Annotated in this window: 109 protein-coding genes, 3 tRNA genes, 1 pseudogene and 1 riboswitch (2 of these 114 only partly in view); of the genes and pseudogenes, 46 read left to right on the top strand and 67 right to left on the bottom strand. The window is 63.7% G+C overall.

All coding sequences use genetic code 11. From position 1 onward, the window contains the following. Nucleotides 1-3334 carry the 3' portion of a hybrid sensor histidine kinase/response regulator gene (locus AC1TXO_RS07190; protein ID WP_486405666.1) on the top strand. The gene continues 143 nt to the left of window position 1, outside the view, so the window shows 3334 of its 3477 coding nt (coding positions 144-3477); the start codon falls outside the window, past its left edge; the stop codon is at nt 3332-3334. On the opposite strand, the gene AC1TXO_RS07185 is transcribed toward AC1TXO_RS07190, so the two are convergent. Together AC1TXO_RS07185 and AC1TXO_RS07180 are read right to left on the bottom strand one after the other, a co-directional pair. Next, nucleotides 3306-4679: a DNA recombination protein RmuC gene (locus AC1TXO_RS07185; protein ID WP_486406811.1), complete on the bottom strand. Its 1374-nt coding sequence runs from the start codon at nt 4677-4679 to the stop codon at nt 3306-3308. The two genes, AC1TXO_RS07190 and AC1TXO_RS07185, sit on opposite strands and share 29 nt — an antisense overlap. 169 nt (nt 4680-4848) lie before the next feature. Then, entirely contained in the window at nt 4849-5268 is a 420-nt protein-coding gene (locus AC1TXO_RS07180) for a tetratricopeptide repeat protein (RefSeq protein WP_486405665.1), read from the bottom strand. A gap of 956 nt (nt 5269-6224) precedes the next feature. Here AC1TXO_RS07180 and AC1TXO_RS07175 point away from each other — a divergent pair. From AC1TXO_RS07175 to AC1TXO_RS07165, 3 genes are all read left to right on the top strand, one after another. After that, a complete protein-coding gene (locus AC1TXO_RS07175; protein WP_402757746.1) occupies nt 6225-6449 on the top strand; it encodes a hypothetical protein in 225 nt (74 codons plus the stop codon). A gap of 246 nt (nt 6450-6695) precedes the next feature. After that, nucleotides 6696-7178: a hypothetical protein gene (locus tag AC1TXO_RS07170; protein WP_486405664.1), complete on the top strand. Its 483-nt coding sequence runs from the start codon at nt 6696-6698 to the stop codon at nt 7176-7178. A gap of 145 nt (nt 7179-7323) precedes the next feature. Continuing rightward, on the top strand, nt 7324-8586 hold the full coding sequence (locus AC1TXO_RS07165; RefSeq protein ID WP_486405663.1) for an OmpP1/FadL family transporter: 1263 nt from the start codon (nt 7324-7326) through the stop codon (nt 8584-8586). 45 nt (nt 8587-8631) lie between these two features. Here AC1TXO_RS07165 and AC1TXO_RS07160 read toward each other — a convergent pair whose 3' ends face one another. Next, nucleotides 8632-9561 carry a LysR family transcriptional regulator gene (locus tag AC1TXO_RS07160; protein ID WP_486405662.1) on the bottom strand — a complete coding sequence of 310 codons (930 nt, stop codon included), beginning with the start codon at nt 9559-9561 and terminating at the stop codon, nt 8632-8634. 115 nt (nt 9562-9676) lie between these two features. Here AC1TXO_RS07160 and AC1TXO_RS07155 point away from each other — a divergent pair, with 115 nt between their 5' ends. After that, entirely contained in the window at nt 9677-9931 is a 255-nt protein-coding gene (locus AC1TXO_RS07155; RefSeq protein ID WP_486405661.1) for a DUF2798 domain-containing protein, read from the top strand. Between the two features lie 22 nt (nt 9932-9953). Here AC1TXO_RS07155 and AC1TXO_RS07150 read toward each other — a convergent pair whose 3' ends face one another. The 15 genes from AC1TXO_RS07150 to cobO form a co-directional block, all read right to left on the bottom strand. After that, nucleotides 9954-10505 (bottom strand): glutathione peroxidase, encoded by a 552-nt coding sequence (locus AC1TXO_RS07150; RefSeq protein WP_486405660.1) that lies wholly within the window; start codon nt 10503-10505, stop codon nt 9954-9956. Between the two features lie 41 nt (nt 10506-10546). Next, nucleotides 10547-10669, bottom strand: coding sequence for a hypothetical protein (locus AC1TXO_RS07145; RefSeq protein ID WP_486405659.1), 123 nt, complete (start codon nt 10667-10669; stop codon nt 10547-10549). After that, nucleotides 10666-11868, bottom strand: a complete 1203-nt coding sequence (locus AC1TXO_RS07140; RefSeq protein ID WP_486405658.1) for an MFS transporter — start codon at nt 11866-11868, stop codon at nt 10666-10668. The genes AC1TXO_RS07145 and AC1TXO_RS07140 overlap by 4 nt, the downstream gene beginning before the upstream one ends. Before the next feature lie 63 nt (nt 11869-11931). Then, on the bottom strand, nt 11932-12336 hold the full coding sequence (locus AC1TXO_RS07135) for a MarR family winged helix-turn-helix transcriptional regulator (protein ID WP_486405657.1): 405 nt from the start codon (nt 12334-12336) through the stop codon (nt 11932-11934). A gap of 54 nt (nt 12337-12390) precedes the next feature. Further along, nucleotides 12391-13569 carry a glycoside hydrolase family 5 protein gene (locus AC1TXO_RS07130; protein ID WP_486405656.1) on the bottom strand — a complete coding sequence of 393 codons (1179 nt, stop codon included), beginning with the start codon at nt 13567-13569 and terminating at the stop codon, nt 12391-12393. Between the two features lie 102 nt (nt 13570-13671). After that, nucleotides 13672-14406: an adenosylcobinamide-GDP ribazoletransferase gene (locus tag AC1TXO_RS07125; protein ID WP_486405655.1), complete on the bottom strand. Its 735-nt coding sequence runs from the start codon at nt 14404-14406 to the stop codon at nt 13672-13674. Next, nucleotides 14406-14975: an alpha-ribazole phosphatase family protein gene (cobC, locus tag AC1TXO_RS07120; protein WP_486405654.1), complete on the bottom strand. Its 570-nt coding sequence runs from the start codon at nt 14973-14975 to the stop codon at nt 14406-14408. The genes AC1TXO_RS07125 and cobC overlap by 1 nt, the downstream gene beginning before the upstream one ends. Next, entirely contained in the window at nt 14972-16027 is a 1056-nt protein-coding gene (gene cobT, locus AC1TXO_RS07115) for a nicotinate-nucleotide--dimethylbenzimidazole phosphoribosyltransferase (protein ID WP_486405653.1), read from the bottom strand. The genes cobC and cobT overlap by 4 nt, the downstream gene beginning before the upstream one ends. Beyond that, a complete protein-coding gene (cobU, locus tag AC1TXO_RS07110) occupies nt 16024-16545 on the bottom strand; it encodes a bifunctional adenosylcobinamide kinase/adenosylcobinamide-phosphate guanylyltransferase (RefSeq protein WP_486405652.1) in 522 nt (173 codons plus the stop codon). Before cobU ends, cobT begins: the two co-directional genes overlap by 4 nt. A 1-nt stretch (nt 16546) precedes the next feature. Continuing rightward, nucleotides 16547-18001, bottom strand: coding sequence for a cobyric acid synthase (locus AC1TXO_RS07105; protein WP_486405651.1), 1455 nt, complete (start codon nt 17999-18001; stop codon nt 16547-16549). Next, on the bottom strand, nt 17998-18990 hold the full coding sequence (gene cobD / locus AC1TXO_RS07100) for a threonine-phosphate decarboxylase CobD (protein WP_486405650.1): 993 nt from the start codon (nt 18988-18990) through the stop codon (nt 17998-18000). Before cobD ends, AC1TXO_RS07105 begins: the two co-directional genes overlap by 4 nt. Continuing rightward, nucleotides 18983-19891: an adenosylcobinamide-phosphate synthase CbiB gene (gene cbiB / locus AC1TXO_RS07095; protein WP_486405649.1), complete on the bottom strand. Its 909-nt coding sequence runs from the start codon at nt 19889-19891 to the stop codon at nt 18983-18985. Before cbiB ends, cobD begins: the two co-directional genes overlap by 8 nt. Continuing rightward, nucleotides 19888-20538: a 5,6-dimethylbenzimidazole synthase gene (bluB, locus tag AC1TXO_RS07090; protein WP_486405648.1), complete on the bottom strand. Its 651-nt coding sequence runs from the start codon at nt 20536-20538 to the stop codon at nt 19888-19890. Before bluB ends, cbiB begins: the two co-directional genes overlap by 4 nt. Beyond that, nucleotides 20535-21833 (bottom strand): cobyrinic acid a,c-diamide synthase CobB, encoded by a 1299-nt coding sequence (locus tag AC1TXO_RS07085; RefSeq protein ID WP_486405647.1) that lies wholly within the window; start codon nt 21831-21833, stop codon nt 20535-20537. The genes bluB and AC1TXO_RS07085 overlap by 4 nt, the downstream gene beginning before the upstream one ends. Beyond that, complete coding sequence (gene cobO, locus AC1TXO_RS07080) at nt 21830-22441, bottom strand: cob(I)yrinic acid a,c-diamide adenosyltransferase (protein WP_486405646.1); 612 nt, start codon at nt 22439-22441, stop codon at nt 21830-21832. Before cobO ends, AC1TXO_RS07085 begins: the two co-directional genes overlap by 4 nt. Nucleotides 22442-22586: 145 nt before the next feature. Further along, nucleotides 22587-22808, bottom strand: a riboswitch (cobalamin riboswitch). A gap of 137 nt (nt 22809-22945) precedes the next feature. On the opposite strand from cobO, the gene AC1TXO_RS07075 reads away from it, so the two are divergent. Beyond that, nucleotides 22946-23524: a hypothetical protein gene (locus tag AC1TXO_RS07075; protein ID WP_486405645.1), complete on the top strand. Its 579-nt coding sequence runs from the start codon at nt 22946-22948 to the stop codon at nt 23522-23524. A 43-nt stretch (nt 23525-23567) separates the two neighbouring features. Here the strand turns inward: AC1TXO_RS07075 and AC1TXO_RS07070 are convergent, their stop codons facing one another. The 3 genes from AC1TXO_RS07070 to hda all read right to left on the bottom strand — a co-directional run bounded on the left by AC1TXO_RS07070 (nt 23568) and on the right by hda (nt 25711). Next, nucleotides 23568-24104 (bottom strand): C40 family peptidase, encoded by a 537-nt coding sequence (locus tag AC1TXO_RS07070; protein ID WP_486405644.1) that lies wholly within the window; start codon nt 24102-24104, stop codon nt 23568-23570. Between the two features lie 135 nt (nt 24105-24239). Beyond that, nucleotides 24240-24881, bottom strand: a complete 642-nt coding sequence (locus tag AC1TXO_RS07065) for a C40 family peptidase (RefSeq protein ID WP_486405643.1) — start codon at nt 24879-24881, stop codon at nt 24240-24242. Between the two features lie 125 nt (nt 24882-25006). Continuing rightward, nucleotides 25007-25711: a DnaA regulatory inactivator Hda gene (gene hda / locus AC1TXO_RS07060; protein WP_054890953.1), complete on the bottom strand. Its 705-nt coding sequence runs from the start codon at nt 25709-25711 to the stop codon at nt 25007-25009. A 323-nt stretch (nt 25712-26034) separates the two neighbouring features. Here hda and choX point away from each other — a divergent pair, with 323 nt between their 5' ends. The 3 genes from choX to tcuC all read left to right on the top strand — a co-directional run bounded on the left by choX (nt 26035) and on the right by tcuC (nt 29341). Beyond that, the gene (choX, locus tag AC1TXO_RS07055; RefSeq protein WP_486405642.1) at nt 26035-26970 is read left to right on the top strand and encodes a choline ABC transporter substrate-binding protein; all 936 of its coding nucleotides are present in this window, start codon (nt 26035-26037) and stop codon (nt 26968-26970) included. Continuing rightward, nucleotides 26967-27890 carry an alpha/beta hydrolase gene (locus AC1TXO_RS07050; RefSeq protein WP_486406810.1) on the top strand — a complete coding sequence of 308 codons (924 nt, stop codon included), beginning with the start codon at nt 26967-26969 and terminating at the stop codon, nt 27888-27890. Before choX ends, AC1TXO_RS07050 begins: the two co-directional genes overlap by 4 nt. Before the next feature lie 158 nt (nt 27891-28048). After that, nucleotides 28049-29341 (top strand): tricarballylate/proton symporter TcuC, encoded by a 1293-nt coding sequence (gene tcuC / locus AC1TXO_RS07045; RefSeq protein WP_486405641.1) that lies wholly within the window; start codon nt 28049-28051, stop codon nt 29339-29341. A 97-nt stretch (nt 29342-29438) separates the two neighbouring features. Here tcuC and AC1TXO_RS07040 read toward each other — a convergent pair whose 3' ends face one another. From AC1TXO_RS07040 to dapA, 6 genes are all read right to left on the bottom strand, one after another. Then, nucleotides 29439-29708 carry a DUF3077 domain-containing protein gene (locus tag AC1TXO_RS07040; RefSeq protein WP_486405640.1) on the bottom strand — a complete coding sequence of 90 codons (270 nt, stop codon included), beginning with the start codon at nt 29706-29708 and terminating at the stop codon, nt 29439-29441. Between the two features lie 747 nt (nt 29709-30455). Continuing rightward, nucleotides 30456-30545, bottom strand: a tRNA-Ser gene (locus tag AC1TXO_RS07035). A gap of 91 nt (nt 30546-30636) precedes the next feature. Then, a complete protein-coding gene (gene purC / locus AC1TXO_RS07030; RefSeq protein ID WP_063545856.1) occupies nt 30637-31347 on the bottom strand; it encodes a phosphoribosylaminoimidazolesuccinocarboxamide synthase in 711 nt (236 codons plus the stop codon). A 29-nt stretch (nt 31348-31376) separates the two neighbouring features. Continuing rightward, nucleotides 31377-32135: an MBL fold metallo-hydrolase gene (locus AC1TXO_RS07025; RefSeq protein ID WP_486405639.1), complete on the bottom strand. Its 759-nt coding sequence runs from the start codon at nt 32133-32135 to the stop codon at nt 31377-31379. Then, nucleotides 32136-33251, bottom strand: a complete 1116-nt coding sequence (gene bamC, locus AC1TXO_RS07020) for an NlpB/DapX family lipoprotein (RefSeq protein ID WP_486405638.1) — start codon at nt 33249-33251, stop codon at nt 32136-32138. 17 nt (nt 33252-33268) lie between these two features. Then, nucleotides 33269-34156, bottom strand: a complete 888-nt coding sequence (gene dapA / locus AC1TXO_RS07015; RefSeq protein ID WP_486405637.1) for a 4-hydroxy-tetrahydrodipicolinate synthase — start codon at nt 34154-34156, stop codon at nt 33269-33271. Nucleotides 34157-34415: 259 nt separating this feature from the next. Here dapA and AC1TXO_RS07010 point away from each other — a divergent pair, with 259 nt between their 5' ends. Further along, nucleotides 34416-34973, top strand: coding sequence for a glycine cleavage system transcriptional repressor (locus tag AC1TXO_RS07010; RefSeq protein WP_486405636.1), 558 nt, complete (start codon nt 34416-34418; stop codon nt 34971-34973). Nucleotides 34974-34982: 9 nt separating this feature from the next. After that, on the top strand, nt 34983-35456 hold the full coding sequence (locus AC1TXO_RS07005) for a peroxiredoxin (RefSeq protein ID WP_486405635.1): 474 nt from the start codon (nt 34983-34985) through the stop codon (nt 35454-35456). 95 nt (nt 35457-35551) lie between these two features. Here the strand turns inward: AC1TXO_RS07005 and AC1TXO_RS07000 are convergent, their stop codons facing one another. Together AC1TXO_RS07000 and AC1TXO_RS06995 are read right to left on the bottom strand one after the other, a co-directional pair. Further along, nucleotides 35552-36622 (bottom strand): AI-2E family transporter, encoded by a 1071-nt coding sequence (locus AC1TXO_RS07000; protein WP_486405634.1) that lies wholly within the window; start codon nt 36620-36622, stop codon nt 35552-35554. A gap of 23 nt (nt 36623-36645) precedes the next feature. Continuing rightward, on the bottom strand, nt 36646-36885 hold the full coding sequence (locus tag AC1TXO_RS06995) for a sulfurtransferase TusA family protein (protein WP_486405633.1): 240 nt from the start codon (nt 36883-36885) through the stop codon (nt 36646-36648). A gap of 119 nt (nt 36886-37004) precedes the next feature. Between AC1TXO_RS06995 and AC1TXO_RS06990 the strand changes: the two genes are divergently transcribed. Continuing rightward, nucleotides 37005-38438, top strand: coding sequence for a M48 family metalloprotease (locus AC1TXO_RS06990; protein ID WP_486405632.1), 1434 nt, complete (start codon nt 37005-37007; stop codon nt 38436-38438). A 36-nt stretch (nt 38439-38474) separates the two neighbouring features. Here AC1TXO_RS06990 and nadA read toward each other — a convergent pair whose 3' ends face one another. Both nadA and AC1TXO_RS06980 read right to left on the bottom strand, forming a co-directional pair. After that, nucleotides 38475-39533 (bottom strand): quinolinate synthase NadA, encoded by a 1059-nt coding sequence (gene nadA, locus AC1TXO_RS06985; RefSeq protein ID WP_486405631.1) that lies wholly within the window; start codon nt 39531-39533, stop codon nt 38475-38477. A gap of 261 nt (nt 39534-39794) precedes the next feature. Continuing rightward, nucleotides 39795-41303 (bottom strand): YdgA family protein, encoded by a 1509-nt coding sequence (locus tag AC1TXO_RS06980; RefSeq protein WP_486405630.1) that lies wholly within the window; start codon nt 41301-41303, stop codon nt 39795-39797. A 533-nt stretch (nt 41304-41836) separates the two neighbouring features. On the opposite strand from AC1TXO_RS06980, the gene AC1TXO_RS06975 reads away from it, so the two are divergent. The 3 genes and pseudogenes from AC1TXO_RS06975 (at nt 41837) to AC1TXO_RS06965 (ending at nt 45381) form a co-directional block, all read left to right on the top strand. Beyond that, complete coding sequence (locus AC1TXO_RS06975; protein ID WP_486405629.1) at nt 41837-43189, top strand: APC family permease; 1353 nt, start codon at nt 41837-41839, stop codon at nt 43187-43189. 65 nt (nt 43190-43254) lie between these two features. Further along, nucleotides 43255-44475 (top strand): annotated as a pseudogene (locus AC1TXO_RS06970) (methyl-accepting chemotaxis protein); the annotation flags it as partial. A 150-nt stretch (nt 44476-44625) separates the two neighbouring features. Continuing rightward, a complete protein-coding gene (locus AC1TXO_RS06965) occupies nt 44626-45381 on the top strand; it encodes a methyl-accepting chemotaxis protein (protein WP_486406809.1) in 756 nt (251 codons plus the stop codon). A gap of 27 nt (nt 45382-45408) precedes the next feature. Here the strand turns inward: AC1TXO_RS06965 and AC1TXO_RS06960 are convergent, their stop codons facing one another. Then, the gene (locus AC1TXO_RS06960) at nt 45409-46233 is read right to left on the bottom strand and encodes an IclR family transcriptional regulator (protein ID WP_486405628.1); all 825 of its coding nucleotides are present in this window, start codon (nt 46231-46233) and stop codon (nt 45409-45411) included. Between the two features lie 239 nt (nt 46234-46472). Between AC1TXO_RS06960 and AC1TXO_RS06955 the strand changes: the two genes are divergently transcribed. The 11 genes from AC1TXO_RS06955 (at nt 46473) to AC1TXO_RS06905 (ending at nt 59338) form a co-directional block, all read left to right on the top strand. After that, a complete protein-coding gene (locus AC1TXO_RS06955; RefSeq protein WP_486405627.1) occupies nt 46473-47498 on the top strand; it encodes an ABC transporter ATP-binding protein in 1026 nt (341 codons plus the stop codon). Beyond that, on the top strand, nt 47495-48385 hold the full coding sequence (locus AC1TXO_RS06950) for an ABC transporter permease (RefSeq protein ID WP_486405626.1): 891 nt from the start codon (nt 47495-47497) through the stop codon (nt 48383-48385). Before AC1TXO_RS06955 ends, AC1TXO_RS06950 begins: the two co-directional genes overlap by 4 nt. A 3-nt stretch (nt 48386-48388) precedes the next feature. Beyond that, the gene (locus AC1TXO_RS06945) at nt 48389-49183 is read left to right on the top strand and encodes an ABC transporter permease (protein ID WP_486405625.1); all 795 of its coding nucleotides are present in this window, start codon (nt 48389-48391) and stop codon (nt 49181-49183) included. Between the two features lies 1 nt (nt 49184). Then, nucleotides 49185-49475 (top strand): (2Fe-2S)-binding protein, encoded by a 291-nt coding sequence (locus AC1TXO_RS06940; RefSeq protein WP_486405624.1) that lies wholly within the window; start codon nt 49185-49187, stop codon nt 49473-49475. Then, a complete protein-coding gene (locus tag AC1TXO_RS06935) occupies nt 49472-50827 on the top strand; it encodes an FAD/NAD(P)-dependent oxidoreductase (RefSeq protein ID WP_486405623.1) in 1356 nt (451 codons plus the stop codon). Before AC1TXO_RS06940 ends, AC1TXO_RS06935 begins: the two co-directional genes overlap by 4 nt. After that, entirely contained in the window at nt 50824-51960 is a 1137-nt protein-coding gene (locus tag AC1TXO_RS06930) for an NAD(P)/FAD-dependent oxidoreductase (RefSeq protein WP_486405622.1), read from the top strand. Before AC1TXO_RS06935 ends, AC1TXO_RS06930 begins: the two co-directional genes overlap by 4 nt. A 16-nt stretch (nt 51961-51976) precedes the next feature. After that, the gene (locus AC1TXO_RS06925; protein ID WP_486405621.1) at nt 51977-53032 is read left to right on the top strand and encodes an ABC transporter substrate-binding protein; all 1056 of its coding nucleotides are present in this window, start codon (nt 51977-51979) and stop codon (nt 53030-53032) included. Nucleotides 53033-53190: 158 nt separating this feature from the next. Next, entirely contained in the window at nt 53191-54372 is a 1182-nt protein-coding gene (locus AC1TXO_RS06920) for an efflux RND transporter periplasmic adaptor subunit (RefSeq protein WP_486405620.1), read from the top strand. A 4-nt stretch (nt 54373-54376) separates the two neighbouring features. Continuing rightward, the gene (locus AC1TXO_RS06915) at nt 54377-57541 is read left to right on the top strand and encodes an efflux RND transporter permease subunit (protein ID WP_486405619.1); all 3165 of its coding nucleotides are present in this window, start codon (nt 54377-54379) and stop codon (nt 57539-57541) included. Nucleotides 57542-57621: 80 nt separating this feature from the next. Next, entirely contained in the window at nt 57622-58539 is a 918-nt protein-coding gene (locus AC1TXO_RS06910) for a LysR family transcriptional regulator (RefSeq protein WP_486405618.1), read from the top strand. 145 nt (nt 58540-58684) lie between these two features. Further along, nucleotides 58685-59338 carry a hydrolase gene (locus tag AC1TXO_RS06905; RefSeq protein ID WP_486405617.1) on the top strand — a complete coding sequence of 218 codons (654 nt, stop codon included), beginning with the start codon at nt 58685-58687 and terminating at the stop codon, nt 59336-59338. 24 nt (nt 59339-59362) lie between these two features. Here AC1TXO_RS06905 and AC1TXO_RS06900 read toward each other — a convergent pair whose 3' ends face one another. The 5 genes from AC1TXO_RS06900 to AC1TXO_RS06880 all read right to left on the bottom strand — a co-directional run bounded on the left by AC1TXO_RS06900 (nt 59363) and on the right by AC1TXO_RS06880 (nt 63974). Next, entirely contained in the window at nt 59363-59968 is a 606-nt protein-coding gene (locus AC1TXO_RS06900) for a CatB-related O-acetyltransferase (protein ID WP_486406808.1), read from the bottom strand. Between the two features lie 40 nt (nt 59969-60008). Continuing rightward, nucleotides 60009-60893, bottom strand: coding sequence for a glycosyltransferase family 2 protein (locus AC1TXO_RS06895; protein ID WP_486405616.1), 885 nt, complete (start codon nt 60891-60893; stop codon nt 60009-60011). A 117-nt stretch (nt 60894-61010) separates the two neighbouring features. Then, nucleotides 61011-62222 (bottom strand): N-acetylmuramoyl-L-alanine amidase, encoded by a 1212-nt coding sequence (locus AC1TXO_RS06890; RefSeq protein WP_486405615.1) that lies wholly within the window; start codon nt 62220-62222, stop codon nt 61011-61013. A gap of 111 nt (nt 62223-62333) precedes the next feature. Continuing rightward, nucleotides 62334-63377: a LacI family DNA-binding transcriptional regulator gene (locus tag AC1TXO_RS06885; RefSeq protein WP_486405614.1), complete on the bottom strand. Its 1044-nt coding sequence runs from the start codon at nt 63375-63377 to the stop codon at nt 62334-62336. Between the two features lie 96 nt (nt 63378-63473). After that, a complete protein-coding gene (locus tag AC1TXO_RS06880) occupies nt 63474-63974 on the bottom strand; it encodes a YbhB/YbcL family Raf kinase inhibitor-like protein (RefSeq protein WP_486405613.1) in 501 nt (166 codons plus the stop codon). Nucleotides 63975-64190: 216 nt separating this feature from the next. Between AC1TXO_RS06880 and AC1TXO_RS06875 the strand changes: the two genes are divergently transcribed. Then, entirely contained in the window at nt 64191-65408 is a 1218-nt protein-coding gene (locus tag AC1TXO_RS06875; protein WP_486405612.1) for an MFS transporter, read from the top strand. A 5-nt stretch (nt 65409-65413) separates the two neighbouring features. Next, nucleotides 65414-66340 (top strand): AraC family transcriptional regulator, encoded by a 927-nt coding sequence (locus tag AC1TXO_RS06870; protein ID WP_486405611.1) that lies wholly within the window; start codon nt 65414-65416, stop codon nt 66338-66340. A 39-nt stretch (nt 66341-66379) separates the two neighbouring features. Here AC1TXO_RS06870 and AC1TXO_RS06865 read toward each other — a convergent pair whose 3' ends face one another. Next, on the bottom strand, nt 66380-67756 hold the full coding sequence (locus tag AC1TXO_RS06865) for an NAD-dependent succinate-semialdehyde dehydrogenase (protein ID WP_486405610.1): 1377 nt from the start codon (nt 67754-67756) through the stop codon (nt 66380-66382). Nucleotides 67757-67797: 41 nt separating this feature from the next. Further along, the gene (locus AC1TXO_RS06860; RefSeq protein ID WP_486405609.1) at nt 67798-68208 is read right to left on the bottom strand and encodes a GFA family protein; all 411 of its coding nucleotides are present in this window, start codon (nt 68206-68208) and stop codon (nt 67798-67800) included. A gap of 284 nt (nt 68209-68492) precedes the next feature. On the opposite strand from AC1TXO_RS06860, the gene AC1TXO_RS06855 reads away from it, so the two are divergent. Beyond that, on the top strand, nt 68493-69800 hold the full coding sequence (locus AC1TXO_RS06855; RefSeq protein WP_486405608.1) for an epoxide hydrolase family protein: 1308 nt from the start codon (nt 68493-68495) through the stop codon (nt 69798-69800). An 18-nt stretch (nt 69801-69818) separates the two neighbouring features. Here the strand turns inward: AC1TXO_RS06855 and AC1TXO_RS06850 are convergent, their stop codons facing one another. Both AC1TXO_RS06850 and AC1TXO_RS06845 read right to left on the bottom strand, forming a co-directional pair. Further along, nucleotides 69819-70358 carry a methylated-DNA--[protein]-cysteine S-methyltransferase gene (locus AC1TXO_RS06850; RefSeq protein ID WP_486405607.1) on the bottom strand — a complete coding sequence of 180 codons (540 nt, stop codon included), beginning with the start codon at nt 70356-70358 and terminating at the stop codon, nt 69819-69821. Between the two features lie 16 nt (nt 70359-70374). Continuing rightward, a complete protein-coding gene (locus AC1TXO_RS06845) occupies nt 70375-71829 on the bottom strand; it encodes an AlkA N-terminal domain-containing protein (protein ID WP_486405606.1) in 1455 nt (484 codons plus the stop codon). Here AC1TXO_RS06845 and AC1TXO_RS06840 point away from each other — a divergent pair. Together AC1TXO_RS06840 and AC1TXO_RS06835 are read left to right on the top strand one after the other, a co-directional pair. Beyond that, nucleotides 71828-72046 carry a hypothetical protein gene (locus AC1TXO_RS06840; RefSeq protein ID WP_486405605.1) on the top strand — a complete coding sequence of 73 codons (219 nt, stop codon included), beginning with the start codon at nt 71828-71830 and terminating at the stop codon, nt 72044-72046. The genes AC1TXO_RS06845 and AC1TXO_RS06840 overlap by 2 nt on opposite strands. Beyond that, nucleotides 72043-72951 carry a LysR family transcriptional regulator gene (locus AC1TXO_RS06835; protein WP_486405604.1) on the top strand — a complete coding sequence of 303 codons (909 nt, stop codon included), beginning with the start codon at nt 72043-72045 and terminating at the stop codon, nt 72949-72951. The genes AC1TXO_RS06840 and AC1TXO_RS06835 overlap by 4 nt, the downstream gene beginning before the upstream one ends. 30 nt (nt 72952-72981) lie before the next feature. On the opposite strand, the gene gloB is transcribed toward AC1TXO_RS06835, so the two are convergent. The 3 genes from gloB to AC1TXO_RS06820 form a co-directional block, all read right to left on the bottom strand. Next, a complete protein-coding gene (gene gloB, locus AC1TXO_RS06830; protein WP_486405603.1) occupies nt 72982-73764 on the bottom strand; it encodes a hydroxyacylglutathione hydrolase in 783 nt (260 codons plus the stop codon). A gap of 163 nt (nt 73765-73927) precedes the next feature. Then, entirely contained in the window at nt 73928-74539 is a 612-nt protein-coding gene (gene gstA / locus AC1TXO_RS06825) for a glutathione transferase GstA (protein WP_486405602.1), read from the bottom strand. Between the two features lie 33 nt (nt 74540-74572). Then, a complete protein-coding gene (locus tag AC1TXO_RS06820; protein ID WP_486405601.1) occupies nt 74573-75127 on the bottom strand; it encodes an OsmC family protein in 555 nt (184 codons plus the stop codon). A gap of 758 nt (nt 75128-75885) precedes the next feature. Here AC1TXO_RS06820 and AC1TXO_RS06815 point away from each other — a divergent pair. After that, on the top strand, nt 75886-76533 hold the full coding sequence (locus AC1TXO_RS06815; protein ID WP_486405600.1) for a hypothetical protein: 648 nt from the start codon (nt 75886-75888) through the stop codon (nt 76531-76533). A gap of 248 nt (nt 76534-76781) precedes the next feature. Here AC1TXO_RS06815 and AC1TXO_RS06810 read toward each other — a convergent pair whose 3' ends face one another. After that, complete coding sequence (locus AC1TXO_RS06810; protein ID WP_486406807.1) at nt 76782-77723, bottom strand: GlxA family transcriptional regulator; 942 nt, start codon at nt 77721-77723, stop codon at nt 76782-76784. Between the two features lie 149 nt (nt 77724-77872). Between AC1TXO_RS06810 and AC1TXO_RS06805 the strand changes: the two genes are divergently transcribed. The 7 genes from AC1TXO_RS06805 (at nt 77873) to AC1TXO_RS06775 (ending at nt 85196) form a co-directional block, all read left to right on the top strand. Further along, a complete protein-coding gene (locus AC1TXO_RS06805) occupies nt 77873-78670 on the top strand; it encodes an SDR family NAD(P)-dependent oxidoreductase (RefSeq protein ID WP_486405599.1) in 798 nt (265 codons plus the stop codon). A gap of 21 nt (nt 78671-78691) precedes the next feature. Then, a complete protein-coding gene (locus tag AC1TXO_RS06800) occupies nt 78692-78916 on the top strand; it encodes a hypothetical protein (protein WP_486405598.1) in 225 nt (74 codons plus the stop codon). 613 nt (nt 78917-79529) lie between these two features. Further along, the gene (gene dctA, locus AC1TXO_RS06795; protein ID WP_486405597.1) at nt 79530-80870 is read left to right on the top strand and encodes a C4-dicarboxylate transporter DctA; all 1341 of its coding nucleotides are present in this window, start codon (nt 79530-79532) and stop codon (nt 80868-80870) included. Between the two features lie 246 nt (nt 80871-81116). Then, nucleotides 81117-82424: a hydantoinase/carbamoylase family amidase gene (locus tag AC1TXO_RS06790; RefSeq protein ID WP_486405596.1), complete on the top strand. Its 1308-nt coding sequence runs from the start codon at nt 81117-81119 to the stop codon at nt 82422-82424. 84 nt (nt 82425-82508) lie between these two features. Further along, nucleotides 82509-84008, top strand: a complete 1500-nt coding sequence (gene istA, locus AC1TXO_RS06785) for an IS21-like element ISPst3 family transposase (protein ID WP_486406806.1) — start codon at nt 82509-82511, stop codon at nt 84006-84008. Beyond that, nucleotides 84001-84804 (top strand): IS21-like element ISPst3 family helper ATPase IstB, encoded by an 804-nt coding sequence (gene istB / locus AC1TXO_RS06780; protein WP_486402275.1) that lies wholly within the window; start codon nt 84001-84003, stop codon nt 84802-84804. Before istA ends, istB begins: the two co-directional genes overlap by 8 nt. Nucleotides 84805-85037: 233 nt before the next feature. Then, a complete protein-coding gene (locus tag AC1TXO_RS06775) occupies nt 85038-85196 on the top strand; it encodes a hypothetical protein (RefSeq protein WP_486405595.1) in 159 nt (52 codons plus the stop codon). Nucleotides 85197-85205: 9 nt separating this feature from the next. Here the strand turns inward: AC1TXO_RS06775 and AC1TXO_RS06770 are convergent, their stop codons facing one another. Further along, nucleotides 85206-86159: an AraC family transcriptional regulator gene (locus tag AC1TXO_RS06770; RefSeq protein ID WP_486405594.1), complete on the bottom strand. Its 954-nt coding sequence runs from the start codon at nt 86157-86159 to the stop codon at nt 85206-85208. Nucleotides 86160-86221: 62 nt separating this feature from the next. Between AC1TXO_RS06770 and AC1TXO_RS06765 the strand changes: the two genes are divergently transcribed. Both AC1TXO_RS06765 and AC1TXO_RS06760 read left to right on the top strand, forming a co-directional pair. Next, entirely contained in the window at nt 86222-87367 is a 1146-nt protein-coding gene (locus AC1TXO_RS06765; protein ID WP_486405593.1) for a quinone oxidoreductase family protein, read from the top strand. Further along, nucleotides 87367-88353 (top strand): oxidoreductase, encoded by a 987-nt coding sequence (locus tag AC1TXO_RS06760; RefSeq protein WP_486405592.1) that lies wholly within the window; start codon nt 87367-87369, stop codon nt 88351-88353. Before AC1TXO_RS06765 ends, AC1TXO_RS06760 begins: the two co-directional genes overlap by 1 nt. Nucleotides 88354-88540: 187 nt before the next feature. Here AC1TXO_RS06760 and AC1TXO_RS06755 read toward each other — a convergent pair. From AC1TXO_RS06755 to AC1TXO_RS06670, 18 genes are all read right to left on the bottom strand, one after another. Beyond that, nucleotides 88541-88616: transfer RNA gene (locus AC1TXO_RS06755), tRNA-Lys, on the bottom strand. A 60-nt stretch (nt 88617-88676) separates the two neighbouring features. After that, nucleotides 88677-89351, bottom strand: coding sequence for a 7-cyano-7-deazaguanine synthase QueC (gene queC / locus AC1TXO_RS06750; protein ID WP_486405591.1), 675 nt, complete (start codon nt 89349-89351; stop codon nt 88677-88679). A 17-nt stretch (nt 89352-89368) separates the two neighbouring features. Then, the gene (gene queE / locus AC1TXO_RS06745; RefSeq protein WP_486405590.1) at nt 89369-90016 is read right to left on the bottom strand and encodes a 7-carboxy-7-deazaguanine synthase QueE; all 648 of its coding nucleotides are present in this window, start codon (nt 90014-90016) and stop codon (nt 89369-89371) included. A 160-nt stretch (nt 90017-90176) separates the two neighbouring features. Continuing rightward, on the bottom strand, nt 90177-90992 hold the full coding sequence (ybgF, locus tag AC1TXO_RS06740) for a tol-pal system protein YbgF (RefSeq protein ID WP_486405589.1): 816 nt from the start codon (nt 90990-90992) through the stop codon (nt 90177-90179). A gap of 6 nt (nt 90993-90998) precedes the next feature. Then, nucleotides 90999-91496 carry a peptidoglycan-associated lipoprotein Pal gene (gene pal, locus AC1TXO_RS06735; RefSeq protein ID WP_023381906.1) on the bottom strand — a complete coding sequence of 166 codons (498 nt, stop codon included), beginning with the start codon at nt 91494-91496 and terminating at the stop codon, nt 90999-91001. A 53-nt stretch (nt 91497-91549) separates the two neighbouring features. Then, on the bottom strand, nt 91550-92821 hold the full coding sequence (tolB, locus tag AC1TXO_RS06730) for a Tol-Pal system beta propeller repeat protein TolB (RefSeq protein ID WP_486406805.1): 1272 nt from the start codon (nt 92819-92821) through the stop codon (nt 91550-91552). Between the two features lie 26 nt (nt 92822-92847). Next, nucleotides 92848-93891 (bottom strand): cell envelope integrity protein TolA, encoded by a 1044-nt coding sequence (gene tolA / locus AC1TXO_RS06725; protein ID WP_486405588.1) that lies wholly within the window; start codon nt 93889-93891, stop codon nt 92848-92850. Continuing rightward, nucleotides 93891-94343 carry a protein TolR gene (gene tolR / locus AC1TXO_RS06720; protein WP_012315816.1) on the bottom strand — a complete coding sequence of 151 codons (453 nt, stop codon included), beginning with the start codon at nt 94341-94343 and terminating at the stop codon, nt 93891-93893. The genes tolA and tolR overlap by 1 nt, the downstream gene beginning before the upstream one ends. A 14-nt stretch (nt 94344-94357) precedes the next feature. Continuing rightward, entirely contained in the window at nt 94358-95053 is a 696-nt protein-coding gene (gene tolQ, locus AC1TXO_RS06715; RefSeq protein WP_054890996.1) for a protein TolQ, read from the bottom strand. 2 nt (nt 95054-95055) lie between these two features. Continuing rightward, nucleotides 95056-95508 (bottom strand): tol-pal system-associated acyl-CoA thioesterase, encoded by a 453-nt coding sequence (gene ybgC, locus AC1TXO_RS06710; RefSeq protein WP_486405587.1) that lies wholly within the window; start codon nt 95506-95508, stop codon nt 95056-95058. A 125-nt stretch (nt 95509-95633) separates the two neighbouring features. Further along, nucleotides 95634-96680 (bottom strand): Holliday junction branch migration DNA helicase RuvB, encoded by a 1047-nt coding sequence (gene ruvB, locus AC1TXO_RS06705; RefSeq protein WP_486405586.1) that lies wholly within the window; start codon nt 96678-96680, stop codon nt 95634-95636. Continuing rightward, on the bottom strand, nt 96677-97294 hold the full coding sequence (gene ruvA, locus AC1TXO_RS06700) for a Holliday junction branch migration protein RuvA (RefSeq protein WP_486405585.1): 618 nt from the start codon (nt 97292-97294) through the stop codon (nt 96677-96679). The genes ruvB and ruvA overlap by 4 nt, the downstream gene beginning before the upstream one ends. A 109-nt stretch (nt 97295-97403) precedes the next feature. Next, on the bottom strand, nt 97404-97928 hold the full coding sequence (gene ruvC, locus AC1TXO_RS06695; RefSeq protein WP_486405584.1) for a crossover junction endodeoxyribonuclease RuvC: 525 nt from the start codon (nt 97926-97928) through the stop codon (nt 97404-97406). A gap of 85 nt (nt 97929-98013) precedes the next feature. Further along, nucleotides 98014-98760 carry a YebC/PmpR family DNA-binding transcriptional regulator gene (locus AC1TXO_RS06690; protein ID WP_486405583.1) on the bottom strand — a complete coding sequence of 249 codons (747 nt, stop codon included), beginning with the start codon at nt 98758-98760 and terminating at the stop codon, nt 98014-98016. 109 nt (nt 98761-98869) lie between these two features. After that, entirely contained in the window at nt 98870-100645 is a 1776-nt protein-coding gene (gene aspS, locus AC1TXO_RS06685) for an aspartate--tRNA ligase (protein WP_486405582.1), read from the bottom strand. A 237-nt stretch (nt 100646-100882) separates the two neighbouring features. After that, nucleotides 100883-101101, bottom strand: coding sequence for an FmdB family zinc ribbon protein (locus AC1TXO_RS06680; RefSeq protein WP_486405581.1), 219 nt, complete (start codon nt 101099-101101; stop codon nt 100883-100885). A 92-nt stretch (nt 101102-101193) separates the two neighbouring features. Next, nucleotides 101194-101511, bottom strand: a complete 318-nt coding sequence (locus tag AC1TXO_RS06675) for a ribbon-helix-helix domain-containing protein (protein ID WP_486405580.1) — start codon at nt 101509-101511, stop codon at nt 101194-101196. 169 nt (nt 101512-101680) lie between these two features. Beyond that, nucleotides 101681-102154, bottom strand: coding sequence for a Dps family protein (locus AC1TXO_RS06670; RefSeq protein ID WP_023381917.1), 474 nt, complete (start codon nt 102152-102154; stop codon nt 101681-101683). 278 nt (nt 102155-102432) lie between these two features. Here AC1TXO_RS06670 and AC1TXO_RS06665 point away from each other — a divergent pair, with 278 nt between their 5' ends. Then, the gene (locus AC1TXO_RS06665; RefSeq protein WP_486405579.1) at nt 102433-103026 is read left to right on the top strand and encodes a cold shock domain-containing protein membrane protein; all 594 of its coding nucleotides are present in this window, start codon (nt 102433-102435) and stop codon (nt 103024-103026) included. Nucleotides 103027-103045: 19 nt separating this feature from the next. Here AC1TXO_RS06665 and AC1TXO_RS06660 read toward each other — a convergent pair whose 3' ends face one another. After that, the gene (locus tag AC1TXO_RS06660) at nt 103046-103252 is read right to left on the bottom strand and encodes a SlyX family protein (RefSeq protein WP_486405578.1); all 207 of its coding nucleotides are present in this window, start codon (nt 103250-103252) and stop codon (nt 103046-103048) included. Between the two features lie 3 nt (nt 103253-103255). After that, entirely contained in the window at nt 103256-103675 is a 420-nt protein-coding gene (locus AC1TXO_RS06655) for an HIT family protein (protein ID WP_486405577.1), read from the bottom strand. A gap of 731 nt (nt 103676-104406) precedes the next feature. Here AC1TXO_RS06655 and AC1TXO_RS06650 point away from each other — a divergent pair. The 3 genes from AC1TXO_RS06650 (at nt 104407) to AC1TXO_RS06640 (ending at nt 108568) form a co-directional block, all read left to right on the top strand. Then, nucleotides 104407-105720, top strand: coding sequence for an OprD family porin (locus AC1TXO_RS06650; RefSeq protein ID WP_486405576.1), 1314 nt, complete (start codon nt 104407-104409; stop codon nt 105718-105720). Between the two features lie 158 nt (nt 105721-105878). After that, nucleotides 105879-107594 carry a proline--tRNA ligase gene (locus AC1TXO_RS06645; protein ID WP_486405575.1) on the top strand — a complete coding sequence of 572 codons (1716 nt, stop codon included), beginning with the start codon at nt 105879-105881 and terminating at the stop codon, nt 107592-107594. A 20-nt stretch (nt 107595-107614) separates the two neighbouring features. Continuing rightward, the gene (locus AC1TXO_RS06640) at nt 107615-108568 is read left to right on the top strand and encodes a hypothetical protein (protein ID WP_486405574.1); all 954 of its coding nucleotides are present in this window, start codon (nt 107615-107617) and stop codon (nt 108566-108568) included. Nucleotides 108569-108597: 29 nt separating this feature from the next. Here AC1TXO_RS06640 and dinB read toward each other — a convergent pair whose 3' ends face one another. Beyond that, on the bottom strand, nt 108598-109656 hold the full coding sequence (gene dinB, locus AC1TXO_RS06635) for a DNA polymerase IV (protein WP_486406804.1): 1059 nt from the start codon (nt 109654-109656) through the stop codon (nt 108598-108600). 248 nt (nt 109657-109904) lie between these two features. On the opposite strand from dinB, the gene AC1TXO_RS06630 reads away from it, so the two are divergent. Next, a tRNA-Met gene (locus AC1TXO_RS06630) sits at nt 109905-109943 on the top strand (it continues 38 nt past the right edge of the window).

Below are 109943 nucleotides of genomic sequence, written 5' to 3'. Positions count from 1 at the left end.
GTACTGCACCAGCTGGACCTTCTTCGGCGCTGTCGGCCAGGCCGCCGAGCAGCTCTGGGCGTTCCTGCCCATCTACCTGGGCCCGGTGCTGCTGCTGATCTTCGCCCCCTGGGTGCTGCAGAAGATGGTGCTGATCAGCAAACAGCAGAACATCACCTCGATCGCCGACTTCATCGCCGCCCGCTACGGCAAGTCGCAGACGCTGGCAGTGGTGGTGGCGCTGATCTGCCTGGTCGGCGTGCTGCCCTACATCGCCCTGCAGCTCAAGGGCATCGTGCTGGGGGTGAACCTGCTGATCGGCGCCAACGCCGATGCCACCGGCACCCGGGTGCAGGACACCGCGCTGGTGGTGTCGCTGGTCCTGGCGCTGTTCGCCATCGTCTTCGGCACGCGCAGCCTGGATGTCACCGAGCACCACCGCGGCATGGTGCTGGCGATTGCCTTCGAATCGCTGATCAAGCTGCTGGCCTTCCTCGCCGTTGGCGCCTTCGTGGTGTTCAACCTGTACGACGGTTTCGACGACCTGTTCAGCCAGGCGCGCCAGTCGGTGCACCTGGAAAGCTACTGGCAGGAGACCATCAACTGGCCATCGATGGTGGTGCAGACCGCCGTGGCGATGATGGCGATCATCTGCCTGCCGCGGCAATTCCACGTCACCGTGGTGGAGAACATCGAGGCGCAGGACATGCGCCTGGCGCGCTGGGTGTTCCCGCTGTACCTGGTGCTGGCCGCACTGTTCGTGGTGCCGATCGCCCTGGCCGGGCAGATGCTGCTGCCAGGCACGGTGATCTCCGACTCCTTCGTCATCAGCCTGCCCCTGGCCGAGGCCCATCCAAGCCTGGCCCTGCTGGCATTCATCGGCGGTGCTTCGGCCGCCACCGGCATGGTGATCGTCGAGGCGGTGGCGCTCTCGACCATGGTCTCCAACGACATGCTGCTGCCCTGGCTGTTGCGCCGCAACGCCGCCGAGCGCCCCTTCGAAGCCTTCCGCCACTGGATGCTCTCGGTGCGTCGGGTGACCATCGTGGTCATCCTGCTGCTGGCATACGTCAGCTACCGCCTGCTCGGTTCCACCGCAAGCCTTGCGACCATCGGCCAGATCGCCTTCGCCGCCGTCACCCAGCTCACCCCGGCGATGCTCGGCGCGCTGTACTGGAAACAGGCCAACCGCCGCGGCGTGTTCGCCGGCCTGGCTGCGGGGATCTTCCTGTGGTTCTACACCCTGGTACTGCCGATCACCGCGCACAGCCTGGGTTGGTCGCTGCAGCTGTTCCCGGGCCTGGACTGGCTGCACGGCAATCCGCTGGACCTGCCGATCACCCCGCTGACCCAGGGCGTGGTGCTGTCGCTGGCCGGCAACTTCATCCTCTTCGCCTGGGTGTCGATCCTCTCGCGCACGCGGGTCTCCGAACACTGGCAGGCCGGGCGCTTCATCGGCCAGCAGACCAGCGCCCGCCCCAGCAGCCGGACCCTGCTGGCAGTGCAGATCGACGACCTGCTCAATCTTGCCGCGCGCTTCGTCGGCGAGGAACGCGCACGGCAGAGCTTCATCCGCTTCGCCTACCGCCAGGGCAAGGGCTTCAACCCCAACCAGAACGCCGACGGCGACTGGATCGAGCACACCGAACGCCTGCTCGCCGGTGTGCTCGGCACCTCCTCGACCCGCGCCGTGGTCAAGGCGGCCATCGAGGGCCGCGACATGCAGCTCGAAGACGTGGTGCGCATCGCCGACGAAGCCAGCGAGGTGCTGCAGTTCAACCGGGCATTGCTGCAGGGCGCCATCGAGAACATCAACCAGGGCATCAGCGTGGTCGACCAGAACCTGCACCTGGTGGCCTGGAACCGTCGCTACCTGGAGCTGTTCAACTACCCCGACGGGCTGATCAGCGTCGGTCGGCCGATCGCCGACATCATCCGCTACAACGCCGAGCGCGGCCTGTGCGGCCCAGGCGAGGCGCAGGTGCACGTGGCGAGGCGCCTGCACTGGATGCGCCAGGGCCGGGCGCACACCTCCGAGCGCCTGTTTCCCAACGGCCGGGTGATCGAGCTGATCGGCAATCCCATGCCCGGTGGCGGCTTCGTCATGAGCTTCACCGACATCACGCCGTTCCGTGAAGCCGAACAGGCGCTCAAGGATGCCAACGAAGGCCTGGAGCAGCGCGTGGCCGAGCGTACCCACGAGCTCTCGCAACTGAACCAGGCGCTGTCCGAAGCCAAGAGCCATGCCGAGGCGGTCAGCCAGTCCAAGACCCGTTTCCTGGCAGCCGTCAGCCACGACCTGATGCAACCGCTGAACGCCGCGCGGCTGTTCTCTGCCGCCCTGTCGCAGCAGGCCGAATGCCTGAGCGAGGAAGCCCGGCAGCTGGTGCAGCACATGGACAGCTCGCTGCGCTCGGCCGAAGAGCTGATCAGTGACCTGCTGGACATCTCGCGCCTGGAAAACGGCAAGGTCACTCCAGACATCAAGCCTTTCCCGCTCAACGAGCTGTTCGACACCCTGGGCGCCGAGTTCAAGGTGCTGGCCGCCGAGAAAGACCTGGAGTTCCGCCTGCGCGGCAGCCGCCTGCAGGTCAACAGCGACATGAAGCTGCTGCGCCGGGTGCTGCAGAACTTCCTCACCAACGCCCTGCGCTACGGCAAGAGCCCGATCCTGCTCGGCGCGCGGCGCGAGGCCGGGTGCCTGTGGCTGGAGGTGTGGGACCGTGGCCCGGGTATCGACGACGACAAACTGCAGGTGATCTTCCAGGAATTCAAGCGCCTGGACAGCCACCAGACCCGCGCCGAAAAAGGCCTGGGCCTGGGCCTGGCGATCGCCGATGGTCTGTGCCGGGTGCTGGGCCATCGCCTGGAGGTGCGCTCATGGCCGGGCAAGGGCAGCGTGTTCCGGGTCAGCGTACCGATCGCCCGTCACCCGGTGGCGGCCCCCGTGGCCCCCGTGGAAACCGGTGGGCAACCACTGGCAGGCTTGCAGGTGCTGTGCGTGGACAACGAAGACAGCATCCTGATCGGCATGAACAGCCTGCTCGGGCGCTGGGGTTGCAAGGTGTGGACCGCACGCAACCAGGCCGAGTGCGAGGCGCTGCTGGCACAGGGCATGCGCCCTCACCTGGCACTGGTGGACTACCACCTGGACGACGGCGAAACCGGCACCGGGCTGATGGCCTGGCTACGCACCCGCCTGGGCGAGCCGGTACCGGGCGTGGTCATCAGCGCCGACGGGCGCAACGAAACCATCGCCCAGGTGCATGCCGCAGGGCTCGACTATCTTGCCAAGCCGGTCAAGCCTGCCGCGTTGCGCGCCCTGCTCAATCGGCATCTGAGCCTGGTTCAGTAAGCGCCGCGTCCTGCGCCGATTCGTCGGACAACGCCCGCTCCAGCAGGTCGGCCGGCAGGCTCTTGCTGGCACGGGCACCGAGCAGCTTGAGCTGTTCGCTGCGGCTGACCAGGTTGCCACGCCCTTCGCACAGCTTGTTGCGCGCCGCCGCGTAGGCCTTGTCGACCTGCTGCAGGCGCGCGCCGAGCTCGTCCAGGTCCTGGATGAACAGCACGAACTTGTCGTACAGCCATCCGGCGCGCTCGGCGATCTCGCGGGCGTTCTGGCCCTGGCGCTCCTGCTTCCACAGGCTGTCGATGACCCGCAGGGTGGCCAGCAGGGTGGTCGGGCTGACGATGACGATCTGCCGGTCGAAGGCTTCCTGGAACAAGCCGGGCTCAGCCTGCAGCGCTGCCGAGAACGCCGCCTCGATGGGCACGAAGAGCAAGACGAAATCCAGGCTGTGCAAGCCGTCGAGCCGGCTGTAGTCCTTGCTCGACAGCCCTTTGACATGGCTGCGCAACGATTGTACGTGCTGCTTGAGTGCGGCTTCGTCGTTTCCGGCCACGAACTGCTGGTAGGCCGTGAGGCTGACCTTGGCATCGACCACCACCTGCTTGTCGCCCGGCAGCATGATCAGCACGTCGGGCTGGAAGCGCTCGCCGTCGGCGCTCTTGAGGCTGACCTGGGTCTGGTATTCGCGGCCCTTCTCCAGACCGGCGTGCTCCAGCACCCGCTCGAGAATCAGCTCGCCCCAGTTGCCCTGGGTCTTCTGGCCCTTGAGCGCCTGGGTGAGGTTGGTGGCTTCGTCGGACAGGCGCAGATTGAGCTGCTGCAGACGCTCGAGCTCCTTGCCCAGCGAGAAGCGCTCGCGGGCTTCCTGCTGGTAGCTTTCCTCCACCCGTTTTTCGAAGGCCTGGATGCGCTCCTTGAGCGGGTCGAGCAACTGGCCCAGGTGCTGCTGGCTGGTCTGGGCGAAACGTTGCTCGCGCTCGTCGAAGATCTTGGTGGCCATTTCGGCGAACTGGGCACGCAGGGTATCGCGCGCCTCCTGCAGGTCGTCCAGGCGCTGGGCATGGCTTTCCTGCTGCTCGCGCAACTCGGCATCCAGGCGCGCGGCCTGGGCTTCCAGGCGCCGCAGTTCGGCTTCGCGGGTGGCACGCTCGAGGCTCCAGGCATGGGCTGCATCCCGGGCATTGTCGCGGTCGATCTGCAGCAGCTCCAGCTCGCGGCCCTGCGCGGCGAGCGTGGCCTGCTTGTGGCTGTTGGCTTCGCTGAGGTCGCTGATCTCGTCGCGGCACGCCTCGAGCTGGGCCTGCAGCCCGGCCTGGGCCAATTGCGCGGCATTCAGGCGCTCCTGCATCAGGCTGGTTTCGCCCTGGCGGGCGGAGAGCCGGCGCTGGAGCTGCAACACCCAGCCCAGGCCCGGCACCGCAGCAGCCACGATGCCCAACAGAATACTGGCCAGATCCACTGCCATGCTTGCTCCGATCAACGCTTCGACTGTGCGCAGCTTACAGGGTTTTCGGCGCCCCTTACGCCGAATGCAACAGCCCAAGCAACTGTCGCGCCTCCTGCGAGCCCTGCCCCGCCGCCAGTTCCAGCCAATGGCGCGCCTGCTCTGGGTCCTGCGCCTGGCACAAGCGAGCGTATTCGAGCTGCGCCCGTGGATCGCCGGCCCGGGCAGCCTGGCGCAGCAGTTCGTGGCCGATGCGCCGGTCGCGGGCGTTGCCGCAGTCACGGCAAAGCATCTGCCCCAGGCGGCTCTGTGCGGCCACCACGCCTTGGCGCGCCGGCTGCTTGAGCATGCGTCCGGCCAGGTGCTTGACGCTGGGCCTGTCGCCCAGGCGCGGGTTATCGAGCAGCCACAGGGCCACTTTCAGGGAGAATCGCTTGGGTGAAACCAGAGGCGGGCCAGCAGGGGGAACGGCGGGGGATTTACCACGAAACTTCATGACGAACAGCGATGGCAACTCGAGAGGCGCGCCACTCTACTCCTTTTTCCAGGCAAAGACTCGGGACAATCCCGAGCGCTTGGGAAAAAATATTTCATGGTTCTTTTCTTGACGTTTTCGCCCTCACGAATCGCCTTCAGAATTTTCTCGCACGCAATGTCAGACGCTTCCTAAAACTGCTGGCACGCCCGTCCTAGAGCAAGCCCCGGGGACAATCCACAGAACCTGTGGATAACTCGGTGGACAACCCCCCCCTGAGCGCCCGCAAACCCCTATGGAATGGGGCCTGCAGTCAAACTGACGATTTTTTCACCAGCCAAAATAAGTGTTTTTTTTCATTGACTTAAGCCCTCAGTCAAGTCATTGGCGGCCCTCGGAGAGGATGTTGCAAAGCAGTTACAAGTCGCGCACCAAGTGTGCACAAGTGCACCGGCACTGCGCACGCAGTTGCCGCGACGAGGGCAACGGTGGCTGTCCGGCGAACGGTATCCCTCTTCACAGATGCCACCTGAACAGAGATAATGATCGGCTTCGCTGAATAAAATCGAAAAAAAGCTTGCCCTGGCGCCAGGCTTGAGATAGTGTTGCCGACGTTAGTACCAAGCTGAACATCAATTCTGGCCACCATGTCCTTGCGACCGCACCCTCCCCGGGCAGCCTCGCTGAAACCAGGACCGGCCCACCCGATGATTCCCTCCACGGCAAGCGCCGCTGCAGCACGAATCACCAAATGACAAATTGATCGGGATCTTCACCCACCGGCCTCGAACCTGGTCCATGGGATGTTGCCCGCCTTCCGAAGTACCTACCAGTCAGCCCGGCGCCTCTTTGTGCTTGCGCTTCCTCTGGCTGCTCTGTTCCGGTCAGGTTTTTCGCCTCCTTTAATAATGGCGTCACCGGAACGTTTCTATTGTGCACGGATCGAATCCGTGTCTTGAGCAGGAAACTCTAAAAAAATGACTAACCACCACCAGATCCAGCGCGCCTTCGGCACGCTTTCTCAGGCCTTCGCACCACTGAAGTGCCTCATCGTTGCCCCTCGCAAAGGCAGCTTCAGCTTCACCCTGGTCGACGAACACGGCGTGGCGTGCCACACCGAGCGTCTGTACCCGGAGCAGTACAACCGGGCCGAACCGCTGCAGGCGGTGATCGATCGTACCCGCCAGTCGCTGGTCGCATGAATGAATGGGTGAGGATTCACCCCATGAATGCCCACTCCGAGGTGCTGCACGAAATGCTCTTGGCTTAATTGCTACAAGGCATATCGCGCAGCAGCTCGAGCCGCAATCGATTTAAAAACAGCCCTTTACACCATGATTATCACACTACACTTCAACTCGAGCGGTGCGAGCCGCTTCCGGCGGGCCTGATCATCCATTAGCTGCCAAGCTCCAGCGCCCGTCGGCCCCTGACAGTTCGAGGGCATCATGGGTATCGCTGCGAACGAGTTGAGTGAATATGTGATTCGCCCCACGCTGGTCTATCTGGACCGGCACAGCGCCAGCGCCGAAGCTTTGTTGCTGGGTGTTGCCGCCAGCCAGTCGGCCCTGGGCGGCGCCCTGCATGATCGCCGCGGCCACGGCCTGTACCGGATCGCCGAGAACCGGCACCAGACCCTGTGGGACCAGTACCTGGCGCGCGACCCGGAACTGGCCAGCCTGATACGCGGCCTGGCCAGCCAGCACGCCTTTCTCGGCGGCCCGCACCTGGAACTCACGGTCAACCTGCGCTACGCCACCGCCATTGCCTGGATGCTCATCGAGGAGCAGGCCACTCCCCTGCCCGCGCCTGATGATCTGCTGGGCCTTGCGCGCATCTGGCGACAGACGTTCCACCCCCAGGGGAGGTTGCGCGACTTTACCCAGGCCTGGAACTGCTGGGTAAATCCGATAATGTCCCAGGCATCTTAAGAACCGTCCTACGCATAAACCGGAAAAAAGGGAATTTTGGTCGGATTGTCCTACAAAACCGCTCTATCTCCGCCAATACAAGCTATGGCGCAGTGCGTAATTTGTTGGTAGCGTTTCGCCCCGGAGATCCCAAGGAGTTCTAATAATGAAAACAGTCATGCTCAAAACCTCTCTCGGCGTCGCGATCGCGCTCGCTTCCAGCCAACTGTTCGCCAGCGGCTTCGCCCTCAACGAACAAAGTGTCAGTGGCATGGGGACAGGTTTTGCGGGTCGTTCTTCGTCTGCCGACGATGCCAGCACCATCTACGGAAACCCTGCCGGTATGTCGCGCCTCAAGCGCGAACAGATCACCGTGGGCGGTGCAGCCGTCATTGCCAAGACCGATCTTTCCGGTCGCGGCAGCAACCTGGGTGGGAAAATGGACGGCGACATGGTGCCGTTCGTGGGGGTTCCCATGGGTTACTACGTCAAGCCGATCGATGATCACTGGAGCCTGGGCTTCGGCGTCTACGTACCCTTCGGCCTGGTTACCGACTACGGCAGCAACCATGCCGCTCGCTACTGGGGCAAGAAAAGCCACGTCGAAGTGGTCACCTTCCAGCCGACCGTCAGCTATGCCTTCAACGACAAGGTGTCGATCGGTTTCGGCCCGACCATCAACCGCATCAAGGGCGAACTGGGTTCGAGCACCATCAACCCGCGCTCTCCAGGTCGCAACGATGGCGAAGTGAAGATCAAGGGTGACGACACCGCAGTCGGCTACAACATCGGTATCCTGGTCCAGGCTACCGATCGCACCCGCCTCGGCCTCACCTACCACTCGATGGTCGACTACAAGCTCGAAGGCAAGACCAAGATCAACAACTCGCTGATCGGTCCGTTCAGCGGCAGCAAGTTCGACGCCGACCTGAAGATCAAGACCCCCGAGTCGGTGGACTTCTCGGTCACCCACGAGCTCGACGACCAGTGGACCCTGTACGCAGGCAGCACCTGGACCCGCTGGAGCCGCCTGAAGGACATCACCGTCAACAACGATGTCCCTGCCCCGCTGGCCGGCCAGTTCGGCACCATCAGCGAAGAGCAGAACTGGCACGACACCTGGGCTCACGCCATCGGTGCCTCGTACAAGGTGAACAAGGAGTGGACCCTGCGCACCGGCTTCACCGTCGACCAGTCGCCGACCAACAACCACGACCGTTCCCCGCGCATCCCGACCGGCGATCGCAAGATCTTCAGCCTGGGTGCCGGCTACAGCCCGACCGACGACGTAACCATCGACGTAGCCTACTCCTACCTGTGGGAAGAGGACACCAAGGTCAACCTGGCAAGCGCCACCAAAGGCACCTACCAGGCCAAGTACGAGAACAGCGCTCACGGCATCGGTGCTTCGCTCACCTACCGCTTCTGATCGGGTTCGACGCTGCATGGAAAAACCGCCCGCGTGGCGGTTTTTTCATGCCTGCACGCGCCAGGCCTCTCCCAGGCTGGCCTGCAGGTAGTCCATGAACGCCCGCACCTTGGCGGTCATGGCAAAGCGGTCGGTCACGCACAGGAACACATCCATCGGCTCGGTCTGCGCATACGCATCTCCGGGCAGCACCGAGTCGAACAACGGCACCAGCCGGCCGCTGTCCAGGTGCGGACGGATGAGGAACTCGGCCAGGCGGGTCACGCCACCATCGTTGAGCGCCATTTCGGCCAGGGCTTCGATGTCGTCGCTGATCAGCACGCTGCCGAACTCTGCCTCGAAGCGCATGCCGTCGCGCACGAACCCCCAGCGCAGCAGCCGGCCATCGACCGGGTAGCGCAGCACCAGGCAGCGGTGGTCACGCAGGGCTTCAGGGGTGGTCGGCCGCCCGGCCTGGGCCAGGTAGCCGGGTGAAGCGCAGCAGATGAATGGCACCCGGGCGATATGCCGCGCCAGCAGGTGATCCTCCAGTTGCGGAGTGATGCGCAGGCTGACATCGATCCCTTCACGGGCATGGTCGACACGCCGGTCACTCGCAATCATTTCTATCGAAAGCTGCGGATAGCGCGCGCTGAAGCCGGGAATCAGCGGCGCCAGGATACGCCGACCGAACGCGGAGGTGGCCGCAATGCACAGCCGGCCCTGGGGCTCGGTGTCGGGCGTGGTGACCGCCTGCTCGGCCAGGGCCAGGTCGCGCTCGACGTGCTTGACCCGGTTGTAGTACTGGCTGCCAGCCGGTGTCAGCGCCATGCTGCGGGTGCTGCGCGAGAGCAGGCGCACCTGCAGGTGAGCTTCCAGGCGCGCCAGGTTCTGGCTGACGGCAGCGGCGGTCAGCCCCAGGGTGCGCGCCGCACCGGCAATGCTGCCGGCTTCGACGACCTTGATGAAGCTGCGGATGGCGTTGAGCAGGTCCATGGCGGGCTCTTGAGATTCGTAAGAATCTCTTTATAAAGAACTCATCCGGCCTGGTCTACAGCGCAGCATCGACCATTGCTAACCTGCGCGTCTCCTGTCCAACCGAGGAAACCCCATGACCTCAGTGCCTCAACCCCGCCGCAAACTGCGCGCCAGTGCCACCCCGTACGTGTTCGCGTTCTACATGTCGGCGATCATGGCGATGCTGATGTGCTTCGTCATCACCGCCGCCACGACCGGGATCGACCAGGACTATCTGCGCAAGGTGCTCAACGCCTATCAACTGGCGATGCCGGTGGCGTTCGTCTGCGTACTGATGGTCAGGCCTGTGGTGATGCGCCTGGTGGCCCTGACCGTGCATCCGCACTGAGCAGCGATTGAAAGGGCCGGTATCAGGGCTGTGAAGCGATGGCCCTTTCAATCGCTGCACGGAACGCCGGATCATCCGGCTTGGTCAGGCTGGAGAAGTTGCCGATCACCTTGCCTCGCCGGTCGACCACGTACTTGTAGAAATTCCACTTCGGCGCGCTGCTCTGCTTCGCCAGCTCCACGAACAGCGGGATCGCATCCTTGCCGCGAACCGCCTGGGTCTTGGTCATGGTGAAGGTCACGCCGTAGTTGGCATAGCAGACCTTGGCGGTCTTCTCGCTGTCGGCGTCTTCCTGCTTGAAGTCGTTGGAGGGCACCCCGAGCATTTCCAGCCCCTGCTCGTGGTACTCCTTGTAGGCGGCTTCCAGCCCTTCGAACTGCGGGGCGAAACCGCAGTAGCTGGCGGTATTGATCACCACCAGCGGTTTGCCGGCGTAGCGCTGGCACAGGTCGACCTGCCCCTTGCCACGCAATTCCGGCAGGCTGCCCTGCAGCAGCGCCGGGCAATCGGCGGCCCAGCTGGCGGAAGTGGCCGCCAGGGCCAGCAAAGGTACTGCGAGCCAACGTGTGAGCATGTTCCTGATCTCCTGCAAGACGATTCCTTGCAGGGTAGCGCTTAACAAACCCCCATGCCCAGCTGCATCAACGCCAGCCCGCCCTGATGCCAGCCCCACCAGGCCAGTGCCAGCACCAGTAGCGTGGCCGCCGCCAGCAGCCCGCGCAGCCAGGCGCGGTTCATGCCGCGCTGGCCTGCAGCCGTGCCACCGGCCGCTCGCGCACTGGCCAGTTGAGGGCCGCAGCCAGCAGGCTGAGCAGGATGGAAATCTGCCAGACCAGGTCGTAGCTGCCGGTGCGGTCATACACCACCCCGCCCAGCCAGCCTCCGAGGAAGGCGCCCAGCTGATGGAACAGGAACACGATGCCACCGAGCATCGACAGGTTGCGCACACCGAACAGGGTCGCCACCGTGCCGTTGGTCAGCGGCACCGTCGACAGCCACAACAGGCCCATGGCGATGCCGAACAGGTAGGCGCTGGCCTCGGTCACCGGCGCCCAGAGGAACAGCACGATCACCACCGCCCGCAGCAGGTACAGGCTGGTCAGCAGGCGCGGCTTGGACATGCGCCCGCCCAGCCAGCCGGCGGTGTAGGTGCCGACGATGTTGAACAGCCCGACCAGCGCCAGCACCGTGGTGCCGATGGTGGCCGGCAGGTGCTGGTCGACCAGGTAGGCCGGCAGGTGAACGCCGATGAACACCACCTGGAATCCGCAGACGAAGAAGCCCAGCGCCAGCAGCCAGAAGCCCGAATGCGAACAGGCTTCACGCAGCGCCTGGCCGAGCGTCTGTTCCCCTCCCTGGCTGGGCAGCGGCCGGTCACGCAGCAGCCCGACGAAGGGCACGATCAATGCGACCATCAAGCCCAGTACCAGCAGCGCCGCCGACCAGCCCAGCCACTGGATCAGGCCGAGGGTTCCCGGCAGCATGGCGAACTGGCCGAAAGAGCCGGCCGCACTGGCGATGCCCATGGCCATGCTGCGCTTTTCAGGCGCCACGGCACGGCCGACCACGCCCAGGATCACCGAGAAGGAGGTGCCGGACAGGCCGATGCCGATCAGCAGGCCGGCGCTCAGCGACAACGACCACAGCGAGTCGGCCATGCCCATCAGCACCAGGCCCACGGCATAGAGAATGCCGCCGACGATCACCACCCGCGCCGCGCCGAGGCGGTCGGCCAAGGCACCGGAGAACGGCTGGGCCAGGCCCCAGATCAGGTTCTGCAGGGCGATGGCGAAGGCGAACACTTCGCGGCCCCAGCCGAAATCGGCGCTCATGGGGGCCAGGAACAGGCCGAAGCCATGTCGCACCCCCAGCGACAGCGCCAGGATCAGCGCCGCGCCGAGCAGCACCCAGCCACTGCTTCGCCAAACGGAAGTCATTGTTGTCGTCTCCTAACCATCGCAAGGTTTGTACGGGTATATACCCGCTTTTCAGGTACCACTTCAGGCCAAACGCTCCAGCAGGCGAACCAGTTCATCGCGCTGCCCTTCCCCCAACTGCTCGACCAACTGTAGCTGAGCCCGCTCCCAGGCCGGGTGTGCGGCAGCCAGACAGCGCGTGCCCGCCTCGGTCAGGCACACCAGGCGATTGCGCTGGTCGCTGCCTTCGCCGAGCCGCACCAAGCCGTCAGCCTCCAGCACCCGCAGGTTACGGCCCAGGGTGCTGCGATCCAGGCCCATGGCTTCGGCCAGGCTGGTGATGCTCGGTTGGTCGAGCCGCTGCAGGTGACGCAGCAGGGAAAACTGCGCGACATTGATGCCGAAGCCTGCGAGGGCTTCGTCGTAATGCCGGCTCACCCCTCGGGCGGCACGACGCAGATGGGTGCAGATGCATTCACTGGTCAACATGAATGCGTGTATATACCCGCAACCTGGGATGTTGCAAGAAATTTCTGCGTTCGTTCAGGGCTGCAGACGCCGACGAATCGGCTCGAACGCCTCGCCGGCGTGACGCTGCAGCGGATCGGCAACCCCGTTGTCGATGGCTTTCCAGTAGCGCCACGGCACCTTGGCGGTGCCCAGTTCGTAGTCCATGCCATCCCAGCTGTCCTCGCGAAAGCTGTAGAACGCCCAGTGCAGGCGCTCACGATCGAGCACGCCCAGCACATCCTCCAGATAGGCGCGACAGCCCGGCAAGCGGCGCATGCAGCCGAACTCGCCAATCACCAGTCGCGAACGCGGCACCTGGTGTTCTGCAGCCCATTGCACGGGCTGTTGCAGGTAGTCGGCCACCCGCGCCGCATCCCAGCGCTCGGAACGGCCCGCGAACGGCACCACGCCGGGATAGGCGTACGGCCGTTTGCGCGTCATGTTCGGCGCGCTGGTCGCGGCATAGGGCTCGTACATGTGCACGCTGTAGAGCACCCGGCTGTCGGTCAGCGGTTGCGGCCAATAGCTGAAGGCATCAGCGGCCGCGTACCAGCCGGCATCGACCATCACCGGGGTCGTGTCGTCCACTTCACGGATCGCGGCCAGCAGCGTGGCCGAGAGCGCCGGCAGGTCGCGTGGGCCGCCCTGCTCCTGCGCATACCAGCGCTTCATCAACGCTGGCGCGGCATGTTCGGGCAGACCGCCGTGCTTTTCCGGGGCCGGCTCGTTGACCAGGTTGTAGCCGGCTACGGCGGGGTGGTCTTTCAACGCCCTTGCCAGGTCGCGCCAGAACGCCGCCGACTGTTGCCAGTAACACTTGTCCTGCCACAGACGATCGTCGAACTGCCCCCGGTTGTTCTGCGACCAGCGCATGCCCGGCAGCGAGAGCGGTGCAATCACCACCTTGAGCCCCGCCTGCCGGGCCCGGTCCAGCACCTGTTCGAGCACCTGCAGATCACTGTCGACAAGACCGTCGTAGTGGTCGGCGTCACCGAGCAGGAAGTCCCTGCCGGCAGGCTTCCATTTGTCGTAGGAAAGCCGCACCCAGGTTGCACCGTAGGCTTTCAGGGCATCGAAATAGGCCTGGTCGGGCGGCAGGCGGTTGAAGCTGTTGCCGCCGTGGCGAGGTGTGTCCCAGAAGTCGATCAGGTCGGCTCCCGAAGCCGACAGCGGCGTCGCGAGCAGCAGGCCGGCGAGCAGGTAATGGCGCATCGGATGATTTCCTGGAAACGCGGAAGACAACCGAGCCTACCCCTGCCCACCCCAGGAAGTTTCCGAACCGCTCGAAGGATGTTTCCGAGCTCGACGTGTTGGTCAATACGACAGCGCCAACCCCAGCACCACCGTCAACTCGAGCAACTCCAGCAAGGCGCCCGCGGTATCACCCGTGGTGCCTCCCAGCCGCCGCAGCATCTGACGCCGCAGCCCGACGAACACCACCACGGTCGCCAACAGCACCCAGAGCGCCAGCCAGCCGCCGAGCAGCACCCCGGCTGCCGCGCAGGCCAGCAGCACCCAGCCCGCTGCGCGCCTGGGCAAGTGCTCGGCCAGTGCCGAACCCAGCCCTGCGGCACGTACGTAAGGGGTGCCGAGGAACAGCCCGAGCATGGCCGCCCGCCCCACCACCGGCGCCAGCACCAACCAAGCACCGGCGCCACGCTCGACCAGCACCCACAGCGCACAGAACTTCAAAAGCAGCACCAGCACCAGGGTTACCACGGCAATCGGGCCGCTGCGGGGATCCTTCATGATCTGCAAGGTGCGCTCGCGGTCACCGAAGCCACCCAGCCAGGCATCGGCGCTGTCGGCCAGGCCATCCAGGTGCAAGGCACCGCTGAGCAACACCCACAGCGCCAGCAGCAAGGCCGCCTGCAGGGGTGCGGCGCTACCCTGCAGCACTGCGCTGGCCGCCCACAGCAACAGACCGAAGAGCAGCCCTACCAGCGGATAGAACAGCAGCGACCGCCCCATCTGCCGAGGCTCAGGCATGCCCGGCAGGCTCACCGGCAGGCTGCTGAGAAACTGCAAGGCAATCCAGAACGGCAGCATCAATCCACCTCGCGCAACAGCTCTTCGGCCTGCCAATCCAGGCGCAGCAGAGCGCCGTGGCCGACCTCGACCTGCAGCAACTGCTCGCGCGGCAGACCACGGGCACGGGCCAGCAACAGGCGCATGACGCCGCCGTGGGTCACCAGCAACACGCGCTTGCCGGCATGCTGGTTCGCCAGGCCGCGCACCGCCGCCAGCACGCGCTCGGCAAATGCTTCAACCGGCTCACCGTCAGGTGGCGTGAAGGCGTAGGGATCGGCCCAGAAGCGCCCCAGTTCGTCGGCTTGGGTCTGCATGATCTGCGCGGCACTGCGTCCTTCCCATTCACCGAAGTGCAACTCGCGCACACCTGCCTCCAGTTGCACCTGCAGCCCCAGCCGAGCGCCCAGTTCATCGGCGAACCGTGCGCAGCGCTGCAGCGGCGAGCTGACCAGCACATCCCAGGGCCCGCCCACCTCGACTGCCGTGCGCATCTGCGCCCAGCCGTGCTCGGTCAGAGCGTCGTCCAGGCTGCCGCGCAACCCGCCGCCCAGTTCGGTCTCGCCATGACGCAGCAGGTCGAGGATCATGCCGGGCGGTCCGCAACCGCCGCCTCGGCGAAGGTCGCCATCTCCCCGTGCAGGGCACAGGCCAGGCGCATCAACGGCACGGCCAGCGCAGCACCACTGCCCTCGCCCAGACGCAGTCCGAGGGCCAGCAACGGTTCCGCCTGCAGCGCCTCGAGCAAGACCTGATGTCCAGGCTCGGCGCCCTGGTGGGCGAACAGCAACCACTGCCGGCATTGCGGATTGAGGCGTACGGCAACCAAGGCCGCCACGCTGCAGATGAAGCCGTCGACCAGCACCGCGATCCCGCTCTGCGCGCAGGCCAGATAGGCCCCCGCCAGCGCGGCGATCTCGAAACCACCGACGCAGGCCAATGCCCGCAACGGATCACAGTCCTGCAGACTGTGCAGTGCAAGGGCGCGCTCGATCACCTCGGCCTTGTGCCGCACCCCGGCACTGTCTAGCCCGGTCCCCGGCCCGCTGAGGGCATTGGCCGGGCAGCCCAGCAAGGCGCTGGCCAGGGCTGCGGCGGCCGTGGTGTTGCCGATGCCCATCTCGCCACCGATGAACAGCTGTGCGCCCTGCCCGGCTGCACGCTGTGCACTGTCACGCCCGGCGTCGAGGGCTGCGTGCAACTGCGCCTGGGTCATCGCCGGCTGGCGGGCGAAATTCGCCGTGCCTGCCCCCAGGCGCAGGTGATGCACACCCGGCAGTTGCAGCTCGGGGTCGATGGTGCCCAGGTCGACCACATCCAGGGTGGCCTGCAGTTGCCGGGCCAGTACGCTGATCGCTGCGCCACCACCGACGAAGTTGCGCAGCATCTGCCCGGTGACAGCCTGGGGATAGGCCGAGATCCCCTCTTCCACCACGCCATGGTCAGCGGCGAACAAGCTGATTGCCACCTGTTCCAGGTTCGGTCGCTCGCGACCTTGCAGGCCGGCCAGGGTAATCGCCAGGGCTTCCAGCTGCCCCAGCGATCCAGCGGGTTTGGTCAGCTGTTGCTGACGGGCGCGCGCCTGCTCCATGGCGTCGTTGTCGAGGGGTTGGTAGGCATCGAGCCACCAGCTTGCGTTCATAGAGCAGGTCCTTTGAGCATGAGGGGAAGGCCGGCCACCGTGAGCACCACGCGCTCGCAGCGTTCGGCCACGGCCTGGTGCAGCCAGCCGGCCAGGTCGACGTAACGGCGGGTCAGCTCGCCCATGGGCACCACGCCCAGGCCGGTTTCGTTGCTGACCAGGATCAGCGTGCCCGGCAAGTCGGCCAGACAGTCGAGCAGTGCATCGCGTTCTTCGGCAAGGCGCTGTTCATCGTCGAGCATCAGCAGGTTGGTCAGCCACAGGGTCAGGCAGTCCACCAGCAGGCAGCGCCCGTCGCGGGCCTCGTCGCGCAGCACCCGCGCCAGGGCCAGCGGTTCTTCGATCAGCGCCCAGTCAGAAGGTCGCCGCTCGCGGTGCAGGCGTACACGTTCGTTCATCTCGCCGTCCAGCGGCTCGCTGGTGGCGATGTAGGTGACCGGCAGGCCACTGGCCACGGCCAGTTGCTCGGCCAGGCGGCTCTTGCCGGAACGGGCACCGCCGAGAATCAGGTTGCGCATCTCAGGCCACTCCACACAAGGCGCGCAACTGCGCGGTGTCCAGGTGTTGCTCGACGAGGTCGGCCAGACGCTCGATGTCGCGCTCGCGCAGGGCTTCGTAGTCGACGTTCTCGACCTGCTCCAGGCCCGCCCAGCGCAACAGCGCGGCGCAGGAATGGCTGCCTTCGAAAAGGCCGTGCAGGTAGGTGGCGAGTATCTGCCCATCGGCACTGATCGCGCCATCGGCGCGGCCATCGGCCAGCCTCAGCGCAGGCTGTTGCAACGCCGGCCCCTGGGTGACGCCGGCATGAATTTCATAGCCCGACACCGGCGCCTGCTCGAGGCTCAGCACACCGGCGACATTGCGCAGCTGCTTGTCGGCCTCCAGTACCGTGGCGTAGTCGAACAGGCCAAGGCCCTCGCTCGACCCCGCCGCGCCTTCCAGCCCCAGCGGATCGTGCACCTGGCGGCCAAGCATCTGCAGCCCGCCACAAATGCCGATCAGCTTGCCGCCGTAGCGCAGGTGCCGCTCGATAGCGCGATCCCAACCGCGATCGCGCAACTGCGCCAGGTCTCCGCGCACGCTCTTGGAGCCGGGCAGGATGATCAGGTCGGCCGGCGGAATCGGCTGACCGGGGCCGATGAACTGCAGATCCACCTGCGGGTGCAGGCGCAATGGATCGAAGTCGGTGTGGTTGCTGATGCGTGGCAGCACCGGGACGATCACCTTGAGCACCCGCTCGCCCTTGAGCGACTGGCGTCGGTCGATGCCGTCCTCGGCCTCAAGGTGCAGGTCGGTGACGTAGGGCAGCACGCCCAGCACCGGTTTGCCGGTGCGCTGCTCCAGCCAGTCCAGGCCCGGCTGCAGCAAGGCGATGTCGCCGCGGAAACGGTTGATGACGAAGCCCTTCACCCGCGCCTGTTCGCTGGGCGAGAGCAGCTCCAGGGTGCCGACCAGGTGGGCGAAAACGCCGCCCCGGTTGATGTCGGCGACCAGGATCACCGGGCAGTCCACCGCCTCGGCGAAGCCCATGTTGGCGATATCACCGGCACGCAGGTTGATCTCGGCAGGAGAGCCTGCGCCCTCGACCATCACCACCGGATAGGCGGCGCTCAGGCGCTGGTGCGAAGCCAGCACCGCCTGCATGGCGATGGCCTTGTAGTCGTGATAGGCGACGGCGTTCATGCTGGTCACCGCACGGCCATGGACGATGACCTGGGCGCCGGTGTCGCTGTTGGGCTTGAGCAGCACCGGGTTCATGTCGGTGTGCGGCGCCAGCCGGCAGGCCTGGGCTTGCACCGCCTGGGCACGGCCGATCTCACCACCGTCGGCGGTCACCGCGCTGTTGAGCGCCATGTTCTGCGGCTTGAACGGCACCACGCCGACACCCTGGCGCAGCAGCCAGCGGCACAGGGCGGTGACCAGCGTGCTCTTGCCGGCATCGGAGGTGGTGCCCTGCACCATGAGCGTGGTCATGCCGATTCCTTCTGGTAGTCCTGTAGCGCCTGACGCAGGCGCTGCTCATCTGCTGCGCAGGCGGGCAGGCCAAAGCGCAGGGCGGCAGGCGTTTCGAACAGGCGCACGAGAATGCCGCGACGGGCGAGAAACTCATGCAGTTGCGCGGCGCGCGGATCACGCAGGTACTGGAACAGGTCGCAGCTACCGGTGGCCGGCAAGCCGCACTCGACGAGCAGAGCGCCCAGGCGTGCGCTGGCCTCGGCGCAACGCCGGATCTGCCCCTGCTGCGCGGCAGTGTCAGCGAAGCACGACTGGCCGAGGATGCGTGTCGGGCCACTGACAGTCCAGGGCCCGAGCCTTTCGGCCAGGCCCTGCAGCAGCGCCGCTTCGGCCATCACGAAGCCCAGCCGCACACCGGCCAGGCCGAAGAACTTGCCGAACGAACGCAGCACGACCAACCCGTCCCGGGCGTTCTGCTCGAGCAGGCTGTGCGCCGGGGTGTTGTCCATGAAGGCCTCGTCCACCACCAGCCAGCCGCCGCGCCGAGCCAGACGGGCGTGCCAGTCGAGCAGACGCTCGCGCGGCACGCAGCGCCCGGTCGGGTTGTTCGGGTTGACCAACAGCAGCACATCGAGGCTGTCCAGAACCGCATCAACCTGGTCGTCATCGAGCTCGACCAGCTCATGTCCGGCGCGCTGCCAGGCGTGCGGATGCTCGGCATAGCACGGCGGCAACACGCCGACCCGCCCGCGCGCACGCAGGTGCGGCAGGGCCTGGATCGCCGCCTGAGAGCCGGCCACCGCGAGCAGCTCATCGACACCGTAATAGGCGCGCGCGGCCTGCTCCAGGCCATCTTCGACCTCGGGCAGGCGCGCCCATGCGTCGAGCGGAATCGATGGGATGGCGAAGGACCAGGGGGCGATGCCACTGGACAGGTCGAGCCAGTCTTCACGCGCGATACCGTACTGATGCACCGCGCGCAGCAGGCGACCACCATGTTCAAGCATAGAGCCAGGCCCCCGTGCAGATCACCAGCAGCCACAACCAGACGCCGCGCTGCACCAGGCTCCAGCCGCGCTCGATGGCATCGGCGTCGGCCACCGGCCCCTCGCCCAGACGGGCACGCTCGTGCAGTTCACCGTGGTACACCGCCGGGCCGCCCAGTTCGACGCCCAGGGCGCCAGCGCCCGAGGCCATCACCGGCCCGGCGTTGGGGCTGTCCCACAGCGGTGCCTGGTTGCGCCAGCACCTGAGCGCCAGGCGGGTCTTGCCGAGCAGCGCGTAGGTCAGCGCCACCAGCCTGGCCGGCAGGTAGTTGAGTACATCGTCGATACGCGCCGCAGCCCAGCCGAAGCGCTCGAAACGTTCGTTGCGATAGCCCCACATGGCATCCAGGGTATTGCTCAGGCGGTACAGCACCACACCCGGCGCACCGGCCACGACGAACCAGAACAGCGCGGCGAACACTGCGTCACTGCCGTTCTCCAGCACCGACTCGGTGGCTGCGCGGGCCACGGCGGGCTCGTCGAGCTCGCGGGTCTCGCGGCTGACCAGATAGCCCACCCGGTGTCGCGCTTCGTCCAGATCGCCCTGGCGCAGGGCCTGGGCCACAGGCAGCACATGCTCGCCCAGGCTGCGCATGCCCAGCGCGCAATACAGCGCCAGGGCATCGACCAGCCAGCCGATCCAGGGCAGCCACGACAGGATCAGCGCCACCAGGGTCAAGGGCACCACGGCCAGGAACCAGGCGCTGACACCATGACTGCGCCAGCCCCGGCCGCCGGCATTGAAGCGTTGCTCCAGACGCCCGGCGAAGTTGCCGAAGGCCACCAGTGGGTGGCGCCGCTGCGGCTCGCCGAGCAATGCATCCAGCGCCACCCCGGCCACGGTCAGCAAGGCGATGCTCATGCCGGCGTCCCCCATTGGTTCTCGTAGAGCAACTCGCTCAGCGGCCGCTCACGCGCCCAGTCTTCCAGCACCAGCATCGGCGCTTCGTAGAATTTCGCCACCGGCCCCAGGCACAGCACCGCCACCGGCTTGGCCCCGACCGGCATGCCCAGCACGTCGGCCAGCGCCTGCGGGTCGAACAGCGACACCCAGCCCATCCCCAGGCCTTCGGCGCGCGCCGCCAGCCAGAGGTTCTGGATGGCGCAGGCGATCGAGGCCAGGTCCATCTCCGGCAGGGTGCGGCGGCCGAAGATGTGCGGCTCGCGCTTGTCCATCAAGGCGGCGACCAGCACCTCGGCGCACTCGCCGATGCCTTCGACCTTGAGCTTCATGAAGTCGTCGGAGCGTTCGCCCAGCGCCTCGGCGGTGCGCACGCGCTCCTGCTCGACCAGCGCCTGGATACGCCCGCGCAGGTCAGGCTGGCTGATGCGGATGAAACGCCACGGCTGCATCAGTCCGACGCTGGGCGCCTGGTGCGCTGCGGCCAGCAGCCGGGCCAGCAGCGCGGGGGCCACTTCGCCGCCGATGAAGTGGCGCATGTCGCGACGCTCGCCGATGGCGCGGTAGACCGCAGCCCGCTCGGCTTCGCTGAAGGCGTGTTCGTTCATGGTCGCAACAGCGCCACCGCCGCCTCGGGATTGGAAGGGAAATAGAAGTGCACGTAGGACGCCGTCAGCCGCCCCAGGCGATAGACCGCCTCGTTGCCACGCCCACCATTGGGGCTCAGGCCACGGGCGATCGGTGCAAGTTCGGTGGTGGTCAGGGAATGATGATAGGTGTGGCCGCGCAGCGTGCCTTCGGGCAGCTCGACCGCCTGCAGCGCCAGGGCCGCCAGGCGTTTCTGCATCACCGCTTCGCCGGGCAGCAGGCCCAGCAGTTCGGCACGTTCACCGGCAACGTCGGTCAGCGCATCGAGCAGATACAGCATGCCACCACACTCGGCCAGCAACGGCTTGCCTTCGGCGTGATGGCCGCGGATCGCCTCGCGCATCGGGGCGTTGGCTGCCAGCGCGTGGTGGTGCAGTTCCGGATAGCCTCCGGGCAGGTAGAGGCTGTCGACCACAGGCAACTGCTGGTCGTGCAGGGGCGAGAAGAACACGAGCTCGGCGCCATGCTCGCGCAGCAGGTCGAGGTTGGCGCCATAGAGGAAGGCAAAAGCCTCATCCCGGGCCACGCCGATGCGTACGCCGACAAGGCTTGTGCCCGGCTCCACCGCTTGCGGCTCGACGAACGCCACCGGTGGCGGCAAGGCGGCATCGCAGCTGGCGCCCAGGGCTTCGGCGGCCGCGTCGAGGCGGGCGTCGAGGTCGTTCAGTTCGCTGGCCTGGACCAGCCCCAGGTGGCGGCTGGGCAGCTCGATGCCGCGTTCGCGCGACAACCCACCGTACCAACGCAGGCCTTCGGTCAGGCTGCCTTCGAGCAGCTGCGCATGGCGCAGGCTGCCGACCCGGTTGGCCAGCACGCCGGCAAACGGCAGGTCGGCCTGGTAGCGCGCCAGCCCCAGGGCCAGGGCGCCAAAGGTCTGGGCCATGGCCGTGCCGTCGATCACCGCCAGCACCGGCACGCCGAAATGCCGCGCAAGGTCGGCGCTCGACGGCGTGCCGTCGAACAGGCCCATGACGCCTTCGATCAGGATCAGGTCGGCTTCGGCAGCGGCCTCCCACAACAGGCGACGGCTTTCCTGCTCGCCGATCATCCACATGTCCAGCTGGTACACCGGCGCACCGCTGGCGCGCTCGAGAATCATCGGGTCGAGAAAATCAGGCCCGCACTTGAACACCCGGACCTTGCGCCCGAGGTTGCGGTGCAGGCGCGCCAGGGCGGCGGTGACGGTGGTCTTGCCCTGGCCGGATGCCGGCGCGGCAATCAGCACCGCCGGGCAGTGACGTGAGGCTCGAGTCACAGTTCGACGCCCTTCTGCGCACGGATGCCCGCCTGGAAGGCGTGCTTGAGCATGCCCATCTCGGTGACGGTGTCGGCCAGTTCGACCATTTCCGGCTTGGCCCCGCGACCGGTGACGATCACATGCTGCATCGGCGGGCGCGCCTGGATGTCCGAAAGCACCTGGTCGAGGTCGAGGTAGCCGTGCTTGAGAGCGATGTTCAGTTCATCGAGTACCACGAACTGTACCGAAGGATCCTGCAGCAACTGGCGAGAGACTGCCCAGGCCGCTTCTGCAGCGGCGATGTCGCGCTGGCGGTCCTGGGTTTCCCAGGTAAAGCCTTCGCCCATCACGTGATAGCGCACTTCATCGGGGAAGCGGCGGAAGAACAGTTCTTCGCCGGTGCTGTTGCGCCCCTTGATGAACTGCACCACCCCGCACTGCATGCCATGCCCGAGCGCGCGGGCGAGCATGCCGAAGGCCGAGCTGCTCTTGCCCTTGCCATTGCCGGTCAGCACCAGCAGCAGGCCGCATTCGTTGGGGGAATTGGCGATACGTTCGTCGATGATCGCCTTCTTGCGCTGCATGCGCGCCAGGTGGCGTTCGTCGCGTTCGGTGGATTCGCTCATCAGGGGTTCTCCGCAGGCTGTCGACGCGCCGGTGGGGCACTCGCGGGCGGGCACCAGGCAACGACAGATAAACAAGGCAGGCAAGCGAAGGGCGCGCGCAGGGGCCGTGGCAATAGCACGGGTCAGCGCGCATCACCCTCCGTGATGCCGTTGGCAGTGACAGGCCGGTCTCCGGGCTCGTGAGCCGGGCCCTGGCCCGAAACCGCGCGCCTTCCCGGGGGACGAATGCCCCAGTGGCCCTGCGCGATCTTGACTCACCTACCGTTGCGGGGGCAGCGCCGGATTCGCGCCTTGCTGGCGCCCACCGGCTTCCCAGTTTCACCCTGACGGAGCCGATCCGCAGAGCACCTGAAACACGCCGCGAAGGTTAGAGGGTTGCACCGGGAGCGTCAATTGAACACCGACGATGAACGGTTGATGTGGATGCTTGTCTCACTATCGAAGCAGTGATATCACATAGCCATCACCCAGCTGCACGCGACCATAATAAAAGGAGAGCGCGTCATGCAAGGCTTGATCATCCACAACCCGCACCTGGAATTCCTGCGTCCGGCCCTGGAACGCTGGGTCGACTGCATCGACCGTTTCAACCAGATCCATGGCGACGGCGATGCGCCCTACTGGCATGGCGCCCAGGCCAATGCCGGGATCCTCGCCGCCGCAGCCTGGCAGGCCGAGCTGGTGGCGCTGCAGCACTACCAGAGCAAGAAGCAGCGTGACGAAGGCGAGCGCGAGGGGCGCTGCGATCTGTCGATTGCCGGCGCCGAACACTCCATTCATCTGCACACCGAGCAGCGCTGGCCAAAGATTGCCCGCCTGGACCTGGCGGGCGCCCTGCAGGAGAGCGCGACCTTGGCGCGGCTGACCGCCTACCCCAGCCAGCTGAAGGCCGGAGCGCTGTTCGTCAGCCCATGGAAGGCGGGACAGCATGCCAGCCCGGAGGAATTGCAGGATCTGGTCGATGACTTGAACAAGCACACAGCCTGCGCAATTGCCTGGTACTTCCCGTATGCGTACCGCAAGTTGCATAACGAGTCAGGGCAGTATCATCCAGGGGTGGCGTTGTTGCTCAAGCAGGCTTGAGTACAGGGCTCGGGGGCTGCTGCGCAGCCCTTTCCCGACACCATCAGGGGTTCTGCGCGAGATGCCCCGGCGCCAACACCCGCTTGGCCTGCAGGTACGCCTTGGACCAGTAGCTGTTCGACAGGTAGTCGAGCCGCACGGTACCGCCGGTGGACGGCGCATGCACGAAGCGCCCCTCCCCCACGTAGATCCCCGCATGGCTCACCTGCGAGCCGCCGCCGGTGGCGAAGAACACCAGGTCACCGGACTGCAGTGAATTGATGTCAACGCTCGGGGCACGCATGACGATCATCTCGCGGGTCGAGCGCGGCAGGTTGATGTTCGCCGCACCGCGGTACACATAGCCGATCAGCCCGCTGCAATCGAACCCCGAATCCGGCGTGTTGCCGCCCCAACGGTACGGCGTGCCGACCAGGCCGATGGCACGGATCAGCACGTCGTCCGCCACAGGCGAAGATGAAGGCTGGTCGATGAAGGTGACCTGCGGCTTGACCACAGGGGCCGGAGCCGGAGCACGGCTGGAACAGGCGGCGAGCAGTGCCGCGAGGGAAAGGAGTGCGAAGCGCGTCAGCATCGTCATGGGTCAGAACCTGTCTGAGACCAATCGGCCGCAGCCGAAAAAAGAGTTAAGGATTTAGATTAGACGCTATTCGTAAATGCGCACGGCGGCTAGCTTTTCAGCTACGCCGCCGTGCGAGGATACAGCATTTTGATATCAGTTGCGCGACAGGGTGGTGGTCGGCGCCATGGCCAAGGCACGCTTGGCTTCGATGAAGGTCTTGCTCCAGTAACGGTCATCGAGGTTGTCGATGCGCACGCCACCGCTGCGGCGGCTGCTGGAGTGGATGAACTGGTTGTCGCCCAGGTAGATGCCGGCGTGGCTGACGCGGCCGCGACCGTTGGTGCTGAAGAACAGCAGGTCACCCGGCTTGAGCTTGTTGCGTGCAACCTTGGGGGCGTCGACGTTGATCATCTCGCGGGTCGAACGCGGCAGGTTCATGCCCGCCTCTTCGCGGAACAGGTAGCCGATGAAGCCGCTGCAATCGAAGCCGGACTGTTCGGAGGTGCCCCCGAAGCGGTAGCGGGTGCCGATCAGCGACATGCCGCGCTCCAGGATGCTGTCCGCGAGGACTGGCAACTGGTAGGGCTTGCTGTTGCTGGAGAAGGCTTGCAGGTCTTCGTCGGTGGCGAGGTCTTCCTCATCGAAGACCGACGAATGCGAAGCGTTGGCCTTGACCGCGCTTTGTGCGGTGACCGAGGGGCGATCCTGGGGCTGGGAAATCGGGCCTTGGGCCGCGCAGCCAAAAAGCAGGGTCACGAGTGCGAGTGGCACGAGGGGTGCGAAGCGCTGGAGCATGGGCACGACCGTGTCTGTAATCCTTTAGAAGGGGGAAACTATGCCTTCTATCAGGGCCATTTGCAAATTTTATCGAAAAAAATGTGACTTTTGCGTTTTGCCGCTCTGGCCCGGCGTTTTCAGCCTCACCAGCCGAGGGTTTCCTTGAGGAAGGGAATGGTCAGTTTGCGCTGCGCCTGCAGCGAGGCCTGGTCGAGACGCTCGAGCAGGTCGAACAGCGCGCTCATGCTGCGCGTGCCGCGAGTGAGAATGAAGTGCCCGACCTCATCGGTCAGGTGCAGGCCACGGCGCGAGGCCCGCAGTTGCAGGGCGCGCAGCTTGTCTTCGTCGGACAGCCCGCGCATCTGGAAAATCAGTGCCAGCGTGAGCCGTGACTTGAGGTCGGCCAGCTTGATCGGCAGTTCGCGTGGCGAGCTGGAAGCTGCCAGCAGCAGGCGTCGACCGCTGTCGCGCAGGCGGTTGAACAGGTGGAACATCGCCTCTTCCCAGTCCGCCTTGCCGGCGATCACGTGCAGGTCGTCGATGCACACCAGTTCGTATTGTTCCAGATGGTCGAGCAGTTCCACGCCACGGTCGAGCAACTGCGCCAGCGGCAGGTAGACGGCGGGTTCGCCCAGTTGCTGGAAACGGTGGGTGGCCGCCTGCAGCAAATGCGTACGCCCGGCACCCTGCTTGCCCCACAGGTAGATGAGGCTCTCGGTCCAGCCGGCGTCGGCTTCGCACAGCCGTTCGACATAGCCCAGCGCCGCGGCATTGGCGCCCGGATAGTAGTTGATGAAGGTGGCGTCATCGCGCAGGCGCACACCCAGGGGCAACTGGATCGGTTTCATGCTGGCGGGCGGTCGCGAGGACCAAAGGGGGCCTTTGGTGAACAGTTTGCAAAGTCTATACCCGCAACGCGGGCGGCACAATCAGGGAGGGGAATAGCGCAAGCAAAATCAACGGGTTGCGTGATTTTTGAGCAGCCTGCCCCAGTGGTCGGCCAGGCGCCCCGGCCGATGCCGTGCCAGACTCGAGGTCGCCTGAGTGCAAAAGCCGGTCGCCTGGGTGCGATTCTTCCACCTGGCCGGCTCATACCCTGAACGGCAGCCACCGCCGCGCGGGGCGTCATGACATAACAACGATAAACACCGTCTCGTGAGGGGAAAACGTCATGCAGCGATCGACCAAGGCGGCCGCCTGCGCCGCACTCCTGAGTATCAGCGCAGCCAGCTGGGCCACAGAACCTGCCCAGTGCCAGAACGTGCGCCTGGGCTCGGTGAACTGGACCGATGTCGTCGCCAGCAGCGCCGTCGCCGAAGCCCTGCTCGACAGCCTCGGCTACAAGGTCAAGCAGACCAGCGCTTCGCAGCAGATCATCCTCGCCGGCATGGCGGAAAAGCGCCTCGATGTGTTTCTTGGTTACTGGCAGCCGACCATGCAATCGGTGGCCAGGCCGTTCCTCGACAAACAGCAGATCGACGTGATCAGCCCCGCCACCCTCGCCGATGCGCAGTCCACCTATGCCGTGCCCGCCTACGCCTACGACGCGGGTCTGAAGACCTTCGCCGACATCGCCCGGTTTCGCGACAAACTGAAGAACCAGCTGTACCTGATCGAACCGGGCAGCGGCATGAACCGCATCACCGCGCAGATGATCGCCGACGACAAATTCGGCCTGAAGGGTTTCAAGGGCATCGAGTCCAGCGAGGCCGGCATGCTGACGGCGGTCAAGCGTGCCGTGCAGAAGAACGAGTGGGTAGTGTTCGCCGGCTGGAAGCCGCACCCGATGAACCTGCAGATCGACATGCGCTACCTCTCCGGCAGCGATGACGCCTTCGGCCCCGACGAAGGCTCGGCCACCGTCTCGATCATGACCGCCGCCGGTTACCAGCAACAATGCGGCAACGTCGCCAAGCTGCTGCACAACCTGCGCTTCACCAGCGAAGGCGTGAGCCAGGTCATGGAGCCGATCCTCGAACGCAAGGCGCCGCTCGATGCCGCTCGAGACTGGCTGAAGAAACACCCCGAGCAGGTCTCGGCCTGGCTCGAAGGGGTCACCACCTTCGACGGCAAGCCCGCCAATGCTGCATTGGTCGCGCAACAATAATGAAGCGCTACACTCTCTCGACCGGCATGCAGGCCTTCATCGAGCGGACCCGCGCCTTCGGCGTGTCTGATCCGGCACTGGCAGCCCAGCGCGCCGCCTATTCGCGCATGGCCGCAGCCTTCACCCCGCCCTGCCCGGAAGGCGTGCAGGTGCGCGATCTGAACATTCCGGGACTGGTGCCGCTGCGCGTGTTCCAACCGGCGCAAGCGGCACCGGCCAGCGGATGGCCAGCGCTGCTATTCATGCATGGCGGCGGCTGGATGCTCGGCGGGCTCGACTCACACGCGTTCTTCTGCGCCGAACTGACGGCGCGCCTGGGCGCGCTGGTGGTGGCAGTGAATTACCGACTCGCCCCGGAGCACCCCTTCCCCGCCGCCTTGCACGATAGCCTCGACGCCTGGCGCGCCCTGCGCGATGGCGCGCTGGGCATAGCGGCCGACCCCACGCGACTGCTGGCCATCGGCGACAGCGCCGGCGGCAACCTCGCCGCCGCCCTGTGCCTGGCCCTGCGCGAGGCCGGAGAGCCGCAGCCGCGCCTGCAGGCGCTGGTCTATCCCGCGCTGGGCGATGAAGACAGCGTGTCGCGGCGCGACTGTGCCGATGCGCCGCTGTTGTCCGTCGCCGACCTGCGCGCCTGCCTGGATACCTACCTGCCCTCCTCCACCCACAGTGCGCTGGCACTGCCGCTGCTCGCCCGCGACCTCACAGGGCTGGCGCCTGCCTTTATCGCCGTGGCCGAGTTCGACCCACTGCGCGATGACGGCCTGCGTTATGCACAGCGGCTGGGCGACGATGGCGTGGCGGTCGGCTACTTCCCCGGCCACGGGCTGGTTCATGGATGCCTGCGGGCCAGGGATCTGCCGGAGGTGGAGCAGCTGTACGAGGCACTGTTTGCGGCGCTCGGGAACAGCCTCGATTGATCGCCCCCCTGGCGGCATCGCCCAACCTGCAGGCGCGGGTTCGCCTGGCACCACGGGCGCAAACCTAATGAAAGTTTCATGTTTTGACTCCTGCTCTTTCTGCAAGAATCTTTAGTTACAACCTCTTACAAAGATTCGCTGAATAGCTGGAGCCTGTGATGAATCCCACCCGTCCTGCCAAAGCGCCGTCCAAAGCTGGAAGAGTCTTCCGGGTGACCTCCGGCAATTTTCTCGAACAATTCGACTTCTTCCTGTTTGGCTTCTACGCCACCCAGATCGCTGCCGCATTCTTCCCGGCCAGCAACGAATTCGCCTCATTGATGATGACCTTCGCCGTGTTCGGCGCAGGCTTCCTGATGCGCCCGCTCGGCGCAATCATCCTTGGTGCCTACATTGATGATGTCGGCAGGCGTAAAGGCCTTATCGTGACCCTGGCGATCATGGCGAGCGGCACCTTGCTGATCGTGTTCGTGCCCGGCTATGCCAGCATCGGCCTGTGGGCCCCAGCGCTGGTGCTGCTTGGCAGGCTGCTGCAAGGGTTCTCGGCCGGTGCCGAGCTGGGCGGCGTGTCGGTTTACCTGGCGGAGATGGCCACACCCGGGCGCAAAGGCTTTTTCGCCAGCTGGCAATCGGCAAGCCAGCAGGTGTCGATCATGGTCGCTGCGGCGCTGGGTTATGGCCTGAATCAGTGGCTGTCCCCTGAGGAGCTGTCCCAGTGGGGCTGGCGTGTTCCCTTTGCCGTGGGCTGCCTGATCGTGCCGTGCATCTTCCTGTTGCGCCGCAACCTGCAGGAGACCGAAGAGTTCGCCAAGCGCGAGCATCGCCCGACCATGAGCCAGGTGTTCAAGACGCTGTGCGCCAACGCCTCGGTGGTGATCCTGGGCATGCTGATGGTGGCCATGACCACCACCGCCTTCTACATGATCACCGTGTATGCGCCGACCTTCGGCAAGACCGTGCTGCAGCTCGACACCAGCGATGCACTGATGGTGACCTTGCTGGTCGCCGTGTCCAACTTCCTGTGGCTGCCGATTGGCGGCACCTTGAGCGATCGCCTGGGACGCAAGCCGCTGCTGGCGGCGATGTCTCTGCTGACCGTGCTCACGGCCTACCCTGCGCTGTCGTACCTGGCCCAGAGCCCCAGCTTCGCGCACATGCTCGAAGTGCTGCTGTGGTTCTCGTGCCTCTACGGTCTGTACAACGGCGCGCTGATCCCGGCCCTGACCGAAATCATGCCCACCGAAGTGCGCGTGGCCGGGTTCTCCCTGGCCTACAGCCTCGCCACCGCGGTGTTCGGCGGCTTCACCCCGGCGGTGTCCACCTGGCTGATCCACGACACTTCGGACAAGGCCGCCCCGGCCTACTGGCTGATGTTTGCAGCCCTGTGCGCGTTCACTGCCACGTTCGTGCTCTATCGCCGTCGGCCTGCACGCAGCACGGCTGTTGCCTGAGGTTGTGACGGATCTTTACAAAGACCTGTGCAAAGCGCTGGAAAGTAACTTCGCATAACTAAAAAGCGCGTCCGAGCTTCTCGGGCGCGCTTTCGATTCAGTCCTGGTTCATTCCTAACTCAGCATCATCCAGCAGTGCTTTGGCCATACCCGCCAGGTAATACCCTGCCCAGGCCAAGTCGGCGTCGCTCTCCATGACACCCAAAAATGTCAGTCGCCTGACGCTACCGAGCAATTCCGACGCATGCTCGCGAGCGTGCTTACAGGGAATGCCCTGCTCGACGCGAAAGAGTGGCCGCCCCGAACCATCCCCTGCACTGAATGCAGTGAGCCCCGGTGTCGTTGATGCCTGTACAACATCGCTCATCGACGCTCTCCTCCATTGACACCCTGTTGCCATACCGCAACCCTGGGAAGCACCGCCCAACCTGTAGGAGCGGGCTGGTCCCGCGATGGGGGCGCCACCTTCGGCAAAGATCCATAGCGATCTACTGGCATTCTGGTCAAAGCCATCCTGACCAGACCTCTGGCCGCGGCCAGCTCCTGACCCAAAACACAAGGCAATCGTCGGTCTGCAATGCTCAAGGCAGCACCCAGATCCTGAGCAACCTGTTTCAAAAGGAATTCGAGCGAACGGGCGGGATATTCGTATGAGGGTGGATCGGGGACTATCTTCAGCATGCTTACCTCAGTGTCATTGAGGCTGCCATCACCCGCTGTCAAACAGGAAGGTGGCAGCTGTACGCGGGTTGACAGACCGAGGACACTGAAACTCGGCGCACACAAAGGTGCCCCACGCACAGCCGCCATAGCGCTTGCACGTGTTTCAGTGATCGAAGCAGCCTGTCAAAGCCGGTCGTTGAATGGGCAACGACCCAGCGAGACTAGAGGCCGGTTTGGAGCACTGCAATGGCGGAATGGCGGTGGGAGTATGTTTGGGAAATAGACTACAGGGAATAAGGAAAAGCTGATTGGTAGGATTCGACGGGAGAGTGGCGGAGCCGTGTTGAGTACTCCGATCTACTGAATCCTAAAAAGCCTCCTGCCTGCCAACGGTCGAAATTCTGGCCAAGAAAAAGCCCCGCTGACTCTCATCAGCGGGGCTTTTCATGTATGGCGGAGAGATAGGGATTTGAACCCTAGGTACTGTTGCCAGTACAACGGATTTCGAATCCGTCCCGTTCGACCACTCCGGCATCTCTCCAGTGGCGCGCATCATACCAGCGTTTTCGTTTCTGGCAAACCTTTTTTGAAAAAAATTCGCGTGGTATCAGGCGCTTGCGTGAGCGTGCGGGTTACAGCGGCACGCCCAGGCGCTTGGCGACTTCTTCGTAGGCTTCGATGACATCGCCCAGACCCTGACGGAAGCGGTCCTTGTCCATCTTCTTGCGGGTTTCCTTGTCCCACAGGCGGCAGCCATCAGGGCTGAACTCGTCGCCCAGGACGATCTGGCCGTGGAACACGCCGAACTCCAGCTTGAAGTCGACCAGCAGCAGGCCGGCGTCATCGAACAGCTTGCTCAGCACTTCGTTGACCTTCAGCGACAGCTTCTTCATCTCGACCAGCTGCTCGGCGGTGCCCCAGCCGAACGCGACAACGTGGGATTCGTTGATGAAGGGGTCGCCCTTCTCGTCGTTCTTCAGGAACAGCTCGAAGGTCGACGGGGTCAGCTGGATGCCTTCCTCGACGCCCAGGCGCTTGACCAGGCTGCCGGCAGCGTAGTTACGCACCACGCACTCGACCGGGATCATGTCCAGCTTCTTGACCAGGCACTCGTTGTCGCCCAGCAGCTTGTCGAACTGGGTCGGCACGCCGGCTTCTTCGAGCTTCTGCATGATGAAGGCGTTGAACTTGTTGTTGACCATGCCCTTGCGGTCCAGCTGCTCGATGCGCTTGCCGTCGAACGCCGAGGTGTCGTTACGGAACAGCAGGATCAAGCGGTCGGCGTCGTCGGTCTTGTAAACCGATTTGGCCTTGCCGCGGTAGAGTTCGTCGCGTTTTTCCATGATGGGCTCCGCTTGCTTGAGTGGTTGGGCTAGGCGATTTCGCGCCAGTCGAGCCCGTGTTCCTGATTCGCCACCTGGAGCCAGTCCGGATCGCACCCCAGGGTGTCGACGAAGCACTGACGGGCCAGTTGTGGCAGGTTGTTCTTGCTGCTGAGGTGGGCCAGCACCAGGTGTTGCAGGTGCTTCCAGCCCAGCTCGGCCACCAGGTTGGCGGCCTGGTGGTTGTTCAGATGTCCTTGACTGCCACCAACCCGCTGCTTGAGAAAGTACGGGTAGTGCCCGCGTGCCAGCAGGTCACGGCAGTGATTGGCCTCGATCAGCAATGCGTCGAGGCCCTGGTAACGCTCCAGCAGGTACGTATCGTAGCTGCCCAGGTCGGTGAGCATGCCGAAACGCCGGCGCCCGTCGCTGATCACGTACTGCAGCGGTTCGAGCGCATCGTGCTCGACCCGCGCGGCGCTGACCTGCAGGCTGCCGATCTCCAGTACGTCGCCACAACCGAGAAAACCGGCGACCTCCACCGGCTTGCGCATGCCACGCAAGGTCCCTTGGCTGAGGTAGACCGGTACATTGTAGCGCCGCGCCAGCAACCCGACGCCATGCACGTGATCGGCATGTTCGTGGGTCACCAGCACGGCGCTCAGTTGTGCTGCCGATACCCCGAGCAGCGCAAGGCGCCGCTCGGTCTCGCGCAGGGAGAACCCGCAATCGACCAGGACGAAGGTATCGTCACTGGCGATCAGCGTGCCATTTCCCTGGCTGCCGCTTCCCAGTACCGCGAAGCGCACTTAGCCCAGACGGTCCTGGATCGCGCTCAGCACGCGGCGGGCCACATCGGCCGGGGCCACGGTGTTGATGTTCTTCTCGACGGTGACCTGTACGGTGTCGCCCACCTTGCTCAGGCGCACCTGGTAGCGCTCGGCACGCGCCTCACGCTCTTCCTTGCTCGGCGCACTGCCGAACAGGCGGCTGAAGAAGCCCGGCTCGTTCTGCTTGTCCTCGGGTTTCTCGGACAGGTTGATGTAGTACAGGCCCAGGCTGCGGTTGATGTCCTCGACGCGCCACTCGCCCTGCTCCAGGGCGCGGCCAACGCCGGACCAGGCGCGGTCCAGGTCGGATCCGAGGAACAGCACCGGGTTGCCGCTGCCGTCCTCGCTCAGGCTGACCTGGCTCGGGGCATCGAAGTCGCGGGCCGCCAGCAGCGACACCGAACCGCCCTTCTCGGCGCTGCGGTTCATGCTGGCCAGCAGTTCGTCGACCAGCAGCGCATCGACGCCGGTGTTGGTCGAGGTGCTCGGGAAACCAGGCTCGGCGGTGCTGCCGGCCGGACGCTCGACGCTGACCACGTACACCTCGGAGGTGTTGCGCTGCACGCCGGGCTCCATGCGCACACGTACGCGCACTTCGCTGTCCGGGCTGCTGGAGGTGCTGGCCAGGCGCTGGCCGAGCGAAGCGGACAGTTCGTCGAAACGCTGCCAGGTGGTGTTGAATTCACCGGTCTGCGGACGTTCTTCAGCAACGCGGAAGCCGTTGTCTTCGAAGTACTGGCGCGCCACCGGCCAGACTTCGGCCGGCGAACGCTGGGCCAGGACCCAACGGTTGGCGCCGCTGCGCTGCAGGGTGAAGTCGCTGACATCGGCACTGGCCGACAGCGGTTGCGGACGCGGAACCTCGAACTCGCCGGTGGCGTTGTCGTCGGCCACGTTGCGCGGGATCGGCAACAGCGGATCCATGCGCTTGACGTGGGTGGCGTCGGGCGGCAGTTGCATCGGTGCAGTCGGGTGAGCCTGCAGGTAATCGCTGCCGCGGTCGCGGAAATAGCCATCCTCGCCCCACAGCCAGCCGCACCCGCTGGTGCTGGAGATGATCAGGGCGAGCGCGGAAAGACCAGCCAGTCGCTTCATGCGGTGTACTTCCTCGATTAAACCAGTACGCCGGACTGGCGCAAGGCAGTACGGACTTTTTCGTGACAGCCTTCGCTCAGCCAGGTCAGCGGCAGGCGAATGCCCTTGTGCATCAGGCCCATTTCCACCAGCGCCCATTTCACCGGGATCGGGTTGGCTTCGCAGAACAGGTCCTTGTGCAGCGGCATGAGTTTGTCGTTGATCGCGCGGGCCTTCTCGGCATCGCCCGCAAGGGCGGCCTCGCACAGATCGGCCATTTCGCGCGGGGCGACGTTGGCGGTGACGGAGATATTGCCCTTGCCGCCCAGCAGGATCAGCTCGACTGCAGTCGGGTCGTCGCCGGACATGACGATGAAGTCGCTGTCGACGCCGTCGATGATGGCCTTGGCGCGGGCCAGGTCGCCGGTAGCTTCCTTGATGCCGATGATGTTCTTGACCTTCGACAGGCGGATCACGGTCTCGGCCTGCATGTCGCAGGAGGTGCGGCCGGGCACGTTGTAGAGGATCTGCGGAATGTCGACGGCTTCGGCGATGTGCTTGAAGTGCTGGTACAGGCCTTCTTGCGTCGGCTTGTTGTAGTACGGCACCACCAGCAGGCAGGCGTCGGCGCCGGCACTCTTGGCGTTCTGCGTCAGGTGCACGGCTTCGGCGGTGGAGTTGGCGCCGGTGCCGGCGATCACCGGGATGCGGCGGGAGCTGCGCTTGACGCGCTCGACCACGTGCTTGATGACCAGGATGTGTTCTTCGACGTCGAGGGTGGCGGATTCACCGGTGGTGCCGACGGCGACGATCGCGTGGGTGCCTTTTTCCAGGTGGAAGTCGACCAGTTTATCGAGGCTGTCCCAATCCAGACGCCCTTGTGCATCCATGGGTGTGACCAATGCCACCATACTGCCCGCGATCATGAAACTGCTCCTGCCGGAAAAAGAGAGCGGTAATGGTACTGGCGCCATCGACCTTGCACAAGCGAAGCTGGCGGGCGGAGCATTCCCCTCGGCGCCGCTTTTCGCTACCCTTGATTCTTTGATCGGCGCAGTGCGGCCCGCCGGGCCGTCGACAGTGTTCCAGGCCAGTGTCCCGTCGCCCCCATCGGTGGCGCGAATGCTGGCCCCAGGAAGGCTTGCCCCGTCCTTCGCCGACCGCTCATCGCTTTAGGAATGCTGCATGTCCACCGCCCCCCGCGAACAATTCCTCGTCATCAGTGCCCTGGGCCCCAATCCCATGGAGCTTGCCAACGTCCTCAGCCGCGCGGCGTTCGAAAACCGCTGCGCGGTTGTCAGCTCGCGCCTGTCGCGCCACGGCGAAACCAGCGCCCTGGTGCTGCAGGTAGGCGGCAGCTGGGATGCCCTGGCGCGCCTTGAAACCACCCTTCCCGGCCTTGGCAAGAAGCACGGCCTGACCCTCGACGTGGTGCGCAGCGCCGAGCAGGAAGTACGCCCGCAGGCCCTGCCCTACGTGGCCTACGTCAGCGCCGCCTATCGCCCTGACATCATCAGCGAGCTGTGCCAGTTCTTCATCGACCACCGGGTCGAGCTCGACGGCATGACCTGCGACACCTACCTCGCCCCGCAGACCGGCAGCAGCATGCTCAACGCCCAGTTCACCGTGATCCTGCCAGCCGGCACGCAGATCAGCTGGCTGCGCGACCAGTTCCTGGACTTCGCCGACGCCCTGAACCTGGACGCGCTGATCGAACCGTGGCGCCCACAGAACCCTGTCTAAGGAGCCATCATGGCCGTAGCCCTCGATAAACCCGTCGCCGACTTCCAGGCCCAGGCCACCGGCGGCCAGACCATCAGCCTGTCCGAACTCAAGGGCCAGCAGGTGGTGCTGTACTTCTACCCCAAGGACAGCACCCCGGGCTGCACCACCCAGGGCCAGGGTTTCCGTGACCAGCACGAAGCGTTCAAGGCCGCCAACACCGTGGTGCTGGGCGTTTCGCGCGACGGCATCAAGTCGCACGAGAACTTCAAGGCCAAGCAGGGCTTCACCTTCGAGCTGATCAGCGACAAGGACGAGGCGCTGTGCCAGCTGTTCGACGTGATCAAGCTGAAGAAGCTGTACGGCAAGGAATACATGGGCGTCGACCGCAGCACCTTCCTGATCGACAAGGACGGTGTGCTGCGCCAGGAATGGCGCGGAGTGAAGGTGCCCGGGCATGTGGATGCGGTGCTGGCGGCAGCGCAGGCCTTGAACAAGGCTTGATATCGCCTTGAATCTTTTCGCGGGTGAACCCGCTCCCACAAGGGCTATGCGCCGCCTGCAGGAGCGGGTTCACCCGCGAAACGAACACCGCACCCCTAAAGCAATGGCGCTACCGTCGGCTCCTGCCGCGGCCAGGCATCGAGCACCGCCTTGAACAGCGTCGCCAGCGGAATGGCGAAGAAGATCCCCCAGAACCCCCACAGCCCGCCGAACAGCAGCACCGCGCAGATGATCGCCACCGGGTGCAGGCTCACCGCCTCCGAGAACAGCAGCGGCACCAGCACGTTGCCATCGAGCGCCTGGATGATCGCGTACACCGCCATCAGGTAGATGAACTGGTCGCCCCAGCCCCACTGGAACAAGGCGATCAGGGTCACCGGCACGGTCACCACCACCGCCCCCACATAGGGCACCACCACCGACAACCCCACCAGCAACGCCAGCAAGGCCGCGTAGTTGAGCCCCAGGGTGATGAAGGCGATGTAGGTGGCGATACCGCAGATCAGGATCTCGATACCCTTGCCGCGAATGTAGTTGGCGATCTGCCGGTTCATCTCGTCGCCCACGCGCGTCAGCAGGGTGCGCTCACGCGGCAGGTAGCCGCTGACCCAACGGGCAATCAGTTCGCGGTCCTTGAGGAAGAAGAACACCAGGATCGGCACCAGCACCAGGTAGATCATGGCGCTGACCAGCAACGGCAGGCTGGAGAGCGAGAACGTCAGCGCCCATTGGCCGAACTTGCCGATCTCGCCACGTACCGACTCGATCGCCCGCAGCACCTGTTCGTCCGACACCAGGTGCGGATAGCGCTCGGGCAGCAGCAGCAACAGCGACTGCCATTTGCCGAGCATGCCCGGCAGCTCGTTGAACAGGGTGATCAACTGGTGCCACAGCAACGGCACCAGCACCAGCAGGAACACCGCCAGCGCCCCCATGAACAGGGCGAACACCAGCCACACCGCCATCCGCGTCGGCACCTTGAAGCGCTCCAGGGCATTGACCAGCCCCTGCATGAGGAACGCCAGGACCATGCCCGCCAGCACCGGCGCGAGCATGCCGCCGAGGGTGAGCACCACGGTGAAGGCCAGGAACAGCAGGACCGCCAGCACCACCGCTTCCTCATCGGAGAAGTAGCGCTGCATCCAGTCGCGAAGCACTTTGAACATTGACGATCCTTGGGGAAGAAGACTCAGGCCTTGCGCAGCCAGTAGGTGTAGGTGCCGGCCTCGGCCGTTTCATGAAGCAGCGTATGACCGGAGAGCCTGGCGAAAGTGCGGAAGTCGCGCTGGGAGCCGGCGTCGGTCGCCACCACCTTCAGAACCGCACCGCTGCCCAGGCGGTTCAGTTCCATCTTTGCCTTGAGCAACGGCAACGGGCAGTTCAGCCCGCAGGCGTCGAGTTCGGCGTCGCAGGTCAGGGTGTCGATCATCACGGGGTCTCCATGGCGGGGCAACAGGTTGTTGCGGACAAGTCTCGTAGGATACCGCCACTGGTCTGCAAGGTGCGAGCGGGCTACAGTAAGGGTTTTGATCGACGCGAGCTTCGTGCATGAATCTACTGCGCCCTACCCTGCTGACGCTGGCCTGCCTGATGGCCCTTCCTGGCCATGCCGACGACCTGCCGTCGCTGGGTGATGCCAGCTCTGCGATCGTCTCGCCGAAACAGGAGCACGACCTGGGCCGCGCCTGGCTGAGCCTGCTGCGTGGTCAGGTCAACCAGCTCAACGACCCGCAGCTCAAGGACTACGTCGAGACCAGCGTGTACCGCCTGGCCGAAACCAGCCAGCTGCAGGACCGGCGCCTGGAATTCATCCTGATCGACAGCCGCGAGCTCAACGCCTTCGCCGCGCCCGGCGGCATCGTCGGGGTCAACGGCGGTCTGTTCCTCAATGCCCAGACCGAAGGCGAGTACGCCTCGGTGCTGGCCCACGAACTGGCGCACTTGTCGCAGCGCCACTTCGCCCGCGGCGTCGAGGCCCAGCAACGCATGCAGTTGCCGATGATGGCTGCGCTGCTGGCCGGTATCGTACTGGCCGCCGGTGGCGGTGGCGATGCCGGGATCGGCGTGATCGCCGGTACCCAGGCCGCCGCCCTGCAGGAACAACGGCGCTTTTCGCGGCAGAACGAGCAGGAAGCCGACCGCATCGGCATCCTCAATCTCGAGAAGGCCGGCTACGACCCGCGCAACATGCCGAGCATGTTCGAGCGCCTGGCCCGCCAGTATCGCTATGACGCCAAGCCGCCGGAATTCCTGCTGACCCACCCGGTCACCGAGTCGCGTATCGCCGACACCCGCAACCGCGCCGAACAGGCGCCCAAGGGGGGCGTCGAGGACAGCCAGCGCTACCAGCTGATCCGCGCCCGCGTCGCCCTCACCTACGAAGGCACGCCGGGCCTGGCCGCCAAGCGCTTCCGTGCCCAGCTCGACGAAAACCCCAATCTCGACGCTGCCCGCTATGGGCTGGCCCTGGCACAGATCAAGGGTGGCCAGCTGAACGAAGCCCGGGAAAACCTCAAGCCGCTGCTGGCCAAGGCGCCCAACGACATCACCTACAACCTGGCGCAGATCGACCTGGACATCACCAACAACCGCCTGGCCGATGCCCAGCAGCGGGTCACCCGCATGCAGGGGCTGTATCCGGGCAACTATCCGCTCAAGCAGGTGAGCGCCGACCTGCTGGTCAAGCAGAACAAGCCGGCCGAGGCGGAGAAGGTGCTGGACGACCTGGTGAAAAACCGACCGGACGATCCGGATGTCTGGTACGACGTGGCCGAGGTGCGTGGGTTGTCGGGCAACACCATTGGCCTGCACCGGGCGCGAGCGGAGTATTTCACCCTGGTGGGCGATTTCGACCAGGCGATCCAGCAGCTGGACTACGCCAAGCGCCGGGCGGGAAGCAACTTCCCGCTGGCTTCGCAGATCGACCAGCGCCAGCGGGAGATCATGGAGCAGCAGCGCATGGTCAAGGACATGATGCGCTGATAGGGATAGGGACAGGGGCCGCTGCGCGGCCTGGCCTCAGGCGTTACCGGAGAGTTTCATCCGCGCCGCCTGAGTGAAGTCCAGCATGCGGTTCAGCGGCTTGATCGCCCGTGGAATCAGCGCCGGCTCGACGAAGATTTCATTGCTGCCGGTACGCAGGCAATCCAATGTGCGCTCCAGGGTGTTCATCGCCATCCACGGACAGTGCGCGCAACTGCGACAGGCTGCGCCGTTGCCGGCGGTCGGTGCTTCGACGAACACCTTGTCCGGGCACAGCTGCTGCATCTTGTAGAAGATGCCGCGGTCGGTGGCGACGATGAAAGTCTTGTTCGGCAGGGTCTGCGCAGCCTTGATCAACTGGCTGGTGGAACCCACCGCATCGGCCAACTCGATCACCGACTCAGGCGATTCCGGGTGCACCAGGATTGCCGCGTCCGGGTACAGCGCCTTCATGTCGGCCAGCTGGCGCGACTTGAATTCCTCGTGAACGATGCAGGCACCGTCCCACAGCAGCATGTCGGCACCGGTATTCTTCTGGATGTAGCGCCCCAGGTGCTGGTCCGGGCCCCAGATGATGGTTTCGCCGTTGTCCATCAGGCTCTCGACGATTTCCAGCGCGCAGCTGGAGGTCACCACCCAGTCGGCACGCGCCTTTACCGCTGCCGAGGTGTTGGCGTAGACCACCACGGTGCGCTCGGGATGCTGGTCGCAGAACGCCGAGAACTCCTCCACCGGGCAACCCAGGTCAAGCGAGCAGGTGGCTTCCAGGGTCGGCATGAGGATGCGCTTTTGCGGGGTGAGGATCTTTGCCGTCTCGCCCATGAAGCGCACACCGGCCACCACCACGGTCTCGGCCGGGTGGTTCTTGCCGAAACGGGCCATCTCCAGGGAGTCGGACACGCACCCGCCGGTTTCCTCGGCCAGGGCCTGGATCACCGGATCGCAATAGAAGTGGGCGACCAGAACGGCGTTCTGGGCCTTGAGCTCGGCAGCGATGGCCGCACGGTAGTCGGCCTCCTGCGCGGGCGTCAGGGTATGGGGCTGCTTGGCGTCAAGGTGGGCTTGAACCAGGAGACGTTCGGAAATCTGGGTCATGATCGCTGGACCTGCGTGCGCGTCAGTCGAGTGTACCACCCGGCCCTGGCAGATCGGCTAACGGTGCCGGATGGCCGGCAGTGGCGGGCCATCGCGACCCCTCTGCGGGCGCGGATTATTATCGGACGGCGAAGGCTACAGGCAATCGGGGCAATGCAAAAGTCTTTTTGCCTGGGACAAGGCATTCGCGGCTAAACCCGCCTGCAGGGGTATACCACCACTGCAGGAACGGGTTCAGCCGCGCAGCGCTCACTGCAATCGTCAGCCCTGTGGCGACAGGGCCGCCAGGCGCATGCTCATGATCACGGCAAACTCCTCGACCGTCATCTTCTTGCCGTTGAAGTCGACCATGCCATCAGCGTAGTGCAGGGTCGACACCACGTCGTTGCCTTCGACAGTGGCCAGGCCGCTCTGCAGCGCCATCATGCCGACCATCTCACCGGCCTGGCCCGACTGCAGGGCGATGGCCTGGGCATCGGTCTGGCCGTCGAGCAACGCCTGCAGCGTGGCAAGGTCGCCGATCATCGCCTTGGACAGCGACAGCTTGCCCTGCAGGCGGGTCACCATTTGCTTGGCGAGCTGGTCCGGCGGCAGGTCGAAGGACGTCGGATTGGCGAAGTCCATCGACAGGTTGAAGTGGCTCTGGCCATTCGCCGTCTTGAACGACAGCTCTTCCAGTGCCAGTTGCGGCTTGTCGGCCAGCAGTTTCTGCAGGTCGCCCTGGACCTTGGCGGTCTCCTCCGGGCTCATGTTCAGCGACGGCACCGCCTCGCCACGGGCGGCGGCCTCCTGCAGCTCGGGCATCTTGCTCTGGTACCACTCCATCAGCGCCTGGGTAGCCGGCATGTTCACCGACTTCATGCTCAGCACCACCTGGCCGCTGCCCACCGGACGACCGGCGTAGGTGATGTCGGACACCTTGTACTCCAGGCGACCGCCCAGTTTGTCCTGGCCTTCGGCGCTGTACAGGTTGTTCTGCTCCAGGCCCTTGAGCACCAGCACTTCCTGCTTCGGCCCGAGGGTGGCCTGCAGGTTGGCCAGCAGCAGGTTCAGATGGCCGACGTAGATCATCTCGTGACCGGTGCTGGCCAGCTCGCCGCCGATCTTGAAGCCATTGAACTGCAGCTTGAGCGGCGGGTGATCGTCACCGACCAGGGTCATGTCCAGGCGCTCGGCATTGCCGTGGATCTCCACCGCCTTGCCCTCGCGGTCGCCCTTGAGCAGCAACTGCATACCGCCGAAGTCCAGGACATTGCCGTCACCTTCGTCGAACTTGACCGGCAGCAACTGGATATCGCTCTCGACCCCGCCGCCGTAGCCCAGGCTGACCTGGCCGAGCACCGGCGACTTGTCGCCTGCTGCGGCGAACCACGAGGCGGTGGCGTCATCCTTCTGCAGTTGGCTGTTGCTGACCGCCATCACCGGCAGCAGCTTGAGGCTCTTGACCCGCGACCAGGGGAAGGGACCGTGCTCGATGTGGTCGCTCACCCCCACCTCGAAGTTCACCGGAGCGCCCTCGCCGATGCGCAGGTCGCTGGCCTTGAGGCGGTACTGGGCATCGCTGGTGAACAGGTGTTGGTCCAGCGAAACCAGTTCGATGGTCATGCTGCCGCCACTGCCGACCAGCGCCTTCTGCAGTTCCGCGTTGCCACGGGCGATGGACTGCTCCAGCTCCGCCGGCAACTGTTTGCCGGTGTACCAGGCGCCGGCAGTGGTGACGACGGCGATGGCGACGGCCAGGCCGGAAAGGATGCCTACTGATTTCTTCATGAATTGAACCGATTGCTGTCCATAGGGCTGGTGGTGGCGCGGGACACGCGCCCGGGGAGCCAAGGGTAGCACTGTCGATTGCACGCTGCGGTATCCGTCCGGGAGATTTTCTCGCCTCTGCGAAATGTCCTACACCGCCGGGCCGCTGCACCTGTCGTAAAATTTTACGGACACTAAAATCTGTCTTAACCGCAGCACACACAAAATCAGTCCGTAAAACCCTGAAAAAGGCCGATAAAGACTCAAATAAGACATCACCCTGTCATGTTTAACTTGACACCCAGCCGTGCAATCGTCTTTTATTTTCTCCACCTTGCACCGCGTCCACATCACAACAAAAGACCGCGCCGCCATCATGCCTGTCCGCCCCTGCCCCCAGGCGCCGCCTTCCCGGCCGTGCCCGTACTGACCCCGCGCCCGCGCGCGAACCTTCGCTCCGCTATAAAAGGTGAACAACATGGAGCTCATCCGCTCGACCTTGCCGTGCCCGTCGCCCACCTTGCCCTGCCCCGTCCCGCATCAGGAGTGCCAGCATGCAGCCTGAGCACCCTGCCAGCCCCCACGAGCAGTTCCGCAAATCCCTGCGCCTGTGGCAGGTGGTGATCATCGGCCTGGCGTACATCGCGCCGATGACGGTATTCGACACCTTCGGCATCGTCTCCGGCATCACCGCAGGGCACGTGCCCAGCGCCTATATCCTCGCCCTGCTGGGCATCCTGTTCACCGCCGTGAGCTACGGCACCCTGGTGCGACGCTTCCCGGAATCGGGCTCGGCCTACACCTACACACAACGCGCGATCAACCCGCACGTGGGCTTTCTGGTGGGCTGGTCGTCGCTGCTCGACTACCTGCTGCTGCCGATGGTCAACGCCCTGCTGGCCAAGCTGTACCTGTCGGCGATGTTTCCAGAGGTGCCGGCCTGGGTCTGGGTGCTGGCGTTCGTCACCCTGATCAGCCTGATCAACATGCGCAGCATCAACCTGGTGGCCAACTTCAATACCCTGTTCGTGGCCGTGCAGATCGTCATCATGGCGGTGTTCGTCTACCTCTGCGTACGCGGACTGCACCAGGGTGAGGGGCTGGGTACGGCCTGGACGCTGATGCCGTTCGCCGACGACCAGACCCGCCTCAGCGCACTGGTGGCCGGTGCGACCATCCTGTGCTTCTCGTTCCTGGGCTTCGATGCCGTCACCTGCCTGTCGGAAGAAACCCGTGACCCGGCGCGGACCATCCCGCGCGCGATCTTCCTGATCGCGCTGATCGGCGGCGTCGTGTTCATCGTCATGTCGTTCTTCATCCAGGCCTATTTCCCGACCATGGACCGTTTCCAGGATCATGAAGCGGCACTGCCGGAAATCGCCCTGTACGTCGGCGGCAAGCTGTTCCAGTCGGTGTTCATCGCCTGCACCGTGATCAACACCATCGCCTCGGGCCTGGCGTCCCAGGCCAGCGTGTCGCGGCTGCTGTTCGTGATGGGCCGCGACCAGGTGATCCCGGCGCGCTTCTTCGCCCGCCTGCATCCGCGCTTCCGTACCCCGGTGCTGAACATCGTGGTGGTGGGCGTCATCGCCATGTCGGCGATCTTCTTCGACCTGGTCACCGCCACCTCGGTGATCAACTTCGGCGCGCTGATGGCGTTCAGCTTCGTCAACCTGTCGGTCATCAACCATTGCTATGTTCGCGAGCGGCGCAACCGCGGCCTGACGAACAACCTCAAGTACCTGGTGTTGCCGACGATAGGCTTTAGCATCATCGCCGTGCTGTGGATCGACCTGGACGAGCACTCGCTGTTGTTCGGCGGGGCCTGGGCCCTGTGCGGCGTGCTGTACCTGGCGTGGCTGACCAAGGCGTTCCGCGTGGCGCCGCCCAGCTACGTGGCCGAATGAACCACCCAGCCGACAACGCCCGCGCCTGAACGCGGGCGTTGTCCTGATCGAGAAGGAAACGCTCCATGTCGCTGCGCCGTCTTTCCATCCAGTGGAAGATCACCCTGCTGGCCGGCCTGTGCCTGCTGGCGGTCGTCGCCTTGCTGGTCGCCACCTCGCTGACCCAGGCCCGGCGCAGCGCCGGGCAAGTGTTCAGCGCCAACACCGAACTGCTCGACCAGAGCGCGCGCCTGCGCCTGCAGGCCCACGCCGAGACGCAGGCGCTGCGCATCCAGCGGTACTTCATGGATGCCTATCAGTATGGCAACGGTTTCGCCCGCCTGGTGCAAGCGCTCAGGCTGCGCGGCGGCGACAGCCTGCGCGGCGATCTGGTTCGGGAAGCTGGCGCTGCGCTGGCGGACAACCCCGACCTGATCGGCCTGTACCTGGTGTTCCAGCCCGATGCCCTGGAGCATCAGGACGGGCGCTTCACCGGCCAGGCCGAACTGGGCAGCAACGAGCGCGGACGCTTCTCGCTGTACTGGTCGCGCAACGGCTCGAGCGAGGTGGCTTCCGAGGCCATGCCCGAATCGATGCTTGCCGACACCAGCATCGGCGCCAACGGTTCGGCCTACAACCGCTGGCTGACCTGCCCGCTGGAAACCGCCAGGGCCTGCGTGCTCGACCCGTACTTCGACGAGGTCAACGGCCGCCAGGTGCTGATGACCAGCATCGCCCTGCCGCTGCTGGAAAACGACAAGGTGATCGGTGTGGTCGGCCTGGACATCGGCCTGGACAACCTGCAGCAGTTGAGCCTGGCCGGACGCCAGGAGCTGTTCGACGGCCAGGGCCAGGTCAGCATCGTCAGCCCCGTCGGCCTGCTTGCCGGCCATAGCCAGGATGCCGGCCAGCTGAGCAAGACCCTGCAGCAGGCGCTGGGCGAGCAGGTGCGCGAGCTGGTGGCACCGATGCGCGCCGGCCAGGCCGTGCAACGCCAGGAAGGCGGGATGTTGCGCGTCTCCCATCCGTTCGCGCCCATCCCCGGCGCGGCGCCCTGGCAGGTGCTGCTCGAGGTGCCCGAAGCGGTGCTGCGCGCCCCGGCGGTGGCGGTCAACCAGCGCCTGGACGAACGCAACCAGCAAGCCAACCTCAGCAGCCTGTTGATCGGCCTGGCGGCGGCCGTGTTCGGCCTGCTGCTGGTGTGGCTGACCGCTCGCGGCGTAACCCGGCCGATCCTCGCGGTGGCCGAGCGCCTGCGCGATATCGCCAGTGGTGAAGGCGACCTCACCCGCCGCCTGGACTACGCCCGCGACGACGAGCTGGGGCAACTGACCGGCTGGTTCAACCGCTTCCTCGACAAGCTCCAGCCGGTGATCGCCCAGGTCAAGGCCTCGCTGCACGAGGCGCGCGGCACCGCCGACCAGTCCGCCGCCATCGCCAGCCAGACCAGCGCCGGCATGCAGTTGCAGCACCGCGAGATCGAACAGGTGGCCACTGCGGCCAACGAGATGAGCGCGACGGCGCAGGATGTCGCCCATAACGCCTCGCAAGCTGCCGAAGCGGCACGCGGTGCCGACCAGGCCAGCCAGGAAGGCCTGCAACTGGTCGCCAGCACGCGCCAGACCATCGCCCGCCTGGCCGCCGGCATGGACGCAGCCATGGACGAAGCGCGTTCGCTGGCCGGACGCAGCGAGCAGATCGGCTCGGTGCTGGAGGTGATCCGCGCCATCGCCGAGCAGACCAACCTGCTGGCGCTCAACGCAGCCATCGAGGCCGCGCGTGCAGGCGAAGCCGGTCGCGGCTTCGCCGTGGTGGCCGACGAGGTGCGCAACCTGGCCCAGCGCACCCAGGTGTCGGTCGAGGAAATCCGCCTGGTCATCGAAGGCTTGCAGCAGGGCACCCGCGATGTGGTCGACGCCATGCAGGCCGGCCAGCGCCAGGCCCAGGACAACGCCCAACGCATGGACCAGGCGCTGCCCGCGCTGCAACGGATCGGTGAGGCCGTCGCGGTGATCAGCGACATGAACCTGCAGATCGCCTCGGCGGCCGAGGAACAGAGCGCAGTGGCTGAAGAGGTGAACCGCAACGTGGCGGGTATTCGTGATGTGACCGAGTCGTTGTCAGGGCAGGCCGAAGAGTCGGCGCGCATCAGCCAGGCGCTGAACCGCCTGGCCAATCAGCAGCAGGTGCTGATGGAGCAGTTCAGGACCTGATCGGTGGCACCGCGCAAAAGATGACGCTCACTCCCCGAATACCCGCGAAGGGTGGCGCAGGGTCGGGTCGAACGGATTGATCCTCGGCCCGATCGCCGCCGTTTCGCGCTTGAGCAATTCGACCACCATCGGCAGGCGCTCAGGCCCCAACCGGTCGCTGATGGTCGCCACGCTCAACGCCGCCACGGCATGGCCATTGCCGTCGAGAATCGGCACCGCCAGCCCGGCCATCCCCGGCAACACCCCGGTATTGCGCGCGGCATAGCCCTGGCGCCGGACGTTCTCCACCTCGGCGCGCAGGAACACTTCGTCGTACAGGTGAAAGTCCCTGAGCCGCGGCAGGTTGTTGCGAATCACCGCCTCGCGTTCCTCCTCCGGCAGGAACGCCAGGATCGCCAGGCTGCCCTGCCCTACACCGAGCGCCACGCGCCCGCCGATATCGCCGGTGAAGGTGCGGATCGGATACGGCCCTTCGCTGCGATCCAGGCACACCGCATCGAAGCCGCTGCGCGCCAGCAGGAACAGCGAATCACCCAGCGAGGCCGACAGCCGCAGCAAGCTGGGCCGCACCAGGTCGCGCAGGTTGCCGCTGTTGCCGGCCCGTGCCGCCAGGGCGAAGAACGCCAGGCTCAGGCGATAGCGCTTGCTGCGCGCATCCTGCTCGACCATGCCCTCGTCCACCAGGCTGCGCACCAGGCGGTGCACGGTCGGCTGCGACAACCCCACCTGCTCGGCCAGCTCGACCACCCGCATACCCTCGGCCGGCGCCTCCCCCAACACCCGCAGCACGGCGAACAGGCGCGATACGACACTGACGCCCGGCTCCTCGCTATTTCGTTTATCGGAATTCAAATTGCGTAATCTCCAAATGAAATTCCACTGAACGAATAAAACTGAAAATAGTGCTCGACACAGTGAAATTTGCCATTGAGAGCATCCTATTCCCGAGCCTACTCTGCGTCCACCGGGACAAATCGAACAACACACCGGTGAACGGGTGAAGCGTTCACCCCGGCGTCGATTTGCCTCCTTGCATCTGCCCCAACAACAAGCGTGCCCGACACGCGACAAAAGACAGGTGGAACGCAGTCATGGCCTTTTTGCATCTGGACAATCTTGGCAAACGCTACGGCACGATCGACGCCGTGGTCGCCACCAACCTCGCCGTGGAACAGGGCGAATTCGTCTCCCTGCTGGGCCCCTCGGGCTGCGGCAAGACCACCACCCTGCAGATGATCGCAGGCTTCGTCGACGTCAGCAGCGGACGCATCCTGCTCGATGGGCGCGACATCACCCACGCCAAGCCCAGCAGCCGCGGCCTGGGCGTGGTGTTCCAGAGCTACGCCCTGTTCCCGCACATGACCGTAGCCGACAACGTTGCCTTTGGGTTGCGCATGCGCAAGCAGCCCGCAGAAGAGATCCGCCGCAAGGTTACCCAGGTGCTGGCACTGGTGCGCCTGGACAAGCACGCCGAACGCTATCCGCGCGAACTGTCCGGCGGTCAGCGCCAGCGTGTGGCCCTGGCCCGGGCATTGGTGATCGAGCCGCCGGTGCTGCTGCTCGACGAACCACTGTCGAACCTCGACGCCAACCTGCGCGAAGAGATGCAGTTCGAGATCCGCAGGATCCAGAGCGAAGTCGGCATCACCACGTTGATGGTCACCCACGACCAAGCCGAGGCGCTGTCCATCAGCGACCGCGTGGTGGTGATGCAGGCTGGGCGCGTGACCCAGGTCGACGAGCCGTACCGTCTCTACGAACACCCGCGCACCCGCTTCATCTCCGACTTCGTCGGCAAGGCCAACCTGTTGCCTGGCGAGCTGGACGGCGCGGGCCTGCCGCAGGTGCAACACAGCCGCGACGCCCGCCTGACCCTGAGCCTGCGCCCGGAAAAGATCGACCTGCTCGACGGCGGCAGCGGTCGCCTGCAGGGCCGCATCCTGACCCGCTACTTCCTCGGCAGCCAGTGGCTGTACCGCATCGCCACGCCACTGGGCGAGCTGACCGTGGTGCGCCGCAACGACGGCAGCGCGCCGCTTGGCGAAGGGGTCGAGGTCGGCCTGGACTGGCAGCCCGAGCTGCTGCGGGTACTGGCCGCCGACGAGGTGATTGCATGAACAGCGCCGCGCCTGCCCCCGCCACCAGCGCCAGGCAACACCGTGACCTGCGCGGCTACCTGCTGTCGGCGCCAGCGCTGGCGCTGTTCGCCGCACTGCTGATCCTGCCGCTGCTGCTGACCCTGGTGCTGTCGTTCAACGTGTTCGACTACGAGGTGGGCATCCGTGCCGACGCCTGGACCCTGGAGCACTACCTGGCCCTGCTCGGCGACAGCTATTTCCTCGAGATCTTCTGGCGCACCTTCTGGATCAGCGCCCTGGTCACCCTGCTGTGCGTGGTGATCGGCGTGCCCGAGGCCTACATCCTCAGCCGCATGGCCAGCCCCTGGCGCTCGATCTTCCTGGTGGTGATCCTCACCCCGCTACTGATCTCGGTGGTGGTGCGCGCTTTCGGCTGGAGCCTGCTGCTGGGTGCCGACGGCCTGGTCAACCATGGCATCCAGGCCTTGGGCGGGGCGCCGATGAAGCTGCTGTACACACCATTCGCGGTGATCGTCGCGCTAGTCCACGTGATGCTGCCGTTCATGATCATCCCGGTCTGGACCAGCCTGCAGAAACTCGATCCGGCTGCCGAGCAGGCCGCGCTGTCGCTGGGCGCCAGCCAGGCCAAGGTCATGCGCCTGGTGGTGCTGCCACAGGTGATGCCGGGGGTGCTGTCCGGCACGCTGATCGTGTTCGGCCTGGCCGCCAGCTCCTTCGCCATCCCCGGACTGCTCGGCGGGCGTCGGCTGAAGATGGTCGCCACGCTGGTCTACGACCAGTACCTGGCCGACCTGAACTGGCCCATGGGCGCAGCCATCGCCATCGCCCTGCTGCTGGTCAACCTGCTGATCATGCTGTCGTGGAACCGCATGATCGAACGCCGCTACAAGAAATCCCTGGGGTAACTCATGTCCAAGAACGGTCCTCTGGCCCTGACCTTCCACAGCCTGGTGGTGGTCTTCATGCTCGCGCCGCTGGTGGTGGTGTGCCTGGTGGCATTCACCCCGGAAAACACCTTGAGCCTGCCTACCGCCGGGTTCTCCCTGCGTTGGTTCGAGGCGGTGTTCGAGCGCGCCGACTTTCTCGAAGCCTTCAACAACAGCCTGCAACTGGCATTTCTCGCCGCCACCCTGGCGACCCTGATCGCGGTGCCGGCGGGGCTTGCGATCACCCGCCTGCAGTTTCCGGGGCGCGAGTTTCTCAACGTGCTGTTCCTCTCGCCGATCATCATCCCGCACCTGGTGCTGGGGGTGGCGCTGCTGCGCCTGTTCGCCCTGCTCGGGGTCAACGGCAGTTTCACGTGGCTGGTGCTGGCGCACACGGTGGTGATCACCCCCTATGTGCTGCGCCTGGTGATCGCCGCCGCCATCGGCGTCGACCGCAGTGCCGAGCAGGCCGCCGAATCGCTGGGGGCGAGCCGCTTCACGCTGTTTCGCCAGATCACCCTGCCGATGATCCTGCCCGGTATCGCCGGGGGCTGGCTGCTGGCGTTCATCAACAGCTTCGATGAAGTGACGCTGTCGATCTTCGTCACCTCGCCGGCCACCCAGACCCTGCCGGTGAAGATGTATGTCTACGCCACCGAATCCATCGATCCGATGATGGCTGCGGTGTCGGCCCTGGTGATCGCCCTGACGGCGGTGACCATGATTCTGCTCGACCGGGTCTATGGCCTGGATCGGGTCCTGGTAGGGAAGCACTGACATGGCCTTGTTCAAACGCCTCGCCGAGCGCCAGCGCCCGGTGCTGGAATTCACCCTCGACGGCCAGCCGGCCAGTGGCCTGCTCGGCGACACCCTGCTGACCGCCGTGCTGACCTGCGGTGCTCACCTGCGCGGCAGCGACTTCAGCGCCGAGCCGCGCGCCGGGTTCTGCCTGATGGGCGCCTGCCAGGATTGCTGGGTGCGCCTGGGCGACGGTCGCCGCGTGCGCGCCTGCGCCACCGCACTGGAAGCCGGCCAGCAGGTGCTGCGCGAACCGGGGCGCCGGCCATGAGCGCCGTGGTCATCGTCGGCGCCGGCCCGGCCGGTATCCGCGCCGCGCAAACCCTGGTCGAACACGGCGTGCGGCCGGTGCTGATCGACGAAGCCGGCCAGGGCGGCGGGCAGATCTACCGCCGCCAGCCAGCCAACTTCACCCGGGCGCCGCGCCAGTTGTACGGTTTCGAGGCGGGCAAGGCCAACGCCCTGCACCAGACCCTGGACAGGCTCGCCGGGCAGATCGACTACCGCCCTGCCACCCTGGTGTGGAACGCCGAGCACGGCGCCCTGGACACCTTGCACGACGGCCAGGCCTCGCACCTGCCCTATCAGCGGCTGATCGTCGCCACCGGCGCCACCGACCGGGTACTCCCGGTGCCGGGCTGGACCCTGCCGGGCGTCTACACCCTTGGCGCTGCGCAGGTCGCCCTCAAGCACCAGGGCTGTGCCATCGGCGAGCGCGTACTGTTCTGCGGCAGCGGCCCGTTGCTCTACCTGGTCGCCTACCAGTACGCCAAGGCCGGTGCCAAGGTACTCGGCGTACTCGACAGCGCGCCGTTCAGCGCCCAGTGCCGCGCCCTGCCCGACCTGCTGGAGCAACCGGCAACCTTGGGCAAAGGCCTGTACTACCGCGCCTGGCTCAGCGCCCATGGTGTGCCGGTGCATCACGGCGCGACGCTGGAGCGCATCGAGGGTGAGCAACAGGTACGACGCGCGCTATGGCGCAAAGGCGATCAGCTTCATGCCAGCGAATGCGATGCGCTGGCGTTCGCCCATGCGCTGCGCAGCGAAACGCAATTGGCCGATCTGCTCGGCTGCGCCTTCGACTGGAATACGCTGAACCGCGCCTGGTTGCCGCGCCGCGACGAGGCCGGACGCAGCAGCCAGCATGATGTCTACCTGGCCGGCGACGGCGCCGGGATCATGGGCGCCGACGCCGCCGAAATGACCGGCGAGCGCGCCGCCCTGGCGGTGCTGCAGGACCTCGGCCAAGCCGTTGACCTTCAGCGCTGCCGCGCCCTGGAAAAATGCCTGACGCGCATTGGCCGTTTCCGTGAAGGGTTGGAAGCCGCCTTCCCCTTCCCCGAGCGCTGGGCCGAACAGGCACCGGACGATCTGCTGGTGTGCCGCTGCGAAGAGATCAGCGCCGGCGAGTTGCGTGCCGTGGTGAACGAAGGCCACTGGGAGATCAATCGGGTCAAGGCCCATTGCCGGGTCGGCATGGGCCGCTGCCAGGGCCGCATGTGCGGCGCGGCAGCGGCGGAAATCATCGCCAGTTGCAGCGGCAAGGCCCTGCACGAGGTCGGCCGCCTGCGTGCCCAGGCACCGATCAAACCCCTGCCTTTCGGTGTGGAGCATGACGCATGAGCCCGTGGATCGAGTCCGAGGTGATCGTCATGGGCGGCGGTATCGTCGGTGCCTCGGCAGCGCTGGCGCTGGCCCGGCGTGGCCGTTCGGTGACCTTGCTGGAGCGCGGCTTCTGCGGCGCCCAGTCCAGCGGTGTCAACTACGGCGGCGTGCGCCGCCAGGGGCGTAGCCTTGCGCAGTTGCCATTGTCGCAGCGGGCGCACCGGATCTGGGGCGACCTGCCTGCGCTGATCGGCATCGATGGCGAATACCTGCGCTCCGGGCACCTGAAGCTGGCGCGCAGCGAGGCCGACTTCGTCGCACTCCAACGCTACGAAGCGGCCAGCCGCGACCATGGCCTGGACCTGCAACTGCTCGACCGCACCACCCTGCGCGCCCGCTACCCCTGGGTCGGCGAGGTCGCCGTCGGCGCCTCGTACTGCGCCGACGATGGCCACGCCAACCCGCGCCTGGTTTCCCCCGCTTTCGCCCGCGCAGCCCGCGAGCAGGGCGCACGGGTCATCGAGCAGGCCGGCGACAGCCGTGTCGAGCACGATGGCCAGCGCTTCGTCCTGCACACCGCCAGTGGCCTGCGTCTGCGCGCGCCGTGGCTGCTCAACTGCGCCGGAGCCTGGGCCGCCGAACTGGCCGCGCAGTTCGGCGAGCCGGTGCCGATGGAGTCGGGCCACCCGGCGATGCTGGTTACCGAACCTTTGCCCTGGGTGATGAACGCCAGCACCGGCGTCGAAGGCGGCGGCATCTACGCCCGCCAGGTCGCCCGCGGCAACTGCGTGCTCGGTGGCGGGCGTGGCTTCGCCCTCGATGAGCGTCGGGCGCGCCCGGGGCAATCGGCGGTGCTGGCGATCCTGCGCAACGCCGTCGAGCTCTACCCGTTTCTGGCCGGTGCCCAGGCAATCCGTACCTGGAGCGGCACCGAGGGCTACCTGCCCGACCACGAACCGGTGATCGGCGCCAGCAGCACCCAGGCGGGATTGCTGCACGGCTTCGGCTTTGCCGGTGCGGGCTTCCAGATCGGCCCCGCCGTGGGCGAGGCACTGGCCGAGCTGGTCTGCGAGGGTGCCAGCCGCCAGCCGATCGAGGCATTTTCCATCCGTCGTTTCCAGGTCCGTCATGGCCTGGCCTCCAACCACTAAGAGGAAGGTCGCTTACATGAAGCACGTCAAACGTATTCTCGGCACCGGCTTGTCCTGTCTGTCGCTCGCCCTGCTCGCCGCCAGCCCCACACTGCAGGCCGCCACCCCGACCCTGTACCTGGGCATGAACGGCGGCACCATGGAGCGTACCTACGTCGACAAGGTGCTGCCGGCCTTCGAGCAGGCGAACAACGTCAAGGTGGTGATCGTGCCCGGCACCTCGGCCGACCACCTGGCCAAGGTCCAGGCCAACAGCAAGAAGCCGCAGATGCATGTGGTGATGCTCGACGACGGCATCATGTACCGGGCCATCTCGATGGGGCTGTGCAGCAAGCTGCAACCCAGCGAGGCGCTGTCGCAGATCCCCGAAAAGGCGCGGATCAAGGACGAGGCAGTGGCGGTCAGCCTCGGCGTGACGGGGCTGGCCTACAACACCCGCTTGTTCGAGAAGAACGGCTGGGCCGCACCGACTTCGTGGAAAGACCTGGAAGACACGCGCTTCAAGGACAAGCTGGTGTTCCAGTCGCTGGCCTCCTCGACCTTCGGCCTGCACGGTTTCCTGATGTACAACCGCCTGCAGGGTGGCGATGAAAGCAACGTCGAGCCCGGCTTCAAGGCGTGGCCCAGGCAGGTCGGGCCGAATGTACTGGAGTACATCGCCAGCTCGGCGAAGATCTCCGAAATGGTGCAGACCGACGAGGCGGCGCTGTTCCCACTGACGCCGACCCAGGTCACCACCCTGCAGGCCAAGGGCATCCCGGTGGCCTACGCCCAGCCCAAGGAGGGGGCGGTGGTGTTGAACTTCGCCGAGTGCGTGGTGGCCAACAACGACCAGCCGGAACTGGCGCAGAAACTCGCCGCCTACCTGCTGACACCTGCGGCCCAGGCCCCGGCGCTGGAGGAAGGCGACCAGATACCGTCCAACCCCAACACCCCCACCACCGAACGTACCCGTGGCCAGGTCGAGGCGATGACCCGGTACCAACAGAGCGCGGTGGTGGTGAACTGGGACGAGGTCAACCAGCAGCGGCCGCAATGGAACGCACGCTGGAGCCGTTCGATCGAGCGCTAGCAGCGCGCCGGTCGGCAATGGCGGGCACCGGCCCGCCATTGCTGAAGGATTTTCACAGGACCATGCGAAATACCGGGTATTAACGCAACAGTCCAGGCGCCCTAGAGTCGGCGACGACCCGCGCACCCCCTGCGCAGGCTGCAGGCTGCGAGGCGCCGATGACTCCGAAGATCAAGAACAACGCCATCGCCCTGGCGGGCTTTTCGCTGCTGGCGGGCGGCACCTGGCTGAGCCTGTGCGACGCAGCGCATCCCAGCGCCACCGCGCCGGTGGTCGCCGTGGCGCCAGAGGTCGATGTCGCGCAGGTGCTGCCCAGGCAGGTCCAGGCCTGGGATGAATTTTCCGCCCGGCTGGAGGCGGTCGAACAGGTCGAGGTGCGCTCGCGAGTGGCCGGGCAGATCCAGGCCCTGCACTTTCGCGAAGGGCAGCAGGTGAGCAAGGGCGATTTGCTGGTGACCCTCGACCCCGCGCTGTTCGCTGCCGATGTCAGTCGCGCCGAGGCCCAGCTGGCGGCGGCACGCGCCCGCCAGGTCTACACCCGCAGCGAGGCGCAGCGTGCCGAGCGCCTGGCCGATTCCCAGGCCATTGCCCGCAGCGAGGTCGAGCGGCGCCAGAACGAAGCGCAGCAGGCCGAGGCCGGCTTGCTCGAGGCCCGCGCTGTCCTGCGCAGTGCCCAGTTGAACCTCGAGTACACGCAGATCCGCGCCCAGGTGAGCGGCCGCGTCGGACGCCGTGAGGTGACGGTTGGCAACCTGGTCAGCGCAGGCCCCGATGGCCCGGTGCTGACGCGCCTGGTCTCGACCTCGCCCATCTATGCCAGCTTCGATGTCGACGAAGCGACCCTGCAACGCGCCCTCGGCCCACAGGCGCGGCTGGATGCCCCGCACAACCTGCCCGTACGCATGCAGGGGCTGGACGGGCACCAGCATGACGGCCAGGTGCAGTGGATCGACAACCATATCGACAGCGCCAGCGGCACGCTGCGCCTGCGGGCGGTGTTCGACAACCCCGACGGGCGCCTGATGCCCGGTCAGTTCACCCGCCTGAGCCTGGGCCAGGCCAGCCCCGTCGACGGCCTGCTGGTGGACGAACGCGCCCTGGGCACCGATCAGAACCGCCGCTATGTGCTGGTACTGGGTGCCGACAACCGGGTCAGTTACCGCCAGGTCACCCTCGGTCCCCGTATCGATGGCCTGCGCGTGATCAGCGCCGGCCTGCAGCCGGGCGAGCAGGTCGTCGTCGGCGGGCTGCAACGCGTGCGGCCCGGCGCGCAGATCAACCCACGCCAGGTGCCGATGCCCGTCGCCCAGTCCGATACCGCCGCCCTGCCACGGTCCTGAAGCCATGAAACTCGCCCATTTCTTCATCGACCGGCCGATCTTCGCCGGTGTGCTCTCGGTGCTGGTGCTGCTGGCCGGACTGGTGGCCATCCCCTTGCTGCCGGTGTCCGAATACCCTGAAGTGGTACCGCCGACCGTGGTGGTGACCGCCCGCTTCCCCGGTGCCGAACCCCAGGTGATTGCACAGACCGTGGCCATGCCGCTGGAGCAATCGATCAACGGCGTCGAGAACATGCTCTACATGAGCAGCCAGGCCACCACCGACGGTCTGCTGACGTTGACCGTCACCTTTCGCCTGGGCACCGATCCCAACCTGGCCCAGCAACTGGTGCAGAACCGCGTGGCCCAGGCCCAGTCGCGCCTGCCCGAGGAGGTCCAGCGCCTGGGCGTGACCACGGTCAAGAGCACCCCCGACCTGACCCTGGTGGTGCACCTGTACTCGCCCGACGGGCGCTACGACATGGCCTATCTGCACAACTACGCGCTGCTCAATGTGCGTGACCGGCTGGCGCGGATCGATGGCGTCGGTGACGTACAGGTGCGCGGCGCGGGCGAATACGCCATGCGCATCTGGCTCGACCCGGAAAAACTCGCTGTGCGCGGCCTGACCGCCAGCGATGTGGTCGAGGCGATTCGCCATGAGAACGTCCAGGCGGCAGCGGGCATCATCGGCGGCGTCCCCAGCGATGCGTCGGTGGCCACGCAGATGTCGATCAACGTCCAGGGCCGCCTGGAGGACGAGCAGCAATTCGCCGATATCGTGGTGCGCAGCGGCAGCGATGGCCAGGTCACCCGCCTGGCCGACGTTGCGCGCATCGAGCTGGGCAGTGCCGAATACGCCGCCCGCGCCCTGCTCGACAACCAGCCGGCCGCCGCCCTGTTCGTGCTGCAGGCGCCCGGCTCGAACACCGTCGCCATTGGCGAGCAGGTGCGCCAGGTGATGGCCGAGCTCAAGGGCAACATGCCCGAAGGTGTCGACTACCGCATCGTGTTCGACCCGACCCAGTTCGTCACCGCATCGATCCAGGCGGTGACCTCGACCCTGCTCGAAGCCATCGCCCTGGTGGTGCTGGTGGTGATCCTGTTCCTGCAGACCTGGCGCGCCTCGCTGATCCCGCTGCTGGCGGTGCCGGTGTCGGTGGTGGGCACCTTCGCGGTGATGCTGGCGTTCGGTTTCTCGATCAACACCCTGACCCTGTTCGGGCTGGTACTGGCGATTGGCATCGTGGTCGACGACGCCATCGTCGTGGTGGAAAACGTCGAGCGCAACATCGCCAACGGCCTGTCGCCGCGAGAGGCCAGCTACCTGGCCATGCGCGAGGTGTCCGGACCGATCGTGGCGATAGCCCTGGTGTTGTGCGCGGTGTTCGTGCCGCTGGCCTTCAGCAGCGGCCTGACCGGTCAGTTCTACCGTCAGTTCGCCCTCACCATCGCCATTTCCACGGTAATCTCGGCGTTCAATTCGCTGACCTTGTCACCGGCCATGGCCGCCTTGCTGCTGCGCCCGCACGACGCCCCCAAGGATCGCCTGACGCGCCTGATGGACAGGGTGCTGGGCGGTTTCTTCCGCGCCTTCAACCGCCTGTTCCAGCGTGGCGCAGACGGCTACGCCCACGGCCTCGGTGGCGCCGTCGCGCACAAGGGGTTGCTGCTGGGGCTGTACCTGCTGCTCGCCGGCCTGACGGTGCTGCTGTTGCGCCAGGTGCCGGCAGGCTTCGTGCCCGCCCAGGACCGCACCTACCTGCTGGCAGTGATCCAGTTGCCGGACGGCGCCACCCTCGAGCGCAGCGAGCGGGTGGTGCGCCAGGTCAGCGAGATCGCCCTCGGCCACCCGGACGTGCGAGCCTCGCTGGCGTTTCCGGGCATGTCGGTGAACGGTCTCACCAACAGCTCGAACGCCGGCATCGCCTTCATCAACCTCAAGCCGTTTGCCGAACGCCCTGAGGCTGCGCAGAGCGCCCGGGCCATTTCCGCCGAGCTGGCCCGGCGCTTCAGTGCGATCAAGGAGGCCCGGGTGGTGCTGTTCAGCCCGCCGCCCGTGCGCGGGCTGGGCACCACCGGCGGTTTTCGCCTGCAACTGGAAGACCGTGCGGCCCTGGGCTACCCGGCGCTGGACGCCGCCACCAAGGCGTTCATCAATGAAGCCGCCAAGGCCCCGGAGCTGACCGGCCTGTACTCCAGCTTCCAGGTCAACGTGCCGCAGCTGCAGGCGCAGGTGGACCGGGTCAAGGCGCGCCAGCTCGGGGTGGACGTACGCGATATCTTCAGCACCCTGCAGATCTACCTGGGCAGCCTCTATGTCAACGATTTCACCCGCTTCGGCCGGACCTTCACCGTCCGCGCCCAGGCCGATGCGCCGTTCCGTGCGCACGCCGAAGACATCGCCGGCCTGCATGTGCGCGCCAGCAGCGGGCAGATGATCCCGTTGTCGGCGCTGCTGCAGGTCAGCCCAGGCTTCGGCCCGGAGCGGGCGATGCGCTACAACGGTTTCCCCAGTGCCGATGTCAGCGGCGCCGCCGCGCCCGGGTACTCCAGCGGCCAGGCCAAGGCTGCGGTGGAGCGGGTCGCCGCCCAGGTGCTGCCACCTGGCGTGACGATGGAGTGGACCGACCTCACCTACCAGCAGCAACTGGCAGGCAATTCGGCGTTGTGGTTGCTGCCGCTGGCGGTGCTGCTGGTGTTCCTGGTGCTGGCGGCGCTGTACGAGAACCTGGCGCTGCCTTTTGCGATCATCCTCATCGTGCCGATGGCGATCTTCTCGGCGCTTGTCGGTGTATGGCTCAGCGGTGGCGACAACAATGTCTTCACCCAGATCGGCCTGATGGTGCTGGTCGGGCTGTCAGCGAAAAACGCCATCCTCATCGTCGAGTTCGCCCGCGAACTGGAGTTTGCCGGGCACACCCCGCTGCAGGCGACACTGCAGGCCAGCCGCCTGCGCCTGCGACCGATCCTGATGACGTCGATGGCATTCATCATGGGCGTGCTGCCGCTGCTGTATGCCAGCGGCGCCGGCGCCGAGGTGCGCCAGGTGATGGGCGTGACGGTGTTCGCCGGGATGCTCGGGGTGACGCTGTTCGGCCTGCTGCTGACCCCATCGTTCTATGTGATGCTGCGTGCCGCCTCCGGTAACCGGCCGCTGCGACGCCATACAACCGCAGCCTCGCACTGAGCGGTGTCGGCACGGCTTGCCCAGGGAGCGGGCATCGGCCTACCCTGCGCGCACCGCTTATCGCCGCACCGAGGAGCTTCATGAACGATCCGCTGCACGCGCTGTGCTGGGATGACCTGCGCATCGTCAAGGCCATTGCCGACAAGGGCAACCTGGTGGCGGCGGCCACCGCCCTGCAGGTCAATCACTCGACCGTGTCCCGGCGCCTGTCGGCGCTGGAGCGCTGCCTGGGCGTGTGCCTGTTCGACCGCCGCCGCAGCGGCTACGTGGCCACCGCTGCCGGCAGCGAACTGGTGGCCCTGGCCGGGCGCCTCGAGCTGGAAATCCTCGGCGTCGCCCGGCGTGTTTCAGGCCATGCCCAGGGGCACAAGGGCGAGCTGCGCATGACCACCAGCGACGCCCTGCTGCTGGACTTTCTCACCCCCATCGTCGCCCGCTTCCAGGCCGACAATCCGCAGATCCGTATCGAGGTGAGCGTCGGCAACCAGCCGCTGAACCTGGCCCGGGGCGAGTCCGATATCGCCTTTCGCGCCACCCTTACCCCGCCGGAAAACCTGTGCGGGCGCAAGGTCGCGACCATCGCCTGGGCAATCTATGGGCGCAAGCCAGCGCGCCCCTTGCCGATGCCGCAAGCGCGCGAGCTGCTGGGCATGCCCTGGGTATCCTACGGCAAGGGTCTGTCGGGGCTGCTGGCATTCGACTTCGTCGAGCGGACCATCGCCGCCGAACAGGTGCTCTACCGCAGCGACTCGGTGGCAGGCGTGGCCGCGGCCATCCATGCCGGGATCGGTATCGGCCTGCTGCCGTGCATGCATGGCGACCTGCAGCCGGGCCTGGTGCGCCTGAGTGCGGTACAGCCGCAGGTCTACGACGAGCTGTGGATTCTCACCCACCCCGATATCCGCAAGTCCGGCCGGGTGCACGCGTTCATGCAGCATTGCGCCGAAGCCATCGTCGCCCGGCGCGATTTCATCGAGGGCCGCAGCCACGGCGGTTGAGCGTTCTGTGCAGCATTGCGCGAGCGCCCGTGCAGCGATGCACCCTGCTCGCGCAGGTGGCGCCCTAGACTCGCCGGCATCGAGGGGGCAGCGGCCCTCGCGATCTTCCGACGTCATCGCGCAGCCACTGCACAAGGATCCCGCCATGAGCATCACCGCCACCGCCAAACCCGCCCGTTCGCTGCTCAGCCCCACCGATCATGCCCTGGTACTGATCGACCACCAGTCACAGATGGCCTTCAACACCAAGTCGATCGACATCACCAACCTGCGTGCCAACACCGGCATTCTCGCCGAGACGGCAAAAGGTTTCGGCGTGCCGACGATCATCTCGACGATATCGCGCGAGTCCTTCGCCGGCCCGCTGTTCGAGGAAGTCGGCAACGCCTTCCCTGATGCCGACATCGTCGACCGCACCACCTCCAACGCCTGGGAAGACCAGCAGTTCGTCGCCAGGATCAATGCCGTGGGCAAGCAGCGCCTGGTGATCTGCGGGTTGTGGACTTCAGTGTGCTGCAACGGCCCGGTGCTCTCGGCGCTCGAACAGGGCTTCGAGGTGTACGTGGTCACCGACGCCTGTGGCGACTGCACCGTCGAAGCCCACGAGCGGGCGGTGCAGCGCATGATCCAGGCCGGCGCCCGACCGATCACCGCCCTGACCTACCTGCTGGAGTTGCAGCGCGACTGGGCCCGGGCCGAGACCTACGACCTCACCACCGGCATCGCACGCCAGTACGGCGGCGCGTTCGGTATCGGTATCCAGTACGTGAAGAGCATGTTCGCCGCCCACCAGGGCTGAGCCTGTTCGGGGATGTCCCGCCGCTCAGCGGGCCTGGCGGGTCCTGGCGTAGTCGAGGAAGGTTTCAAGGTCGGCACTGCTGAGCATGCGCGCCACCTGCTTGACCTCCTCCATGGGCCAGTCCCACCAGGCCGCTTCGAGCAGGGCCTGGCGTACCGGTTCATCGAAGCGCCAGCGAATGAACTTGCAGGGATTACCTCCCACCACCGCATAAGGTGGCACATCGCGGGTTACCATGGCTCCGGCGGCGACGATCGCGCCGTGGCCGATGGTGACACCGGAGAGGATGACCGCATTGGTACAGATCCAGCAGTCGCTGCCGATCACCACGTCGCCTTTGCTGCGATCGTAGTCGGTGATGTCGTCCAGCCCTTCAACCATGGCGGGAAAGGGATAGCTACTCACCCAGTCGGCTCTATGTTCTCCCCCCAGCAGAATCTGCACGCCAGCGGCGATGGAACTGTAGCTGCCAATACGCAATACAGAATCCTCACCGAACTCTGTGACCTCTGGCACGCCATAACTGCCCACGCCAACGCTGTATCGTGGATAACGCATGCGGATCTTTTCGCTGACGCGCTCAAGCTTGTCCATCGCCCGCAACCGCTTGCGCTCGCGGCGCTCGGCCATAGTCCTGAAAAAATTCACGGCAGGCGCTCCTCGATCGGCATCAACGGTGGAACATCAGGCGCTTGATGCGCTTGAGGGTGGTCTTGTTGTAGTGGCGCAGGGGAATGCTGCGCAGCAGGTCCCAGGCATAGGCCTTGTCGGCAACCACTGCGTACTTGAGCGCCTTGTGCACCAGCACTGAACGCCCACGGGCATAACCCGGATATTGCTGGTAGGGCGCGATGGCCTTGAGATCGGCCTCCAGCAGCACCTTGAACTTGCGCGACAGGTTGTTGGGGTGGCGCCGGTAACGGGTGACACACACTGGCAACTCGTGCACCTCGTAGCCCTGGGCGGCGATACGCAGAGTCATCTGGAAATCCTGGACCTTGATGGTCGGGTCGTAGAAATCCGCCGCGCGCATTGCCTCCATCCGATACAAGGAGCCAGGGGCACCGACGACCACGGCATCACGCAGGATTTCGGCGAAGTCGAAGACCCTGACCTCGGTGCGCTGCTGCACCTTGATGTCACGACCGTCGCAGTCCATGTAGACGATCAGCGCACCGACACAGCCCACCTTCGGATGCGCATCCAGGTAGGCGGCGCGCACGCTCAGCGAGTTCGGCAGCATGATGTCGTCGAGATCAGGGGTCGAGACATAAACACCGCGGGCATGCTTCAACCCGGTGTTGAGCGCGCCGCTGACGCCTTGGTTGGCCTGGGTCAGCAGGGTGAAGTCATAGGTCGACTGCAGCGCACGAAGCATCTCCACGCTACGGTCGCTGGAACCGTCGTCGACAATGATGACTTCGAAATTCGGGTAATCCTGGGCGAAGATGCTGTGCAGGGCCGCTTCCAGGTATTTCTCGGCGTTGTAACAAGGAGCCACTACCGATATCAGTGGCGCCGATGACTCGACGACGGGCGTGCTTCCTGGCGTCATTATGCGTGTAGGCCTCTGTGCGCAGTGCAGGAACGGGCCAACCCGAAAAGCCGTGGTCGCCCCGAAAAAACGCCCAGTATACGCACACTGCCCCGCTTCTCGAAGGGCTCTGGATACTCAGCCTTGCCCGATCGGGGACATCGCCTGGGCCGCTGCCAGGGCCGCCAGATAGCTGCCGTCTGGCGCACGCCGGCGAAAATGCCGGTCGAGCCCTGCGAAGATCGCCTCGGCCACCTTGCGTTGGTGGCGCGGGTCCTGCAGACGCTGGCAGTCCCGGACATTGGACATGAAGCCGGTCTCGACCAGGATCGACGGCACGCTGGGCGACTTGAGCACGGCAAAGCCGGCCTGCTCGACACGGGCCTGGTGCAGGCCAGCCACCCCTTCCAGTTGTCCGAGCACCGCGTGGCCCAGGTCCAGGCTGGTGGAGATGGTCGCGTTCATCGACATGTCCAGCAGCACACCCGCCACCAGCGGATCCTTCGGCGGCTTCTTCAGCACGCTGGTCACTCCGACGAAGTCGGCGTCGTTCTCGCGCTGCGCCATCCAGCGGGCCACGGTGGAGGTGGCGCCATGCTCGGACAGGGCGAACACCGAGGCCCCGGACGCCGTGCGCCTGGGCGCCGCATCGGCATGCACGGAAATGAACAGGTCGGCATTCAGGCGCTGGGCCAGTTCGGCGCGTTTGCGCAGCGGGATGAACACATCCTGGTTGCGCACCAGCCGCGCCTTGAAACCTTTCTGCGCATCGATGCGCCTGGCCAGCAGACGGGCAATGGCCAGGGCAACCAGTTTTTCCTGCTCGCCGCGGCTGCCGACCGCGCCGGGGTCCTTGCCGCCATGCCCGGCGTCGACCACGATCAGCAGGTCACGACCCTGCGGCGCCTTCACCCCGGCGCCAGGGCCCGGCTGCGCGACAGTGGCGGCCAACGGCAGGTTGCCCAGGCGCAACAGCAACTGACGGCCACCGGCAAGGCGCTGCAGGTCGGCGGAGATCCCCGCCTGGTTAAGATCCAGCACCACCCTCAGGCCGCCATCCTGGGTGGCGGCACTGCGGATCGCCCTGACCGGGGTGCCTTGCAGTGCCACCCCGTCGAATGACGTGGCCAGCCCGGCGCCCTGCAGGTCCAGCACCAGGCGCGGTGGCGCCTCGAGGGTAAAGCTGCGCGCCGGCACCGGGTCGCTGAGTTCGAGCAGCAAGGCCACACCATCAGCGGAACGCCGCATCACTGCACCACGCACCTGCGCGCCGGTACCCGCCTGCACGAAGTGACTGAGCGGCAGCGCACAGCCGGCGAACAACAACTGGAGGAAACGGCGTCTGTCCATGGCGGCAAGCACCCCTGGCGGCAAAAAAGGTTAGTTATTAGTGTTATAACATAACATTTTAAAGTGCCGTGCAAGGTTTTTTGCCTCGAGTCAGCCCTGCCCTACAGAGCCTCAGTCTGCCGCAGGCGCAGGCGCCACAGGCCCGCCATGGGAGCTGCGCAGGATCAGCCGGGGTGCCCAGACCTCCTGCAACGCCTCCACCGCCACGCCCTCCAGCCGTGCCAGCAGCAGCTCGACCATCCGCTTGCCGGCCTCCAGGGTCGGTGCGCTGAAGGTGGTCAGCGGCGGATTGAGATAAGGCCCCAACGGATGGTTGTCGCAGCCGATCAGCGCAACATCGATGCCAGGCCGTCGCCCGCTCTCGACAATGGCCTGCAGCGCACCGCAGGCCAGCAGGTCATGCCCGCACATCAGCGCAGTCGGCGGTTCGGCCATCGCCAGCAGTTGCCGGGCACCTTGCAGGCCGCCGTCTTCGGTGAGGTCGCACTCGCGGATGAGCGTAGGGTCCGCCGGCAGGCCCGCCGCTTCGAGCGCTTGCAGGTAGCCCTGGCGCAGGTGCTGGCTGAGCATGAGGTAGCCGGGCGTGCACAACAGGCCGATGCGCCGGTGCCCAAGCCCGACGAATTGCTCGACAGCTTCGCGGCCGGCCACGGTGCGGTCGATGTCGACGAAGGGAAAAGGGTCACCGGTTTCGCTGCGGCCCAGGGTCACGAACGGGATACCACGCGCCTGGAGGAAGCGGATGCGCTCGTCGTCGCGCCGGGTCCTGCCGAACATCACGGCGTCGACCCGCTGCTGCTCGACCAGACGCCGGAAGCTGTCGATCTCGCTCTCGACGGTGCGTCCGGTGACGATCACCAATTGCAGCGAAGTCTGCTCCAGCGCCTGGTCGATGCCGGTCAGCAGATCGAGGAAGAACGGCTGGGCGAAGTGGGTCTGCGGCGGTGACAGCACGAAACCGATGCTTTCCGAGGTGCCGGTGCGCAGCCGTCGGCCGGCCGGGTCAGGCGAAAAGCCCAGGTCGCCAGCGGCCGCCAGTACCCGCTTGCGGGTCGCATCGCTGACATCGGCGCGACCATTGAGCGCCTTGGATACCGTCGACACCGACAGGCCGAGGTGGCGCGCCAGCTCGACGATATTGGTCCGTTGTTTCATTGCCATCCCACCCCCACTGCATCGGGGCGCCATGCTAACGCGTTTGCAAGGTGCGGGAAAATGTCGATGCCGCCAGCGCCGAACGGGCCCTGCCTGTCACGTCCTGGCATAGGTGGCGGTGAACGTCGCCCGGCCCAGGGTGCTGGCATTGAGCATGAAGCCGGCCAGCGCCGGTGTTGCATCGTCCGGGACATCCAGGCGTGCCACCGGCAATGCATGCAGGGTGAACACATAGCGATGGGGGGCGTCGCCAGGCGGCGGGCAGCAGCCGCCGAACTCGACCAGCCCGTAGTCGTTGCGCAACTGGCGTGCCCCTGCCGGCAACGCTGCCCCGCCCCTGGCGCCCGCATCGGCAGGCAACTCGAGAACGTGCGCGGGGATGTCCAGCACGAACCAGTGCCACCAGCCCGAGCCGGTCGGGGCGTCGGGATCGTAGACGGTCAGGGCGAAACTGCGGGTGCCCTCGGGGGCGTCGTGCCAGTGCAATTGCGGGGAACGGTTGTCGCCGGTGCAACCGAAGCCATTGAACTCGAAGCGCTGCGCGATGCTGGCGCCAGCGGCGATGTCATGGCTGGCAAGGGTGAAGGGTCGGGTCATGCGCGGGCAGCCTTGATAGGTGAAGGGACGGTGCAGCACCTGGCAAACGACGATTGCCCCCTCCGGCGAGATGGGAGCGGGCCTGTCGATCAGCACACGGTTGCCGCTTCGAAAACGTTTTCGTATGATTCGCCAGAACCCGGCAGCCGTCAAGCCATCCTTGTCAGAAGTGGCCGACCTGCCCTGCCTTTGTCCTCTTCGCCTCGAGACCCCACGATGTCTGCCACTCCTTGCGTACCGAACCCGGCGTGCAGCGCGCCCGATTGCAGCGAGCGCCTGCCCGACATCCCCGCCAGGGCCAACTGGCTGGCCGTCGGCTCGCTGTCGCTGGGTGTATTCGGCCTGGTCACCAGCGAATTCCTGCCCGCCAGCCTGCTCACCGGCATCGCCAGCAGCCTGCAGGTCAGCGATGGTGCCGCGGGCCAGGCGGTGACCGCGACGGCCCTGGTTGGCGCCGTGGCCGCACCGACCTTGCCCCTGCTCACCCGCGGCGTCGACCGGCGCCTGGTGCTGATCGGCTTCACCCTGTTGCTGCTGCTGTCGAACCTGTTGTCGGTGCTGGCCAACAGTCTTGCGGCGCTGCTGCTGGCGCGCGTGCTGCTGGGGGTCGCGCTTGGTGGGTTCTGGTCGATGTCGGCGGCGCTGACCATGCGCCTGGTACCGACGCCACTGTTCGCCCGGGCGCTCTCGGTGGTGATCGCCGGCATGTCGTTCGCCACGGTCTGCGCCGCGCCAATCGGGGCCTGGATGGGTGATCACTGGGGCTGGCGCAGTGCGTTCATGGCCGCCGGAGCGATCAGCATCGTGACGCTGGTAGCCCAGGTCATGGCCTTGCCAGCCTTGCCGGCACGCGACAAGCCGGACCTGCGAGCGCTGGGGCATCTGCTGCGCCAGCGCAAGGTACAGATTCCCCTGCTGACGATCCTGCTGCTGATCTCCGGTCACTTCGCAGGCTTCACCTATGTCCGCCCGTTGATGGAGCAAATCACGCATCTGTCGCCGGGCAGCATTTCCGCAGTACTGCTCGGTTACGGCGTGGCAGGTTTCCTCGGCAATTTCGTCGGCGGCTGGCTGACAGGGCGTGACGAGCGCCTGGCCATCGTCCTGGGCAGCATCACCATCGCCCTGCTCGCCGCCGCGTTACTGGGTGCCGGCGAGTCGGTCGTGGTCACCGCGACGGCCATCACCCTCTGGGGCTTTGCCTTCAGCTTCTTCCCGGTCGCCTTCCAGACCTGGTTCGTGCGGGCAGCACCGGGACAGACCGAGTCGGCGAGCGGGCTGATGGTCACGGCCTTTCAGGTGGCGATTGCCACCGGTGCCGTGGCGGGAGGGCTGATGGTCGATCATCTCGGCGCCCTCGGCGCACCGCTGTTCGCCCTGGTGGTGATGGTGCTGGGCGCGCTGCTGGTGCTGTCCAGCCGGCGTGGCGGCTGAAACGCATGCATCGCTACGTCCCGTCGCGCGCTGACACCAGCGCCTCGCTGCAGGCGCTGCGCGAAGGCATCGGTGCCCTGGCCACGGCGCCAGGGGACTTCCCCACACTGATCGGCGATCTCAAGGTCTTTCGTCGCGACACCCCTACCCCGCCGATGAACTGCACGGTCGAACCGAGCGTGGTGCTGGTAGTTCAGGGCGCAAAGCAGATGGTGATCGGCGGCGACAGCCACCCCTATGACCAGAGCCGGTTCCTCATCACCTCGCTCGACATGCCCGCGCATTCGGCCGTCACCCAGGCCAGCGAACAGCACCCGTGCCTGGGGCTGGTGCTGAAACTCGACCTGCGCACCCTCGCCGAGCTGATCGCCCAGGACAGCCGCCTACCGCTCGTTGGTCGTTCGGCACAGGGCAGCATGGGCGTGGGCAGCCTGTGCCCCAGGATACTGGCAAGCTTCACCCGCCTGGTCGACCTTGCCCACGAGCCACAGGCCGTGCGGGCGCTCTGGCCATTGTTGCAGCGGGAAATCCATTATCGCCTGCTGATGAGCGACCAGGCGCGGTTGCTCTGGCGCATCGCCTCGGTCGGCAGCAAGACCCAGCGCATCGCCAAGGCCATCGAATGGATCAAGGCCAACTATGCCGCTGCACTGCGGGTAGAAGAGTTGGCGACGCAGGTGCAGATGGGCCTCTCGACCTTCCACCAGCACTTTCGCCGGCTCACGGCAATGAGCCCTTTGCAGTACCAGAAATGGATCAGGCTCAACGAGGCCCGGCGGCTGATGCTCAATGAGCAGATGACGGCAGCGACGGCGGCCTTCAGGGTCGGCTACGAAAGCCCGTCGCAGTTCAGCCGCGAATACCGGCGCCAATTCGGTGTGCCGCCAAGGCAGGATATCGCCGGCCTCAGGCGCGGCCCGGCCAGCGCCTGAGCCAGGCATCGATGACGCCTGGCCCGGGCTGCGGCAGCTTCAGCTCGCCGGGGCGATACGGATCAGCTTGCGGTTGACGAACTCACCGATGCCCAGTTCCGACAGCTCACGCCCGAACCCGGAGTTCTTGATGCCACCGAACGGCAATCCGGGCGAATCGGCGTAGCAGGAGTTGATGTAGACCATTCCCGAATCGATGCGCCCGGCCACACGGGTGGCGTTCTCGACATCGGCGTCGAACACGTAGCCGCCCAGGCCATAGGGCGTGGCGTTGGCCAGGGCGATCGCTTCGTCTTCGTTGTCGACCACATAGAACGACAGCACCGGCCCGAACGCTTCCTCGCGGTACAGCGGGTTGTCGGGCGAGATATCAGTGATGATCGTGGGTTCGAGGAAGAAGCCTGGACGCTCGACACGCTTGCCGCCCTGCACAACCGTTGCTCCGGCGGCGCGGGCCGCTTCGATCTGCCCCAGCAGGCCGGTCAGCGCCGTTTCGCTGACCACCGGACCGAGCCAGGTGGTTTCGTCCGTCGGATCGCCGACCGGCACCTGGGCGAAGCGCTGCTTGAGCCCGGCCAGGGCCTGTGCGCCACGCTCCTTGCCGATCACGATGACCCGCTTGATGTTCACGCAGCCCTGCCCGGAGTTGTACAAGCGCCCCATCACGCACTGGTCCAGGGCATGCTCCAGCGGTGCCCCCGGCAGGATGATCGCAGGGTCGCTGCCACCGAGCTCGAGAATGACCTTCTTCATGTTGCGCCCGGCACGCGCGCCGACCGAAGCCCCTGCCCGCTCGCTGCCGGTCAGCGCGACCCCGCGCACGCGCGGGTCGTCGATCAACCGGGCGACCTGGTCGATGCTGCAGAACAGGTTGGTGTAGGCACCTACCGGCGCGCCCGCTTCCTCGAACAACCGGGCAAAGGCCAGGGCACATTGCGGCACGTTTTCGGCATGCTTCATCAACACCACGTTACCGGCGATCAGTTGCGGTGCAGCGACCCGCGCCAGTTGGTAGTAGGGGAAGTTCCAGGGTTCGATGGCGAGAATGACGCCAAAGGGCTCGGCAACCAGGGTCGCGCCCGGCTCGTCCGCCAGCGCCTGCGCCGCGAGCAGGCGTTCGCCGTGCTTGGCGTAATAGTCGAAGATGTCTGCCACCAGGTCGATTTCGAAATGCCCGAAACGGGTGACCTTGCCCATCTCCAGGGTCGCGTAGCCTACGTACTCGTCACGCTTTTCCCGCAGAATCCGTGCCGCCTTGGCGATGATGCTGGCCCGCTGTGCCACGCTGCGGTGGCGCCAGTCTTGCTGAAACAGGCGCTCGGCGGTGTCCAGCGCAGCGAACACCTGCTCGTCGGACTGCAGGGCGAATTCCTTGAGCAGTTGCCCGGTGGTCGGGTTGATGGTCTTGAAGCTCATCGATGGTTCCTCGCAATGAAAGGTCGGTAATCAGTGCCCGATCAGGCCTCGGGCGCGCCGAGGCAACGTGCGGCGCCTTCGACCGGACGCTGCCAGGCAGCTGCATGGGTGGTGTAGATCTCCAGCTGCGGCAGCAGGTCCTGGCGCTGGTCCAGGGTGCCGAACTTGACCAGCACCATGCCCGGCAGGTTGCCGGCCTCGGTGATCACCGGCGAACCGCACTGCTCGCAGAAATGCCGGTTGGACGGCAGCCCGCTGTCACCGGTATCGACGAAGATCCGCGTCTTGCCGTGTTGGGTGTATTGCTGGCGCTGCACCAGCAGGTTGACGGAAAACGCACTACCGCTCGCCTTCTGGCAGTGCGTGCAGTGGCACACCACTGTCGCTTGCGGTGCTCCCTCGAGTTCATACCTGACTGCTCCGCACAAGCAGCCACCTTCACGTGATGTCATGGATTTCTCCGGTCGGGCGCCACCCGGCCTGCGGCCCTGGGTGGCGGTTACAAGTTTCGAAAACGGTCGAAAACATTTTTCGAAAACGTTTTCGAAACGGTAACACAGGCTTTTTTTGCCATCAAGGTGCGGGGCGGAGGGGCAATGCCAAATAAATTGTATCGACCACTACAATATTCTTGACCGAAGACATCTCGATTTGTATTTTGTATCAGTCGATACAAACAGGCTTTGCCGGACACCCGCACCCGGCAGCCCATCCAGCACTCAAGAGGTTTCATGTCATGACCGAAGAACTCGACCACCATCGCCGACGCCTGCTCGGCACCGCCGGTGCCGTGGCGCTCATGTCCGCCATGCCTGTCGCCAGGGCGGCGTCTACCCCCCTGCAGGCTCGCGTCGCCGGCATCCCCATCGCCGCCGCCACCGCCGAGCTATCACCCTTCCGCGTCGAGGTGCCGCAATCGGCGATCGATGACCTGCACCAGCGTCTGCGACTGATCCGCTGGCCCGAACAGGAAACGGTGAACGACTGGTCCCAGGGCGTACCGCTGCAGGCCGCCCGCGCCCTGATCGATCACTGGTTGCACGCCTACGACTGGCGCAAGTTCGAAGCACGGATCAATGCCTTCCCCCAGTTCCGCACGCAGATCGATGGCCTGGGCATTCATTTCATCCACGCCCGCTCCCCCCATGCCGACGCACTGCCCATCCTGCTCAGCCATGGCTGGCCGGGCTCGGTGGTCGAGTTCCTGCAGGTGATCGAACGGCTGACCGACCCTACCCGCTTCGGCGGCAAGGCCGAACATGCCTTCCATGTCGTGGTGCCCTCCATGCCCGGCTACGGCTTCTCCGACAAGCCTGCCGAGCAGGGCTGGCACCCCGGCCGCATTGCCCAGGCCTGGACCCAGCTGATGCGCGACAAGCTCGGCTATTCGCACTGGGTGGCACAGGGTGGGGATTGGGGGGCAGCCGTCACCCAGGCGATGGCCAGCCAGAAACCCCAGGGGTTGCTTGCGGCACACGTCAACCTGCCGCTGGTCGCGCCCAAGGTCAAGCCTGCCAACCCCAGCCAGGAAGAGCAGCGGGCCTTCGACGCCATCGAGTTGTACCTGGATCGCAAGGCCGGTTATGCCGACCAGATGAACACGCGTCCGCAGACCATCGGTTACGCCTTGAACGACTCGCCGCTGGCGCTGGCCATGTGGATGTACGAGAAATTCGGCGAATGGAGCGACAGCAGTGGCGGGCCGGAAGACGCCCTGACCCGCGACCAGATGCTCGACGACATCTCGCTGTACTGGTTCACCGCCACCGGCGCCTCCAGTGCACGGCTGTATTGGGAAGCTTGCGCCGGCAAGACGATCCGCGACCACACCTTCTTCAGCGCCGATCCGATCTCGATCCCGATGGCCGCCAGCATCTTCCCGCGCGAAACCTTCCTGGCGCCGCGCTCATGGGCGCAGGCAGCGTGGTCGAAGCTGTTCTACTGGAACACCGTGGACAAGGGCGGGCACTTCGCTGCCTTCGAGCAACCCGCCCTGTTCGCCCGGGAAATGTGGCAGGTCTTTGCCGGGTTCAGGCAGGGCTGACGCTCGCACCGACAGCGTCTACAGCGCGGTGCCTTTGGTCGGCACCGAGAACTGGCGGGTATCGACACCTTCGTGCTCGAGCAGGTGGATTTTCTTCGCCAGCCCTCCGGCGTAGCCGGTCAGGCTGCGGTTGCCGCCCACCACCCGGTGGCAGGGAATGATGATCGACAGCGGGTTGTGCCCCACGGCCCCACCGATGGCCTGCCCGGCCATGGTCGGCTTGTTCAGGTCCAGGGCCACCTGCTTGCCGATGGCGCCATAGGTCATCGTTTCGCCCCTGGGGATCCTCAGCAGCTGCCGCCAGACCGCCTGCTGGAACGCTGTACCGCGTGGCGCCAGGGGCAGCGCCCCGGCATCCGGGTCTTCGCCACGGAAATAGGCGTCCAGCCAGGCGCTCGCCTGCTTGAGCAACGGCCTTGGTGACTCGACCAGGGGTGACGCGTCGACGGTGCGGGCGAAGTACTTCTGCCCTTCCATCCACAGGCCGACAAGGTGGGTGTCGTCGCAGACCAGCAACAAAGGGCCTATCGGCGAGAGGTAAGGTTGCGAGTAGTACATGATGGCCTCCAGGCTGCTAGCCCAATGTGTTCCACAAGTTGATCGTTGCGTAGCTGCGCCATGGCCGCCATTGCTCGGCCAGTGCCTCCATCTGCTTCGGCGTGCGCGGTGCCAGGGCCTTCTTCACGCCATGGTCGGTCGGCAGGAAGGCATCGGTCCAGGCCAGCGCACGCATGGCGATGTACTGCGCAGTCCAGGGGCCGATACCCGGCAGCTCGAGCAGTTTCTCCACCTCCCGTTCAGGCACGGCATCGGCGCCGAAGCGCAGCCTCCCCTCGACGAGCGCTCGGGCTAATGCATGAATGGTCCTGGCCCGGGTGCGGATCACGCCCAACGGCCCCAGGTGCGCTTCGATGTCGCCCTCCAGGGCAAGCACACGTTCGGGAGAAGGGAACAGGTGAGTGAGCTCGGGCAGGTCTGTGATGACCGGCACGCCGTACCCGGCTGCGATGCGCGCCGCCAGGGTGCGCGCCGCAGCCACCGTCACCTGCTGCCCGAGCACGGCACGGACGGCCATCTCGAAGGGGTCGAAGCATCCGGGCAAGCGCGCGCCCAGTACCTGAATCCCAGGCTGCAGGTCATTCATCGACGCCAGCCCTTCATCGATGGCCAGCGGGTCGCTGTCGAGATCGAACAGGTGGCGCACCCGCGCCAGCACCGTGGGCAAGGTGCCCAGCAGCGAGGTCGAGACCTCGACATCGAGCACCCTGCGCTGCGGATTGTGCGACACCCGGATCCAGCCCGTGCGCAGCACTCCATCGTTGCCTGGCAGGGCGACGGTCCTGGCGTAGCGCCCATCGCGAATCAGTTCGACGCCCGGAATGGCCCGCGCGGCGAGAAACGTCAGCAGCGCGTCCCAGCGGTAGGGCGGGCGGTAGCTCAGGGCAAGGCTGAGCTGGCCGACCGACTCGATGCGCCTGCCCTTCTGCCGACGCAACGCCGAGGGCACCAGGCGATAGCGGCTCTTGAACAGGGCATTGAACCGCCTGAGGCTGCCGAACCCCGCCGCCATGGCGATATCGAGCATGGACAAGTCGGTGTCGGTCAGCAGCTTCTTGGCCAGCAACAGCCGGCAGGTCTGCAGGTACTGCACCGGCGACACCCCGAACTGGGCGACGAATACACGACGCAGGTGGCGGTCGGTACAGCCCAGGCGATGGGCGAGCTGATCGAGGTTGCTGTCACTGGCGCAATCTTCCTCCAGCAGCCTGGCGGCGCGAACCGCCAGTGATGCCGAGGCATCGATCGGCGCATTGCCTGGCGCCAGCTCCGGGCGACACAGCAGGCACGGACGATAGCCAGCCTGCTCGGCAGAGGCTGCCGTCTGGTGGAAGGAGCAGTTTTCCGGCTTCGGCAGTTTTGCCGGACAGACAGGACGGCAATAGATGCCGGTCGAGGAAACAGCCACGAAGAACCGTCCATCGAACCGCGGATCTTTTGCCTTGAAGGCCGAGTACCAGGCATCGTGCATGCTGTTCGCTCACGCTGTTGTCATGAAGCCTAGGGTACTGCGTGACCAGTTTCGTTGCCTGCCGTTTTCGGACATGGCCATGAAACAGCGGCGATCAGCGTTCGTGACGGTCACATGGCAGGTACGCTTTGCACAAGCGCTGAGACTGCCGCCATCGCAATCGCCCTGCCCCATCAGCGACAATGTGCTGGCCGCAAGCAGCGAGGAAGGCAAATGAACAAGCTTCAAGCGATGGAGGTATTCGTCCAGGTGGTGGATGCCGGCGGTTTCACCCGCGCAGCGGAAAACATGAAGCTGCCCAAGGCAACGGTATCCACGCTGGTACAGGGCCTGGAAAAGACGCTGGCGGCAAAACTGCTGAACAGGACCACACGTCATGTCAGCGTGACCGCCGAAGGCGCCGACTACTACGACAGTTGCATACGGATTCTCTCGCAGGTGCGCGATGCCGAGGATGCGTTGTCACACCGACGCCTCAATCCATCAGGCCGCCTGCGCATCGACATGGCCACCTGGCTGGCCAGCGAGGTGATCGTCCCGGCCTTGCCGGCATTTCGCGCCGCCTACCCCGACATCCACCTGGAAATCGGTTGCGGCGACCGGCCCGTGGATCTGGTCGAGGAAGGTGTGGACTGCGCCATCCGGGGTGGGCGTCAACTGGCCGACTCGCGGCTGGTCGCCCGGCGCGTAGGGACCGTGCACTATCGAACCTGCGCATCGCCCGCCTACCTGGAACGCCATGGCCGCCCCAACCACCCTGACGAATTGGCGCAGCATCAGTGCATCAATTACTTCTCCGCACGTACCGGGAAAATCTTCGATTGGTATTTTGCCCGAGAGAGCGAGCGCATCCAGGTCACGCTGGCCAGTGCCGTGGCCCTCAATGACAGCGCCGCCTATACCGTTGCAGGTGTAACGGGCCTGGGGATCGTGCAGATGGCCCAGGTGCTGATGGCACCCATGATCCATGATGGGCGGTTGGTACCTGTCCTTGAAGAATGGACCAACGATCCCCTGCCCATCTACCTGGTGTATCCACAGAATCGGCACCTTTCAGCCAAGCTTCGGGTATTCATCGAGTGGGTCACGCAGCTGTTCGCCGCGCATCCCGCTCTGCGCTGAACAGCTCTGGCGGGCATCAAGGTTCTGCCGCTAGCGGAAAGCATCCTTCATGCGGCGCAGTCTGGCGAAGACCTCCCAGTTGGCGCCGTCCCTGCAGTCCAGCCGCTGTCGTATGGAGTCCTGATCGACGCGTAGAAACGGATTGGCCGCAAGCTCCGTTGCCAGTGTCGAGGGAACAGTCGGCAGGCCCGCTTGCCTTTTCTGTTCGATCACCTCGACCTGTCGCAGAAGGTCGGCGTTGTCGGGTTCTACCGTGAGCGCGAAGCGGGCATTTTTTGCGGCGTACTCGTGCGAGGAATAGATGAGTGTTTCCGGCGGCAGGGACCTCAGCTTGTCGAGCGAGCTCCACATCTGGGCCGGCGTCGCTTCCTGAACACGTCCGCAGCCAAGATGAAAGACGGTGTCGCCAGAGAACAGCAACCCGGCCTCCTTGAACCAGAAAGCGATATGCCCGATGGTATTGCCCGGAACATCGATGACCGTGGCGACATGCCCGGCAAATTCCAGGGTATCGCCTCCGACCACTCCTCGATCGAGGCCAGGGATATCATCCTCTTCGGCCGCCGGGCCGATGACACGCGCCCCGGTCTTTCGCTTGATCTCGGTGTTGCCCGAAACGTGATCCCAGTGATGGTGCGTATTGAGGATGAGGTCGACGCGTCGTCCATCAAGCACCTCCAATACCGGACTTGCCTCGGTAGGGTCGACCACGGCCAATGCTCCGGTGCGTCGATCTTCTATCAGGAAAAGATAGTTATCCTCGAGGACCGGCAGGATCCGGACCGACAACTCGCTGTACTGTTCAACGATCATCTTGCACTCTCACAGATAATGAAGGCCGCGACAGGCAAACCCATTGCTTTTGCATTGCGGCCTGGTTTGGTTCGGCGCCGACGCGCAGCCATTGAAGGTGCGACTGAGCGGGCGCCGTCGCCAGCGCTTGATTTGCGCCGGCGACTTGCGATCTGCCTGCCGCTCAGCGTGGGGCCAGGCCCTCTGCTGCACGTGCAGCCCGGACGCTGGGCCGCTGCTCCATACGCTGCATGAATCGCTCGATGGCCGGGTATCCGGACATGTCGATACCCGCGCGAGGTGGCCAACTCAAGACGTTATAGAGATAGGCGTCGGGGGCCGAGAACTCGCTGCCGAGCACATAGTCGTTGCTCGTCAGGTGCGCTTCGACGAAGGCGAACCGACCGCTGAGGAACCCTTCGGCATAGCGGCGCTTGGCAGCCTCGTCGAAAAACGGCTGGAACATCGTCGACATTCCCTTGGCCAGGTCGGTCGCGATGAGGTTGAGCCATTCCAGCGCGCGATAGCGCTGCTGGGTGCCGAAGGCCGGCAACAGCTTGCGCTGCGGGTGCCGATCGGCGATCCACTGCAGGATGACGGCACCCTCGGTGACGAACTCACCGTCGTCGAGAACCAGCGTCGGAATGAAGCCTTTCGGATTCACCTCCAGATAGTTGCCTTCGACGGTAGTTTTCGTGGCGAAGTCGACCTGGACCAGGTCGAACGCCAGGCCTGCCTCGTGCAACACGATCGCTGGAGAAAGCCCGCAAGAGCCAGGGGAATAATAGAGTTTCATAGACCCTCGTATTTCAAGTTGGGTTTTCGCACATCAGGCTTCGATGATTTCCAGCGTTTCGACCATGCGAATCGCCTTGGAGAAGTTGGCCAGGTTGACCGAAGTCCTTGTCGCCAGGGCGTGCAACTGCTCGACCCGCTCACGGCTGGCGTCGGTATGCAGGCGTACCAGGTAACGAACTTCGTGGTAGCCTGGATTGACGCGCTCATCCAGGCCCAGGAACCCCCGCAGGTCGAGCTCACCCTCGGTTTCGATTTCAAGGCGGTGGAGGGTAATGCCCATGGCAGCCGCGTTCGCCGCGTAGCCGACCGACATGCAGGCGTTCAGCGCCGCCATCAGCAGTTCCTGTGGATTCGGCGCGGTGTTCTGTCCAAGCAATTGTGCCGGCTCGTCGGCGGCGATCTCGAAATGGCGTGCGTGCCTTTCGCCACCCAGTTCGTAATGGTCGACACGGCTGAGCGTTCGGGTCTGGCCCTGCCATTGGGTCTTGACATTGAAGCGGATGGCGCCCTTCGCCGGGTTATCGCGGACCGTCTGCGCGAAATGCTGCAGGTCGCCTACGTCGATGCCGTTTACGACATTGCTCATGATGTAATCCTATGCAAGACGCCAGGCGTCTAGTTGTCGAAGTTTTAGTGACTCGCTATTTCGGCGAACACCATCAGGTCGGTCTTGAACATGACGCGTTGCACGCCATGGAACAGTGCGTGATTGTTCGAAACAGTGGTAAATGCACAACAGCCAATGCCCTATCGCTTTGCGCTGGTAGCGCCTCGGCAGGGCTGTAAGCCATGAAATCTCCCAACTGCACATCAACAACCCGCTGAGAAAAAGTACCTCAGTGCTGTAGGGGGGACTAGCGCGCGCGACTTGAATTCACTGTTCAGAATTTCGGGGGGAATGTCCGGTACAACGGTGTCCGCGGAACATCTTCGAGAGTCAGATTTTGATCAGGCCAACAAAAGTTTTTGAATCTGTGGTGGTCAAGGACGGTGTACTGGGTAATCCGTCGAACGCTTCCTGACGAGACGATCAAGTTTGCCCTTGGCGTCATTGTCTTATCATTTTATTTTTGAATAAATTTTTTTGCCTTTCAGGGGAATAAAATCCGTACTTGAGCTGTTTTATCTTGAGGTAGCTATTGAGATAGTGCTGGAAAGCCTAAAGCGCTTTGGGATAAATGGCTTCTCGTAGACGAGAGCCTGATGCGAAGGGGGATGTTTTGACTGCTACCAGGAAATTGCTGTTCAGGCGCTATCGCGCATAGCGGCCTGATCACTCAATCTCGAATTACGCTAAATTACAGCGATTTATTATTTCATGAATTTACAGGGCTTGGATAAATTATGAGTTTCTGGAGAAATATAGGTTCATTGAGTGGCACTACAAATATCGGCATCTATCTACAGGGATCCTTGGCGTATCAGGCGGGAGAGCCTGGCAGTAGCCCACAAGGCGGCATCGACGTCGTCACGAGTTACGGGCATTACAACAGCTCCCCTTACGTGGTCTTCTCTAATGACGTATTTCCAAATGCAACACGCTATACGATTGAGAAGGTCTATTGGTTGCCCTGGCTAAACAATGAGATCACCTCTGTTTCTATCGCCGACCTGAATCGCTCAGGTTGTGATTACTTTCTGACTTCGACGTTTAGCGGTTGCCGATTTGTTTCAACCGATACGCTTTTCGCGCATGTTGCATTCCATCAGGGAATTTTTGGATCAGACAGTGCTGGTCGTGATTTGAGCGAAACTTTTTTGCACAATGTACTCAGCCCATGGTCTTTCCCTCAATCGCGTCGAAAGATGAGCATCAGTGGAAGCAATGGCATGAGTCGTCCGACGGATGTCATTTACGGTCATCCTGCAGCAGCTGATCCGAACCCTGGTCGAGCAGTGGTCGTAGGGCGCAAACTCAGTGATAATAGCTGGCAATTCAAGGCATTGACGTATGATAACGGAAGCCACCCTACGTGGCGTTCTTTGAGTTGAATGAACTGCCAGCTTTGTTTTATGGCGATCTGGTCAAGAATGATTAGAGCAGTAGCTAGGCATACTTGACTGAGAACGACTGCTGTATAACGAAAAAACAAGTCCACGACTGGCCTGAGTGTTTTAGATCAGCCGTGGGCTTTGGAAGTCAACAGCGATTGATATCAGCCAAACACTTATTGCCATTCAAGCTTAGGGCCACGGTATTTGTCCGTGCACCCGACTATTGGAGAATCGCTCTGCGGCGGTCATCGCTCGCGCCGGGCAGACAACTGCTGAAGCGCCTGCGGCGACTGACCGAACGAACGGATGAAGGATTGGCGCATGCGCTCGCGATCGCCGTAACCCGACTCCCTGGCCACCACTTCCACCGGGTGATTGGTGGTCTCCAGCATGACCCTTGCCGCCTCTGCGCGAAGGCGCTCGACCGCTTTTGCCGGTGATTGCCCCGTCTCCTCACGGAAGACCCGGCTGAACTGGCGCGCACTCATGTTCGCGACATTGGCCAAGGCCTGCACCGAAAGATCCGCCTTGAGGTTTTCCCGCGCATACGTGAGGGCTTTCTGGATGCGGTCGGATTTGGCGTCCAGGTCGACCAGCACGGAAAACTGCGACTGGCCCGCACCACGACGGTGGTAGAGCACCAGCTTTCTCGCAACCTGCTTGGCGATCTGCGGGGTGAGATCGTGCTCGACCAGCGCCAGCGCCAGGTCGATGCCGGCGCTCATCCCGGCGGAGGTCCAGATGTGCCCGTCAGTGATGAAGATACGGTCGTCCTCGACCCGGATCGCAGGATAGGTGCGCCTCAGGCGCTCGGCGTAAAACCAATGGGTGGTCACGCACCTGCCATCGAGCAGGCCTGCCTCGGCCAGGATGAAGGCCGCGGTACAAATCGAGGCGATACGCCTGGTCTTCTCGCTGATCTGGCGCAGGTGTTCGAGCAACGTCCGGCTTGGCGGCGCGATATCGTTGTCTCCGATGATGATCAGTGTGTCGAACAACTGCTCACCCAGCGGGCAAGTCTGCACGACGAAGCCTTGCGAGGAAGGAATCAGGCCGCCCGTTTCGGACACCAGGCTCAGCGCGTAGATCGGCTGCTGTGCGCAGAGGTTGGCATATTCGAACACCGACCCGACGGCCAGGCCGAGCGCCTGGAAGCCGGGATAGACCATCAGACCGATTGTCAGCATGAGGCCTCCACGCCGCCTGTAAATAGCCCCCATGATGCGCTTCGTCCTCCTGGCCGGCAATGGCCTGAATCTTGGCATCTATGACATAGCAGACATCCTGTGGCACGGTTACCTTGACTGCCTCACAACACACTTCGAGGGCAGCGGTAATGGCAAACGCAATCAAAGCAGGTCTGGCGGTGGTGACCGGCGCCTCATCGGGCATCGGTGCGCTCTATGCCGAAGGGCTTGCAGCACGGGGACACGACCTGCTGCTGGTGGCCAGGCGCGCCGATCTGCTGGAACAGCAGGCCGAACGTATACGCAAGGCATCCGGGCGCAAGGTCGAAACCCTGGCGCTGGACCTGGTTCAGCCGACGGAGCTGGAGGTACTGGAAGATCGACTGCAAAGCGATGAACGCATCAGCGTGCTCGTCAACAACGCCGGTGTCGGCGGGCTGGGGCTGCTGGCCGAATCAGCGCCTGACGCGGTGGGTGATCTGCTCGCACTCAACATCGTCGCCCTCACCCGCCTGACCCGCGCGGTGTTGCCGGCAATGCTGGCACGGGGCAACGGGGCGATCGTCAACGTCGCCTCCATCCACGCGTGGATGCCACGTCCCAACAATGCTGCCTACGGCGGCAGCAAGGTCTATGTGGTGCAATTCAGCGAGAGCCTGCAGCAGGAAGTGCAAGGCAGCGGCGTTTTCGTCCAGGCGCTGGTGCCGGGCGCTACGGCGACGGATTTCTGGGCGTCCACCGGCATCGACATCAACACCCTTCCCGCCCATGTGGTGATGAGCGGTGCGGATTTTGTCCGGGCGGCGCTGAGCGGCTTCGACAAGCAGGAGCCCATCTGCATTCCGGGCCTGCACGATTCACTGTCGTGGGAAAGCTACACCACCGCCAGGCGTGACCTTGGCCAGGCCTGCCTGACCAACAGCCCGGCTTCCCGCTACTCGGTCTGATGCCAAGGCTCTGCTTGGCACATGCTGGCGCGCGTGAAACGGCAGTCGGCTTTTTTTGCAGCAGACACGAAAAAGCCCGCCATGACAGGCGGGCTTTTTCAATACATCTGGCCGATCTGGCGCAGATACTCGAGCAGCGTCCGGCCTGACGGCGCGATGTCGTTGTCTGCGATGATGATCGGCGTGTCGAAAAAATCGCAAGCCACCCTGCACACGGAAGCCCTACCGCAGGCCTGCATCGTCTAAAAAACAAACACAACAACCAGTCACCACGCCCGTGTCAGCTTCTGATCAGCCCAGAACTCTACACGAATAACGAATTTCATTTCCCACCGAAGCCTCGTCAGGCAGTGCCTTATACAATGTAAAAATCTGCGATATTACGAGATGTAGGTAGTAATTTAGGAAAAATACAGAAAAAATCATTATTTCCAGCACTCGAGTGAAGCCATCGAACCTTGAGCGACCTCGTGTCTGGATTCGAAAACGCTTGACCAGCAGGGACTCCGAGCGTATCAATATTGAGACGAACGCAAGCCCTGATCTCCAGTATTGGAACGGTCGACCAAAATGCTCATACCCCCTCCAAGCTCAACCTACCGAGCCCTGGCGCCCGCCTATGGTGGTTTCAGCCACCCTTTCAAATGCTATGACAGTGCTCGTAGCGTACCCCTGCTATCCGCAGTCAGCGGCAGAAAAGTGCGCCCATGCATTTCCTGTGCAGAGCGCTGGAAACATTGTCCTTGGCCCTATCGAGGTTGAATAGGTCGGCAGGAAACCACTAGTCGAATACGGTGCATAGTGCACAGTCAGACTTCGAATATCGCGATAACTATATTTAAAAGACGGTAAAAATAAAATGGCCATGAATTCGTCTAAAAAGCTGTACATGCAAGTTATATGCGCAATTATAATAGGCATACTACTCGGGCATTTTTACCCGCAATTGTCTGTGGAGTTCAAACCCCTGGGTGACATTTTCATCCGCATGATTAAAATGATGATTGGCCCGATCATCTTCGTTACGATCGTTGTCGGGATAGCCAAAGGACATGCGGAATCAGCCGCCGCGTTCGGTCGCCTGACATTGAAAACGATCATCTATTTTGAAGTCGTGACCACGTTCGCAATGGCAATTGGCCTGTCAGTGGGATTACTGTTACAGCCTGGCGCAGGAATGAATGTAGACCTGAATACCATTGACACAAGTGCCGTAGCATCTTACAAAGCAGCTGCAGTGCCATTTTCGACTATTGATTTCATTCTGCACATCGTCCCCACCTCCCTCATAGAACCGTTCGTCAAAGGTGACATGCTGCAAATCCTTTTCCTTTCGGTGCTGAGCGGTTTTGCGCTTTCACTGAGTGGAAACGCAGGTCAAAGCATTGTCGGTCAAATGGAAAAGGCTACAGTTCCTCTTTTCAAGATTGTCAACATCATCATGCGTCTCGCTCCGATAGCAGCATTCGGTGCAATGGCCTTCACCGTTGGTAAATTTGGTCTGGGCTCTTTAAAAAACCTTGGCCTGCTGGTGATGTGCTTCTATATCACCAGTGCCATTTTTATCATCTTGATCCTTGGCTCTCTTGCTCGCTACTCCGGGTTCAAACCTTTGGCGCTTGCCAAATACTTCCGCGAGGAGGCGCTGATTGTTTTTGCCTGCGCATCGAATGAAGCAGTGTTGCCTGCCCTGGTCAAAAAACTGGAAAACCTGGGATGCCGCAAAGGCGTGGTGGGAGTGGTCCTGCCGATGAGCTATGCCCTGAACCTCGATGGTGCATGCATCTACTACACCATGGCTATCGCATTCCTGGCACAAGCACTGAACGTCGACCTCTCCTGGGTTGACCTTCTCACAATCTTTGGTGTCCTGCTCCTGACGTCAAAAGGCTCAGCGACTGTAACGGGTGGCGGCTTCATTACATTGGCGGCGACGCTGGCCACTGTACACGGCAAGGTTCCAGTCGATGCAATGGTGCTTTTACTGGGTGTAGACCGACTACTCTCCGAGGCACGCTCCCTGACCAACTTCTGCGGAAACGTCATCGCGACCATCTTCATGTCACGACTGGAGAACGCCATTGATATGGAGCATGCCCAAAAGGTCCTGAAAGGTGAAATAAGCCCACCCGCATTGACCGATAGCGTCAATGAACACCAGGCGTCCAACGCGCTTATCGAAGGCGCCGCCCAGAAATAATATATGTCACACGAACGGCCAGAGGTGGAGGCTCCGCCTCTGAGCGATATCCGTCAACGTTTCGCTGCCAGCACACATTTCACTGATGCGCTTACGAAAGCGTAAAAGATATTGATTTCCTCGTCATAAGCATGTGCATGCGCCAGCCACTGCTGCGCACGTGCGTGCGTGCGTGACCAATGAAGCATCTTGGCTCACCACGACATCTACTTGAATAAAGCCACATACACACTTCGGAATGCAATCATGAAAAACTCGTGGAACACGGTCGCTGAATTACTATTCAACGACATCCGAGCGCTGTCCCTGGATGAGCATGAAGGCGTGACACGCGAGAGCTACGGCAAACGTGAAACCGATACGATCTCTTACCTTTCAGCATTTGCCATCCATCACGACCTGCACGTATCCAGCGATCGTGCCGGCAACGTTATTTTCAAGCGCAAAAACGATACGGGGGCACCGGCCATCTGGTATGGATCACATTTGGATTCGGTCCCTCAGGGCGGAAACTACGATGGTCTTGCTGGGGTCATTGCCGGGATCATCTGCCTTTGCAGACTCGACCAGGACAATATTGTCACCTCCATGCCCGTACGTGTAATCGGTCTTCGTGGCGAAGAAAGCGCATGGTTCGGCAAGTCCTATATCGGGTCCAAGGCACTCACCGGCGGCCTTACCGCTGCCGATCTGCAACTCAAGAACCGTTTTAATGGCCAGTCTCTAGGGGCGGCATTGAAGTCTGTAGGCGCGGATATTGACGCGATCTGTCGGCAGGAATGGTTAATTGATCGCTCACAGTTTGCTGGCTATCTTGAGGTGCATATCGAACAGGCTGAGTCTCTTGAACACCTGGGCGAGGCGGTCGGGGTCGTACCCGGGATCCGCGGAAACTTCAGGCACAACGTCATACATTGTCTGGGCGAGGATGGTCACTCGGGAGCCGTAGCACGTGAGGATCGACACGACTCCGTGTTCTCTGTAAGCGAGCTGATCAGCCACATCGACAACCTCTGGCGCGAGTGGGTCGCCGCTGGGAAGGATCTTGTGGTGACGGTTGGCACAATAGGCACCAATGCGGCTCATCATGCAGTCTCGCGCATTCCCGGTGACGTCAGCTTCAGCCTCGAGCTGCGCAGCCTTCATACGGAAACCATGGAGACTTTTTATGAGTTGATAAGCTCTGAAGTTCGGGCGATCGAGGAAACAAGACAGGTGAAGTTCATCTTCGATAAGCGGATCGATACATCTCCCGCCGCAATGTATCTTCCCTGGATCGACACTTTGGTACGCCACACTAAAGCGCTCGGCAGTGCTGGCACGCTGACGCCAAGCGGCGCAGGCCATGATGCCGCCGTGTTTTCCAACGCCGGTGTGCCTAGCGGCATGCTGTTCATCCGCAACCAGCACGGCTCTCACAACCCGCATGAGGCCATGCATATCGAAGACTTCATGCACGCCACGGAAATTCTTTTTCAGGCGACGCGAGAACTGACCTCCTTCGACAATCCAGCGACCGGGCCTGTTGCCGCTGACCGAAAACTGACCCAGTAGAGGCTGTTCTGCCGACTGAAAACTGACCCAGGTGTTCAACTGCTTCTGCTCAATTTTTGAGCAGGAGAACACAGGGTGATCAGTATGGAAATGATGGGCAAAATCCGCCGGATGTATTTCCGCGACAAGCTGTCGCTGCATGAGATAGCCAAGCGCACCGGGTTGGCGCGCAACACGATTCGCAAGTGGGTCAGAGCACCTGAGGCCAAGCCGCCGGTCTACCAACGCCGCGCGATCTTCAACAAACTCAGCCCTTTTCACGCCACGCTGGAGCAGGCGCTAAAAGCCGATTCGCTGCGGCCCAAGCAACAGCGGCGCAGTGCCAAGGCGCTGTTGGCGCAAATCAAAGCCGAAGGTTATGACGGTGGCTACAGCCAGCTCACCGCGTTTATCCGTGCCTGGCGAGGGGGACAGGGCAAGGCGTCGCAGGCCTTTGTGCCGCTGACCTTTGCTCTTGGCGAGGCGTTTCAGTTTGACTGGAGCGAGGAAGGCTTGCTGGTCGGCGGCATTTACCGGCGTATGCAGGTGGCACATCTGAAGCTGTGTGCCAGCCGTGCGTTCTGGCTTGTGGCGTATCCGAGCCAGGGCCATGAGATGTTATTTGACGCCCATACACGCTCGTTCGGCTCCTTGGGCGGCGTGCCGCGCCGGGGCATCTACGACAACATGAAGACCGCCGTCGACAAGGTCAATAAGGGCAAAGGCCGGGCGGTGAATGCGCGCTTTGCGGTGATGTGCGCGCATTACCTGTTCGATCCGGACTTCTGCAACGTCGCCGCTGGTTGGGAAAAGGGCATCGTTGAAAAGAACGTGCAAGACAGCCGCAGGCGTATCTGGCTAGACGCCCAGGACTGCCAGTTTCACTCCTTCGAGGAACTCAATGCCTGGCTGGGCCAGCGCTGCCGCGCGCTTTGGAACGAGCTGACGCACCCTCAATACAGCGGTCTGAGTGTGGCCGAAGTGCTGGAGTTGGAGCGCGCTGAACTGATGCCTGTGCCAGCGCCATTCGACGGTTACGTCGAGCGGCCTGCGCGGGTCTCCAGCACCTGCCTGGTCAGCGTCGGGCGCAACCGCTACTCGGTGCCGTGTGAGTACGCGGGTAAGTGGGTCAGCAGCCGTTTGTATCCGACGCGAATCGAGGTGGTGGCTGACGACGCGCTGATCGCCAGCCATGTCCGCTTGCTGGATCGCGACCAGGTCAGCTATGACTGGCAGCACTACCTCCCGCTGATCGAACGCAAGCCCGGTGCGCTGCGCAACGGCGCGCCCTTTGCTGATCTGCCGGCGCCGCTGCGTCAGCTTAAGCACGGTCTGGGGCGTCATGCCGGCGGTGACCGGATCATGGCGCAAGTTCTGGCTGCCGTACCGGTCGCCGGGCTCGATGCGGTGCTGGTGGCTGTTGAGCTGGTACTGGAAAGCGGCAGCCTGAGCGCCGAACACATCCTCAATGTCGTGGCGCGCCTGGCCGCGACCGAACCACCACCCAGCGTCGAAACCCACTTGTTGCTCAAGGAAGCCCCCGTCGCTAACACGGCGCGCTACGACCGCCTGCGTGGCCAGACCGAGGAGGTCGGTCATGCGTGATTTGATGGCGGAACTCAAGGAGCTGCGCCTGCACGGCATGGCCACGGCCTGGGCGGAGTTAACTGCACAGGGTGAGTCGAACACAGCCTCGTCCAAGTGGCTGCTCGAACACCTGCTGGAACAAGAGCACACAGATCGCGCCATGCGCTCGGTGAGCCACCAGATGAACATGGCCAAGCTGCCGATGCACCGCGATCTGGCCAGCTTCGATTTCAACGCCTCTAGCGCCGACGCACGCCTGATCAGCGAGCTGGCCAGCCTGGCCTTTACCGGCACCGCGCAGAACGTGGTGCTGATCGGTGGGCCAGGCACCGGTAAAACCCACCTAGCCACCGCGCTGGCCGTGTCCGGCATCACCCGGCATGGCAAGCGCGTGCGCTTCTACTCCACGGTCGATCTGGTCAATCTGCTGGAGCGCGAAAAACACGACGGCAAAGCCGGGCGGATCGCCCAGGCACTGCTGCGCATGGATCTGGTCATCCTCGACGAACTGGGTTATCTGCCGTTCAGCCAGGCTGGCGGTGCGTTGCTGTTTCACCTGCTGTCCAAGCTGTACGAACACACCAGCGTGGTGATCACCACCAACCTGAGCTTCGCCGAATGGTCGAGCGTGTTCGGCGACGCCAAGATGACCACCGCCCTGCTGGATCGGCTGACCCACCACTGCCACATCGTCGAAACCGGTAACGAGTCCTATCGCCTGCAACACAGTAGCTTGGCGGCCCAGGCCAAGATCAAATCACGGGAGCGAAAGCGTAAGGGCGGCCAGGAACCGGAGGACGATGAGTCGTTCTGATTTCATGGCGACGACGGCCTGCTACATGGCTGCGTGTGGCAGGTCTTAAACAACTGAACTGGGCTAGCGAAGGAGTGGGGGCAACAGCAGCTGCGCTGGTAGACTTATCCACAGTTGCTGGTAACAAAATCAGCAATCCGCCCTGGGTCAAATTTCAATCGGCAGGGTGGGTCAATTTTCCATCAGCGCCAACAGACCGGGCCTTTTGAATCCAGATAAAACGCCTGTTCTCGTTGCTGCTCTGCCTCTTCCAGCAACCCCTGTTCGCTGCGCAGGGGGCGATCGCCACGCACGATCGTTATCCCTTGCGCGGCAACACCCTCGTCCATAAATACCCTGGCTTCTGGATCGACCTGGCCAACGCCTACCGAGCCATGGTCAAGGAATGCTGAAATCAGACTTTACTTTGCCATCGCACGATATCGGCCTGGACTTATGCCTGTGTTGCGTTTGAACGCTATGCTGAATGCCGTATCGGATAGATAGCCAATGCGCTGCGCAATATCTGCAAGAGATTCGCTGGTATCTTGCAATGCGGTGGCGGCCAGGGTCATGCGCCAATGCTGCAAGTAGTCAAGAGGCGCTTGGCCGACCAATGCACGAAACCGGTTCGCAAAGGACGTTCTCGACATGGCGACGTGACTGGCCAGATTTTCAAGTGTCCATTTCCTGCCGGGCTCTTCGTGCATCGCCGATAATGCTTTGCCGATCTTCGGATCAGCCAGCGCGCCGAGCCACCCCTTCGGTGGCGATGCCGTGCTGAGAAAGGTTCGCAGCACATGGATCACGGCAAGCGCGGCAAGACTACTGCGCGCCATCTCTGCACCCGGATAGAACTGACTGGATTCCAGCCGCAATAGATCGAGCACACTGGACAATGCAGTTGCACCGATCTCCGTTGCGCGGAGATGGATCAGAGGCGGGAGATGGAGCATCAGGCGATTGGATAAATCGCTCTCGAATGTGAACCGACCACTGGCCAAACTAACCGGGACTCCCCCTCCTGGACAGTCATATCGGGCAATTCCGTCTTCACCGCGCATCGTGCGAATGACGAGCACACCATCTTCAGGCTCCAGACCTGGGTCGCTTGCACAGAAAAAAGGTTGTCCATTCGTCAGCAGATAAAAATCCCCTTCTTCCAGGGTGACGGGTGCTTCCCCATCCAGCCATAGATGAACGCGACCGGTCAGCACACTGCCGAACTTAATGTGCCGGTACGCAGGGAAGTGCAAGGCCCAATCGCCCCGCCCTTCGAATCGGGTGGATAGCATGCTGCTCACCCTCAAGGTCGAAAGCACACTCGAAAGCGCATCCATATTTGTACGATCTAATAGAAATTCAGGCTTTTTCATTATACACATGACTTCAATATCAGCTCATCATCACCGAAATTCATGTTCTGACTGAGGATGTCATGAAAGCTTGGCAACTCGAAAAACTGGGCGGATCGCTACAACGGGTGGATCTCCCTATGCCGCAATTGCGCGCGGGAACCGTGATCGTCCGCATGGAAGCTTCCATGCTGATGTCGTACATGGATGCCTACGCCGCAGGAAAATTGCCCCTCTACCACGCACCAGACAAACCCTTCATTCCGGGCGGTAACGGCATCGGTGTCATCCACGCCGTAGGGTCAGACGTCTGGCACTTGCAGCCTGGCCAGCGGGTGGTGATCTCAGCGCATATGGTTGCGCAGGAAAATGTCGCCGAACCCGGACAATTCCTGCTCGGCATCACTGCGCTTGGCGATGTCGCACGAGCGATGCAAGACGACTGGGCGAACGGCACACTGGCTGAATATGCTCTATTGCCGGCCACAAGCGTCACACCGATAGAAGGCCTGGAGGGAAGGGACGCAGCAGGCCTGGCCACTGGCATGCGCTTTATCGTGCCCTATGGTGGCTTGTTGCGCGGTCGTCTGGCAGCAGGTGAAACGCTGGTGGTTTCAGGCGCCACAGGCGCTTATGGCACCGCAGCAGTGCTGCTCGGCCTGGCAATGGGCGCAGCTCGTGTAGTGGCCGTTGGTCGCAATGCTGATGCGCTCGCAGCGATTGCCAAGGTGGCCGGCGCGCGCGTTGCGACGGTGCAAGCCACGGGCGATATCGTAACCGACACTGCCCGAATCCGGGACGCGACTGGTGGCGGCGCCGACTTGGCACTCGACATGGTGGGAGGTGCGACCACTCCGGACATGACGTTGGCGGCTCTTCGCAGCCTGCGCCGCGAGGGGCGCCTGGTCTTGATGGGCTCGATGAACGTGCCATTGCCGGTTTCCTACATGGAAATCATGTTCAACAGTTGGGAGCTCATCGGTAACTTCATGTACCCGCGCAACGCCTACCGGCGCTTGTTCGACCTTGTACGTTCCGGTCTGCTCGATCTTGATGCAATCAATACCATCACACTGCCGCACGATGAGCTTCCAAGAGGGATGCAAATGGCGGCCAACGCCAGCAGCCTCGAGTGTGTCGTTCTTTTGAACCAGACACAATCAATCCTCGCCGAATCTCCCCCATCGTCAGCAGCCCTCCTGTCAATCAAAGAAGAAGGAGCCCGGTAATGGCTACCCCCCAGGCGCCACTGAATTCAGGATTCGGATTTCATTCGACTTCAGCCGATGTCATGCAAGGCATCGAGCTCGCTGGGAACGTTGCCATCGTGACCGGCGGCTATTCCGGAATCGGTGCAGAGACAACCCGTTTCTTGTCGCAGGCAGGCGCGACCGTAGTCATTCCTGCGCATAACCTGGACAAGGCACGCCAGGCGATAGGCGATCTTCCAGGGGTCGAACTGGCACACTTGGATCTGCTGGATCGGGACTCGATAGACGCTTTCGCCGACTTGTTCTGCGGGAGCGGCAGGCCACTGCATCTGCTCATCAACAATGCGGGCATCATGGCAACACCCTTTGCACGCGATACCAGAGGCTGCGAGTCGCAACTGTCCGGCAACCATCTCGGTCACTTCCGACTGGTGCAGCGCCTATGGCCCGCGCTTCAGCGGGCACAGGGCGCACGTGTCGTAGGACTTTCATCGGGCGCACACCGACGCGCAGCCTTTGATTTCGACGACCCGAACTTTCATCGGCGCGAATACGACAGGTGGATTGCCTATGCTCAGTCCAAAACCGCTGTTGCGCTATTCGCCCTCGAACTGGATAGCCGAGGAGCATCAGAGGGTATTCGCGGTTTCTCGGTACATCCAGGTCGCATAGAGACAGGCCTGCAACGGCATATCAGTATCGCAGACTTGCAATCACTCGGTTATCGCGATGCAAAGGGCGAAATTCCTGCGCAACAGCTTCACTTGTACAAGACGGTAGCGCAGGGAGCAGCCACAACGCTGTGGTGTGCAACGAGTCCATTGTTGAATGACATGGGCGGGGTCTACTGTGAGGACTGCAATATTGCACAAAGTGTCAGTGCAGATCACACCGCGTTGACAGGCGTACTACCCTGGGCTGCCGACCCGATACTCGCTGAACGACTGTGGGCGCTAAGCGAGCGTTTGCTGGATGTTCAAACGGCAGAACAGACGCCATCTTAACCAAACGACGGGGCTGTGATCGCCCGCTCGTACGGCGCCAAACGATCCGACCAGCGCCATCAACTCAGCAAGTCCCAAGGTCTGAAACGCAAAAGCCCACCATAAAGGTGGGCTTTCGCGTTTCAGCATTTCATGAGTGCTTTTCAATGCTACGCGTAGCTTGAAGATCCATGAACCGCCTAAGTAATGGTGGGTCGTGTAGGATTCGAACCTACGACCAATTGGTTAAAAGCCAACTGCTCTACCAACTGAGCTAACGACCCGTTGGATGGCGCGTATATTACTGATTTCTCACGGGAAATCAATACCCCATCGGATTTTTTTCAAAAATAGCGTGTCGGATCGTCAACACCTGCGGCCTTGAAGCCCTCGGCGCGCAGGCGGCAGCTGTCGCACTTGCCACAGGCACGGCCGTCGTCATCGGCCTGGTAGCAGGACACGGTCAGGCTGTAGTCCACACCCCGTGCGATACCCGCCTCGACGATCTGCGCCTTGCTCAGGTTCTGCAGTGGCGCCTGGATACGGAACCCCTGCCCTTCCACACCCGCCTTGGTGGCCAGGTTGGCCATGCGCTCGAAGGCTTCCACGAACTCGGGACGGCAATCGGGATAGCCCGAGTAGTCCACGGCGTTGACGCCGATGAAGATATCGCGTGCCTGCAACACCTCCGCCCAGCCCAGGGCCAGCGACAGGAACACCGTGTTGCGTGCCGGCACATAGGTGACCGGAATCCCCTCGCTCGGCGCCTCGGGCACATCGATGCTGCTGTCGGTCAGGGCCGAGCCGCCAATACCGTCGAGGTTCAGGCCGATGACCTTGTGCTCGACCGCGCCCAGGTCACGCGCCACCCGCGCTGCGGCATTCAGCTCGGCACGGTGGCGCTGGCCGTAGTCGAAGCTCATGGTGTAGCAGCTGTAGCCTTCGGCCTTGGCCATGGCGACCACCGTGGCCGAATCCAGGCCGCCGGACAGCAGGATAACCGCACGTTTCTCAGTCATGTCATTCACTCTCTTGATCAGCGACCCGGTTCGTCGTTCCACAGCAATTTGTGCAACTGCAACTGGAAGCGTACGGGCAGGTTGTCGGCGACGATCCAGTCGGCCAGGTCGGAGGCGCTCACCTGGTGGTGGCTAGGCGAAAACAGCACCTCGCCAGCACGTTTGTCGAGGTTGTACTGGATCAGCTTGGACACCGCCCAGTCGTAGTCTTCACGGGAACAGATGACGAACTTGACCTGATCGTTGGGCGTCAGCAGCTCGATGTTCTCGTAGCGGTTGCGGTGCACCTCTTCCGACCCAGGAGTCTTGAGATCGACGACCCGACTGACACGGGTATCGACCCGGGAGATATCGAGCGCGCCACTGGTCTCCAGCGAAACCTCATAACCGGCCTCGCACAGGCGCTCGAGCAACGGCAGCGCATTGGGCTGGGCCAGGGGCTCGCCACCGGTGACGCAGACATAGCGGGGACGGAAACCGGCCACCTGTTCGAGAATATCGTCGAGGGTACGCAGGGTACCGCCGCTGAACGCGTAGGCGCTGTCGCAGTATTGGCAGCGCAGCGGGCAGCCGGTGAGGCGCACGAATACGGTGGGCAGGCCAGCCGTTCGCGTTTCACCCTGCAAGGAGTAAAAGACTTCGGTGATGCGTAATGTGTCTTGCATGCTCGCCACGGGCGTGCCAGCTATACAGGCTGACCGCCTCCGTCAGGCACTGCCGCGGACTCGACATAGCGTTATCCGCAACAGCGTGTTTACGAAAAAAGGGCAGAGATTCTAACGAAAAAACCCGCGCCAGGCGCGGGTTTCTTTCGAACGGTGAAACTCAGAGCTTTTGCATGTCACGCTGGGCCAGTTGCGCGGCGGACGTGCCGGGATACTGGGTGATGACCTGCTGCAGGATGCCCTTGACCTTGTCGGTATGGCCCATGCGGCGCTCGACGTCGGCCAGCTTGTACAGCGAGTCAGGCACCTTGCTGTGCTTGGGGTACAGCTGGCTGACCTTGGCGAATGCCTGGCCGGCGCCCTGGAGGTCGCCCTTGGCCAGATTGACTTCGCCAAGCCAGTACTGCGCGTTGCCGGCGTACTGGCTGTTGGGGTATTTGCGCAGGAAGGCACTGAAGGCCTGGCTGGCCTTGTCGAAATCCTTCTGCTTGATCAGGTCGAAAGCGGCGTCATAGAACAGCTTTTCTTTCGCCGGATCGGCCGGCTCGCCATTGGCGGCCGGTTGCTGCGCAGCGCTTGCGCCGGCAGCGGCACCTGCGGCGTCGGATGCGCCACCGGTGGAGGAATTATCGGGTGAAGCGGCAGGCGCAGCCGGAGCGGCACCGCTGTTGATGCGACGGTCCAGATCCTGGTATCGCTCCAGGTTTTCCTGCTTCATGCGCGACACATCGTTCTGCAGCTCTTCGATGATGCCTTGCTGGCGGGAGATCTGGTCCTGCATCTGTTGCAGCTGCAGGAACAGCTGACCCTGTGCAGAAGCAGGGGCCGAAGCCCCTGCCCCGGCATAGGCGCCGCTCGTGCCATAACCCGAAGGCGGATAACTGCCCCCGTTGTCATCTACTACAGGGACCGCAGCCCATACCGAGAACGGCAGGCTGAGGGCGAGGACGGTTACAACACGACGGCACATACGCATAAGAACTTACTTACGCAGTTCTACGCGACGGTTCTGAGCCCAGGACTGCTCGTCGTTGCCGGTGGCAACTGGACGCTCTTCGCCGTAGGAAACCAGTTCCAGCTGAGCAGGGGAAACGCCCTGCAGAACCAGATAGCGCTGAACGGCCTTGGCACGACGCTCGCCCAGAGCCATGTTGTACTCGCGGGTACCGCGCTCGTCGGTGTTGCCTTCCAGAACAACGCGGTTGCCGTTGGCTTTCAGGTCCTTGGCGTGAACGTCCAGGGCGCGCATGGCTTCTGGCTTCAGATCCGAGCTGTCGTATTCGAAGTAGAAGGTGGTGATTGCGCGCAGGGCGGCTTCTTCGCTCAGGGAACCGTCGACAGCGCCGGTGTTTGCACCGTAGCCAGCGTTCGGGTCAACAGCGCCTTCGCCAGCGTTGTCACCGCCCTTGGAGGAGCAACCTACAGCTACGGCCATGGCCAGAGCCAGCGCAGCGAATTTACCAAACTTCAGCATTTCCATCGTGAAACTCCTAATGAAACCCCAGTGTGTTAAGCAAAATTGTTACGCCGCAATCAGTTCAGGTAGGGGGACCAGGACGGTTCTCTGACTTCGCCTTGAGCGGTAGGAAGTGGGAGCCTCACACGGCCGTTAAGCGACACGAGCATCAAGACTCCCCGGCCCTGCTGGCGGGTTGCGTAGATTAGCATGGTGCCGTTTGGCGCAACAGTGGGAGACTCATCAAGACTTGTTTCAGAGAGAATCTTTACACTTCCCCGTTGCAAGTCCTGGGCAGCCACCTTGAAGTTGGTGAAACCTTCCTGGCGATGAATCATGACCAGGGTCTTTTCATCGGCCGACAGTTTCGGGTTGGCGTTGTAGTTGCCCACGAACGTCACGCGCTCGGCACCACCCCCGGATACCGACGTCTTGTAGATCTGTGGCTTGCCGCCACGGTCGGAGGTGAAGTACAGGGTGTTGCCGTCCTTGCCCCAGAACGGCTCGGTGTTGATGCCAGGGCCGGCGGTAACGCGGCTGATCTGGCGCGACCCCATGTTCATCACATAGATGTCCGGGTTGCCGTCCTTGGACAGCACGAAGGCCAGGCGATTGCCATCCGGCGACCAGGCCGGCGCACCGTTGAGGCCTTCGAAGTTGGTGACCTGCTCACGGCGGCCAGTATCGATGTGCTGGACGAAGATGCGCGGGCGCTTCTGCTCGAACGACACATAGGCGATGCGCTTGCCATCCGGCGCGAAACGCGGCGACAGGATAGGCTCGCGCGACTGCAGCAGGGTCACTGCACGCGCGCCGTCATAGTCGGAGCGCTGCAGGGTGTAGCGAGTGTTGTTGGTCGAGAAGCGCTCGGCCGTCACGTACAGCATACGGGTGGAGAACGCGCCCTTGATGCCGGTGAGTTTCTCGAACGACTGGTCGGCGATGTAGTGCGCCATGTCGCGCAACTGGTCGACGCCACCGCCGACGCTGCCGGTCAGCACCTGCTGCTCGGTGGCGACGTTGAACAGCGCATAGCTGATCTGCAGGCGTCCACCGGACGGCACGATGTTGCCGACCATCACGTACTGGGCGCCCAGTGCCTTCCAGTCGCGGAAGATGACTTCGCTGGCCTGGGTCGGCTGGCTGATCATGTTCTGACGCGGGATCGGCGCGTAGTAGCCGGAGTTGCGCAGGTCGTTGCCGATGATGTCGGCCATGTCCTCGGGCAGCACGCTGCCACCCTGCAGGCCGAACGGCACGACCGCGATGGGCGTGGCGCGGTCGCTGCCACTGGTGACCAGGATGTTCTTTTCCTCTGCCACCGCCATGCCTGCCACGCAGCACAGCATGACCAGCAGTCCTCTCAGACGTTTAATCACAACGCTAGATCCTCAGGTGTAAATGTCATCTTGAACGAACGATACGGATTGAATTCGTTCGGCTTCAAGCCCTGCATTTCAGTCAGTCGGCCAATGTTCTTCACCGCGGCCACGGCCGAGCTGTCGAACGGACCGTCGCCACTGGACTTGGCCACGCTCACATTGGTGATGGTGCCGTCCGGCAGCATGTTGATCTGCAGGACTACCGTCATGCCCTTGCGCGCGGAAGGCGGACGTGCCCAACCTTCTGCCGCACGCATGCGGATCAGGTCATCGAAATCACCCGCCACCTGGTCGCCCTGCTCATCGGCCAAGGCCTGCTGGCGCTCGGTGGTGTCGGACAGCAGCTCGGCCAGGGCCTGGGCTTTCTTGTCTTCCGCCGCCTTGCGGGCTGCATCCTGTGCCTTTTTCTTCTGGGCGTCCGCAGCGGCCTTCTTCTTGGCCTCTTCGGCTGCCTTCTTCTTCGCTTCCTCGGCCGCCGCGGCTTTCTTCTTGGCGTCTTCGGCGGCTTTCTTCTTCGCCTCTTCAGCGGCGGCTTTCTTGGCCTCTTCCTCAGCCTGTTTCTTGGCTTCGTCCTCGGCCTTCTTCTTGGCGATGTCGGCTTGCTGCTTCTTCGCTTCCTCGGCTTTCTTCTGCTCGGCGGCCTTTTTCGCCTCGGCAGCCTTGGCGGCGTCTTCGGCTTTCTTGGCTTCGGCGGCCTCGCGGGCTTCCTCGGCCTTTTGAGCGGCGTCGGCCTTCTTTTGTTCCGCGGCTTTCACAGCCTCCTGCTCGACCTTCTTCTGCTCCATCTGCTCGACTTCGGTCTGGCGCGAAGCCGTTTTCTTGGCTTCCCCGGCAATCTTCTGATTGGTCTGGGTGGTTGCCTGACTCTTGGACTTGAGCTGATAGAGCGTAGCCTGGACGATCGGCTTGGACGGCGGCAGCTCGGGGGTCATGGCGAAGCTGACGAACAGCAGGCCGAACACCAGCACATGCAGGCCGATGGCCCAGACACTGGGCCAGAAGTAGCTTTCCGAGGCGGATGGCTCTCGCTGTTGCATCAGGGCGCCTCGGTAATCAGGCCAACGTTACCGACACCGGCCTTCTGCAACCCGCCCATGGCGCCCATGACCGCGCCATAGTCGACGGCCTTGTCACCACGGATGAACACCTGGGTCTGCTTGCCCTGGTCGCGACCGGCAGCAATGATCTTGGTCACCGCACTGGTCATTTCAGGCAGGGTCATCGCCTTGTCCATCTGCTTGTCGGTATCGACTTCGCTGCCCAGGTTCCAGTAATAGGTCTTGTCGGCCTTGATCGAGATGGTGAGGATCTGGACGTTGTTGTCCTGCGGCAAGGCTTCGCTGGAAACCTTGGGCAGGTCGACCTTCACGCCCTGGTTGAGCATGGGTGCGGTCACCATGAAGATGACCAGCAGCACCAGCATCACGTCGATGTAGGGCACCACGTTCATCTCGGCGACCGGCTTGCGTTTGTGGCGAACTCGGGCCATGGATGTCTACCTGATCACTCTTCGCTGGTGTGTACTTTGCGGTGCAGGATTGCCTGGAACTCGTCGGCGAACGTGTAGTAACGGCCGATCAGGGTTTCACTGCGCGCGGCGAAACGGTTGTAGGCGATGACGGCCGGGATCGCGGCGAACAGGCCGATCGCGGTGGCGATCAGGGCCTCGGCGATGCCCGGTGCCACAGTGGCCAGGGTGGCCTGCTGGGCACTGGCCAGGCCGCGGAAGGAGTTCATGATCCCCCACACGGTACCGAACAGACCGATGTACGGGCTGGTGGAGCCGACGGTGGCCAGGAACGGCAGGCTCTGCTCGAGCTTCTCTTCCTCGCGGGAGATGGCCACGCGCATGGCACGGCCCACGCCTTCCATCACTGCGTCAGGATCGACACCCGGCTGCTGGCGCAGGCGCGAGAACTCCTTGAAGCCGGCGCGGAAGACCTGCTCGACACCCGAATCCGGGTCAGGGTTGCTGCCGGCCTGGCGGTACAGCTTGGACAGGTCGATGCCCGACCAGAAACGCTCTTCGAACGCGTCCAGCGCACGACGACCGGCGCGCAGCATGGTGCTGCGCTGGAAAATCATGATCCAAGAGGTCACCGAGGCTGCCACGAGGGTCAGCATCACCAGCTGAACCACCACACTGGCATTGGCGACCAGGCTCCACATGGAGGTATGGTCGACGACGTTTGCTTCCACGCTTATTCTCCTGCGTTCGATTGAGTACCCGACCCGTCCGCCATGAAAGCGTCGCGCAGTTCAGTGGGAATGGCCCGGGGTTTGAAAGTGTCGGCGCGCACGGCGGCCACCAGGAACTGCCCTTCGCAGAGCAGCGTTGCATCCTTTTCCCGCCAGACCTGCTGCACGAAGCGCAGGCTGGCGCGATTCAATTCAAGCACTTGCGCGGTCACTCGCAGCTCGTCGTCCAACCGTGCGGGAGCGTGATAGCGCGCCTCGCTGGAATGGACCACGAACAGCAGGTTCTGCCCTGCCAGTTCGGACTGGGAGAAACCCAGGTGACGCAGCCGCTCGGTGCGAGCACGTTCCATGAATTTCAGGTAGTTGACGTAATACACCACCCCACCCGCGTCGGTATCCTCGTAATAGACGCGACAGCGATGTGCGAACGGCTCCGGCCGATTTTGCGCGCGCATACTCTAGTGCTTACTCCTCAGCTTGCCAATCCGCCCGGGCAACTGTTTTTTCAGGGGGAATGTCGTATTGCCAGCTCTGTTGCAAAGCGCTGGCGCTATGACCACGAAATAACCGATTCGATCTGTCATTCATCGTCCGGATCGGAAAATTCACCGCCCTCGGCGAAACGCCCGGGGATGTTCAAGCCGAAATGCAGGTAGGCGTGACGGGTGACCACACGCCCCCGGGGTGTACGCATGATGTAGCCCTGCTGGATGAGATAGGGTTCGAGCACGTCCTCGATGGTGTGCCGCTCCTCGCTGATCGCCGCCGCCAGGTTGTCGACCCCGACCGGGCCACCGTCGAACTTCTCGATCATGGTCAGCAGCAGGCGGCGGTCGGAATGGTCGAAGCCACGCTCGTCGACATCCAGCAGGTTCAGCGCCTTGTCGGCGATATCCTTGGTGATGTGCCCCTTGCCGCGCACTTCGGCGTAGTCACGCACGCGGCGCAGCAGGCGGTTGGCGATCCGCGGCGTGCCGCGGGCGCGGCGGGCGATTTCGAAGGCGCCCTTGTCTTCGATGGCCAGGCCGAGGATGTTCGCCGAGCGGCTGACGATGGTTGCCAGGTCCTGGTTGCTGTAGAACTCCAGGCGCTGGACGATGCCAAACCGGTCGCGCAACGGGTTGGTGAGCATGCCGGCGCGCGTGGTCGCCCCCACCAGGGTGAAGGGCGGCAGGTCGAGCTTGATCGAGCGCGCGGCGGGCCCTTCGCCGATCATGATGTCGAGCTGGAAGTCCTCCATCGCCGGATAGAGGACTTCCTCGACCACCGGTGACAGGCGATGGATCTCGTCGATGAACAACACATCGTGCGGCTCGAGGTTGGTCAGCATTGCCGCCAGATCGCCCGGGCGCTCGAGGATCGGGCCGGAAGTGCTCTTGACCGACACGCCCATCTCATGGGCAATGATGTTGGCCAGCGTGGTCTTGCCCAGGCCAGGCGGGCCGAAGATCAGGGTGTGGTCGAGGGATTCGTTGCGCCCGCGGGCGGCCTGGATGAACAGGCCCATCTGCTCGCGCACCACCGGCTGGCCGATGTATTCGTCCAGGCTCAGCGGGCGGATGGCGCGGTCCTGGACCTCTTCGCGGTCGCGTCCGCTGGCAGCGATCAGGCGGTCGGCTTCGATCACTTGACGATCATCCCTTTGAGGCTGTGACGGATCAGATCCTCACTGCTCATGTTCGCCTTGTCCTTGATCGCCGACACCGCCTTGCTCGCTTCCTGCGGCTTGTAGCCCAGGGAGATCAGGGCGCTGACCGCATCGGCCTCGGCGCTGGAGTTGCTGGCCACCGGCAGCGGACCGTCGGACACCAGGGTAAACATGGCGGGCGAGGTTTCCCAGGCCTTGAAGCGATCCTTGAGCTCGACCAGCAGGCGTTCGGCGGTCTTCTTGCCGACCCCCGGCACTCGTACCAGGGCCGACGCATCCTGGGCCTGCACGCAACGCACCAGCTCGTCCACTTCCAGGCCCGACATCAGCGCCAGGGCCAGCTTGGGGCCGACGCCGTTGAGGCGGATCAGTTCGCGGAACAGTTCGCGCTCGCGCTTCTCGAAGAAGCCATAGAGCAAGTGGGCGTCTTCGCGCACCACCAGGTGAGTGTGCAGCGTTACCGCTTCACCGACCTTGGGCAGGCGGTACAGCGTCGTCATCGGCACCTCCAGCTCATAGCCCAGGCCATTGACATCGATAATCAGGTGCGGCGGCTGTTTCTCCGCCAGGGTGCCACGCAAACGTCCAATCACGTTCCGATCCTTTCTCTCGGGCGTTCGGCCTGTGACCGGACAACCCTATCAGCAAATGCGGCGGGTGAGCGTGTCACCCGGACAAAATGTGTATCAGGGCATGAAGCCGTTACAGACGCAAGCGTCCGCCACGACGACGGGCCGTGGCCAGGCCGTGGGGCACCAGGCTGGAGCGGGTATGGGCATGGCACAAGGCAATGGCCAGGGCATCGGAGGCATCGATCTGCGGCTTCTGGGTGAGCTTGAGCAGATGCATGACCATCAGCATCACCTGCTCCTTGTTCGCCCCGCCCGTACCCGCCACCGACTGCTTGACCTGGCTGGCCGTGTACTCGGCTATTTCCAGCCCCGCCTCGGCGGCAGCGACGATGGCCGCGCCCCGGGCCTGACCGAGCTTGAGCGCCGAGTCGGCGTTGCGCGCCATGAACACGCGCTCGATGCCCATGGTGACCGGACCGTGCAGGCGAATGACCTCGCTCACGCCGCGAAACACGATCTGCAGGCGCTCGTGCAGCTCACCACCACCGGTGCGGATGCAACCGGAGGCCACGTACTCGCAACCACGGGCGGTGTGGCGCACCACACCGTAGCCGGTGATGCGCGAGCCGGGGTCGATACCAAGAATCAGCGTCATAAAGCCTGCGGTTGTCTGCACGTTTGATGGGTTTCCCTGCCGCTGCGACCAGCGCGCGAGAAAACCCAGAAGGCCAAGGAAGACCTCAGCCGAGTTTTTCCATGATTTCGTCGCTGATCTGCGCATTGGAATAGACGTTCTGCACGTCATCCAGATCCTCGAGCATGTCGATCAGCTTGAGTACCTTCTGCGCGCCCTCCTCGTCCAGCTCGGCGCTGGTGGTCGGCTGCATGACGATTTCCGCATCCGCCGCCTTGAAGCCGGCCTCTTCCAGCGCAGTACGCACGGCGTAGAAGCTGTTGAACGAGGTGAACACCTCGAAGGAGCCATCATCGTTGCCGACCACATCGTCGGCATCGGCCTCCATGGCCGCCTCCATCAGGGCGTCTTCATCGACGCCCGGGGCGAAGCTGATCTGGCCCTTGCGTTCGAACAGGTAGGCCACCGAACCATCGGTGCCGAGGTTACCGCCACACTTGGTGAACGCATGACGCACGGCGGCGGCGGTACGGTTGCGGTTGTCGGTCATGGCTTCGACCATGATCGCCACCCCGCCCGGGCCGTAACCTTCGTAGCTGAGTTCCTCGACGTTGTCGCTCTCGTTGGTGCCGGCACCCCGGGCCACCGCACGATCGATGATGTCGCGACTCATGTTGGCACCCAGGGCCTTGTCCAGGGCCAGGCGCAGTCGTGGGTTGGAGGCAGGGTCGGCACCGCCCTGCTTGGCGGCGACGGTGAGCTCGCGGATCCACTTGGTGAAGATCTTGCCTCTCTTGGCATCCTGGCGTTCTTTGCGGTGCTTGATGTTCGCCCACTTGGAATGACCGGCCATAACGACTCCAAATCCTTGAAACAGAAACAGGTTCCGCCCCGAAGGGCGGAACGCGAAAAATCCTGCGCGCAAGCGCGAGGCGCCCCGATACGGGGGCGCCTGCGATCGATTACTCGACCTTGGTCTGCTCGCGCAGACGGATGTGCAGCTCGCGCAGCGCCTTGGCATCGACCTGGCCTGGGGCCTGGGTCATGACATCGGCGGCGCTCTGGGTTTTCGGGAAGGCGATCACTTCGCGAATCGACTGGGCACCGGTCATCAGCATGACCAGGCGGTCCAGGCCGAAGGCCAGGCCACCGTGAGGCGGTGCGCCGAACTTCAGTGCATCGAGCAGGAAGCCGAATTTCTCTTCCTGTTCCGCAGCCTCGATCCCCAGCAGACGGAACACGGCCTGCTGCATTTCCTTGCGGTGGATACGGATCGAACCGCCACCGAGCTCGGTGCCGTTGAGCACCATGTCGTAGGCACGCGACAGTGCGGTTGCCGGGTTGGCCTCCAGCTCCTCGGGGGTGCACTTGGGCGCGGTGAACGGGTGGTGCAGGGCGCTGAAGCTGCCGTCTTCGTTCTCTTCGAACATCGGGAAGTCGACGACCCACATCGGAGCCCACTCGCAGGTGAGCAGGTTGAAGTCGTGACCCAGCTTGATACGCAGCGCACCCAGGGCTTCGCTGACGACCTTGAACTTGTCGGCACCGAAGAACACGATGTCGCCATCGACCGCACCGACGCGATCGAGGATCACGTCGAGGTTGGCCTCGGGGATGTTCTTGACGATCGGCGACTGCAGGCCTTCGACGCCCTTGGCGCGTTCGTTGACCTTGATGTACGCCAGGCCCTTGGCACCATAGATGCCGACGAACTTGGTGTACTCGTCGATCTTGCTGCGCGGCATGGCGGCGCCGCCCGGCAGACGCAGGGCGGTGACGCGGCATTTCGGATCGTTGGCGGGGCCGGCGAACACCTTGAAGTCGACGTCCTTGAGCTGGTCGGCAACATCGACCAGCTCCAGCGGGATGCGCAGGTCTGGTTTGTCGGAGCCGTAGCGACGCATGGCCTCCTCGAAGGTCATGTGCGGGAAGTCGCCGAACTCCAGGTCCAGCACTTCCTTGAACAGCTTGCGGATCATGCCCTCGGTCAGGCCCATGATCTCGGATTCGTCGAGGAAGCTGGTCTCGATGTCGATCTGGGTGAATTCCGGCTGGCGGTCGGCACGCAGGTCTTCGTCACGGAAGCACTTGGCGATCTGGTAGTAGCGGTCGAAACCGGCCACCATCAGCAGTTGCTTGAACAGTTGCGGCGACTGCGGCAGGGCGAAGAAGCTGCCGGCGTGGGTACGGCTGGGTACCAGGTAGTCGCGCGCGCCTTCCGGGGTGGCGCGGGTCAGGATCGGCGTCTCGACGTCGAGGAAGCCGTTCTCGTCGAGGAAGCGGCGGATGCTGCCGGTGATGCGCGAGCGCAGGCGCAGCTTGTCGGCCATTTCCGGGCGACGCAGGTCGATGAAGCGGTAGCGCAGGCGGGTTTCTTCGCCGACGTCGGAATATTCGTTCAGCGGGAACGGCGGGGTTTCCGCTTCGTTGAGCACGTTCAGCTGGTAGCCGAGAATCTCGATGGCACCGGACGCCATGTTCGCATTGACTGCGCCATCCGGACGCCTGCGCACCTTGCCGGTGATCTGCACGACGTATTCGCTGCGCACGCGGTCGGCGGCGGCGAAGGTTTCGGCGCGATCGGGATCGAACACGACCTGGGCCATGCCTTCGCGGTCACGGATGTCGAGGAAGATCACCCCGCCGTGGTCGCGGCGACGATGGACCCAGCCGCAAAGGGTGACTTCCTGGCCGTCCAGGCTCTCGTTCAGTTGGCCGCAATAGTGGCTGCGCATCATGATCGTGGTTTCGCTTCTCGTGATTCGTGTATTCGGTGGCGGTCTGGCCTGCCCTGAGGGCTAGGCTCCGTGTGAAAAGCCTTGATACTCGTTCATGCTGCGTTGAAAACAGTTTCGGAATGCTCATTTACAACCCGTAAACTCCGCTTCCTCGGCTGTTTTCGCCTTGCCTGACCTTCGTCTCAAGACTTTTCACACAGACCCTAATAGTGCAAGACCCTGTCGCTGCAATTCAACTCAATCGGCCTTGTCACCGGCCAGGTTCTTCTTTGCGCCAGTCTTGAAGTCGGTTTCGTACCAGCCATTGCCGCTCAGGCGAAAGCCGGGGACCGACAGCAGCTTCTTCAGGTCTGGCGCCTGGCAGGCCGGGCAATCGGTAAGAGGCGCCGCGCTGATCTTCTGCAACACCTCCATGCGGTGGTCGCAGGAAGCACATTGGTAGTCATAAAGGGGCATGGAGGTCTCTCGTCAACCACAACGCAGGCTGCCTGGGCAGCAAAAGGCGGGATTATATATGGTTAAGCAGAGCAGTGCAGCCCGCCCGGCGATCAGTGTCCGCCGGGCGGATCGAGCAGCCAGGCCACGCAGATCACCCGGATCAGCCCGCTGAAATTGCGCACGCCACCCTGGCGCAGGTGCACTTCGCGGTCGACATAGGAGAGCACGGCGCTCACCGAACAGCGATTGGCCTGGGCAATACGTTCCAGGATCCTCCAGTACACGGCCTCCAGGCGCAGGCACGTGGCAAAACCATTGAGCCTGACCGAGCGCGACACCGGGGTCGTCTGCATCATGTCGAAATCGCTGCGAAACGGGTCCTGGCAATCCTTTGTCGGCCAACCGCCCTGTCTTCCTGCCTGCGCCATGCTTTTGCGTCCCTATCACTGATCACCGCACGCCTCGCACATGAAGCGCATGAGTGCCATCAATGAAGCGCCGTTATCTCGGCGCAGAGCAGCAGCAAGGATTTCCCACCATGAAAAAGCCCGGCATCGCTGGGCGATGCCGGGCTCGAAGGGCAAGCCTGGATGCGGATCACTTGCCGTCGAGCAGCACCCGCAGCATCCAGGCAGTCTTTTCATGGACCTGCATGCGCTGGGTGAGCAGGTCGGCGGTCGGTTCGTCGCTGACCTTGTCCACCACCGGGAAGATGCTGCGCGCGGTACGCACCACAGCCTCCTGCCCCTGGACCAGCTGACGGATCATCTCGTCGGCAGCAGGCACCCCTTCTTCCTCCTTGATCGAGGAATGACGGGCATAGAAGGCGTAAGAGCCCGGCGCTGGGAAGCCCAGGGCGCGAATGCGCTCGGCGATCGAGTCGACCGCCAGGGCCAGCTCGTTGTACTGCTCCTCGAACATCAGGTGCAGGGTGCGGAACGACGGACCGGTGACGTTCCAGTGGAAGTTGTGGGTTTTCAGATAGAGCACGTAGGTGTCCGAGAGCAGCCGGGACAACCCTTCGACGATGGACTTGCGATCTTCTTCGCTGATACCGATATCGATTGCCATGAATCTCCCCTTTCCATAAGGCTTGACGATCAAGCGGGCGCAAACACTGTATCAAGACTTGCCGCCCGTCGCATGTGACACATGGCAACGAATGGTCCGCTCGCCCCCGCGGTTTGAGAAGCCTGCGGCTTTACTGTTAAATAGGCAGTGTGCCACCCGTGCGGACTGTCATTGCCGGGTGCATAGGCCGAGCGTCACGTGACCGCGCTTCACAGCTCATGCGCACCGTGCCCTCGGCTCTTCCTGTGATCGGCCTTATCCAATACGTGAGCCAAACCATGTTCAAGATCGTCCATCTGGTGACGGGCGTTGCGGCCTTGCTGCTGTCGCTCATACCCAGCCTCAGAACCGACGCTACACCCCTGCTGCAACAACCCGAAGCGGTCTACCTCGCGCTGCTGGGCTTGCTCAACCTGATCCTGGCACCCGTGGTACCGCTTTACTACCGCGGCGCTCGCCAGCAACTGCAACACCTGGCCAACGCCCTGCTGGTACTGGCCGTCATCCTGCAGACCATCACCGTCCTTGCACGCCCTGAGCTCGGCAGCCTGTCGGCACTGCTCTGCGCGGCACTGGCCGTGATCCTGCACCTGGCTGCCGGGTTTGCCCGCAGCCCGCGCAGGTCGCGCGGTGGCCAGGCAGGCGTGACGGACACCAGCAATCGCGATACCGGCACCGTCAAGTGGTTCAACACCTCGAAAGGCTTCGGTTTCATCTCCCGCGACAGCGGTGATGACATCTTCGTGCACTTTCGCGCCATCCGCGGTGAAGGCCATCGCGTGCTGGTCGAAGGCCAGCGCGTGGAGTTTTCGGTGATGCATCGCGACAAAGGCCTGCAGGCCGAAGACGTGGTCGCGGTTTCACGCCGCTGACCGCCTGCCTCCACCGCTTTCAGTAATGAGGCGGTGGAGGCTCCTCGCCTCCGGCCCCATACTGGCCGACCATCTCTTCATGACGCTTGATCAGCTCGGCGATCTGCAACTGCAGGCGCTCGATCAAACGGTTCTGCCCGGCCACTTCGTCGTTGAGCGCCTGGATGGTGTCATCCTGAAACGCCTGGCGCATCTCCAGCTCGACGATTCTCGCTTCCAATGTCATGGCTCAGGCCTCCTGGAATCCATCAAGTTGCAGCGCACGCAGGCGCTGGCGGATCGCTTCGACCTGCGCAGGGGCATACTCGAGCGCAGGCACCTTGCCCCACACCGGAGCAGGCCAGGCCGCATCATCACGGCGGCGCACCACCACATGCATGTGCAGCTGGCTGACGACGTTACCCAGCGTGGCGACGTTCATCTTGTCTGCCGCGAACGCGTCCTTGAGCGCCTCGGCCAGCAGGGTGGTTTCCTTCCACAACTGCTGCTGGTCGGCCACGTCCAGCTGGAACAATTCGCTGACCCCGGCGCGGCGCGGCACCAGGATGAACCAGGGGTAGTTGGCATCCTTGCTCAACAACAGGCGGGACAACGGCAAATCCCCAAGCACCAGGGAATCCTGCTGCAGACGCGAATCCAGGACAAACACGGCAAACCTCCATCGAATGGCACAGCCCGACGGGTACGCGGGCAGAGACGAAGGATACCTTGCCCGCCCCCTCCCCGGCAGCCCATGAGCACATTCACACGCGTGCGCCACACGCGGTAACACAGCGCTACTTTTCGCACCAAAAAGAGGCGCAGGAAAATACGCCTGTCACACCGCTTCGGTACAAACTACTCAGCATGAACAGTCCCGGGTAACACCTTGACTTTCAAGCCAGCTTTATTTCGCGGGTGAACAGAAAAAACGCGGCATACCATCAGACAGGCGAAACCCTGTGTTTGCGCAGGTTTCAGCGCGGTTTTGCCCGATTTGTGAAAATTTCATTAACAGTGATCGTTTTTGTGCACGCTTGTTGCATTCTTTTTACGCCAAGTCGGCACGGCACCTGCATTAGCCGGTGAACGCGACAAATAACAACAGCGACAAGGGATTCACCAGGGAGCTTCGATACACCGTCACGACCTTACGGTTTCGTTACGGAGCGAGAAGCAGCGCTGGAGTGCCACGACCCGCGAATACGGGACGTGATTTGCGACATGGAAATAACTGAAAGCGACACGACCATAAACTTACCGAAAGGTTCCGTTTTTCATGTCGCCAAGAGCAGTCAGCGTGAGATACATTTTCGCCGACATAAAAAGAAAGAGCTGCCCCATATAACTAGAACACTTGGACGCAGCGGTACTCTTCCTAAACCAAAGGAGCAAATCACGATGCGCGTGATGAAGTGGAGCATGATCGCCCTGGCTGTTGCAGCGGGGACTTCCGGACTGGCAGTGGCGTCGTCGCAGGATGAATCCAAAGGGTTCGTCGACGACAGCAAGCTCAATGTAAAGATGCGTAACCTGTACTTCAGCCGTGACTTCCGCAACCGTGAAAACAATCCGCTCGGCCCAACCCAAAGCCGCGCTGCCGAGTGGGGCCAAGGCTTCATCGGTACCTTCGAGTCCGGCTTCACCCAGGGCACCATCGGTGTAGGCTTCGATGCCATCGGCCTGCTGGGTATCAAACTGGACGGCGGCAAGGGCACTTCCGGCACCGGCCTGTTCCCGACCGGCTCGGACGGCCGCTCCGAAGATGATTACTCCAAAGGCTACGGTGCGGTCAAAGCCCGCATTTCCAATACCGTGCTGAAGTTTGGTGGCCAGTTCACCGCCCTGCCAGTGTTCGCCACCGATGACAGCCGCTTGCTGCCAGAAGCCGCCGAAGGCTTCCTGCTGACCAGCAAGGAAATCGAAGGTCTGGAGCTGAACGCCGGTCACTTCACGCGTCTCGATGCCCAGGCAGCAAGCTACAAGGACAGCATCGGCGGCCTGAACAGAGCCCGCATCAAGAACCCGGGCCTGACCGAAGCCAACGTCTTCGGTGGTACCTACAGCATTACCGACGGCCTGAGCACCAGCCTCTACTACTCCAAGGTCGAAGACTACTGGCGCAAGTACTACGGTAACGTCAACTGGGCGGTACCGCTGTCGGACAAGCAAGGCCTGGTGTTCGACTTCAACATCTATGACACCAAGAGCGACGGTGCCGGCAATGTTCGCGCCTATGACGGCGACAAGCTCGACAACCGCGCCTTCAGCCTGTCCGGCGCCTACAACTTCGGCGCCCACACCTTCACCCTGGCCTACCAGAAGGTCACCGGTGACGGCGACTACGCCTATGGCGTAGACGGCGGCGGCACCATCTTCCTCGCCAACTCCATCGCCCGCTCCGACTTCAACGCCGAAGGCGAGAAATCCTGGCAGGCGCGCTACGACCTGAACTTCGCCGAGTTCGGCATTCCAGGCCTGACATTCATGACCCGTTACGCCCGTGGTACCGGCGCACACGTCGAAGGCACCGACAGCGGCAAGGAATGGGAACGCGACGTGGACATCAAGTACGTGCTGCAGGAAGGTCCAGCCAAGGACCTGAGCTTCCGCGTCCGCCAGGCCACCTACCGCTCCAGCGACGGCGTCTACTACGGTTCGGACTCCATCGACGAACTGCGCCTGATCGTCGAGTACCCGCTGAGCATCCTGTAAGCCAAAGCTTGCAATGCCCCGCACCTGAAGAAGCCCGGCATCTGCCGGGCTTTTTCTTGGCTGACAAGCCGAGCGCCCTGGGGCATCCTGTACGCCTTCGTCCCGCCCCCGTACAATGCGGGGTCATTCAAACATTCAGGCAATCGACACGGCTTCCCATGCGCACCAGTCAATATTTGCTCGCCACCCAGAAAGAAACCCCGGCAGACGCCGTCGTCATCAGCCACCAGCTGATGCTGCGCGCCGGCATGATCCGCAAGCTGGCCTCCGGCCTGTACACCTGGCTGCCGATGGGCCTGCGGGTGATGCGCAAGGTCGAGAACGTGGTACGCGAGGAAATGAACGCCGCCGGCGCCCTTGAAGTGCTGATGCCGAGCATCCAGCCAGCAGAGCTGTGGCAGGAATCCGGGCGCTGGGAACAGTACGGCCCTGAACTGCTGCGCCTGAAAGACCGCCACGACCGCGATTTCTGCGTCGGCCCGACTCACGAAGAAGTGATCACCGATCTGGCGCGCAACGAGCTGTCCAGCTACAAGCAGCTGCCGCTGAACATGTACCAGATCCAGACCAAGTTCCGTGACGAGATCCGTCCGCGCTTCGGCCTGATGCGCGGCCGCGAGTTCATCATGAAGGACGCCTACTCCTTCCATGCCGACCAGGCTTCCCTGCAGGAAACCTACGACCGCATGCACCAGGCGTACACCAACGTCTTCACCCGCCTGGGCCTGGACTTCCGTCCGGTGCAGGCCGACACCGGCTCGATCGGTGGCAGCTACTCCCACGAATTCCACGTCCTGGCCTCCTCCGGCGAAGACGACGTGATCTTCAGCGACAGCTCCGACTACGCGGCCAACATCGAGAAAGCCGAAGCCATCCCACGGGAAACCGTGCGCCCGGCGCCGACCGAAGAACTGCGCCTGGTCGACACACCGAACGCCAAGACCATCGCTGACCTGGTGGAAAACCACGGCCTGGCGATCGAGAAGACCGTCAAGACTCTCATCGTGCGTGGCGCCGAGGAAGGCAAACTGGTCGCCCTGGTGGTTCGCGGCGATCACGAGCTGAACGAAATCAAGGCCGCCAAGCTGGAGCAGGTTGCCGACCCGCTGGTGATGGCCAGCGATGCCGAACTGCGCGACGCCATCGGCGCCGGCGCCGGCTCGCTCGGCCCGCTGAACCTGCCGCTGGAATGCGTCATCGACCGTTCTGTCGCCCTGATGAGCGACTTCGGCATCGGCGCCAACATCGACGACAAGCACTACTTCGGCGTGAACTGGGAGCGTGACCTGCCAGTGCCACAGGTCGCTGACCTGCGCAACGTCGTTGCCGGCGACCCGAGCCCGGACGGCCAGGGCACCCTGGTGATCAAGCGCGGCATCGAAGTGGGCCACATCTTCCAGCTCGGTACCAAGTACAGCGAGGCGCTCAAGTGCCAGGTACTGGGCGAGAACGGCAAGCCGGTGGTGCTGTCGATGGGTTGCTACGGTATCGGCGTGTCCCGCGTGGTCGCGGCTGCCATCGAGCAGAACCACGACGACAAGGGCATCATCTGGAACGACGCCCTGGCGCCTTTCCAGATCGCCCTCGTGCCGCTGCGCTACGAGACCGACGCCGTACGCGAGGCGACCGACAAGCTGTACGCCGAACTGACCGCCGCCGGTTACGAAGTGCTGCTGGACGACCGTGACAAGAAGACCAGCCCAGGCATCAAGTTCGCCGACATGGAACTGATCGGCATCCCGCACCGCATCGTCGTCAGCGACCGCGGCCTGGCCGATGGCAACCTGGAGTACAAGCACCGTACCGAACAGGATGCCCAGCCACTGCCGCTCAACGAAGTGCTGACCTTCCTGCAGGCCCGTATCCGCCGCTGACAACCATTGCCCGAGTGAACATGTCCAAGCGAAGTACCTTTACCCTGGGGGGCGCCGCGCTCTGCGGCGCCCTGTTCGTCAGCGGCTGCGCCAACCAGATGTCCCAGCGCAGCGAGCATGAGGAACGTGTCGAGCGCAAGTTGCTCGAGCACAGTCTGCAGATCGACGTCGGCGAGCCCAAGGTGATGGAGCTTCCGCAACGGCGCGTTCGCGTCAATGAACAGCGGCGCTTCGAAGTCACCGAATTCGAGGTCACCCGGCGCTACGACCGCTATACGCCCTACCAACCCTGGCGGGAGATCTACGAGATCCCGCTGGGCGCGGTAGCCGTGGTCGCCGGCATCGGCGCCAACGTGGTCAACGTGCTCACCTTCGACAGCCTGCCTGAAAGCGTGACCCACGACTGGCTCAGCTACGGCATTGCCGGGCTCAACCCGTTCATGAACGTGCAGTCCAACGGCCGTGCGCAGCAGAACCTGGCAGGCATCAGCGAAGTCCAGAAGGACAAGCGCGAGGAATTCACCAGCCTGCCCTGGAACGAGCGCCTGGTCGAGGTCAAGGCTGGCAAGATGACCCACGAACTGACCACCGACAAGCACGGTGTGCTGCGCCTGAACCTGCTCGACAGCCCGTTCTCCGAGCAGAACCTCAACCACATCGGCACCCTGCACCTGGCAGCGGTCGACGAAGACAACGGCATCCGCGGCGACGCCAGCCTGCTGGTCAGCGCCACCTTGCGCAACAAGCTGCTGGAGGCCCACGAGCTGATCTTCGACGACCTCGAGGATGACGACGTCGGCCAGTGGGTCCACCGGGTCAAGCGTCTTTCCGAGCTGGGTCTGGAGGAGGAAGCCAGCGAACTGGAGCAGAGCCTGATCGAGCTGACGCGCAACGATCCGGAGCTGCAGCAGGATTTCCTCAAGACATTGACCAAGGAAACCGGCCGATTGGTCGCCGACCCTGGCGAGCGCTGAACGGACGGGGCGCCCTGCGCCCCTTTGCCTTATCGCGCCGGGAACAGCTCCAGCTGTTCATGCGCCCCGCGCAAATCCCGCAACCTCACCCCCACCCCCAGCAACCTGACAGGCTTGCCGCCACGGGCAAAGGCCTGGCTGAGCAGTTGCCGATAACTCTCCAGGTCCCTCCCCGCCCCAGCCTGCTCCAACGTGGTCTGGCTGAAGTCGTGGAACTTGACCTTGACGAAAGGCTTGTCCGGCTTGTAGCTGCTGTCCATCCGCGCAATCCGTTCGTTCAGGCTAGCGAGCAGGTCCGGGATCTTTTCCAGGCAACTGGCAAGATCAGGCAGGTCGTTGTCGTAGGTGTTTTCGACACTGACCGACTGCCGACGGCTGTCGTTCTGCACCACGCGATCATCGATACCCCGCGCCAGCCCCCAGAGGCGCTCGCCGAAGCTGCCGAACTCACGCACCAGGTTGAGTCGGGGCCACTCGCGCAGCGACTGGCAGGTGTCGATCCCCAGGCGCGACAGCTTGTCGGCCGTCACCTTCCCCACGCCATGCAGACGAGCGACAGGCAACGCCGCGACGAAGGCTTCGACCTGATCCGGCCTGATCACGAACAGCCCATTGGGTTTGCGCCAGTCGCTGGCGATCTTGGCCAGGAACTTGTTCGGCGCAACGCCTGCCGACACCGTGATATGCAAGGTCTGCGACACACGACGACGGATATCCTCGGCAATGCGCGTGGCACTGCCGGAAAACCACTGGCTGTCGGTGACGTCCAGATACGCCTCATCCAGCGACAGCGGCTCGATCAGGTCGGTGTAGTCGCGAAAGATCGCATGGATTTCCCGCGAAGCTTCGCGATAGGCCTCGAAGCGCGGCTTGACGATCAGCAGGTCCGGGCACAATTTCATGGCATGACCGGACGACATCGCCGAACGCACGCCATACGCCCTCGCCTCATAGTTGCAGGTAGCGATCACCCCGCGCTGTCCCGGTTGGCCACCCACGGCCATGGGGCGACCTGCCAGTCGAGGATCGTCACGCATCTCGATGGCGGCGTAGAAACAGTCACAATCAATGTGGATGATCTTGCGCAGGGACATGAACGACCGTCAGTACTGTAAATTCATACAGATATTACAGCACGCCACCCTCGATTCGTCAGCCCCGTCAAAGCACAGGCTGGATGACCGGTGAAGTCGGCGCCCTGCCGAGCAAAGCCTCCAAACCCGCGCCAGAGCTGCGTCGTACTGCTTTGCCCGATGCTAAGGGATTGAACAAAAAAGGTTTTTTGTAAAAACCACTTGACTCACGGAAGGATTTCCGTAGAATTCGATTCCACAGGCGCGGGATGGAGCAGCCTGGTAGCTCGTCGGGCTCATAA

This window comes from Pseudomonas sp. FA117 (assembly GCF_057370475.1).
Note: the sequence above shows the minus strand (reverse complement) of the source record. Positions and strands in the feature narration are given on the sequence as shown.

What these genes read in the sequence shown, in the direction of transcription:
- AC1TXO_RS06760 (WP_486405592.1), top strand. Translation starts at nt 87,367, where the DNA reads ATGGCTACCCCCCAGGCGCCACTGAATTCAGGATTCGGATTTCATTCG.
- AC1TXO_RS07155 (WP_486405661.1), top strand. Translation starts at nt 9,677, where the DNA reads ATGACCTCAGTGCCTCAACCCCGCCGCAAACTGCGCGCCAGTGCCACC.
- AC1TXO_RS06855 (WP_486405608.1), top strand. Translation starts at nt 68,493, where the DNA reads ATGACCGAAGAACTCGACCACCATCGCCGACGCCTGCTCGGCACCGCC.
- tolA (WP_486405588.1), bottom strand. Translation starts at nt 93,891, where the DNA reads ATGCAACAGCGAGAGCCATCCGCCTCGGAAAGCTACTTCTGGCCCAGT.
- AC1TXO_RS06675 (WP_486405580.1), bottom strand. Translation starts at nt 101,511, where the DNA reads ATGGCGCAGGCAGGAAGACAGGGCGGTTGGCCGACAAAGGATTGCCAG.
- AC1TXO_RS07040 (WP_486405640.1), bottom strand. Translation starts at nt 29,708, where the DNA reads ATGAGCGATGTTGTACAGGCATCAACGACACCGGGGCTCACTGCATTC.
- AC1TXO_RS06790 (WP_486405596.1), top strand. Translation starts at nt 81,117, where the DNA reads ATGAAAAACTCGTGGAACACGGTCGCTGAATTACTATTCAACGACATC.
- AC1TXO_RS06765 (WP_486405593.1), top strand. Translation starts at nt 86,222, where the DNA reads ATGAAAGCTTGGCAACTCGAAAAACTGGGCGGATCGCTACAACGGGTG.
- hda (WP_054890953.1), bottom strand. Translation starts at nt 25,711, where the DNA reads ATGAAACCGATCCAGTTGCCCCTGGGTGTGCGCCTGCGCGATGACGCC.
- AC1TXO_RS06805 (WP_486405599.1), top strand. Translation starts at nt 77,873, where the DNA reads ATGGCAAACGCAATCAAAGCAGGTCTGGCGGTGGTGACCGGCGCCTCA.
- AC1TXO_RS07180 (WP_486405665.1), bottom strand. Translation starts at nt 5,268, where the DNA reads ATGAAGTTTCGTGGTAAATCCCCCGCCGTTCCCCCTGCTGGCCCGCCT.
- tcuC (WP_486405641.1), top strand. Translation starts at nt 28,049, where the DNA reads ATGAATCCCACCCGTCCTGCCAAAGCGCCGTCCAAAGCTGGAAGAGTC.
- queE (WP_486405590.1), bottom strand. Translation starts at nt 90,016, where the DNA reads ATGCAAGACACATTACGCATCACCGAAGTCTTTTACTCCTTGCAGGGT.
- tolR (WP_012315816.1), bottom strand. Translation starts at nt 94,343, where the DNA reads ATGGCCCGAGTTCGCCACAAACGCAAGCCGGTCGCCGAGATGAACGTG.
- AC1TXO_RS06930 (WP_486405622.1), top strand. Translation starts at nt 50,824, where the DNA reads ATGAGCCCGTGGATCGAGTCCGAGGTGATCGTCATGGGCGGCGGTATC.
- AC1TXO_RS07000 (WP_486405634.1), bottom strand. Translation starts at nt 36,622, where the DNA reads ATGTTCAAAGTGCTTCGCGACTGGATGCAGCGCTACTTCTCCGATGAG.
- cbiB (WP_486405649.1), bottom strand. Translation starts at nt 19,891, where the DNA reads ATGAGCATCGCCTTGCTGACCGTGGCCGGGGTGGCGCTGGATGCATTG.
- AC1TXO_RS06980 (WP_486405630.1), bottom strand. Translation starts at nt 41,303, where the DNA reads ATGAAGAAATCAGTAGGCATCCTTTCCGGCCTGGCCGTCGCCATCGCC.
- AC1TXO_RS07130 (WP_486405656.1), bottom strand. Translation starts at nt 13,569, where the DNA reads ATGCGCCATTACCTGCTCGCCGGCCTGCTGCTCGCGACGCCGCTGTCG.
- AC1TXO_RS06915 (WP_486405619.1), top strand. Translation starts at nt 54,377, where the DNA reads ATGAAACTCGCCCATTTCTTCATCGACCGGCCGATCTTCGCCGGTGTG.
- AC1TXO_RS06935 (WP_486405623.1), top strand. Translation starts at nt 49,472, where the DNA reads ATGAGCGCCGTGGTCATCGTCGGCGCCGGCCCGGCCGGTATCCGCGCC.
- AC1TXO_RS06875 (WP_486405612.1), top strand. Translation starts at nt 64,191, where the DNA reads ATGTCTGCCACTCCTTGCGTACCGAACCCGGCGTGCAGCGCGCCCGAT.
- AC1TXO_RS06770 (WP_486405594.1), bottom strand. Translation starts at nt 86,159, where the DNA reads ATGAAAAAGCCTGAATTTCTATTAGATCGTACAAATATGGATGCGCTT.
- AC1TXO_RS06895 (WP_486405616.1), bottom strand. Translation starts at nt 60,893, where the DNA reads ATGACGCCAGGAAGCACGCCCGTCGTCGAGTCATCGGCGCCACTGATA.
- AC1TXO_RS07150 (WP_486405660.1), bottom strand. Translation starts at nt 10,505, where the DNA reads ATGCTCACACGTTGGCTCGCAGTACCTTTGCTGGCCCTGGCGGCCACT.
- AC1TXO_RS06670 (WP_023381917.1), bottom strand. Translation starts at nt 102,154, where the DNA reads ATGGCAATCGATATCGGTATCAGCGAAGAAGATCGCAAGTCCATCGTC.
- AC1TXO_RS06950 (WP_486405626.1), top strand. Translation starts at nt 47,495, where the DNA reads ATGAACAGCGCCGCGCCTGCCCCCGCCACCAGCGCCAGGCAACACCGT.
- AC1TXO_RS07075 (WP_486405645.1), top strand. Translation starts at nt 22,946, where the DNA reads ATGCAAGGCTTGATCATCCACAACCCGCACCTGGAATTCCTGCGTCCG.
- nadA (WP_486405631.1), bottom strand. Translation starts at nt 39,533, where the DNA reads ATGACCCAGATTTCCGAACGTCTCCTGGTTCAAGCCCACCTTGACGCC.
- AC1TXO_RS06885 (WP_486405614.1), bottom strand. Translation starts at nt 63,377, where the DNA reads ATGAAACAACGGACCAATATCGTCGAGCTGGCGCGCCACCTCGGCCTG.
- cobC (WP_486405654.1), bottom strand. Translation starts at nt 14,975, where the DNA reads ATGATCCTCGACCTGCTGCGTCATGGCGAGACCGAACTGGGCGGCGGG.
- AC1TXO_RS07170 (WP_486405664.1), top strand. Translation starts at nt 6,696, where the DNA reads ATGGGTATCGCTGCGAACGAGTTGAGTGAATATGTGATTCGCCCCACG.
- AC1TXO_RS07070 (WP_486405644.1), bottom strand. Translation starts at nt 24,104, where the DNA reads ATGACGATGCTGACGCGCTTCGCACTCCTTTCCCTCGCGGCACTGCTC.
- AC1TXO_RS06865 (WP_486405610.1), bottom strand. Translation starts at nt 67,756, where the DNA reads ATGAGCTTCAAGACCATCAACCCGACCACCGGGCAACTGCTCAAGGAA.
- bamC (WP_486405638.1), bottom strand. Translation starts at nt 33,251, where the DNA reads ATGAAGCGACTGGCTGGTCTTTCCGCGCTCGCCCTGATCATCTCCAGC.
- AC1TXO_RS06810 (WP_486406807.1), bottom strand. Translation starts at nt 77,723, where the DNA reads ATGCTGACAATCGGTCTGATGGTCTATCCCGGCTTCCAGGCGCTCGGC.
- istA (WP_486406806.1), top strand. Translation starts at nt 82,509, where the DNA reads ATGGAAATGATGGGCAAAATCCGCCGGATGTATTTCCGCGACAAGCTG.
- cobU (WP_486405652.1), bottom strand. Translation starts at nt 16,545, where the DNA reads ATGCGCAACCTGATTCTCGGCGGTGCCCGTTCCGGCAAGAGCCGCCTG.
- cobT (WP_486405653.1), bottom strand. Translation starts at nt 16,027, where the DNA reads ATGAACGCAAGCTGGTGGCTCGATGCCTACCAACCCCTCGACAACGAC.
- gloB (WP_486405603.1), bottom strand. Translation starts at nt 73,764, where the DNA reads ATGATCGTTGAACAGTACAGCGAGTTGTCGGTCCGGATCCTGCCGGTC.
- AC1TXO_RS06940 (WP_486405624.1), top strand. Translation starts at nt 49,185, where the DNA reads ATGGCCTTGTTCAAACGCCTCGCCGAGCGCCAGCGCCCGGTGCTGGAA.
- dapA (WP_486405637.1), bottom strand. Translation starts at nt 34,156, where the DNA reads ATGATCGCGGGCAGTATGGTGGCATTGGTCACACCCATGGATGCACAA.
- AC1TXO_RS06845 (WP_486405606.1), bottom strand. Translation starts at nt 71,829, where the DNA reads ATGCACGATGCCTGGTACTCGGCCTTCAAGGCAAAAGATCCGCGGTTC.
- AC1TXO_RS06975 (WP_486405629.1), top strand. Translation starts at nt 41,837, where the DNA reads ATGCAGCCTGAGCACCCTGCCAGCCCCCACGAGCAGTTCCGCAAATCC.
- tolB (WP_486406805.1), bottom strand. Translation starts at nt 92,821, where the DNA reads ATGCTGTGCTGCGTGGCAGGCATGGCGGTGGCAGAGGAAAAGAACATC.
- AC1TXO_RS06850 (WP_486405607.1), bottom strand. Translation starts at nt 70,358, where the DNA reads ATGTACTACTCGCAACCTTACCTCTCGCCGATAGGCCCTTTGTTGCTG.
- AC1TXO_RS06650 (WP_486405576.1), top strand. Translation starts at nt 104,407, where the DNA reads ATGCGCGTGATGAAGTGGAGCATGATCGCCCTGGCTGTTGCAGCGGGG.
- AC1TXO_RS07140 (WP_486405658.1), bottom strand. Translation starts at nt 11,868, where the DNA reads ATGACTTCCGTTTGGCGAAGCAGTGGCTGGGTGCTGCTCGGCGCGGCG.
- AC1TXO_RS07175 (WP_402757746.1), top strand. Translation starts at nt 6,225, where the DNA reads ATGACTAACCACCACCAGATCCAGCGCGCCTTCGGCACGCTTTCTCAG.
- AC1TXO_RS07105 (WP_486405651.1), bottom strand. Translation starts at nt 18,001, where the DNA reads ATGACCACGCTCATGGTGCAGGGCACCACCTCCGATGCCGGCAAGAGC.
- AC1TXO_RS06640 (WP_486405574.1), top strand. Translation starts at nt 107,615, where the DNA reads ATGTCCAAGCGAAGTACCTTTACCCTGGGGGGCGCCGCGCTCTGCGGC.
- AC1TXO_RS06815 (WP_486405600.1), top strand. Translation starts at nt 75,886, where the DNA reads ATGAGTTTCTGGAGAAATATAGGTTCATTGAGTGGCACTACAAATATC.
- AC1TXO_RS06840 (WP_486405605.1), top strand. Translation starts at nt 71,828, where the DNA reads ATGCTGTTCGCTCACGCTGTTGTCATGAAGCCTAGGGTACTGCGTGAC.
- AC1TXO_RS06860 (WP_486405609.1), bottom strand. Translation starts at nt 68,208, where the DNA reads ATGACATCACGTGAAGGTGGCTGCTTGTGCGGAGCAGTCAGGTATGAA.
- pal (WP_023381906.1), bottom strand. Translation starts at nt 91,496, where the DNA reads ATGGAAATGCTGAAGTTTGGTAAATTCGCTGCGCTGGCTCTGGCCATG.
- AC1TXO_RS07135 (WP_486405657.1), bottom strand. Translation starts at nt 12,336, where the DNA reads ATGTTGACCAGTGAATGCATCTGCACCCATCTGCGTCGTGCCGCCCGA.
- AC1TXO_RS07145 (WP_486405659.1), bottom strand. Translation starts at nt 10,669, where the DNA reads ATGAACCGCGCCTGGCTGCGCGGGCTGCTGGCGGCGGCCACGCTACTG.
- AC1TXO_RS06835 (WP_486405604.1), top strand. Translation starts at nt 72,043, where the DNA reads ATGAACAAGCTTCAAGCGATGGAGGTATTCGTCCAGGTGGTGGATGCC.
- AC1TXO_RS06800 (WP_486405598.1), top strand. Translation starts at nt 78,692, where the DNA reads ATGCTGGCGCGCGTGAAACGGCAGTCGGCTTTTTTTGCAGCAGACACG.
- AC1TXO_RS06660 (WP_486405578.1), bottom strand. Translation starts at nt 103,252, where the DNA reads ATGACATTGGAAGCGAGAATCGTCGAGCTGGAGATGCGCCAGGCGTTT.
- AC1TXO_RS06820 (WP_486405601.1), bottom strand. Translation starts at nt 75,127, where the DNA reads ATGAGCAATGTCGTAAACGGCATCGACGTAGGCGACCTGCAGCATTTC.
- queC (WP_486405591.1), bottom strand. Translation starts at nt 89,351, where the DNA reads ATGACTGAGAAACGTGCGGTTATCCTGCTGTCCGGCGGCCTGGATTCG.
- AC1TXO_RS06690 (WP_486405583.1), bottom strand. Translation starts at nt 98,760, where the DNA reads ATGGCCGGTCATTCCAAGTGGGCGAACATCAAGCACCGCAAAGAACGC.
- cobD (WP_486405650.1), bottom strand. Translation starts at nt 18,990, where the DNA reads ATGCTTGAACATGGTGGTCGCCTGCTGCGCGCGGTGCATCAGTACGGT.
- AC1TXO_RS06645 (WP_486405575.1), top strand. Translation starts at nt 105,879, where the DNA reads ATGCGCACCAGTCAATATTTGCTCGCCACCCAGAAAGAAACCCCGGCA.
- AC1TXO_RS06890 (WP_486405615.1), bottom strand. Translation starts at nt 62,222, where the DNA reads ATGGACAGACGCCGTTTCCTCCAGTTGTTGTTCGCCGGCTGTGCGCTG.
- AC1TXO_RS06995 (WP_486405633.1), bottom strand. Translation starts at nt 36,885, where the DNA reads ATGATCGACACCCTGACCTGCGACGCCGAACTCGACGCCTGCGGGCTG.
- choX (WP_486405642.1), top strand. Translation starts at nt 26,035, where the DNA reads ATGCAGCGATCGACCAAGGCGGCCGCCTGCGCCGCACTCCTGAGTATC.
- purC (WP_063545856.1), bottom strand. Translation starts at nt 31,347, where the DNA reads ATGGAAAAACGCGACGAACTCTACCGCGGCAAGGCCAAATCGGTTTAC.
- AC1TXO_RS07125 (WP_486405655.1), bottom strand. Translation starts at nt 14,406, where the DNA reads ATGCTGCCGTTCTGGATTGCCTTGCAGTTTCTCAGCAGCCTGCCGGTG.
- ybgF (WP_486405589.1), bottom strand. Translation starts at nt 90,992, where the DNA reads ATGCGTATGTGCCGTCGTGTTGTAACCGTCCTCGCCCTCAGCCTGCCG.
- ruvC (WP_486405584.1), bottom strand. Translation starts at nt 97,928, where the DNA reads ATGACGCTGATTCTTGGTATCGACCCCGGCTCGCGCATCACCGGCTAC.
- AC1TXO_RS06920 (WP_486405620.1), top strand. Translation starts at nt 53,191, where the DNA reads ATGACTCCGAAGATCAAGAACAACGCCATCGCCCTGGCGGGCTTTTCG.
- AC1TXO_RS06990 (WP_486405632.1), top strand. Translation starts at nt 37,005, where the DNA reads ATGAATCTACTGCGCCCTACCCTGCTGACGCTGGCCTGCCTGATGGCC.
- AC1TXO_RS06965 (WP_486406809.1), top strand. Translation starts at nt 44,626, where the DNA reads ATGCAGTTGCAGCACCGCGAGATCGAACAGGTGGCCACTGCGGCCAAC.
- AC1TXO_RS06925 (WP_486405621.1), top strand. Translation starts at nt 51,977, where the DNA reads ATGAAGCACGTCAAACGTATTCTCGGCACCGGCTTGTCCTGTCTGTCG.
- AC1TXO_RS06945 (WP_486405625.1), top strand. Translation starts at nt 48,389, where the DNA reads ATGTCCAAGAACGGTCCTCTGGCCCTGACCTTCCACAGCCTGGTGGTG.
- ybgC (WP_486405587.1), bottom strand. Translation starts at nt 95,508, where the DNA reads ATGCGCGCGCAAAATCGGCCGGAGCCGTTCGCACATCGCTGTCGCGTC.
- cobO (WP_486405646.1), bottom strand. Translation starts at nt 22,441, where the DNA reads ATGAGCGAATCCACCGAACGCGACGAACGCCACCTGGCGCGCATGCAG.
- aspS (WP_486405582.1), bottom strand. Translation starts at nt 100,645, where the DNA reads ATGATGCGCAGCCACTATTGCGGCCAACTGAACGAGAGCCTGGACGGC.
- AC1TXO_RS06900 (WP_486406808.1), bottom strand. Translation starts at nt 59,968, where the DNA reads ATGGCCGAGCGCCGCGAGCGCAAGCGGTTGCGGGCGATGGACAAGCTT.
- AC1TXO_RS06910 (WP_486405618.1), top strand. Translation starts at nt 57,622, where the DNA reads ATGAACGATCCGCTGCACGCGCTGTGCTGGGATGACCTGCGCATCGTC.
- AC1TXO_RS06680 (WP_486405581.1), bottom strand. Translation starts at nt 101,101, where the DNA reads ATGCCCCTTTATGACTACCAATGTGCTTCCTGCGACCACCGCATGGAG.
- AC1TXO_RS07010 (WP_486405636.1), top strand. Translation starts at nt 34,416, where the DNA reads ATGTCCACCGCCCCCCGCGAACAATTCCTCGTCATCAGTGCCCTGGGC.
- gstA (WP_486405602.1), bottom strand. Translation starts at nt 74,539, where the DNA reads ATGAAACTCTATTATTCCCCTGGCTCTTGCGGGCTTTCTCCAGCGATC.
- bluB (WP_486405648.1), bottom strand. Translation starts at nt 20,538, where the DNA reads ATGAACGAACACGCCTTCAGCGAAGCCGAGCGGGCTGCGGTCTACCGC.
- AC1TXO_RS06665 (WP_486405579.1), top strand. Translation starts at nt 102,433, where the DNA reads ATGTTCAAGATCGTCCATCTGGTGACGGGCGTTGCGGCCTTGCTGCTG.
- AC1TXO_RS06955 (WP_486405627.1), top strand. Translation starts at nt 46,473, where the DNA reads ATGGCCTTTTTGCATCTGGACAATCTTGGCAAACGCTACGGCACGATC.
- AC1TXO_RS06880 (WP_486405613.1), bottom strand. Translation starts at nt 63,974, where the DNA reads ATGACCCGACCCTTCACCCTTGCCAGCCATGACATCGCCGCTGGCGCC.
- AC1TXO_RS06905 (WP_486405617.1), top strand. Translation starts at nt 58,685, where the DNA reads ATGAGCATCACCGCCACCGCCAAACCCGCCCGTTCGCTGCTCAGCCCC.
- AC1TXO_RS07165 (WP_486405663.1), top strand. Translation starts at nt 7,324, where the DNA reads ATGAAAACAGTCATGCTCAAAACCTCTCTCGGCGTCGCGATCGCGCTC.
- dctA (WP_486405597.1), top strand. Translation starts at nt 79,530, where the DNA reads ATGGCCATGAATTCGTCTAAAAAGCTGTACATGCAAGTTATATGCGCA.
- istB (WP_486402275.1), top strand. Translation starts at nt 84,001, where the DNA reads ATGCGTGATTTGATGGCGGAACTCAAGGAGCTGCGCCTGCACGGCATG.
- AC1TXO_RS06870 (WP_486405611.1), top strand. Translation starts at nt 65,414, where the DNA reads ATGCATCGCTACGTCCCGTCGCGCGCTGACACCAGCGCCTCGCTGCAG.
- AC1TXO_RS07005 (WP_486405635.1), top strand. Translation starts at nt 34,983, where the DNA reads ATGGCCGTAGCCCTCGATAAACCCGTCGCCGACTTCCAGGCCCAGGCC.
- AC1TXO_RS07065 (WP_486405643.1), bottom strand. Translation starts at nt 24,881, where the DNA reads ATGCTCCAGCGCTTCGCACCCCTCGTGCCACTCGCACTCGTGACCCTG.
- AC1TXO_RS07160 (WP_486405662.1), bottom strand. Translation starts at nt 9,561, where the DNA reads ATGGACCTGCTCAACGCCATCCGCAGCTTCATCAAGGTCGTCGAAGCC.